The sequence below is a fragment of the Arthrobacter sp. Ha26 genome (genome assembly GCF_059091705.1).
In genome coordinates, this window is record NZ_JBNHGX010000006.1 from 1 (window position 1) to 115343 (window position 115343).

Genomic DNA, 115343 nt, shown 5'->3' on the forward strand with positions numbered 1-115343 from the left:
GAAACGCCCGGTCCCATTCCGAACCCGGAAGCTAAGACCCACAGCGCCGATGGTACTGCACCCGGGAGGGTGTGGGAGAGTAGGTCACCGCCGGACACACATTAAAGCAGGGCCCTGACAAACGACGTCAGGGCCCTACTGCTTTAACCACAGCATCGCTTCGACCGCGTAACGGTCCCCGTGCGCACCTGACGCCCTATCAGTTACAGTCCCCAAAGCGGCCCCAATACAACTACAACTGACAGCGCAACCAGGCACGGGCAGCCACAAAGGGAGTGGCGGCCCAGGTAGAGTTGGGCACCATGAACAGCCTCTTCAGCCACGGTACCGAGCCAGTCGGAAATGGCGGACAGCCGGCGATCGAACCCCTTGAACCGGTGGTCAACACGGTCATTGTGCCAGGAAGTGTTGCCCACGCCTTCGCCGGATTTACGGACCATACGCATCTGTGGTGGCCGCTGGAATCACTCGGCGTCTACGGTGCCGGTTCCTATGTGGAGTTCGAGGAGAACCTCATCCTCGAAACGGCTGACGACGGCCGGACCAGCATCTGGGGAACCCTCGACGACTGGCAGCCGCCCTTGTCCTTCCACGCAACCTGGCACCCTGGCTCCACCGCGCTCTGGTCGACCGAACTTCTGGTGGCCTTCCGGGCGGCAGGAGGCGGCACCGAGGTGCGGGTGTTCCACGAGGGCTGGGAAGGGGCTGAGGACCCCGCTGCTGAGCGCGCACGGTATATGGAGGCCTGGCCGCACATCCTCGCCAGGTATGCCCGGTTTATGGGCGTCCCGGACCCCCGCGGGGATCAGGACAGCTGACGGCGCCCGTTCTCCGAGGGAACAGCCGTACTGGTCCGGATCACGAATTCGGTGGGGAACTCCTGGTCCGCTTCCGGCCGCACTGATCCGGGCTCGGAATCCTTGCCCGAAACCTCGAGCAACTGCAGGGCAGTGCTGGCCGCCAGAACGCCCTGGCCCCGGGGATCCTGGTCAACCGTCGTCAAGCCGAACGTCTCGCCGAGTTCGTGGCCGTCCATTCCAACCACCGAGAGGTCGTGCGGAACCTGCAGCCCGAAGTCGCGGGCCGCGAGGATGGTGCCCACTGCCATTTCGTCAGAGGCAGCGAAGACAGCCGTCGGCCGTTCCGCGGCGCTGCCCAGCAGGCGGCGTGCCGCCGCATACGCACCTTGGACAGTGAAATCCGCCATGATCTGCCACTCCGGCCTGACCTCCAGTCCAGCCGCAGCCATGGCCTGTTGGTAACCCCCCTGCCGGATGCCCGGCAACTTGAAGTCCTGGTTCAGTGTTGCGTCCCCGGTTACATGGCCTATCCGCGTGTGGCCGAGCCGGATCAGATGATTGGTGGCCATCCGGGCCAGCCGCTCGTCGTCGATCCTTATGGTGGAAGCTCCAGGCAAGGTGCCGCCGATACCCACGATGGGGCGATGAACGGCAAGCAACTGCTGGATTTCCTCATCGCTGAGTACCAGTGCGACGGCGATAACCGCGTCCAGGCGCTTCCGGAGCAGGAAATCCTTCAACACGCTCTGGCGGCGTTCGGGCTGATCGCCCACGTTGTAGAGCGTCAGGTCGTAGCCGGCGTCCAGCAAAGTCTCAGACGCCCCCTCCAGCACCGAGGAGAAGTACCAGCGGTGGATGGACGGTACTACCAGGCCGATGTTGTGGTTCCGCCCGGAAGCAAGGCTGGAGGCATGGTAGGACGGGACAAATCCCAGGTCTCCCGCCGCCTCCAGCGCCAGCTTCCGGCTCTTGGCCGAGACATTGGATTTTCCGCTCAACGCCCGCGAGACAGTGGCGATGGATAACCCCGCCCTGTCCGCGACGTCCTTGATGCCCGCCATGCTTACTCTGCGGAAGGGATACGGATCCAGGCCGTTTCGCCTGACGCCAGCAGGCCTTCCAGCTGTGAGGGTGTGCTGCGGACCAGGACCTGCCCGGCAGGCATCTCCAGGGGTTCGTGGTTGAGGTTCATAATGACCAGCGTAGTGCCGTTGACGTATGCCAGGGATGAACCGCTGCACCAATCCTCTGCCCACGCCAGGGATCCCCGCCCCAGGTCCAGTTCGCGGCGCACCGCCAGCATGGTCCGGTACAGGGCAAGGTGCGACGCCGGGGAACCGGCCTGCACGTCCCGCGCCAGTTCCCGGAACGAGCCAGGAAGGGGCAGCCAAGGGTCGCTGCCGTGGCCGAAACCAAAGTTGGGCTCGTCAGCGCGCCAGGGCAGCGGAACCCGGCACCCGTCCCTGCCCAGCCGTTCGCCGCCCGTGCGCGCGAATGTGGGGTCCTGGCGGAGGTGCTCCGGGATATCGACGCTGTCGGGCAGGCCAAGCTCCTCACCCTGGTAGAGATACGCGGCGCCGGGCAGCCCCAGCATAAACAGTGACGCGGCTGCGGCGCGCTGGCGTCCCAGGGCCGTGTCAGGCTGGGGGTCTGCGGGGCCGATGCCGTCGCCATCGCGGGGACCGTGCCCGTTGTAGCCAAAGCGGCTGGCATGCCGGACCACGTCGTGGTTGGACAGGACCCAGGTGCTGGGAGCTCCCACGCCATCCAGGACTGTCAGGGAGTCGGTGATCACCGAACGCAGCCGGTATACGTCCAGGCCCGCGTGCAGGTAAGGGAAGTTGAACGCCTGGTGCATTTCGTCGGGCCTGACCCAGTGCGCGAGGCGGTGCAGGTCAACGCTTGCTTCGGCACAAAGGATCCGGTCGGGGCCGTATTCGTCAAGAATCCTGCGCCAGTTGCGGTAGATGTCGTGGATGGCCGGCTGGCCGAACATCGGGGCCTCATGGCCGGGGAACCCGTCTGAACTTCCGCCGTCGGCCCGCCCGCCCCACGCGGGAAGTCCCGGTGCCTTGACCAGCGCGTGCGCCACATCCACGCGGAAGCCGGAAACCCCGCGGTCCAGCCAGAAGCGGAGGATCCGCTCGAACTCGGTGTGGACGGCAGGATTGTCCCAATTGAAGTCGGGCTGGGAGGAATCGAAGAGGTGCAGGTACCACTGGTCGGGCTGCCCGTCGGAGCCTGTCACACGTGTCCAGGCGGGGCCGCCGAAGTGGGACTGCCAGTTGTTGGGCGGCTCGTGGCCCTCGGGTCCGTTGCCGTCCCGGAAGATGAACATGTCCCGCTCGGGGCTCCCCGCGGGCGCGGCGAGAGCTGCCTGGAACAATGCGTGCTGGTCGGAGCAGTGGTTGGGAACGAGGTCGACGATAACGCGCAGGCCCAGCCGGTGGGATTCGGCCATCATCACGTCGAAGTCGCCGAGGGTGCCAAAGATGGGGTCCACGTCGCAGTAGTCGCTGACGTCATACCCCGCATCGCGCTGCGGAGACCGGTAGAAGGGGGACAGCCAGACGGCGTCCACGCCGAGGTCCGCGAGGTGGGGCAGTTCCTCGGTAATCCCGGCCAGGTCTCCCACGCCATCGCCGTTAAGGTCGCGGAACGAGCGGGGATACACCTGGTAGATCACGGCGGACCGCCACCAGCCCGGGAGGTGGTCGGCCGGGTGGATCAAGGTCAGCGGGCCAGTGGTGCGCGTCACAGTTTCGACAGACATGAGTGCAAGCCTAGACCGGATTGACCTCTTAATGGAAACGCTTCCATGATTGCTTCCCGCAGTATTCCCTTGGCAGGCGACGTTTCCGCTGGTCAGCACTGGAAGCGTTTGCACAATTGTTACGCAGGTCCGCCCATAGACTGGTGGGCAACGTACGACGGCGGACGGAGGCTTCGTGGGAAGCGTGGCAGTTGAGGAGCTGGAGAGTGTCCTGGCGGCCGGCCAGGTGGACCGGGATGAGATAACCCTCAGCCGCTATGCAGTGGACCAGGCGCCCATCGTCGATTACCAGCTGCCCCTGGCGGTGGTGTTTCCGGAGACGGTTGAAGACGTTCAGGCTGTGGTACGGGTCTGTGCTGCCGGCAAAGTGGCCATTGTGCCCCGCGGAGCTGGAACGGGAGTGTCCGGCGGCGCCCACGCCACACGCCACTGCATCATCCTGTCCCTTGAGCGCATGGACCGGATCCTGGCACTGAATGCGGATGATGAAACAGCCGTGGTGGAACCGGGTGTCATCAACGCCGTCCTCAATGAGACAGCAGCCGGCCATGGCCTGATGTACGCGCCGGACCCTGCCAGCTTCCGCAGCTCTACGATCGGCGGGAACGTCGCGACGAATGCCGGGGGGCTGCGGTGCGCCAAGTACGGCGTCACCCGGGACTCCGTCCTGGCGCTGGACGTCGTCCTGGCCGACGGTTCACTGCTGCACACAGGCCACCAGACCTTCAAGGGCGTAGCCGGGTACGATCTGACCGGGCTCTTCGTGGGGTCCGAGGGGACACTGGGCATCGTGGTGGGTGTAACGGTCCGGTTGAAGTACCTGCCCCGGGAAGTCCACACTATTGCCGCCTTTTACCGGGACTTCCGGCAGGCGGCAGCCGGGGTTTTGGCGGTAGGAAGGGCGCGGGTGCAACCGGCGATCATGGAGCTGCTCGACGGCGGTACGCTGGCCCAGCTCGACCACATCCACGGCTCGAACCTCACGGCCCGTGGCCGGTCACTGCTGCTGATCCAAACGGACGGGTTTGGCGCCGCTGCCGAAGCCCGGGTGGTCCGCGAAGTCCTGGCCGCCGGCGGTGCATCCGTCACCTCTGAAGTCAGCGCCGAGGCCGAACGGCTCGTGGAGCTGAGGCGGAACAGCCGGGGCGTGGAAGTGGATGACGAGTTCCGCGTGGGGGAAGACGTTGCCGTACCGCGCTCGCGCCTGGTGGACTACGTGGCAGCCCTGGAGGCGATGGCCGACAAGCATGCCGTGCACCTCAAAGTAGTGGCCCATGCCGGCGACGGGAACCTGCACCCCACCTTCTGGATTGACCGCAAGGACAAGGCGGTGGACGGCGAAGCGCTGGGGCGGCTGCAGCAGGCGCTTGACGAGTCCATCACGGCAGCCCTGGCCATGGGCGGCACCATTACCGGTGAACACGGCGTGGGGCAGTACAAACTGCGGTGGCTGGGCCAGGAACAGCCGGAGCCGCTCCGGGAACTCCAGCGCCGGATCAAGGACCTGTTCGATCCCGCCGGCATCCTGAACCCCGGAAAGGCGATTTAGCCGTCAGTCGTCCGAATCCGGGTATTCGTCGATGGTCTCATCGTCCCCATACCGTGACTCTTCAGTTTCCGCCTCGAGGATCTCCAGCAGTCCGGTGGGCGGGTTCAGCATAATCGCCGCCTCATCCCGGCGGTGCCGCAGGATGGAATCGATATAGGACTGGACGGCTTCCGCCAGCGGGATGTGGCGCTCCTGCTTTTCGGACATGTACCAGCGGTGCTCCAGGACCTCGTGCACCACTTCGGCGGGCTCCAGCTTGCCGGAGAGATCGCGGGGAATGGACCGGACAATGGGCTCGAAGACCTGGCTGACCCACAAGTGGGCGCTGTATTCCTCGTCCATGTCCGGGTTGTTGTCCGCGCGGAAGGAGTCCATGTCATTGAGCAGCCGGCGCGCCTGGTTCTCCTGGGCGTCCAGGCCGGTCAGCCGCAGCAGGCGCCGCATATGGTGCCCGGCGTCCACCACCTTGGGCTGCAGCTGGATGGTGGACCCGTTCTGGGTGGTCTTGATGGCGTATTCCTCGACGTCAAAGCCGAGTTCGTTGAGGCGCCGGATGCGCGCACCCACCCGCCAGCGTTCGCCGAGTTCAAACGACTCCTTTTCTGTCAGCTCCGCCCAGAGCCTGCGGTAGCTGTCCATGATCAGCTCACTCGTGGCGACGGGATCAACCTTTTCCTCGATCAGGCCGCCGTCCAGCAGATCCATCAGCTCACCGGCGATGTTCACGCGCGCAATTTCGAGGTCGTACTCGCGCTGGCCCGTGGACAGATCCGGATACAGCTCCCCGGTTTCGGCATCCACGAGGTAGGCCGCGAAGGCGCCGGCATCACGCCGGAACAGGGTGTTGGACAACGAAACGTCCCCCCAGTAGAAGCCAATCAGGTGAAGCCGCACCAGCAGCAGCGCCTGCGCATCGATAAGCCTGGTCAGGGTGTCCTTGCGCAGCATCTGGGAGAAGAGGGCACGGTACGGCATGGAGAATTTCAGGTGCCGGGTGACCAGCACGGGGTTCAGCGGCCTTCCATCCAACGTGGTGCGGCCGGTGATAACGGCAACCGGCTCCACGCACGGGACGTCCAGCCGGGCCAGCTTGCGGAGCATGTGGTACTCATGCCGGGCTACGTGCTCAGAGGTTTCCTTGATGGCGATCACCGAACCGCCGAGGTGCGCGAAGCGGACGATATGCCGGGAGATACCGCGGGGGAGCGCGGCGAGGTTCTCCGCCGGCCAGTCCTCCAGTGCAATGTGCCACGGCAGGTCCAGGAGTTCGGGGTCAGCCGCTGCCGCCGTGATGTTCAGCGAGCTGGAGACCGAAGCGATCTTGCCGTCGTCCGCACTTGCGGCGACAAACCGCGGCAGTTTGCCCACCTGCGCATAGTCGGTGGGTTCGTCGTGCCACTGGGCGCTGTATTCCTCGGTCATAGATCAATTCTTCCGTACATGGGCGCGGCCAGCTAATTCTTCTGCGTCCGCAGTTAAAGGCCGACGGCGGCCCTCCGGAAAGGAAGGCCGCCGTCGGTATGGCGGGTGGTTAGGTGCCGGTGGGGAGGACTAGTCGCCCAGGCGCAGGCCCGTCTTGGTGTCGAACAGGTGCACGTGGCCCGACTGCGGACGGACGTAGATGGATTCGCCCTTCATCGGGGGGCGGCGGCCGTCGACGCGTGCCACGATGTCGTGGTCCTTGCCGTCAAGCGTGGTGTGGCCGTACACGTAAGCGTCGGCACCCAGCTCTTCGACGACGTCGACCTCTACCTTCAGGCCTTCGCCGAGCGGAGCGGTCTCAAGGTCTTCGGGACGGCTTCCGAGGGTCACGGTGGAGCCGTGTGCCTCTTCGAGGACGTCACGCGGCACGGGGTAGACCGTTCCGCCGAACTGTACGCCGCCGTCGACCACTGGCAGTTCCAGCAGGTTCATGGCCGGGGAGCCGATAAAGCCGGCGACGAACACGTTCTTCGGCCGGTCGTAAAGGTTGCGCGGGGTGTCCACCTGCTGCAGGAGGCCGTCCTTCAGCACGGCGACGCGGTCGCCCATGGTCATGGCCTCGACCTGGTCGTGCGTCACGTAAACGGTGGTGACGCCCAGACGGCGGGTCAGGGATGCAATCTGGGTACGGGTCTGCACGCGGAGCTTGGCGTCCAGGTTGGACAGAGGCTCATCCATGAGGAAGACCTGCGGGTTACGCACAATGGCGCGGCCCATGGCAACACGCTGGCGCTGACCGCCGGAGAGTGCCTTCGGCTTGCGGTCAAGGTAAGGCTCAAGGTCAAGGAGCTTTGCGGCTTCCCGGACGCGCTCGGCGCGCTCTTCCTTGGAGACACCTGCGATCTTCAGGGCGAAGCCCATGTTGTCGGCCACAGTCATGTGCGGGTACAACGCGTAGTTCTGGAAAACCATGGCGATGTCGCGGTCCTTCGGCGGAACGTCGGTGACGTCGCGGTCGCCAATGAGGATACGGCCTGCGTTGACGTCCTCAAGGCCTGCGAGCATGCGCAGGGAGGTGGACTTACCGCAACCGGAGGGTCCAACGAGGACCAGGAATTCGCCATCGGCGATGTCGATGTTGAGCTTATCGACGGCGGGCTTTTCTGTGCCCGGGTACAGACGCGTAGCGTTATCAAAAGTAACTGTAGCCACAGTTATCAATCCCTTCACCGGCAGGTACGTGCCGGACGATCCGTTGTGAATGGTTCATGTTTGTTCAGTTTTGTTGTTGCAGATGCTTTGTGGCCGAGGCCAAAGAACATCGAGTGACGCCGCACGGTTCTTGTGCGCCACATCACAGAGAAGAGTATGTCAGATACTGTTTGAATTGGGGCAAATGTTACGGACGTCACACGTGAGGTTGATAACTGCTCACTCCGGCGGAGCTTCCTCCGCGACAACCAGGCCCCGCTCCTGGAGCAGCACCTCGAGCATCTCCGCCACGTGGACAGGAGCCTCAACCCGGTACTGGGCCTGAGTGAAATCAAGGCCCACCTTGACGCCCACGTCGCCAGGTTCCAGCCGCCCGAGTGCATCCTCGTCGGTGGTGTCGTCCCCGGCGAACAGGACGGCGCTGGCACCGCTGATCTGCCGCAGGAACGTCACGCCCTCGCCCTTGGACGCATTCACCACAGAGGTTTCAAGGACCCGTTTGCCGTCCTTGAGGAATACGCCTTTGCGCTCCTGCAGCAGCGAGCGTGCGGCGGCCACTGCGTCCTCGGCGACGTCGTCCGCTGCCTGGCGGGTGTGCAGCACCACCCCGGCGGGCTTGTTCTCAAGCATGGTGCCGGGGGCCTCGGCAACAATGTCCTCAAGGATGCCACGCACCTCGGCGAGGAGTGCCTTCTGCTCGTCGTCCAGTTCCAAGCCGGCAGACCCGGGGCCCAGCCAGGCTTCCGCCCCGTGGCTGCCGATCAGCAGGGTATCCACCGGCGGGGAGGCGACCTTGCGCAGGCTGTCGAGGGCGCGCCCGGAGATGAGCGCCGTCGTCGTGCGCGGCAGGACGGCGAGTCCGGCGAAAGCCGTGGCCGCGCGGGGCAGCGGCCGCGCGTCGTCGGCGTGCCCCACGATAGGGGCCATGGTTCCGTCGAAGTCCATGGCCACCAGCAGGTGGTCTGTCCTGGCGATGGTGCGGATGGCTTCGCGGAGTTCGGGTGCCAGTGCCAACTTGCCGTTGCCGGTCCGGCTCTCAGCTGTCATCGCGAACCACTTTTTCCTTCAACGCCTGCAGGAAGTCCGCGGACCAGTGGTCCACGTCGTGCTCAAGGATCTGCTTCCGCATGGCCCGCATCCGGCGCGAGGCGTCCCGGGGCGACATCTCGACGGCGCGCATGATTGCGTTCTTCAGGCCGTCGATATCGTGCGGGTTCATCAGCAGGGCCTGCTTGAGCTGGTCGGCTGCGCCGGCGAACTCGCTCAGGACCAGCGCACCGTCATTGTTGGTGCGTGCCGTGACGTACTCCTTGGCCACCAGGTTCATGCCGTCCCGCAGCGCCGTGACCAGCATGACGTCCGCGGCGAGGTACAGGGCCACCATCTCCTCCACCGGGTAGCTGTGGTGCAGGTAGCGGACCGCTGTGTTCTCGAGGGTGTCGTAGGTGCCGTTGATGTGGCCGACGGTACCCTCCACCTCTTCCCGCAGGAGCCGGTACTGCTCAACGCGTTCCCGGCTGGGGCTGGCCACCTGGATCAGGGTGGCGTCGCTGACCGACAGCTTGCCGTCCGCGAGGAGCTCTTCGAACGCCTTCAGCCGGTGCCGGATGCCCTTGGTGTAGTCCAAACGGTCCACACCCAGCAGGATGGTTTTCGGATTGCCGAGGTCCTGCCGGATCTGGCGTGCCCGCTCAATGATTTCCGGCTTCGCGGCCAGCTCGCTGATGTGCCGGACGTCGATGGAGATGGGGAACGCCTGGGCCCTGGCGATGTGGGTGATTTGCCCGTCCTGGCCCTTGACGTGCACTTGCTGCTGCTTGACGCTGGCGCCCAGGAAGCGGCGGGCCGAGCGCATGAAGTTGCCGGCGTCGCTGGGCCGCTGGAAGCCGACGAGGTCAGCGCCGAGGAGGCCGTCGATGATGGCCTGGCGCCACGGCAGCTGGGCAAAAATCTCCGGCGGGGGAAACGGGATGTGATTAAAGAACCCGATCTTGAGGTCCGGGCGGGCTTCCCGGAGCATCCGCGGTACCAGCTGCAGCTGGTAGTCCTGGATCCACACCGTTGCGCCGTCGTCGGCGTGGCGTACGACGGCGTCGGCGAACCTTTTGTTGACCAGGCGGTAGGCGTCCCACCAGGTGCGGTGGAATTCCGGCGGGGCGATCACGTCATGGTAGAGCGGCCACAGGGTGGCGTTGGAGAAGCCTTCGTAATAAAGCTCGACGTCGTCCGCGCTGAGCTGGACGGGTACCAGGTCCATGCCGCCGTGGCTGAACGGCTCCACCGTCTCGTCCGGGGCGCCGTGCCAGCCCACCCAGGCGCCGTCGGTCTTGGTCATCATCGGTGCCAGTGCCGTGACAAGGCCGCCGGGGGACCGCCGCCACCCGGACCCGTCGTCGCTGCCATCGTCTGGAGCGACCCGGTCCACAGGCAGCCTGTTCGAGACCACCATGAAGTCGTACTTTGTCTCTGCGCTGTCCCCAGCGCCGGCGGAGCCGGCTGCTGCTGTGGCAGGTTTTTCCTGGACGGGTGTTTGCATTGCGGCCCCCTGGGGTTGCTTGTGCCTCTTAGCCCACCCTAACGGGACGGAATCATCCGTGCTATTCGTCCGTTGGTCAACCGGGAAGAATACTTGAACCACCAAGCTGTCAGCTTTCTCCCCTAAAATGATGGGGTTGCCACGAACTGGTCCCCCTCGTCGATCGATCCAAGGAACACATGAGCCCCGCAAACGAAGTACGTAAGTCCAAGGCTGAGCGCACTACGGAGGCCCGCGAGAAAGCGCGGCTTATCCGTGAAGCGCAGCTGAAAAAGGACAAGCGCAACAAGCTGCTGATCGGGTGGGGGATTGTGGCCGCCGTTGTGGCCATCCTCGTGGTGGTGGCGCTCGTGGTGACGACGTCCATGAAGCAGAACGGCCCGGTAGCCGACCAGGGGCCGACGCCGGCCAACGGTAACGTGCACGGCGGCGTGACGCTGCTGGCCAACAGCGAGGTTGCCAAACTGGATCCCGCAACTGTTGACGCGGCCGCCGTCGGGGAGCCGCCGAAGGCTGCTCCGGCGGAAGTGGTGGCTCCCGGTGCCGAGGCCGAAGCGGGCAAACCGGTGAAGGTTGTCCTGTACATCGACTTCATCTGCCCGGTCTGCAAGAATTTTGAGGCCCAGTACAACGAGCAGCTCACATCCCTGCGCAACGAGGGCAAGATTACGGTCGAATACCGCGCGCTGGGGTTCCTGGACAGCCGCTCCACCACCAACTATTCGTCCCGGGCAGCCAACGCCGCGGCGTGTGTGGTGAACGAATCGCCGGAGAAGTACGCGGAGTTCGTGGATGCATTGTTCGCCAACCAGCCCGCCGAGGGCGGCGCGGGGCTCTCCGACGACAAGCTCAAGAGCATGGCCTCGGATATGGGCGTTGACATCAACAGCTGTGTGGACGACAAGACCTACAGGCCGTTCGTGAAGTTCACCACCAAGGAAGCCTCAGCCATCGGAGTCACCGGCACGCCCACCGTATTCGTGGACGGCAAGCAGTGGGGCAAGGGCGACAGCGCCCAGACCCCGTTCCCCGATTTCCTCCAGGCCGCGATCGACGCCAAAGCCTAAGCGTTTCTTGAAATCGCCCGCCCGCCGGATCAGTTCCGGCGGGCGGGCGCTTTTGCGTGGCGAACGCTTCGTCTTGCAGCGGGAAACCAGAGCGGGCGTTTTTACCACCGCCGGGACTTGGGCTAACCTTATCTAGCGCCGTTCAGGCGCCCGCCCGCAAGGGCACGCCTCCTTAGCTCAGTTGGCCAGAGCACCGCTCTTGTAAAGCGGGGGTCGTCGGTTCGAATCCGACAGGGGGCTCTATTTTTTTGCCAGAGTGCGGCCGGAACGGCCGGCTACCTGCCGGACGGCGCCACGTTGTGGTTCAGCCGCAGCAGGTTCTGCGGGTCGAAGCGGTCCTTGAGGGCAACGAGACGCTGATACTTCTCCTGTCCGTAAGCACTGCGCACCGCGTCCGGCTCGGGCACTCCCAGCTCCGCCCCGAGGAAGTTGACGTATTCACCCTGCTCCGCGAACGGCTGCATCACCGCGTAAGCCTTCCGGGCGAAGGCTGTCAGCCGTTCGTCCTCGGCAGCATCGCGCCAGAACCCGTAAACATTCAGCCAATACCGCGCCGAGCGGTTCGGGAAGGCGGTGGCATCCTCGGGGACCCGCCCGAACATGCCCTCCAGGTGATGGATATCGATGCCCGTTCCTTCCCATGCCAGTTCCGAGGCGAAGCCAACCACAACGTCCACCACCTCCTCGTCCAGGCGGGAGAACGAAACGTTCTTCCAGTAGCCGCGGGAGCCCTTGGGGAAGACTTCATCCATGGCACTCTGCCAGCCGGGCCAGGTGGTGGGTCCCACCTCCTCTGCGTCAGGCGGGGCAGCGGCACGGAGCTGGTCAACAAGCCTGAGGCCGGCCTGGTGGTCCTCGGCAACCCAGGCGAATCCGATCGCCATCCACGGCTCGTTGCCCATACCGAACTCGGGTGGGAGCACCAGGAATGAGGTGATCGGATTCATTTCGTCCGGCAGGTCCCTGGTCCAGGCAGCGAAGGCAAGAAGGGCGTTCCGCCAGTTCTCCCGCCGGTAGAAGAGGTTTCCGCCCAATGGTGCGGCGGGCAGCGGCAGCGCCCGGAAGGTAAAGGAGGATACGACGCCGAAATTCCCGCCACCGCCGCGCACTCCCCAGAACAAGTCCGGGTTTTCTTCCGCATCGGCGTGCACGTGTTCCCCTGCAGGTGTGACGAGGTCCACGGCGTCCAGGTTATCCAGGCTCAGTCCGCCCGTCCGGGTCAGCCAGCCCACGCCGCCGCCCAGGGTAAGTCCTGCCACTCCCGTTCCACTGATGACGCCCAAGGGTACAGCCAGGCCATGGGCGGCCGTAGCCAGGTCCACGTCCGCAAGCGTCGCTCCAGGCCCGACGACGACACGCCGGCTTTGAGCGTCCACCCGCACCTCCCGCAGGGCCCCCAGATCCAGGACCAAGCCGCCGTCGACAGTGCCGTGGCCCGCAATGTTGTGCCCTCCGCCGCGGACGGCCAGGGCAAGCCCGGTGTGCCGCGCACTGTCCAGGACGGCGTCGATGTCTGATATGGCCCCGGCCCTCGCAACGGCCCGCGGACGCAGATCGATCATTCCGTTCCACACCGTACGGGCTTCCTCGTACACGGGATCCTGCGGCTCGATCAGCGTTCCCTGGAGCCGCCCTCGCAACTCATGCAGGGCCAGCTGCAGCTCACTTTCCGGAAGGTGTCCGTGAACAGTGGTCATCGCTGATACTTCCAAATCAACGGGGGAATCAATGCACCGGGAATGCTGCTGCCGTGATTTTAGGATTTGCCCCCTGGCGGGTCAACAACTTCTTTTTTTGAAGCTCCCTCTCCCAAATTGGCGCGGCAGGATTAATGCTTAGGAGACGGGTATGAAACACAGCCAGAACAATGGCTGCGTAGCGTCCCACCCATGACGATGGAATTTCCCTCCCGTGTCCGGGCCTGGCTGGCGGATGCCTTCTACTTTGAGACGCCGGAACAGGCTTCGGATGCCATGGCAGATGCCACCCGGTGGGGGTGGCTGCCGGCCCTCAGCGGAGTGGCGGCCGGAGTGGAGCATGCCCATCGAATGCACGCGGAAATGCCCCCGCCGCCCCCTGATTTGTCTGCTTGAACACACTATTGCGCCGGTGAACGCATTATGACCTAAACTGCTTCACTGAGGTGCCTGAAATGGCGCTGTGCAGCAACGAAAGTGAACACGCTATGGCTACCGATTACGATGCTCCACGCAAGCAAGAGGAAGAGTCTCCCGCCGACTCCCTGGAGGCCCTCCAGGCCTCCCGCGGCGGCAATGCCCAGACCGCAGTCATCGACCTTGACGAAAACGACACCGCTGAGGGCATCGACCTGCCCGGCGCCGATCTTTCCAACGAGGAACTGACAGTCATCGTTGTCCCCGAGCAGTCAGACGAGTTCACCTGCTCATCGTGCTTCCTGGTCCGCCACCGGTCCCAGGTGGCCCTCGAAAAGAACGGCATGAAGTACTGCCGCGACTGCGAAGGCTAAAATCCGAACGGAAAAGAGCGCCGGCCGCCCCCTCGGGTGACCGGCGCTGTTTCGTCTCTCCTCCGGCCGTTATCCGGCATAACGGCCGGATCCAGAAACGGCACCGGAACGGTTAAGCAGGGCGGCAAAAAGCCCTTGGATTTACTGGCACGTGACCCGGGCCCGGCGTTCCTCACGGTTGCGCGCCGAAGCGGCCACAGCCCTCGTTTCGCCTGCCGGACGCTCCTAGGCTTGAGCTATCCAACCGCACCACTTCTGGGATGGCACCTCAATGAAAAAACTCCTCCTCTGGCTCACGGCGCTCCTCGCGGCCGTCGGGCTGGGAATCCTGGCACCGGGGCCCGCCTCGGCAGCCACCTCGTACTGCGGTCTCGCATGGGGGTCCCTGGCTAAAACCGGGGCAGAGATGAGCACCGCATCCGTCACCAACGTCCGGACCGGGCAGCACTACTGCTTTGACCGGATGGTGGTCGACCTCAACGGCCCCGTCAAGGGCTACACGGCCCGGTATGTCCCGGAGATTGTCCAGGACGGCTCCGGCTTCACCATTCCGGTGCAGGGCAATGCACGCCTGCAGGTCACCGTGAACGCACCCTCCTACGACAGCAACGGCAACGCCACCTACACTCCGGCGGCCAAGGCAGAACTGTCCAACGTGGCCGGTTACCAGACCTTCCGGCAGGTGGTTTATGCCGGAAGCTTCGAAGGTTACACCAGCATTGGCCTGGGCGTCCGTGCCCGGTTGCCCTTCCGGGTCTTCACCCTGGACGGACCCGGTTCGGGTTCCCGCCTGATTGTGGACGTGGCCCACTTCTGGTGATCGAACGCAAAAGGTGCCGCACCCCGCTGATCCGGGATGCGGCACCTTTTTTGCCTGCGCGGGCGGAACCCTACTCCGGGACGACCAGGGCAGGGGTGTCCTGCTTCAGGGTCTCGCCGCGGAAGAACCCGGGCCGAAGCCGGGCCATGACCAGCATGAACACCGCGCCCAGGGCCAGGATGCCCACTCCAAGGACGAACACCAGGCCAACCCCGAACACTTCCGAACCGCTGCCGAATTCGGGAGCCCAGCTGTCTGCGGCGGTCTGCAGGAACACCACGAACAGGCCCACGCCGCCCACCACGGGGCAGAGGAGCCGCAGCAGGAAGTTGCGGAGGCTGCTGAAGACGCTGTTGCGGAAGTACCAGGCGCAGGCGATGGCCGTCAGCCCGTAGTAGAAGCAGATCATCAGCCCCAGGGCCAGGATGGTGTCGTTCAGGACGTTTTCGCTGAGCACGTGCATCACTGCGTAGAACCCCGCGGACAGGACGCCGGCGGCGACAGTGGCGTAGCCCGGCGTCGCAAAGCGCTTGCTCACCCGGCTGAAGGGTTCCGGCAGCGCACCGTAGTGGGCCATGGCCAGCAGGCTGCGCGACGGGGACATAAACGTGGACTGCAGTGAGGCGGCGGAGCTGGACAGCACTGCCAGGGACATCAGGATGGCAAACGGGCCCATGATGGGGGAGGCCAGGGCGGTGAAGATGTTCTCGTGGATCTCCGTGTTGTTCAGGCCGTTGCCGGTGTCCCCTACGCCGGCGAACATCATGGTGGCGATGCTGACCAGCAGGTAGATGCCCAAAACGATCAGGGCAGTCAACGTACCGGCGAGGCCCGCCGTCTTTTTGCCGTTGGCGGTTTCCTCGTTCACGGTGAGGCAGACGTCCCAGCCCCAGTAGACAAAGATGGACAGCGAGATCCCGGCGGCCACCTGGCCGAACGTCTCAATCCTGGTGACGTCGAACCACTCCCAGCTGAACGGGATGGCCGTCTCGGACGTGGACCAGTTGGCGAACGCCATACCCACGAACAGGCCCAGTACCAGCAGCTGGAACCCCACCAGTCCGTACTGCACCAGTTTGGTGGTGTGCAGGCCGCGGTAGCTGACCCACACGGCCAGGGCCACGAACACAAAGCAGGTGAGTACGTTCAGCGGCTTGTTGGCCGCGAGGTCGGCCAGTTCGGGGGAACCGGTGAGCTGGGAGAGGAAGAGGTAGAAGAAGTCGACGGCCACCCCGGCCAGGTTGGACAGGACAATGATGTTGGCTGCCAGGAGCCCCCACCCGCCCATCCAACCCACCCACGGGCCGAATGCTTTGGTGACCCAGGTGAAGGTGGTGCCGCTGTCCGGGGAGTCGGCGTTGAGCTCCCGGTAGGCCAGGGACACCAGGATCATTGGGATGAACCCGATGAGGAAGATGACGGGCAGCTGCAGTCCGGCTTCGTTGACGGTGGGGCCCAGTGCGCTGGTGAGCGTGTAGGCCGGGGCGATGGTGGAGATACCCAGAACGACGACGGCGAGGAGCCCCAGCTGCCCGCCCTTCAGACCTTTGGGCGAGACGCCGGACCCGGCGGCGGGTTTTCCGGCGCCACGGGCGGAGGCACCGGTACGGATGGTTTCTGTCATGACACCACTTTCTGGGAGGCAGCAGGCTGCTGTTGGGTGATGCAGTGGATCCCCCCGCCGCGGGCAAAAAGCTCGCGTGCGTCGATGGCGACAATACGCCGTCCGGGGTAGGCCTCCGCCAGGATCTGCAGGGCCTTGTCGTCCTGGGGGTCGTTGAAGCTGCAGGCGATGACGCCGCCGTTGACCACCACGTGGTTGATGTAGCTGTAGTCCACAAAGCCTTCGTCGTCCCGCAGGGTGTCCGGGGCGGGGACTTCGATGATGTTCCATTGCCGGCCGGCCGCGTCGGTGGTGCCGCGCAGGAAGTCGATGATTTCCTTCGAGACAGCGAAGTCGGGGTGTTCCGGGTTTTCCTGCGAGTGGACCAGGAGCGTGCCGGGCGAGGGGATGGCGGCCACAATGTCCACGTGGCCGCGGGTGCCGAACCGCTCGGAGTCACGGGTCAGGCCGCGCGGCAGCCACACCACATGGGTGGCGCCGATGGTGCGGGCCAGTTCCTGCTCGACGTCGGCCCGGCTGAGGCCCGGATTGCGGCCCGGATCCAGCTGCACGGTTTCCGTCACCAGTACGGTTCCCTGGCCGTCCACCTGGATGCCGCCGCCCTCGTTCACCAGCGCTGACACGATGTGCCGGGCGCCTGACCGGCCGGCAACCTCGCCGGCGATCAAGGCATCCTTGTCCCACTGCGCCCAGTCCTGGCCGCCCCAGCCGTTGAACACCCAGTCCACGGCACCGAGCCGGCCGTCGCCGTCCAGGACGAACGTGGGCCCGATGTCGCGCATCCATGCATCATTGAGCGGGGCGGCAAGCACCTCGACATCAGGGTGCAGGTAGGCGGCGGCCGTGTCGACGTCGTCGGGATCCACCACCATGGTGACCGACTGGAACTCGACGGCGGCGTTGGCTACGGCTGCCCAGGTGGACCGGGCCACATGGGCGGCCTCAGCAGATTCGCCCAGGGTGTAGCCGCCGGCGGGGAAGGCCATCCAGAGCCGTTCCTGGCGGGCAGTTTCGGCAGGCATCCGCCACTGCCCGGTGCTGGCTGCGGCCTGCTGCGGGGCGGTCATGAGCAGGCCTCTGCGAAGCCGCGCTCGCCGCCCAGGAGTTCATTTGCGCGGACGGGTTCAGTCAGGCGGGAGTAGGTGTCCGGGCGGCGCGTGGCCAGGAAGGGGAACAGGGTCAGCCAGTCCTTCCGCTGGTCCAGGTCCAGGTCTGCCACCAGGACGGCGGACGCGTCGCGCGGCGCCTGGGCCAGGATGCGGCCGTAGGGATCGGAGATAAACGAGGAGCCGTAGAAGTTCAGGGTGCCTTCGCTGCCCCAGCGGTTCGGGGCGACCATGAACAGGCCGTTGGCGATGCCGTTGCCGACGATGACCTGCTGCCACAATGGCTGGGTGTCGAATTCCGGGTGGTCGGGTTCGGAGCCGATCGCCGTGGGGTACACCACGATTTCCGCCCCGCCCAGGGAATACAGCCGGGCAACTTCCGGGAACCATTCATCCCAGCAGGTGGGCATCCCCAGCCTGGCGCCGCCCAGTTCGGCCGGAGCGTGGACCTCGTAGGCGTCGGCCGCTGCCGGTCCTTGGCGGAAGAACTTGTCCTCGTAGTATCCGGCCGTGACGGGGATGTGGAGCTTGTGTGTCCGCGCCAGGAGCTCGCCCCCGGCGGAGACCAGGATGGCGGTGTTCAGCCCCAGGCCGTCGTCCGTTCCGTCCGGGTCCTCGGCACGCTGGTACAACGATGCATGCACGGACACCCCGTGGCGGCGTGCCGCTTCGGCGGCGAAGCGGAAGGTGGGGCCCGTGAGGAGGTCTTCGGCAATGTCCGAGGGCCGGCTGCGGGTGGGGCCCTCGGAAGGGTCGTTGTGCGGGCGGGTGTCTGCCGGGTAGCGCGAAAGCGTCAATTCGGGCAGGAAGACTACGGAAGCGCCCAGCCGGGCGGCCCGGCTGATCCCCTCGTCCAGTTCGGCCTCGACGGCGGTGCTGTCTGCGTGCCAGCGGTGCTGGACCACGCCGACGCGCAGGGCTGGCCGGCCGGACGGCGTTGTCCGGGCCAGGGAGGCGGGTGCGCCGAGGCAGGAAATTTCAATCATGTTTGCTACTCCAGTGAGACGACGGTCACTAAATGAATGACGTTCATTTAGTATGCGGCGTGAAGGGCCCGGATGCAAGGGAAAATATGAATCACGTTCGTTTATGTCTTCCGGGAGGAGTTAGTAAGCTCACTGAGAAATTGCTGCCAGCGCCTCGGCGGCGGGATAAGGGGCTGGTAGCGTCGGGATGACTGGACCAATCGAGGAGGATGCATGAAAGCTTCACCGACACTGACCAACAACCTGCAGGCTGTGCTCGCGGACCTGATCGAATTGCACATCCAGGGCAAGCAGGCCCACTGGAATATCGTAGGAACGAACTTCCGGGACCTCCACCTGCAGTTGGACGAGATCGTCGATGCCGCCCGCCAGTTCGCTGACGATGCGGCCGAGCGCATGAGGGCACTGCACGCCCTCCCGGATGGCCGCAGCTCCACCGTGGCTCAATCCACCAGCCTCGCTCCTTTTCCTGATGGCCTCATCAGCACCAAGGACGCGATCGAACGTATTGTTGCCGCCCTCGAAGCTGCCGTAGGCACCATGCGGAAGGTGCATGACGAGGTGGACGAGGAAGACCCCACGTCGGCGGACCTCCTGCACGAGTTCATCGCCAAGCTCGAGCAGTTCGCGTGGATGGTGAACGCCGAGACGATGAAGGCCACCGCCAGCGTCACGGCCCCGGACGCCACGTAACCCCGGGGCGCACGAAATTTCAGCGCCCGGCGCCGGACTTCCTGTCCAGCGCCGGGCGCTGCTTTGTGCCCGCGGCACGGCAGCGGCGTGCCGCTCATCCGGCCTTGGGCACTTTCCGGAGGACGACGGCGGCAAGCACTGCCGCCGTCGCCATCAGTACCAGCCCGATCGCCGCGGTGACATGCACCCCCGAATCAAAGGCGGCACCGGCGGCCTGCCGGACGGCGTCCGCCAGGGGAGCGGGCAATCCTGCCGCCAGTTCCATGGCTCCGGCAAGAGTCTGGCCGGCATGGGCGGTGCCCTGGCCGCCGGCAGCTTCGGCCACACCGGCCGGAAGCCGCAGGTTGTGCTGGTAGGAGGCCGTGAGGATCGAGCCCAGTACGGCAGTGCCGAGTAATGCGCCTATCTCGTACCCCGTCTCGGAGATAGCCGCTGCCGCTCCTGATTTTTCCGCCGGGGCGCTGCCCAGGATGAGGTCGTTGGAGATGGTCTCAGCGGTCCCTACGCCCAGCGCCAGAACCACCAATGCCGCGAGCAGCATCGCCGGCCCGTTGGCGTGGTTGCCGAACGTCACCAGGCTGTACCCCGCCGCGCTCATGGCGAGCCCGGCCGCCACCACAAAGCCGGGCCGGATTTTCCGGACCAGGGGCACCACGGCCAGGCCTGCCACCACGGTGGCCACCAGCGCCGGAATCATGGCCATACCTGCGGCGGAAGGGGCCATGCCTTCGAGGAGTTGCAGGTGCTGGGCCAGGAAGAGGATAAAGCCGTTGAAGGAGAACAGGGCCAGGATGTTCGCCGTGATGGCCATGCTGAACACCCGGTTGCGGAACAGGGACACGTCCAGCAAGGGGCTCTCCAGCTGCTGTTGCCGGCGGACAAAAAGGGCGCCCATGGCCAGTCCGGAGGCGACACTTCCCAGCGCCAGGAGGCCCGGTCCTTCGGTGGCGTACTCCTTGATCCCGTAAACCACCGGCACCATGGTCAGCAGCGAAAGCAGGATACTCGGCGCATCCACGCGTCCCGGCGCAGGGTCCCGGGACTCCGGAATGAAGGCGGGCCCGAAGGCCAGCAACGGCAGCATGATGGGTACCGCCACCAGCAGCACGGCGCCCCACCAGAATTGCTCCACGAGCCAGCCGCCGAAGATAGGACCCAGGGCGGCGCCGCCGGAAAACCCGGCCGCCCAAATGGCGATGGCGAGCCGGCGCCGGTTCGGGTCCGGGAAGATATTGCGGATCAGGGACAGCGTGGAGGGCATCAGCGTCGCGCCGAAGAAGCCCAGGGCGGCGCGGCCTGCGATGAGCCAGCCGGCACTGGGCGCGAACGCCGTTGCGGCTGAAACTGCCGCGAAGCCGATACTGCCGATGATCAGCAGCCGGCGGCGCCCGATCCGGTCGCCGAGGCTCCCCATGGCGACGAGCAGTCCCGCCAATACCAGCGGGTAGGCGTCCACGATCCACAGAAGTTCGACGCCGGAGGCATCCAGCGCCCGGGCTATTGCCGGCAGGGCAAAGGTCAGTGCGGTGTTGTCAACGGCGACGAGGAGGACCGGGAACATCAGTAACGCCAACGCGAGCCAGTCGCGCCACGTCCCCCGGGCCGTAGCCGGCCGGTGGGTGCTTGCCGGATTAAGGCGGGTGTGGTCCTGCTGGGTGGGTGGGAAAGCGGTCATCTCTTAACTATACCGTCCAGACGGTATAGTTAAGAAACTGGTTCAGGAGCCTGCATGATTGGAACCATGGCCAGAAAACCCGTCGCGCGAGATGCAGTCCTCGATGCCTTTGAAGAACTCCTGATCGACGTGGGGGAGCGGGCCGCCACGCTGGATGCGGTGGCAAAGCGGGCAGGAGTCTCCAAGGGCGGGCTGCTGTATCACTTCCCCAACAAGGAGGCGCTGATCGCGGCCACCCTTGAACGGCTGGACCACCTGGCAGGGGAGGACCTTGCTGCCATGGCGTCCGCACCCGAAGGGGCGGCCGCCTATTTCATCCGGTCGTCGCTCTGGTCCGATACCCCCATGGACCGTTCCTTCGTTGCGGCTACCCGCCTCGCTGAGGTTGCCCATGAAGAGGCCCGCCGCCGCTTCGCAGCCATCCAGCAGCAGTGGCTGGAGCTCATCGGCAAGGACGTGGGGGCGGCCATGGCAAAGGCTGTGCTGTACATGGGGGACGGTTTGTACTTCAACGCCATGTGGGAGAGCGGGCCGGCCGGAAAGGCCGGCAACCGGCAAGCGGAGGTGGATGGACTCCTGGCCGCCGTGGAGCGGCTCAGGGGCTAGCTGCCATTTGCCCCACAGCCTGCGCCATAGGAGAATTGGTCCATGTGTTGGCCGCCCCGGGCGTGCCAAGACAAATCCAAATGAATAGCCTTTGATCTGCGGCGGGAGAGTTCTGCCAGAAGGTACAAGCAGGCGCCGTAGGAGCAATACCTCCCCAGGAATCTCACAGGCCCATGTACCGCCGCGGCGAGGCACCTCTGGAAAGCAGCACGCTGTCCGCGTTGGGATCCTGTCCCGGTGACTTGGACTGCTGTGCTCACCGACGGTGCAAGCGGGGCCCGCGCCAGCAGGCAACGCGGAAACTCTCAGGTCCAGTTACAGAGCGGGGAGGACCCGAATCGATGTGGCGTACCCTGCGCCGCCTTAGTTATGGAGTTCCTCGTGACTGTATCTCCGGCCTCCGCCATTCCGGCCTCCGCCTCCCCGGACGCCACCGCTCCGGCTGCCACCTTCGTTGACCGGCACATCGGGGCCCGCCGCCAGGCCGACGTCGACACCATGCTCGAGGCTGTGGGCTACGACACCGTGGACGCGCTGGTTGACACCGCCGTGCCCAAGGACATCCGTCAGGACTCGGCCCTGGAATTGGGTGGCGCGCTGAGCGAGGTGGAGGCGCTCGCCGAACTGCGCCGGCTCGCGGCGAAGAACAAGACTGCGGTGCAGATGATTGGCCAGGGTTACTACGACACCGTGACCCCGCCGGTGATCCGCCGGAACATCCTTGAGGGCCCGGCCTGGTACACCGCGTACACGCCTTACCAGCCCGAAATTTCCCAGGGCCGGCTGGAGGCGCTGCTGAACTTCCAGACCATGGTCCAGGACCTGGTGGGCCTGCCCATCGCGAATGCGTCCCTGCTGGATGAAGCCACGGCTGTGGCCGAGGCCGTGCTGATGATGCGCCGCGCCAATAAAAATAAAGATGCGCGCGACGGCAAGACGGTGCTGGATGCCGACTGCCTGCCGCAGACCATCGCCATCGTCAAGGGCCGCTCTGAGGCCCTCGGCTTCGAGGTGGAAATCGCGGACCTGTCCAAGGGCCTGCCGGACGGTTCCATCAACGGCGTGGTGCTCCAGCAGCCCGGCGCCTCAGGCCGGATTTTTGACCACACCGCCGTGATCGCTGAGGCGAAGGGACGCGGTGCCCTGGTCACCGTCGCCGCCGACCTCCTGGCCCTCACCCTCATCACGCCTCCCGGTGAGCAGGGGGCGGACATCGCTGTCGGCTCGGCACAGCGCTTCGGCGTCCCGCTGTTCTATGGCGGCCCGCACGCCGCCTACATGGCGGTGCAGAAGGGCCTGGAGCGTTCCATGCCCGGCCGCCTGGTGGGCGTCTCCAAGGATTCCGCCGGAGTGCCTGCCTACCGCCTGGCACTGCAGACCCGCGAGCAGCACATCCGCCGCGAGAAGGCCACCTCCAACATCTGCACAGCCCAGGCGCTCTTGGCCATCGTTGCCTCAATGTATGCGGTCTACCACGGACCGGAGGGCCTGAAAGCGATTGCCCGGTCCGCGCACGCCCATGCCAAGACCCTCGCCGCCTCACTCGCCGCCGCCGGTTTGGACGTGCTGCACACGAGCTTCTTTGACACTGTGACCGTTTCCGTTCCGGGCAAAGCCGCGGGCATCATCGCTGCCGCTGAGGCCCAGGGCATCAACCTGCGCAGCATCGACGCGGACACCGTGGGCTTCTCCACGGATGAAACGACGACGACGGCAATCGTCGACGCCGTCCTCGAAGCTTTTGGAGTTGAAGCCTCTGGTGCCGGGCTGGGCAACGTGACAGAGGGTTTTGCCCTGCACGACGCCGTGGAACGTTCCTCCGACTTCCTGCAGCACCCGGTGTTCAACACCCACCGCTCAGAAACCCAGCTGCTGCGCTACATCCGGAAGCTCAGCGACCGGGACCTGGCGCTGGACCGCACCATGATCCCGCTGGGTTCCTGCACCATGAAGCTGAACGCCACGGCCGAGATGGAAGCCATCTCCTGGCCCGAGTTCGCCTCGATCCACCCGTTCGCCCCGGACTCCCAGACCGAAGGCTGCCGTGAACTGATCGGGGACCTGGAATCCCAGCTGACGGAGATCACCGGGTACGACCAAGTGTCCATCCAGCCCAACGCCGGTTCCCAAGGCGAGCTGGCCGGACTGCTCGCGATCCGCGGCTACCACCACTCCCGCGGGGAGGCGCAGCGCAACGTCTGCCTGATCCCGGCCTCGGCGCATGGTACCAACGCCGCCTCGGCTGTCCTTGCCGGGATGAAGGTTGTTGTGGTGGCCACTGCGCCGGACGGCACCATCGACCACGCCGACCTGTACGCCAAGATCGAGGCGCACAAGGACGCCCTGTCCTGCATCATGATCACCTACCCGTCCACGCACGGAGTGTACGACGGTGACGTCCGCGAAGTCTGCGACGCCATCCACGCGGCAGGGGGCCAGGTCTACATCGACGGCGCCAACCTCAACGCCCTGGTGGGGCTGGCGCAGCCGGGCAAGTTCGGTGGCGACGTCTCGCACCTGAACCTGCACAAGACGTTCTGCATCCCGCACGGCGGCGGCGGCCCCGGCGTCGGCCCGGTCGCTGCCAAAGCCCACCTGGCACCCTTTATGCCCGGCAACGCGGCCACCTGGACCGAAGGCAACGACGTCCCGATCTCTGCGTCAAAGTATGGATCCGCCGGCGTGCTGCCCATCTCCTGGGCCTATGTGAAGCTGATGGGCGGCCAGGGCCTCACCGAAGCCACCAAATCCGCGCTGCTCGCCGCGAACTACGTCGCGGCCCGGCTGAACGACTACTTCCCCGTCCTGTACACCGGTGAAGGGGGACTGGTAGCGCACGAGTGCATCCTGGACCTGCGCGACCTGACGGCGAAGACCGGCGTCACCGCGGAGGATGTGGCCAAGCGCCTCATCGACTACGGCTTCCACGCACCCACCCTGGCGTTCCCCGTTGCGGGCACCCTGATGGTGGAACCCACGGAGTCCGAGGACCTCGGGGAGATGGACCGGTTCATTGAGGCGATGATCTCCATCCGTGCTGAAATCGACCAGGTGGCGAACGGTGAGTTCTCCGTGACGGACAGCCCGCTGCGCAACGCCCCGCACACCGCTGCCGCGGCCATCAGCAGCGACTGGGACCGCGCCTACCCGCGGGAACAGGCCGTGTTCCCGGTGAAGTCGCTCCGGCAGGACAAATACTTCCCGCCCGTCGGCCGCATCGACGGCGCAGCAGGGGACCGCAACCTGATCTGCTCCTGCCCGCCGCTTTCCGAGTTCGAAAACTAGAGGATCACCCGATGACTGAGAAGTACACCGCCCTCTACGACGAGCACAAAAAACTGGGCGCCTCCTTTACCGACTTCGGCGGCTGGCAGATGCCATTGAAATACAGCTCCGAGCTCGCCGAGCACCACGCCGTTCGCAAGAGTGCCGGGCTGTTCGACCTTTCCCATATGGGCGAGGTCTGGGTGACCGGACCGGACGCCGCCGCGTTCCTTGACTACGCGCTGGTGGGCAAGATCTCCGCCATGGCAGTGGGCAAAGCCAAATACTCCCTGATCTGCAACGAGGATGGCGGCATCATCGACGACCTCATCACCTACCGCCGGCCAGCTGCCGGCGACGGCACCGACGTCTTCCTGGTGGTTCCCAATGCCGGCAACGCCGCAGTGGTGGCCGCTGCCCTGGCCCACCGCGCCGCAGCATTCGATGTCCAGGTCAATGACGCCTCCGTCGCGACGTCCCTGGTGGCGGTCCAGGGCCCCAGGGCGCAGGAGCTGTTGCTTCGCCTGGTCCCCGCAGCCCAGCACAGCCTCGTGACGGAACTGAAGTACTACGCCGCCGTGGAGGTTCCGTTCCTCGTGGGCGGGACCGGGCTGGACCTGCTGCTCGCCCGCACCGGCTACACCGGCGAGGACGGGTTTGAGATCTTTGTACCCAACGACGACGCCCCCGGCCTCTGGCAGGCCCTCGTGGCCATCGCCGACGACGGAGAGCTGCCCCCCGCAGGCCTCGCCTGCCGCGACTCCCTCCGCCTCGAAGCCGGGATGCCCCTGTACGGCAATGAGCTGTCCCTGCAGGGCGATCCCTTCGCAGCAGGCCTGGGACCCGTCGTCGCGCTCTCCAAGGAAGGCGACTTCGTGGGCAAAGCCGCACTGGCAGCCAAGAAGGAAGCCGGCGCCGGCACTACCACCGGGCGCAGGCTCGTGGGACTCAAGGGACTGGGTCGCCGCGCCGGCCGCGCCCACTACCCGGTCCTCAAGGACGGCAACGTGGTAGGCGAAGTCACCTCGGGCCAGCCGAGCCCCACCCTTGGCTACCCCGTGGCCATGGCCTACGTGGATGTCGAGTTCACCCAGCCCGGCACCGCTTTGGACATCGACCTGCGCGGCAAGGCAGAGCCTTTCGAAGTCGTCGACCTCCCGTTCTACAAGCGCATCAGGTAGTTTTCCGGTCCGTGCTTGAGTCCGGTCCCGGCAGACCGGACTTTTCACGCGTGCTGCTCCTTCGTCGCTTTGAGGCACGCTTTCGAAAAGCCCGGCTCCACCGAGCCCTAGTGGTCAGCCCACCAACTTGGGCGGTCAAATGCGTCGAGACTGAGGTCGCGTCGTCTGGTCGATAGTTGGGCGCTCGAGTCGACTACCCGCGGCACTTAGGTGACGAGGTTCTTTGCTTGGAACTGCAGGCCTCGAAAACGGGAGATGTGTATTCGCCGGTGACGGGTGAGGTGGTGGAGATCAATACTGGAGTTGTGGATGATCCCGCCCTGATCAACAACGATCCGTACGGAGCCGGCTGGCTCTTCAAGGTGGCTGCCGAGTCTGAAGGGCCCCTGCTGTCCGCACTGGAGTACGCGTCCAAAAACGGCGGGGACCTGTAATTGCCCCCAAGCAGCACCGAAACTCTATTAAGGAAATACGCACATGGCTGTTGGTGTCTTTGATCTCTTTTCCATTGGGATCGGGCCTTCGAGTTCGCACACGGTGGGGCCGATGCGGGCTGCCGCTGTCTTCGCCGAGGAGCTGAAGTCCACCGGCGCCCTGGACCGTGTGGCGTCATTGCGCGTGGACCTCTACGGATCGCTCGCGGCGACCGGCCACGGCCACGGCACCATGACCGCGATCCTGCTGGGGCTGGAGGGCTACCATCCGGAACTGATCCTTCCCGAGGAGGTGGAGCAACGGCTGGCGACGATTGCCGACACCGGGATCCTGCAGTTGGCCGGTGCCGTGCCGCTGCCTTACGGGGTGACGGACATGGTGTTGCGGCCGCTGACGGTCCTGCCGCGGCACACCAACGGCATGACCTTCACCATCTTCGATGCAGAGGACGAGATCCTGCATACGGCCACGTTCTTTTCGGTGGGTGGCGGCTTCATTGTCCGCGAGGGCGAGGAAGACGCAGCCCAGCAGCAGATGGAGGAGTCCAAGAAGGAACTGCCGCTGCCCTTCCGGACCGCGGCCGAACTCCTTGGCCGTTGCCAGTCCAAGGGGCTCTCCATCGCCGACATTATGCTGGTCAACGAGAAGGCCTCCCGCTCCGAAGAGGAGATCCGTGCAGGCCTGCTGCATATCTGGTCGGTCATGGAGGATTGCGTGGCCACCAGCCTGAAGCGCGAAGGTGTGCTGCCCGGGGGACTGAAGGTCCGCCGTCGTGCTCCGGACTGGTACGAGAGGCTGAAGAAGGAAAGCTCCCGGCCGGCCGCGGAGAGCCAGGATAGTGAAGGCCAGGACCGGGAGTTCCATGACCCGAAGTATTGGCAGGAGTGGGTTAACTTGATCGCCCTGGCGGTGAACGAGGAGAACGCCTCCGGCGGCCGGGTGGTCACTGCCCCCACGAACGGCGCGGCGGGGATTATCCCCGCGGTGCTGTATTACGCCCTGCATTTCGCGCCGGGGATGGAGAACGCCTCGCAGGAGGACCGCGACGACGTGGTGGTCAGGTTCCTGCTGGCCGCCGGTGCGGTCGGGGTGCTGTACAAGGAGCAGGCGTCCATTTCGGGGGCTGAGGTGGGCTGCCAGGGCGAGGTGGGCTCGGCGTCGTCCATGGCGGCGGCTGGCCTGGCCGAGGTGATGGGCGGAACTCCGGCGCAGGTGGAGAACGCGGCCGAGATCGCGATGGAACACAACCTGGGACTGACGTGTGATCCGATCGGCGGGCTGGTGCAGGTGCCGTGCATTGAACGGAACGCGATCGCCGCCGCCAAGGCCATCAACGCGGCGAAGATGGCGCTCTGGGGCGACGGCTCGCACCGCGTCTCGCTGGACGAGGTCATCGTGACCATGCGCGAGACCGGCAGGGACATGAGCTCCAAATACAAGGAAACGGCCATGGGCGGCCTCGCCGTCAACGTGTCTGTCTGCTAGCAGCGCCGCTGCAGGCCCTAACACTGGCAAGACCCGGCGCCGGGCCAAGGCAGCAGGTGCCGGCGCCGCCAGGCTTTAGACTTGAGGCTGCATGTCCGCACGCAGCCACGAGTACAGAACCGCGCACAACCCCGATTGGACACGGCCCCTTTGCGAGAATTCACCGCACGTTTTGCCACAGCCGAGGAAATTGAAAACTGGGACAAGCACGTCACGGCCAACCCGAATGGCGGCAACATGCTGCAGTCCGCCGCGTATGCGTCGGTAAAGAACGGCACTGGCTGGAAGGTCAGGTTCCTGGTGCTGGAAAGTACCGGGCCAGCCAGTTACAACCTGGTGCTGGAGAAGAAGTTCCCGGTCCTGGGCCGGCTCTGGTACCTCATCAAGGGCCCGGACCTCGCAGCTGCCAGGGACGTGAAGGCTGCACTTGAGGCCTGCGCAGCCTTCGTCCGGGACAGGAAACTGAACGTCTTCACCATCAAGATCGAACCGGACATCGTGGACTCCGCTGATGCCCAGGCCCATCTGGCCGCGGCCGGCCTGGTGAAGGCACCCAACATCCAGTCCAACGACTCCACCGCGCTGCTGGACATCTCCGGCCCTGAGGACGAAGTCTTCAAAGCAATCTCCTCCCGGGCCCGCAACGCCATCCGCCGCGCCGAGCGGGAAGGCTGCGAGGTGCTCCGGAAAGAAGCGGGCCCCGAAACCTACCGGGCGCTCTATGACCTCATGGCGGATACCGTCAACGCCAAGGGCTCGATGCCCCTGCGCAGCTACGAGTACTACGCCGCCTTCTGGGACGAGTTCTGCAGCCGCGGCCAGGGCAACTTCTTCTTCGTCTACGAGGACGGCAAACCCAGCGTGGGCGCCTTTGTCATCAACTACGGCGCCAAAGCGACGTACAAGGACGGCGGCTCAACCCAGAACCGCAAACAGTACGGCGATTCACACCTGGTCCAGTGGGCAGCCATTCGGCGGATGCAGGAACTGGGCTGCACCGAATACGACTTCTGCGGCACCCCGCCGGGCGCCCGGATCAAGGACAAGAGCCATAACCTGTATGGCATGGGGATGTTCAAGACCAGTTTCACCAAGACGGTCACAGATTTTGTGGGTTGCCACGACTACGTCCTTGCCCCGCTCCGCCACCGTCTCTGGGTGGGCGGCGCGGAAAAGGTCTTCCGCCGGGTAGAAACTGCGCGGACCGGCCAACAGTTTTATTGACCTCCGCCCTGGCGCAGGCTGCCCCGCACCAGGCTGGTCACCGCAGGGTGAGCCGCAGCCGCGCCGACCACCCGTCCATGATCCTGCGCCTGACCAGCAGGCCGCACACTCCTGAATGAGGAAATCCCTTGAATCCAGTCACCACCGGCACCGATCTCGAATTTGCCATCCTCAGCGACTCAGAGTTCGAGGCGTTTGCAGTCAAGCACCCGCAAAACAGCTTCCTCCAGTCCGTTGACTTCGCCCGCTTCCAGCGCGCCCGCGGGCAGCAGGTGGAACTCTTCGGCATCCGGCGCGGCGGGGAACTGGTTGCCGCCGGGAAACTGAACTACACCACCACCCGCCTGGGGTACACAGTGTGCGAGTGCGCCAAGGGACCGTTGATGGACTATACGGACCCGGACCAGGTGCGCGACGTCGTCGGGCTCCTCCGCCAACGGGCAGCAGAACGCAAGGCCGCGGAACTCCGGATCTCACCCAACCTTAAGTACATTGCCCGGGACGAGGACGGCGCCGAGCACCCGGAGATTGAGGACAACCGCCCGCTGGTGGCACGGCTGTCCCGGCTGGGGTTCCAGCACCAGGGACTGGACATGAACTTCGTCAACGTCAACTGGATGTTCATCAAGAGCCTGGAAGGCATCACGGACGCCGAAGAGCTCATCATGGGCACCAGTTACCGGACCCGCAAGGCCATCCGGAAAGCCGAGAAAAACGGTGTGTTCCTGGAACAGGCCACACTGGAAACCCTCGACGAGTTCTACGGTGCCCTGAGCAGGGCAGGAGACGAAAAGGGATTCGTCTACCGCGAACGCGAGTATTACGAGCACCTGCTCCGGACCACGTCGGCGGAGTTCACCAAGCTCATGATGGCCAAGATCGACATCCCGGCCTACCGGAAGTCCATCACGGAGCGGCTGGCAGCGGAGTCCGCCACGGCGGCGGACCTGCGCCGCGAGGTGGAAGAGACTGGCAGCAAGAAGAAAGCCAACCGGCTCAAGGTAGTCCAGGACCTCGTGGACAGCTACGAGCGGAGCCTGAAGGACATTGAACGGTTCCCGGATTCGGTGGGAACCGCCACCGTGGCAGCCATCCACTTTGTCTGCTATGGGGATGAGGTGGTGTGCGTCATCGGCGGCACCGTGCAGGACTACATCTACTTCAACGGCGCAACCTCCCTGTACTGGGGCATGATGCTGCACGCACTCGAGAAGGGGTACCCGCGGTACAACTTCTACGGCACGTTCGGCATCTCCGGGCAGGACGAGGAAGGCCACGGCGGCTACGAATTCAAGAAAGGCTTCGGCGGAGAAGTGGTCCAGTTGGTGGGCGACTTCGCCATGCCGGTCCGGCCCGCCGTCTACCACGCGAACCGCCTGGCCCGGGCAGCGGTGGCCGCGGCCCGTAGGGTGCTGGACAAACTGCCGCTGAGGCGTCCGGCCTGAAAGACTGTTCACTGAACCGCACTGGGAGGAGGCAACCATGACTGACCGGCCCGAACGCCCCGGCCGCAGGCCCCACACGGACGGACTGCCCAAGACCGAGCCACTGACCCCCTCCCAGGTGCGGCAGAACGCCGCCGCGAAAAGAATGCTGCGGCGCCTGGTCCAGGGCGAAAACCCGCCCACCGCCCCATTGAGCATCGTGGACCGCCTCACCGGCAGCCCGTACGCCAACCCCACGATCCAAGTGGGCGGCGTTGACACCTCTGCCCGCAAGACGCTCGACTTCGCCCTGCATCTGGCAGAAACCATGTTCCGTTACGGGGCCGGTGCGCTGGAGGTGGAAACCAGCATCATCGCCGTCACCGCTGCGCTGGGCCTGAAGAACATCGAGGTGGACATCACCAACCAGTCCGTGGGGATCAACTACGCTCCGAAGGACCAGACCCCCATCGCGCTGCTGCGCGTGGTGCGCTCCTGGACCAACAACTACGCCGGCCTGGCCAAAGTCCACCAACTGGTTACGGACATCGTGGCCGGCGGGGTTGGCCGTGACGAGGCCATCCGCCGGCTGGATGAGGCCATCACCAGTCCCAAACCCTTCCCGCGGTGGATGGTCACCGTGGCCTTCGGCACCTTCGCGGCGGTTTTCGTCGGTGTCCTGGGAGGCGGGCCGGTGTCCTCCGTTATCGCCTTCCTGGCCAACATCGGTATCAGCCTGCTGGCCCGGCAACTCGGCCGGTGGCGGGTGCCGGACTTCTTCATCACTGCCAGCTGCTCGTTCGTGGTGACGCAGCTGGCGCTGGTGCTGTGGCAGTTCGGGCTGACCACGTCGCCGGCCATCGTGGTGGTGGGCGGCATCCTCCTGCTCCTGCCCACCGGACGCCTCGTCTCCTCCGTGCAGGATGCGATCAACGGCTTCCCCGTAACGGCGGCCGGACGGTTCCTGTCAACACTGCTGACTTTCGGCGCCATCGTCGCGGGCATCGCCGTCGCCTTCGTGGTGGGGGAGCTGACAGGGATGCAGCGCATCGACGTCACCCAGACGTTCCCGCCCGCCTACGATCTCTGGGTGCTGGTGCTCTTCGTTGCGGTGGCCGTGATGGCCATCGGCGTCACCGAACAGACCAGCTGGAAGCTGTTGCTGCCCACAGCCGGTGTAGGCGTGGCCGGCTACTTTGTCCTGCTGGCTGCCGGCCAGCTGGGAGTCGGCGACCGGTTCTCACCCGCACTCGCCGCCGTGGTCATTGGCCTGCTTGCCCGGGTGGTCGCGCTGCGGATGGGGGCGCCGCAGCTCGTGGTGGCCGTGCCAGCAGCCTTGATCCTGCTGCCGGGCCTGACGATTTTCCGGTCGATGTACGTGCTCACCATCGAGGAAGCCGAGATCCTCCTCGGCGCCGGCGGGATGCTCAACGCCGGCGCCATCGTCCTGGGAACGGCGGGCGGCATTGTCCTGGGCGACACCCTGGCCCGGCCGTTGACCCGGAGCCTGGCGAGCAACGAGCGCCGCCGCGCCCGCCGGCGCTGACCACCGGGCGGCCTGAACGCTTCGGCTGGACCGCCGTCCGGCTGGACGAAGCTGCCTAAATCTGGCCGACCGGAAGCTTCTTCTCGGCCTGGAACACGTCCTCTACCCGGCCCTTGGCCCAGTAGCCCGAGAGCGAAACCTGTGAACGGTCCAGGCCGCGCTGCTTGAAGAAGACCTCACGCAGGGCCTTCATATAGCCGCGCTCGCCATGGGCAAAGACGTCCACGCGGCCCTCCGGCCATTCGGCGTCCGCCACCGCCTGGACCAGGAGGTTGCTGTCGCCGGCGGGGACGCCATTGCGGGTGAGCCAGTGGAGCTCCAGCCCCGGAGGGGCGGCGATCTCCTGGATGTCGGCGCGGGAATCCACCTCAATGAACGCCAGGCCGGCGGCTTCCCACGGCAATGCCTCCACGCATGCAGCTATAGCGGGAAGCGCGGCTTCATCGCCGGCGAAGAGGTACCAGTCCGCCTCCGGTGCAGGGTTGTAGGCGCCACCCGGGCCAGTGAACGTCAGGGTGTCGCCCGGCTGGGCCTTCGCGGCCCACGGGCCTGCCAGGCCCTCATCGCCGTGCACCACAAAGTCGATGGCCAGTTCGCGGGCACCCGCATCCACCCAGCGGACGGTGTAGGTGCGGGTGAAGGGCCATTGTTCGCGTGGCATGGTTTCACGGATGCTCCACAAATCCAGCGGGACAGGGTATTCGATGCCCGGTTGGGGAAACACAAGCTTGACGTACCGGTCCACGAAGCCGTTGTTGGTGAAGTCGGCAAAGCCCTCGCCGCCGGCGACAATCCGGACCATGTGCGGCGACAGTTCTTCCCGGCGGATCACGGTGAGGTTGACCTGCGGTCGGCTCTTTTTGCTGGCACTGGTGGCGGCGGGCATGGTGCTCATAAGGCAAGCCTAAGCTAGGGGACTGGCGGGAGCTCCCAGGTTACGTCCAGCGCACCCTGCCCGCGCAGGAGCTCGTTCACCCGGCTGAAGGGACGGGAGCCAAAAAACCCCCGGGACGCGGACAAGGGGCTGGGGTGCGCGCTCGCCACGGCGGGAGCCCCGTCCAGGAGCGGCCGGACGCTCTCGGCGTCCTTGCCCCACAGCACGGCCACCAGCGGGACCCGTGCCCCGTCCGGACGGCGACGCCGGGCCACGGCGGTGACAGCCGCCGTCGTGATCTTCTCCCAGCCTTTGCCGCGGTGGGAGCCTGCTGACCCTGCCCGCACCGTCATCACCCGGTTAAGGAGCAGCACGCCTTGGCCAGCCCAGGCGGAAAGGTCCCCATGAACGCGCGCAGGAACTCCGAGGTCCGATTCCAGCTCACGGTAGATGTTCGCCAGGCTCCGGGGTATGGGCCGTGTGCGCGGGTCAACAGAAAAGGAGAGGCCCACGGCGTGGCCGGGAGTGGGGTAGGGGTCCTGGCCCACAATCAGCACCTTGACATCCGCGAGCGGCTGGCGGAAGGCCCGCAGGACGTTCGACGGCGCCGGCAGGACCTGGTGCCCGGCTTCCACTTCGCCGGCCAGGAAAGTGAGCACGTGGCGAAGTTCGTTCTCCACCCCCGCCAGGGCTGCAGCCCAGTCCGGTGCCATAAGCTCTTCCAGGGGGAGCCGCGCCAATTCGGCGAAACCGGCAGCGTCCGCCGATTCCTGCGCCAGCTCGAACAAGGCATCTGATTCAAACACCGTCCCATTGTTGCAGGGGACCCCCGGGGCACGGGGCCTCCCGGGTCCTGCTTCCAAATGACATTGGTGTTATTCGCCCGTAGCATGGGGGTCAGACATTTTTCGTAACCGGCCAAAGGAGTGTGCAGTGGCGGAACCAGCTCGGGAGCACCTGCCGGAGCAGGAACCACGGCATTCGCCCCTGGCGGATTTCACGCTCCGTGAGTCGCCGCTGAGTGAGCGGGACCAGCAAATGCTTGCCTTGGAGCGGCAGTGGTGGAAGTATGCCGGGGCCAAGGAACAGGCCATCCGGGAGCTCTTCGACCTTTCTGCGACGCACTACTACCAGTTGCTCAATGCCCTCATCGATACCGAGGATGCCCTGGCCCACGATCCCATGCTGGTCAAGCGATTGCGTAGACTACGTACGTCGCGTCACCGTGCACGTACCGCACGGCGCCTGGGGTCCGACGCGTAAGACGCTCCCGCTGTTCCCTCAGCAGCAAACCCAACAAGGATGTCATCCACCATGACCAGATACGCCCGCGATGAATTCGACAAGGTCCCGCAGTCTGCTTCACGCCAAGGTGTCCACCGCACGGCTTCCGCCCCTGCCCGGATCCGGCTTTGGCCGATCCTGGTTGTAGGCGTGGCCGCCCTGGCCATCGGGCTGGTGTCCTTCCTGATCCTTCCCAAGCTCGGTCTCAACACCGCCGGCGACCAGGCTTCCCTCAGCCAGGAGGCAGGACCGCTGGCCGGCACCGGTTCCACGGCCTCGGCCAGTCCGGATGCCGCCCCCACCACCGAGGCCTCCACGGAGGCGCAGCCTTCGGCGTCGGCTGAACCCGAAGCAAGTGCCGAAACCGAAGCGGAACCGAGCGCGTCCCCCAAGGCCCCGGCGCTGATAGACAAGACCCAGGGTGTTGCCATTTACAACGCCGCCGGGACGGCAGGACTGGCCAGCCGGGTGGGCGGCACGGTCCAAGCCGACGGCTGGACGCTCGGGCAGGTGGGTAACTGGGCGGGCTCGCCACAGCAGACGTCCATCATCTTCTACTCGGGAGCCGGACAGCTCGCCAGCGCCGAGGCCCTGGCAAAGCTCCTCGGCATCCCCACCCTGGTGAACAGCAACGAATTCCAGCTGCCGCTGGTTGTGGTGCTCGGCCCCGGCTACCGCTAAACAGCGAGCATTGGACTTCGCGGCCTTCCATGCACCGGCGGCTGTTACGCCTGAATAACTATTGCTGGTCTGGCGGAGCCGTCCCGCCCCGGCGGCACGGAATTGGCTAGAGTGATTTTCAGGTTCGGTCCGGGCCAGCCGGAACTTAGCGGCGTGGGCGGCCGGACGCAACGGAAAGAGTGGTCGGACATGGCACTGGGAACCGTCAAATGGTTCAACGCTGAAAAGGGCTACGGCTTCATCACCGTCGACGCCACAGGGGATGACATCTTTGTCCACTGGTCCGCAATTCAGGGTGAAGGGTACCGGGCCCTCGACGAAGGCCAGCGCGTGGAACTCGAGGTGGGCGAAGGCGAGAAGGGCCCGCAGGCCGAAAGTGTCCGGCCGGCCGAGTGAACAACGCTTTCCTCCGTCCCGCGGCTTTCCGCCGGACCCTTCTGGCAGCTGCCGCCTGCTCAGCACTTGCCCTGACCGCCTGTTCCGGTGCCGCCGGCAATGCGCGGACGGAACCGGCAGAAGCGTCAGGGGACGGCACCCTGAAAGTGGGGCTGATCCTGGACAGCACGGGCGACAACGCCTTCCTGAACGCACCACAGTTGGCGGCTGCCACGCTCGCCGTGCAGGAGATCAACGCCGCCGGCGGCCATAAGGGCAAACCGGTGGAGCTCCTTCCCACCGACACCGGGCAGGATGCGGCCGGGCAGGCGCAGGCACTCGTTGCCGCCAAGGCTGACGTTGTTATCGGCCCCACCGACTCCAGCCATGCGCCCGCTGCCATCGACATCCTCTCGCGTGCCCGGACCCCGCTGATCTCGCCGGCCAACACCGCCGCCGGACTGAGCAGCGCCAACAGCGGCGGCTATTACTTCCGGACGGCAGCGGCCGACGTCGCCCAGGCGCCCGTCCTCGTGAAGCTCGCCAAGGACGCCGGCGCCAGGACTGTGGCGGTGATTCACCAGGACGGCTCTTACGGCACCGACGTGTCAGCCGCCGTCGCCACCGCCGCCGGACAGGCCGGAATGGAAGTAGCTGCCACTGCTGACTTTGAGCCGGGTGAGGCGGCCAGTGTGGCGGCCGCAGTGGACAAAGCCAACGCTGACGCCGTCATTGTCATCGCCCGGGACGGTGCCCAGGGCGCCTTGGCGGAGCTCGGCAACGCCGGTGTTGACGGAAAACGGATCATCCTCAGCGATGGCGCCTTCGCCCGCTACGCTTCGCGGCTGCCGGCCAAGTCCCTTGACGGCGCCCGGGCGGTGGTTGCGGGGCAGCTTCCCACGGCGGCCTTCCAGGCCAGGCTGCTCTCGGTGGATCAGGACCTGAAGGATGTCTCGTTCGCTGCCGAGACCTATGACGCCGTGACCGTTGCTGCCCTGGCCGCCGCCCGGGCGCAGGACGACGCGGGCCGTTCCATCGCGGCCAACCTGATCGCCGCGTCCGGGGGAGCGGTGGAGGGAAGCGCCGGGAAGCCGGCTGCCGAGGCGTGCCTCACCTACAAGGACTGCCGGGCAGGGCTGATGACAGGGCCGGATATCAACTACGACGGCGAGTCGGGTCCGGTTGCCTTCGACGCCAACGGCGACATCACCACTGCCACCTTCACCGTCTACACCTACGGGGCTGACAACAATCCGACGGCCAGCGGCCGGGAGACGGCGGGACGGGCGGCTGGCTAAGCTTCGCTGGGCGCCGCTTCGCCGTCGGCTAAACCGGGGACCTTACCGCTTCTTTCGCTTGCACTCTCACGTGGGGAGTGCTAATTATTGAGTTAGCACTCTGACGTACCGACTGCTAAAGCAAAGCTGGTTCCGGCCTGCGGCGCGCGGCACCGGTCGAGGAGCGAAGAAACACCTAACTGGAGTGAGATCCGCACCCGGAGGCATACAGAGGCCAACGGCGAAGGATCGTCCGTCGCGGGCACTGCAGCGAAGGTTCATTCTTAACGACTGTCCCGAAAGGACTACTGCCGTTATGGCCAAGATCATTGCATTTGATGAAGAGGCACGCCGCGGCCTTGAGCGGGGCCTGAACATCCTCGCCGACGCCGTTAAGGTCACCCTCGGCCCGCGTGGACGCAACGTCGTCCTCGAGAAGAAGTGGGGCGCTCCCACGATCACCAACGATGGTGTTTCCATCGCCAAGGAGATCGAGCTGGACGATCCTTACGAGAAGATCGGCGCCGAGCTGGTCAAGGAAGTTGCCAAGAAGACGGACGACGTCGCCGGCGACGGTACCACCACGGCAACCGTGCTGGCACAGGCACTGGTGAAGGAAGGCCTGCGCAACGTTGCTGCCGGCGCCGACCCGCTGTCCCTCAAGCGCGGCATCGAGAAGGCCGTTGAGGCCGTCACCGCCGAACTGCTGAACTCCGCCAAGGAAATCGAAACCAAGGAAGAGATCGCCGCCACGGCGTCCATCTCCGCCGGTGACGAGGAAATCGGTGCCCTCATCGCCGAAGCCCTGGACAAGGTGGGCAAGGAAGGCGTCATCACGGTCGAGGAGTCCAACACCTTCGGCCTGGAGCTTGAGCTCACCGAAGGCATGCGCTTCGACAAGGGCTACATCTCCGCTTACTTCGTCACCGACGCCGAGCGCCAGGAAACGGTCCTTGAGGATCCGTACATCCTGATCGTCAACTCCAAGATCTCCAACGTCAAGGAACTGGTTGCTGTCCTCGAAAAGGTCATGCAGTCCAACAAGCCGCTGCTGATCATTGCCGAGGACATCGAGGGCGAGGCCCTGGCCACCCTGATCGTCAACAAGATCCGCGGCACCTTCAAGTCCGTTGCCGTCAAGGCTCCGGGCTTCGGTGACCGCCGCAAGGCACAGCTCGCCGACATCGCCGTCCTCACCGGCGGCCAGGTCATCTCCGAAGAAGTTGGCCTCAAACTGGAGAACGCCGGCCTGGAACTCCTGGGCAAGGCACGCAAGGTTGTTGTCACCAAGGACGAGACCACCATCGTCGAAGGTGCCGGCGACGCCGACCAGATCGCCGGCCGCGTGGCCCAGATCCGCGCTGAGATCGAGAACTCCGATTCGGACTACGACCGCGAGAAGCTGCAGGAGCGCCTGGCCAAGCTGGCCGGCGGCGTTGCAGTCATCAAGGCCGGTGCCGCAACCGAGGTTGAGCTCAAGGAGCGCAAGCACCGCATCGAAGACGCAGTGCGCAACGCCAAGGCTGCTGTTGAAGAAGGCATCGTGGCCGGTGGCGGCGTGGCCCTCATCCAGGCCGGTGCCAAGGCATTCGCCAACCTGCAGCTGTCCGGTGACGAAGCAACCGGTGCGAACATCGTCCGCGTTGCCATCGATGCACCGCTGAAGCAGATCGCCTTCAACGCAGGCCTGGAGCCGGGCGTCGTGGTGGACAAGGTCCGCGGGCTGCCTGCCGGCCACGGCCTGAACGCGGCCACCGGCGAGTACGTCGACCTGCTGGCCGCCGGTGTGAACGACCCCGTCAAGGTGACCCGCTCTGCCCTGCAGAACGCGGCCTCCATTGCCGGTCTGTTCCTCACCACCGAGGCAGTTGTGGCCGACAAGCCCGAGAAGAACGCTGCCCCGGTTGGCGGCGGCGATGACATGGGCGGCATGGGCGGCTTCTAAGCCTTCCCTGCCGGGCCTGGTCCCGCCAAGTACGCACAATGCGGCCCCCTCTTCCGAGGGGGCCGCATTTGCGTTCGACGTTGTTTACTTCCTGGCGCTGGCCAGCATTCCTTCAACTTCCTTCTTGAAGGCGTCAGCAGCAGCCTGCGGTGTGAGCCTGTCGTACAGGACCTCGTCGGTGTACCGCTTGATCACGTTCTGCACACTGCCCGCGCCCACCGGCGGAACAGGCGGCGCGTCCTTGATGTCGGGCTCCAGGTCCTTCAGGAAAGCCACCACTGTGGTGTCTGCCGGCTTCAGGGCAGGCTTTATGCTCTCCACGATCTCGGTGTTGGTGGGCACGCCCCGGTCCGTCATGAGGATTGCGCCGGCCTCAGGGCTGTTGGCCAGGTAGTTGATGAACGTAGCGGCAGCCTCGGGGTGCTTTGACCGCGAGGACGCGGACCAGAACATGCTGGGCTTGTAGTACATGCCATTCGCAGCAGCGGAGCCTTTCGTGCTGGGCGCACGGAGCATCTTGATGCTGCTGCCCGTGGTGGACTCAAGCGATCCGAGCTGGTTGGTCCACCACCACGCCATGCCCACCCTGTTGGTGCCGAAGAGGCTTTCTTCCAGGCCCGCGCCGGCATCCTCGGTGGCCACGGTGGCCGGTGGACTTGCCTTGGAATCGCGCTGTTCCTTCAGCCGCTCCCAGAAAGAAGCTGCCGTGGCAGTGTCGAAATCCAGCTTGCCGTCCCCGGAGTAGAGGTTCTCGCCGTGCTGGCGCAGCCAGATGATGAGGTCGGCTTCGTTGGTGCCGTAGGCCGCGCCGTAGTTCTTGCCGTCTCCGGCGGCGCTGATCTTCGATGCCGTGTCCATGAAATCGTCCCAGGTCCACTTGGTGTCATCCGGGAGGGGAACATTGGCTGCTTCGAAGACCTTGGTATTGGCCATGATGACGTAGGCATTCTGCCCGGTGCTGATTCCGTACTGGGCCCCGTCGTACTGGCCTGAAGCCAGGCCTTCCTTGTCCAGCTTGGAAGTATCGATTCCGTCCTGCTTGGAAAGATCCAGGAGGGCACCGCGTCCGCCATATTCGGCGATGTACTTCTGGTCCATCTGGATGACGTCCGGTGCGTCGTTCGCTGCCGTCTTGGTGGCGAGCTTGTCCCAGTAGCTGGCCCATTCGCCGGGCTCGGATTCGATCTTGATCTTCGGGTGTTCGGCCTCAAAAGCGTCGATGACCTTTTCGGTCTGGGCGTTGAGGTACTCGTTGCCCCACCAGGCAAACCGCAGGGTCACTTCCTCGTTGTTGCTGGAACCGCCGGACGTGCCGCAGCCTGTTGCCAAGAGGGAAAGGGCGACGGCCACTGCACCGAGTTGGAACTTCCGCCGGCGACGGGTTGGAATCGTCATTGATATGCCTTCCTTGTTCTGGTGAACGCGGAATCTCTTCAGCGTGCACAGGCGTCTCAACCGTAGGCACGAGCGAGAGAAACCGTTTTCTCGTATGACATCCGATTGTGCCGTTCCGCTGACGGGCGCGTCAAGCATTTTCGGTAACCGCTTTCCGTCGCGTGTGTGCGTTTCTGAATGGGCGGGCCGGCTGCCGGCATACGGTGCCGGCGAGGAACCTGCTCAAAGGTGCCACCAGCGCTTTGTCAGTGTCTTCTGGCAGGATGGACCGGTGACGATTACTGCAGCGGCCGACGGTTCGGCTTTGGGAAATCCCGGCCCCGCGGGCTGGGCCTGGTATGTAAACGACGACTGCTGGCGGGCCGGTGGATGGCCGCACGGCACCAACAACCAGGGCGAGCTGATGGCTGTCCTCGATCTGCTGCGGGCCACTGCGCATCTTCCCCAGGAAGACCTGCACATTCTCTGTGACAGCCAGTACGTCATCAACTCCATCACCAAGTGGATGCCGGGTTGGAAGCGCAAAGGCTGGCGGAAGGCCGATGGCAAGCCCGTGCTGAACGTCGATCTGCTCAAGGAACTGGACCGGGAACTGGCGGGACGGAAGTACAGGTTCGAGTGGGTTAAAGGCCATGCAGGCCACGACCTGAACGAAGCCGCCGACGAGCGGGCCCGGGCAGCTGCCACGGCTTACCAGCAGGGTGTGGCAGCCCGCTCCGGGCCGGGCTTTCCCGGCGCGCACCAGCTGCCCGCCCCTGGTGCCCGCGTGCCCCGCACGGCTTCGGGTCCTGTCCAGGATGTGGCAGCAGCATCCCGTGAACCGGACCTTTTCAGCCAGCAGGACCCCAGCCTGCCGGAAACCAGCCTGAAGGACACCCGCGTGGGGGACGCGCCGCGGCAGGACTACGCCCAGTTGGACTTCGCGCAATTGGACGACGGGGCCTTCGACCTCGCCGGTGCAGCCGGGCAGGCAGCAACCGCTGAGCCCGAAGCGCTGGTGGAGGAACTGGAACGGGAGCTTCTGGGGCCTTTGGTCCGCGGGGACATTGGCAGGACTGCTGTCCTTTTGCACCCCGATTTTATGGAGATCGGCAGCTCCGGCCGGGTCTGGACCCGGGACGCCATGATGATGGCCCTGGAAGAGGACCCGGGCGAGCGGACCGACATCGAGGTCCTCGGAGCGGACCGCGTTGGCCCCAACACCGTCCTGTTGACCTACCGGAGCTTCGCGCGCTCAGGCATAACCCTCCGGAGCTCGCTGTGGGTGCTCGATGGCGATCGCTGGCGGCTGCGGTTCCACCAGGGCACCGCGGAAGCCTGACGCCGGCATAGCGGGATACCGCTTCGGCCCGCTCGGCTAAGCCGCTGGGTCAGCTAAACCGCTGGGTGTTTCCCTGCTCTGCCTGCGCGTACGTGGCAGCGGCCGAAGACAGGGCCATGTTGATGGATGCGAGTGAAGCTTCCACCCGGCCCTGCGTGATGGTCCATTCCGTGACGAGGGCCTGGAAGTTGGTCGCTGCGGAGCCGCGCCAGGACCCCTGGAGTTCGTCCAGCCCCCGTTTCATCGCCTGGACGTCAGCACTGATCCTGTCCACAGTGGCCTGGACGTTGGCCGATTTGAGCTGCAGGAGTTCGGTGTCAACGGAGATGATGCTCATGGCAGTGCCTTTCGCTGTTGCGGGCAGCGTTTGCTCCCCTGCCCGGCTGGTCCGGGCAACTGCAACGAGCCTATGGATGTGCCTCTTCCCGTGGCCATGGCCGAAGGCTATATGTGGATAACCTCGCCGTCACTGCCCCTGGCCTTGGCATGCATCGGCGCGTCATCCCGCGTGGGAAGGCTGACCACCAGCGTGGCCCCGCCGCCGTCTGTGTTCTGTACGCGGACAGATCCGCCGTGGGAGCCCACGATTGCGGCCACAATCGCCAGGCCCAGGCCGCTGCCACCCGTCTCCCGGGTGCGTGATGTGTCTGCCCGATAGAAACGTTCAAAGACCTTGGACGCGTCTTCCTCGGAGATGCCGGGCCCGTGGTCGCGGACTTCGATGATGGACCGCTGCTGCCCGTCCGCCGACGCGCGAACGCCAACAGCCAGCTCGATGGGAGTGTTTTCCGGGGTGTAACGCAGGGCGTTGCCCACCAGGTTGCCTACCACTTGGCGGAGCTTGGCCTCGTCGCCCAGCACGGGCGCGGGAGCTGCCGGGCCGCCGTCGAGCCCTACGAGTGAGATGACCCGGGAGCGGGCACTGGCCTGCGTATCCACCACAGAATCGTGGGCAATGAGCTGCAGGTCCACGGGTTTTTCCTGCAAAGGCCGTTGCTCATCGAGGCGGGCCAGGAGCAACAGGTCCTCCACCATGGATCCCATGCGTTTGGCTTCGCTTTCGATCCTGCCCATGGCCGTGGCAACGTCCTCGTCGGTGGCCAGGGCGCCGTGCCGGTACAGCTCGGAGAAGCCGCGGATTGTCACCAGCGGGGTCCGCAGTTCGTGGGAGGCATCGGCGGCGAACTGGCGCATCCTCGCCTCCGAAGCGGTGCGGGCGGCGAATGCCGACTCGATATGGGCGAGCATGGCATTCAGCGAACTGCTGAGCCTGCCGAGCTCTGTGCCCGGGTTCTCCACGTCCACACGGCGGGACAGGTCGCCGGCGGCAATGGCGGCCGCCGTCTTCTCCACCCTGGCAAGAGGCCGGAAGGACCGCGACACGGTCCAGCTGGCTATCAGCGACGCCAGCAGCAGGGTCAGCAGGCCAACCCCTGTCACCACCAGCGTGGCGTGCTTCAGCACGTCATCCACGCCCTGCAAGGACAGTCCGATGACCACGACGGCCGTGGTCTGGTTTGTCTGCACCGTGACCGCAACCACCCGCCAGTTCTCCCCGTCGGTGCCCCGGACCTGGTAGGGGACGCCGCCGCGCGCCTGGGCCTGGTCAACGGTGATGGAGCTGATGTCCGGATGCTTTTCGGCATCGCCGCCGAACGTATAGGGGTCCTGGCCGGGCGCGAAAAGTATCAGCGAATAATCGGTGGGCACTGACGGGTTCGGCGCCTGGAGCTGCGTGAAGGAACGCTGCTTCCCCGCCAGCTCAACCGCCGCGTACAGTTTGTCGTCCACCTGGGCCTGCAGGTAGCTGTGAAGCAGGGTCAGGGTGCCCGCCCCGGTCACGGTCAGGGCAACGATCAGGAGGGCCATAATCATGGCCACGAGTTGCGTCCTCAGTGAGGCCGACTTCCAACGCTGCAGCAAGGTCAGCGCTTTTCTGCCGTCCGAAGCACGTATCCGACCCCACGCTTGGTCTGGATCAGGGCCGGAGCTTCAGGGTCAATGTCCACTTTCCGGCGGAGGTAGGAGATGTACGACTCCACGATGGAGGCGTCACCGTTGAAGTTGTACTCCCATACGTGATCCAGGATCTGCGACTTGGACAGCACCCGGTTGGGGTTGAGCATGAGGTAGCGGAGCAACTTGAATTCGGTGGGGGAAAGTTCAATGACTGTGCCGCCACGGCGCACTTCATGGGCGTCATCGTCCAGCTCCAGGTCGTCCACGCGGATCACGGCGTCGTCGTCGAGCAGGGGCTGCGTCCGCCGCAGGACAGCGCGGATCCTGGCCACTACCTCATCCAGGCTGAACGGTTTAGTGACGTAGTCGTCGCCGCCGACGGTGAGGCCGGTGACTTTGTCCTCCGTGTCATCCTTGGCGGTCAGGAACAGGACCGGGAAGTGCTTCCCGGAAGCGCGCAGGCGGCGGGTGACGGTGAAGCCGTCCATGTCCGGGAGCATTACGTCCAGGACGGCGAGGTCCGGGGCGTGCAGGTCGGCAGCGGCAAGGGCGTCGCGGCCGTTCGCTGCGGAGACCACCTCGAATCCGGCGAACCGCAGGGAGGTGGAGAGCAGCTCTCGGATGTTGGGTTCGTCGTCCACGACGAGGAGCTTCGCTTCAGGGCCGTTCTTGTTCATGCTCCCATCATGCTCCCAGACTCTGGGAGTTGTCTGGATGAACCTTGGGGGTTCCATCCAAGGAGCAGCGCCGTGTGGGCCTGCTACTCAGCCGTCTCCACGTCCTTGGCGTCCATGATCCGGTAGGCGTAGCCCTGCTCGGCGAGGAACCGCTGGCGTTTGGCGGCGAAGTCCTGGTCAAGCGTGTCCCGGGCCACCAGGGAGTAGAACCGCGCGGCCCTGCCGTCCTTCTTGGGCCGCAACAGCCGGCCCAGGCGTTGTGCTTCCTCCTGCCGGGACCCGAAGGAGCCGGAGACCTGGATCGCCACCGACGCTTCCGGCAGGTCGATGGAAAAGTTGGCCACCTTGGACACCACCAGGGTCTGGAGATCCCCGGCGCGGAAGGCGTCGAAGAGTTTCTGGCGCACCTTGACCGAGGTGTCGCCCTTGATGACGTGAGCTTTGAGGCGCTCACCGAGGTCGTCAAGCTGGTCAATGTACTGGCCGATGACCAGCAGCTGCTCGCCGCTGTGCCGGGCCACAAGCTGCTCCACCACTTGCGTCTTGGATTCAGACGTGGCGCACAGCCGGTACTTGTCTGCGTCGTCAGCCATGGCGTACGCAACGCGCTCGTCCCGCGGCAGGTCTACGCGGACCTCCACGCAGTCTGCAGGCGCGATGTAGCCCTGGGATTCGATATCCTTCCACGGCGCGTCGTAGCGCTTGGGGCCGATCAGGCTGAAGACTTCGCCCTCCCGGCCGTCTTCCCGCACCAAAGTAGCCGTGAGCCCCAGCCGGCGCCGTGCCTGCAGGTCCGCGGTCATCCGGAAGATCGGTGCCGGCAGCAGGTGGACCTCGTCGTAGATGATCAGGCCCCAGTCATGCCCGTCCACCAGTTCGAGGTGCGGATACAGCCCGCCACGCTTGGTGGTGAGCACCTGGTAGGTGGCAATGGTCACCGGGCGGACCTCCTTCACCGCCCCCGAGTACTCACCGATCTCGTCCGCCGTGAGCGACGTGCGCTTAAGCAGCTCGTCCTTCCACTGCCGGGCGGCAACAGTGTTGGTCACCAGGATCAGGGTAGTGGTGGAGCCAGTGGCCATGGCCGCAGCACCTACCAGGGTTTTTCCCGCCCCGCAGGGAAGGACCACCACGCCGCTGCCGCCGGCCCAGAAATTGTCGCTGGCCATCTGCTGGTACGGCCGCAGTTTCCACCCGTCCTCGTTCAGGGCGATCAGGTGCGGGGTGCCGTCCACATAGCCGGCCAGATCCTCGGCCGGCCAGCCGATCTTGAGCAGGAGCTGCTTGAGCTGCCCGCGCTGGGAGGCTTGCACCACCACAGTTTCGCCGTCAATCCGCGGCCCCAGGAGGGGCTGGATCTTCTTGGACCGGATTACTTCCTCAAGCACCGGGTAGTCGTCCGTCCGCATGACCAGCCCGTGCTGCGGGTCCTTTTCCAGCCGCAGCCGGCCGTACCGCGACATCGTCTCCTCGACATCGATCAGCAGCGAATGCGGCACCGGGAAGCGCGAATACTTCAGCAGCGTATCCAGGACCCTCTCGGCGTCCAGTCCGGCAGCGCGGGCATTCCACAGGCCCAGCGGCGTCAGCCGGTAGCTGTGGACGTGCTCGGGCGCGCGTTCCAGTTCAGCAAACGGCGCAATGGCATGACGGGCCTCGGTGGCGAGCTCATGGTCCACCTCCAGGAGGATGGTCTTGTCGCTCTGGACAATCAGGGGTCCGTCGTTCACGCAGGGGTGTCCTTCACTGGCGCAGTTCTTCTGCAGCCTCAATATCGATGATGCGGTGGATGGACAGCACCCGTTCGGTGTCCTTCGCGGGATCGAAGACCCGGACGCGGCCGCCGCTCACCGAAAGGGGAACAACGATCTCCAGGTTGGCATTCCCCATGCCGTCCACCACGTTCATGCTGATCCGCTGCTTCAGCCGGATGGCGCGCTGCAGTGCCTCCAGGCCCAGTTGGGTGGCGGCCTCGGAGCCAACGTCCGCCTGCTCCGGATGGTGGCTTACGACGGCGGCCGGACGGTGGCGGAGCACGTCCAGCTGGGCTTGCACATCCTCGGGCTCCGGGGCCGTCCGCGGGGCGGTGTACACGGGCCGGGAAGGGGCGTGCGCGGCAGGCAGCCGCCGCAGCCGGAGCATTGGCTGCTCGGATTCCCCGAGCGACGGCGAGAGTCCCAGGCCGCGTAAGGCCTGGGCTGTCTCGCGTGGGGCCGCGGAAGAGATGAGGACAGTGGGAGCAATCCGGACCAGGCCGAGGTCAGCAGCCTTGGGCCCCTGCAGCAGGTCAAGCAGCGCCGCCTCATCCTCGCTGTGGATAAAGCTCGCTGCCGCACCCACCCGCAACCGGCCGTGGCGTGCGGCGGTATCCTCTACCAAGTACTGCAGTGGTTGCGGCACCGCCGTTGCGGAGTGTTCCCGCAGGAACTCCAGCAGGGCGGGAGCATCGTGCCCGGCGTCCAGGGCCCGGCGGATCGAATCGGGCGAGAACCGGTAAATTGTGGCTGGGCCCTGCCCTTCGGCGTCCGCCATCAGCAGGAGTTTTCCGGCCAGCTCAGGGGCAAGGTAGCCGGGGGCCACCGCAGTAAGGTCCGCCTGGAGCAGCACGTGGTTCAGCTCGGCGGGCAGGTGCTCCCCGAGGATGGCGAGCGCGGCGTCCGGATCGTCGCCCGCGATGGCGCTTCCGAGTTGGCTCAGCGCCCCGGAACCCAGCAACCCGAGGATTTCGGCTTCGGCCAGGACTCCCCGGATGAGGGAACTGAAGCGCCGGGCCATCCGGGGCTGGGCCCACTCCGCCCGCTGCAGGACGGCCGCAGCATCAAGCACCGGCGCGGTCCCGTCCGGCGCTGCCGCTTCCTGGGTGAGTTCGTGGAGGATTTCCAGGATCCGCTTGCGGACCACCGGTGCGTCCGGGCGCTGCGCCTCCGCTGACAACGCAATGATCGTGCTCCCCGATGCGGCGCGATGCCCTGCCGCTGCTCCGGGGGTCCCGCTGATCGCCTGCCCCACCATGGAGGGGACGCGCTCACTGGCCAGCCATGCGTTCACCAGCCAGAGCCATTGTTCCTGCCGGGGAAGGACGAGCCACTCCAACTCAGGCGGCTGCACCCAGGATGACGAGTCAACGTCCAGCCGGATCAGGCCGGCAAGGCCGCACAGCTCCAGCAGCAGCCCGATCCGCTGCTGGTCGATCCGGAGCGCGTCGGCGAGCCGCCTCATCTCCCGCACGCCCACGCCTCCGCTGCGCAGCGTGGCCAGCGGCTGTTCCTTGACGGCATGCAGCATTTCGCCCACCAGCCGAAGGGTTTCGGCGATGGCGCCCAGCGCTGCGTTCCGGCGCAGCGCGGCACTGGTGCGGCCCAGTTGGGGGATGGGCGGCGACAGGCTGAAATCGTTGATGATGGCGCCCCCGCGCAGTGACAAGCCAACGCTGTGCGGCAGTTCCACATGGGCCGCATCCAACGGCACCAGCAGGCCACGGGCCAGGAGCCAATCGACCGGCCCGACGTCGGCCGCCTCGCTGGTGATCGATGCCTTGCGTTGCGCCTGGGGGACGGCACCCATGGCCCAGTTCCTGAATTTGGCGAGCAGCGCCGTCGTCCGTTCCGGAGCGGTGGCCAGGATGTCCTGCAGAGCCTCCGGGGAGGACGTCCAGTGCTGCAGCGCCAGGGCTGCCTCCATGGGCGTAGTGGCGCCGTGGATGGCCACGCCGCTGCGGTGGAGTTCGGAAACCAGCTGCACGGCCCGCTGCGCGAACGCGGGCTGGAGGCGCACCAACTCCGTGTAGCTCCGCCCCAGCCCGGCGGGATAGATCCCCACCACATCTTTGAGGCTGCCCACGGGGAGGTAGTAACGCTGCTTGTTGGCCGGCGTTCCGTGCGGGGGGTCGGCGCGGTGCACGAGGGCGAGTTCCTGGAGCGAGGCCAGGATGCGTTCCACGGCAGCAAGGGTTGACCCTGAAATCAGGTTGCGGAGTCCTGCGGCTGATGCGCTGTGATGGGTGTCTGTGTTCGTGCACAGATGGAGGGTTTCCAGGACCTGCATCTGCGGCCGGTTGAGGCGCTCCAGGGCGCGCTGGACGCTGACCCTGCCGCTGGCCCTGGCGGCGAGGGCGGCGAAATCGGGAACGGCCGGGGAGATCAGGTCCGGCCGCGCGTCGAACAGCGACCGCAGCGAATCGTCGCTGCGGGCCTCAAGGTCCTTGCTGAGCGCGCGAATAAGGGACATCAGTTCAACGTTACCGCCCGTCCGGTCTTCCTGCCCGGCGGCGCCCTGCCACGCCGTCCAGGACAAGGAACAGCATCAGGAGGAACGCCAGCGGCAAGCCGTACAGCGCGGTATAGGTGACCCAGGCGGGAGCTGCCGAACCGGCGAAGGCAAACGCCATGACCGCCGCCACCGCGGCAAGCGAGAGCACGGCAATAACTGCCGCGAAGATCGTCAGGGGACGCCGGTACCGCGAAGGAGTCATGGACGTAACGCTAACAGTCCGCTCCGACAGCACGCGCATGGGTGCCCGGACGCCGTTACGGCGAGCGGTTGAAAGCAGGATTAGGGCAACGGGCAGGATAACCTTGAGGGATACAGACCAACACGGTCTCCTGCTGTCATACCCTGAACCCGCACAACAATGCGGATGCGGTGACGGCAGGCCGTGTCTCAAGACGTCAGAACGAAGAAGGTTGATTACGTGCCTACCGGCAAGGTCAAGTGGTATGACAAGGACAAAGGCTTCGGATTCCTCGCGGGCGAAGACGGCCAGGAAGTATTCCTGCCCAAATCCTCCCTGCCCGAGGGGGTAACAGAGCTGAAGGCCGGCACCCGCGTTGAATTTGGTGTGGCGGACGGCCGCAAGGGTGCCCAGGCACTGGGCCTGCGCGTCCTGGATAAGACTCCGTCCATCGCGAAGGCGAAACGGCCCAGCGCCCGGGATCTTGCCCCGCTGGTTCAGGACCTGGTGAGCGTGCTGGACAACCTGTCCGGGACTCTCTCCAAAGGCAAATACCCGGAAGGCAACAAGGGCAAGGCCATCGCCGCCGCCTTGCGTAAGGTTGCCGACGAGCTGGACGTTTAGGCCCTGATGAGTTCGGAAGCTGAGCAGCCGGAGCCGGCAGCGGAGTCGCAGGAGTTGGAGTCACGGGAGCCGGAATCCCGGAACCCTGAATCGCCGGAGCCCGGATCGCCCGCAGCGGTGCCTTCAATGACGCCTGCAGCAGTAAGGGCGAGGCCGCGTGCCGGGGTGCCCGTGTGGCGGACCGGCAAGCCGGATGCTTTCCTTGCAGCCGCCGTGGAGACGGCGCGCAGCGCCATCGAAGGCATCACCGCGCCGTCGGATATTGGGAGGCACCTGGCAGCCAAGAGCGAAGGCGACCGCCTGGTGACGCATCTTTTTGAGTCGCGGCTGCCCGGTTACGGTGGCTGGCAGTGGTTCGCAGTGCTGACCCGGAACTCACGCTCCAAGGTGGTGACAGTCAACGAGTTGGGGCTGTTGCCGTCCGAGGACTCCATCCTGGCCCCGGACTGGGTTCCGTGGGCGGAGCGGGTCCGGCCCGAAGATGAGCAGGAATCGGAGCGGGTACTGGAGCAGGCGCCGGACCGGGAACTGCTTGCGCCGGAACAGGACCAGGACCCCGGGCAGGATCCCGGACCTGGCGACGAAAAACCTGACGACGAAAAGCCTGACGACGACGTTGGGCAGCCTGATGAGGAAACCAGGACTTCCTGACCACACACGAACGGCGCCGCCCCGGATTACCGGGGCGGCGCCGTCGTACGTTAGGCGTGCTGCGTATTTGCGAAAGTCCTACTTGCGCAGTTCGCCCACCACGTAGTCGATGCTGGCCAGCAGGGCGGAAACATCGGCAGGCTCGATGGCTACAAAGGTCGCGATGCGCAGCTGGTTGCGGCCCAGCTTGCGGTACGGCTCAGTGTCTACGACACCGTTGGCGCGCAGGACCTTCGCAACCGCGGACGCGTCCACGGACTCATCGAAGTCGATGGTGGCGATGACGTTCGAGCGTTCCTCGGGGTTTGTGACGTAGGGCGCGGCGAACCCGGAGGCCTCGGCCCAGCTGTAGATGCGCCCGGCGGAGTCAGCCGTGCGGGCGGACGCGAAGTCCAGGCCGCCGTTGGCATTCAGCCACTGCACCTGCGCATCCAAAGTGACCAGGGTGGTCAACGACGGCGTGTTGTAGGTCTGGTTCAGCCGCGAGTTGTCGATGGCCGTCTGCAGGTCCAGGAAGTCGGGAATCCAGCGGTCGCTGGCCTTGATCCGGGCTGCGCGTTCCAGGGCTGCGGGGGAAAAGAGTCCCAGCCACAGCCCGCCGTCGGAAGCAAAGTTCTTCTGCGGAGCAAAGTAGTAAACGTCGCTCTGTGCCACATCCACATCGAGGCCGCCGGCGGCAGAGGTGGCGTCCACCAGGACCAGCGCGCCCTCGTCCGCGCCGGCAACGCGCTGCACCGGGGCTGAAACGCCGGTGCTGGTCTCGTTCTGCGGCCAGGCGTACACGTCCACGCCCGCTTCCGCCCGGGGCGAGGGCCGGGTGCCTGGGTCGGATTTGATGATGGAGGATGCGTCAAGGAAGGGTGCCTTGTTGGTGGCCGCGGCAAACTTGGAGCCGAATTCGCCAAATGAAAGGTGCTGGGCCTTCCTGTCCACCAGGCCAAAGCTGGCAATATCCCAGAAGGCAGTGGAGCCGCCGACGCCAAGCACCACTTCATATCCTTCGGGTGCCCGGAAGAACTGGCTCAGCCCTTCACGGACGGAACCCACCAGGTTCTTGACCGGGGCCTGCCGGTGGGAGGTCCCGAGGATGTTCTTTGACGCGGCTGACAGCGCATCGATCTGTTCCTGACGGACCTTGGAGGGCCCGGCGCCGAACCGTCCGTCCTTGGGCAGGAGGTCGGCGGGAATAGTGATGCTGGTTTCGCTCACAGGTGCTCCAATTTCGGCATGGACGTAACGTTGGTCCGGACGGGTGTTGGCGGCCGGCAATCGGCAGTGACTGCAACCAGGGCCTTCCCCATTCTGCCTGAAGCGCTGTTTCGCCGGGAACCTGGGACGTCATAGTCCAGCCAATGAGACGCTGCGTAGCATAGCCCTGAACTATTCGGACAAAGTCAAAATAGGCTAAGCTTTTCCACGGACTACGTCGCGGTGACGGCGATACTGTGGGACAACGCAAGGTACTGCGCTCGAGGAGCTGAGCTGGATGACGGATCTGATCGACACTACGGAGATGTACCTTCGGACCATTCTGGAGCTCGAAGAAGAGAACATCGTTGCCCTTCGTGCGCGCATTGCAGAGCGGCTCCGCCACTCCGGGCCTACCGTCTCGCAGACCATTGGCAGGATGGAGCGGGACGGCCTGGTGATTGTCTCCGGAGACCGGCACCTCGAACTCACCGAAACGGGCCGGAAGCGGGCCACGGAAGTGATGCGCAAGCACCGCCTTGCCGAGCGCCTGCTCGCGGATGTGATTGGACTGGACTGGGCCTACGTCCATGACGAAGCCTGCCGCTGGGAGCATGTGATGAGCGAGCGGGTGGAGCGGCGCATCTACGAGATGCTCAACCACCCCACGGAGTCTCCTTACGGCAATCCGATCCCCGGCCTGGCGGCCCTGGGCGGGGGCCCCTCCCTGGGCTTTGCCGACGGCGCCATCAGCCTGCTGGAAGCGATGAAATCGTATGGTCCGGCGTCGGAAGTGACAGTGAGCAGGCTTGCGGAGCCAATCCAGGTGGAGCCGGAGCTCCTGTCCCAGCTGGATGAGGGCGGTATCCGCCCGGGCGCCTCCGTATCCCTGGAGCGCGTGGGGGACTACATTTCGGTCCGGGTCCCAGGCATTGAGGGAGCCCTCGAACTGCCCCCGGAAGTGGCCGCGCACGTCTTTGTTGCCATCCGCCAGCCTGCCGCGTGACCCGCTCGGTTACCCCGCGGTCGGGTGTTTAGCCAAAGATAACGGAATTGTTACTTAGGGGCTTAAGCCCCTATAGTTGAACCAAGCGTTGATATTAGAGCGTTACCTGATCTGGAGCCGAGCTCTGCCAGCGGATCAGGAGCACGAGTCGCAACTGGCAGAGGCGGGGGAACCACAAGCGGCAGCGGGGGACTGCCTTGGGGTGAAGTCCGTCAGCAGCAAGCCTCTTCCAGTGAAGGATCCTTACCGGGGTATCTCTGTGCCGAAGCTTGCTTACGGCGGACCGGGTCTTTGAACTCTCTGACCCGAATCCGACAGCTAACTTCGCAGGCTTTCCAGAGAGGAACCCTTCTTGACCATGCAGAATTCCAGGGGACGCCGCCGCGCGGCGGGCCCTGCTTCGACGCCGCGCGTTGTCGAAGTCATCACCTCGGAGCGCCCCCGCGATCCGCACCGTGATGCGCGCCGCCGTCGGGGTCCCCTCAGCCAGATCACGGAGTTCGCAGCGGCGAGCGGCATCGGCCAAAAGGCCGGCATTGCCCTTGCTGCCACCGGCCTGGTCCTCACCGTGACAGTGCCCGCCACAAGTCCCGTGATGGCCACAGACGCCTCCGGTGCCATTCCGGTCGCCGCTTCGGCTGTGACGCCGCAGCCGCAGGTTTCAGCGGAAGCCGGAGCCCAGATCGACTTCAGCCGGTCCGCCGTGGTCACCCAGGCTGACCCGGACGGCAAGCTGAAACAGCTGCTCAGCGCCCAATCGGCAGGCGCAATCAGCCGGGCCGCCTCCACGGGAAGCCTGGGCGCCCCGCTGGCCGTCATGACCACCGCATCGCCCTTCGGTTACCGGGTCAGCCCCATCACCGGCGGCACCGGCGACTTCCACCGCGGACAGGACTACGTGGCGCAGTGCGGAACCTCCGTCATGGCCGCCGCTACCGGAACCGTAACTTTCGTGGGCTGGCACCAGTACGGCGGCGGCAACCGTGTTGTGATCGACCATGGCAACGGCCTGGAAACCACGTACAACCACCTGTCCTCCTTCAGCGTGAAGGAAGGCCAGACGGTGTCCCGCGGCGAAGTCATCGCGCTCAGCGGCACCACGGGGGCCTCCACGGGCTGCCACCTCCACTTCGAGGTCCAGGTCAACGGCGAAGTGGTTGATCCCACTGGCTGGCTGTAGTCAACTGGCTGTGGACTATCAGATGATTTTGACTTCCCGTGACCTGAATGTGACATTCAGTCAAAACTGCTGTACCGTCTAACTCGCGTCAACTTTTCCGAAGTTGACGCTCTTGTGCGGATTGCCTAGCTCTGCCACCGCTCAAGGTCCGTTCGCATGACATCGTCTGGCAGGGGCGGGGGAACCAATTTTGGCCTTTCCATTGGGAAGGCCTTGGGGTTAAGTCGCAAAGCTTCCTTGGAAGCAGCGCGGCCGGGTGACTCCCATCCGAATCCGACAGCTCACCTCGCAGGCATTGGGAGAGGCTACCTTCGTGTCTTCACGCCATAATTCTGCGCGCCACCGTGCGCAAACGGTTCGTACCAACCCCTTGGACTCCGTGTCCAAGGCTGTTAGTGCCAATGCCGGGACAGTTGGTCGCCAGGCTGCCGTTATCGCAGCTGCCTCCGGCCTGATCCTGAGCATGGGCCTGCCGGCCACCGCCGCGGACACCACCGCTGGTGTGTCCGCCTCCACCGAGTCCGGGTCGGCGCAGGGCGCCCTCGCCGTGACTGCGGCACCCACGGCCACTGTTTCCTTCGAGCGTCCGGTGGTCAAGACCACCGCAGCTCCCAAGGTGCAGACCGTTCGCGCACAGTCCACCGGCGCCGGCAACGGAAACGCTGCCACGGCAACTGCTGCCTCCGCCACGGAAAAGCTGGCCGAAACCGTCTCCTCCGCGTCCACCTCAGGCATTGCTGCCATCGCATACACCGGCATCGGCCACTCGTATGTGTGGGGCGGCACCAGCCCCGTCACCGGCTGGGACTGCTCGGGCTTCACCCAGTGGGTCTACGCGCAGGCCGGCATCAGCATCCCCCGCACCAACGCGTGGACCGCCATGAAGCCGACTTCCACGCCGCAGCCCGGTGACCTCGTTATGCAGAACGGCGGCGCGCACGTTGGCATCTACGTCGGCAACGGCATGATGATCAGCGCCCTCAACCCCTCCCAGGGAACACTGCTCCACGCGGTCGCCGCTACCGGCTCCTCCGCGTTCTTCACAATGAACTAGTTCTTCGACCTCCGGGTCCAAGGGCTTTTTCTTTGCCCAAAACACTTTTCGCTAAATCACCACATCCCCGTTCGGGACGTGCCGGCGTACCCCCAAGATGCCGGCACGTCCACAGCCCCCTGTCTGCCTACAAGGCGGCGGGGGAAAACGAAAGAGAGAACTGATGACTACTCGTGCAACCGCACGGCATCGCGCCGAGGCCCCCAAAACCAATTCGCTCGCCATCATTGCCAAGACTGTTGGCGAGAACGCAGGCGGCGTCGGACGCCAGGCAGCAGTAATTGCCGCCGCTTCCGGCCTGGTCCTGACCAGCGGCCTGGCAGCCAACGCCGCCGACGCCAACGTCCAGCGGGACTCCGCGCCCGCGTCCAACCTCGAAGTTGAATCAACGGTTGAGGCGCCGATTTCGGCTGAGTCCACCATTGCCATTTCCTTCGAGAAACCGGCCGTGACCACCACTCCGGCTCCCGTTGTGGAAGCCCCCGAGCCCGAGGTTGAGGTCCAGGAAGCCGCCGCTCCCGCGGCTCCCGCAGCCAGGCCCGTCCTTGCCGCCAAGGTGACGGCCTCAGCTCCTGCCGCCCCCGCCGCTGCTCCCTCCGCAAGCGGCAAGGGTGCAGCCATCCTGTCCGCAGCCTACGCACAGCTCGGCGTCATGCAGGACTGCACCATGCTGGTCACCAACTCCCTGGCCGCCGTGGGCATCAACTTCCACGACTGGCCCGCCGGCTACCTCTCCCTGGGCCGCACCGTGAGTGCAGCTGAAGCCCAGCCGGGCGACCTGATCTACTACGCCGACGGTGGCGCCGGCATGGCCCACATCGCCGTCTACGCCGGAAACGGCCAGGCTGTGCACGGGGGCTACAACGGCAACCAGACCGTTGTTTTCAGCGCCAACGTGGGCTCCGGCCCGGTCTTCATCCGCGTCAACTGACACCCCCGGCCCGTTGATTCGGGCTCACCGGGATTGAACAGGACCCCTGCCCCCGCGGCTGGGGTCCTGTTTGTTAAGCGGGCCCACAGCTGCAGTCAGCTCGTGGCGGCGGCGGGTCCCGGCGCCGGAATTAGCTGATAGTGCACTTCTTTGTTTACTCTTGTGGTGTCGATCCATAGCCCGGACATGCCGAGGGCAGCCGGCCCTCGTGCCCCTGACGGGTGCGGCCGTGAAGAGGTACGTGCATGCGCACTCTCGTTCTGAATGCTGGATATGAACCGCTGGCGGTTATTTCTTTCCGCCGGGCGCTGGTGCTTGTGCTGACGAACAAGGCGAGCGTCGTGGCTGAAGGGGACGATCCCGTGGTGGGGCCACAGGAGATTCTGGGCCGCCCGTCCGTGATTCTCCTGAACCGCTACATCCGCCCCAGATACAACCAGTCGACGGCCGTCAGTAGACGCGGCGTCCTCAGGCGCGACGGGCATAAGTGCGCGTACTGCGGAAAAGCTGCGCATACCATCGACCACGTGCAGCCCAAGTCCCGTGGCGGAGCGGATTCCTGGGAGAACCTGGTGGCGGCCTGCCTCCGGTGCAACAACGCCAAGGGGGATCACACGCCGTCGGAAATGGGCTGGAAGCTGCGCTTCGCGCCGGAGCCTCCGCGGGGAACCATCTGGCAGATCAAGGAACTCGAGAAGCCTACCCCTGCCTGGGATCCCTTCCTGCTGCCCGAACGCGCTGCCTGAAAAGCATTCGGCGGACACAGCCCTCGCCAGGCCGGATTAGGCTTGGAGGGTGGAGCGCAACAGGTTGGTATTCGACGCCCTGATCCTGGCAGGCGGCCGTTCGTCACGCCTGGGCGGGGTGCCGAAGCAAGGGCTGGTTTTTGAAGGCCAGACGTTGCTCCAACGTGCACTTGCGGCTTGCTCCGCCGCGTCCCGGACAGCAGTAGTGGGTCCGGACCCCGGGCCGTTGCCCCCGAACGTGACAGCCTGCCGCGAACAGCCGGAGTTTGCCGGACCCGCTGCTGCGGTCGCCGCCGGGCTGGAAGCGCTGGGGCGGTCAGGCGCCGGCTGTGACTACACACTGGTGCTGGCCTGCGACATGCCCCGGGCTGCGGGGGCCGTGGAGGCATTGGCGGAGTCCCTTGCCTCACGCGGCTACACGGGTGACGGCGTGATGGCCCGTTCCGTGGACGGCAGTGCCCAGATGCTGGCGGGTTTTTACTGCACAAGTGCGTTAAAACAATCCGTCCAGGAGCTGTCCTCGAGCGGCCGCTTAATCAACGGCTCCATGCGGTCCCTGCTTGCTAGTCTTGACGTGCAGCTTGTCACCGTCCCGGCAGGTACCACAGCCGATGTGGATACCTGGGATGATGCCGCCGCACTAGGAGTTGACGCCGCGGCCGGCCGTGGGCCAGGACCGGCGCGGCAGCAGTTGAAACGGGAGGCAAACAGTGAAAAGCCAGGATGAAACGCTGGAGGAATGGTGCAGGTCCCTCCTCCAGGCCTATGAGCTTGAGGACGTCCAGGTGGACGTCAATGCCATCCTTGCCCTCGCCGGGGTGGCTGCGCACTCCGTCGTGCGCCCGGCAGCGCCCCTGACCACCTTCATTGCAGGCTATGCTGCCGGCCTTGCTTCCGGCTCCCGGCAAAGCACCGAGGCTGCGACCATGGAAGAGGCATTGGCCGTGGCACGTTCCCTGGCCGCCGACTACGATGCTGAAGCCGCCGGGGCTCCCGGCGAATGACTGAAGAACCCGCGGAAGAACCAAGCCCAGCAGACCCGCCGGACGCGAAACGGCACCTCGCCCACACGTGGGAGGAAGCCCGGCAGGCTGCCTTCGACGCGGCAACGCCCATTCCTGCCGCTCCCGTTCCACTGCACCTTGCCCTCGGCCGTGTCCTGGACCAGGACGTCGTGGCGCTGCAGGACATGCCGCACTACGCGTCCTCGGCGATGGACGGTTGGGCGGTCAACGGGACGGGGCCGTGGATCCTCGTGGAACCGGGGACCCGGCTGGCACCCCACCAGGCAAGTCCCATTGTGACCGGCGGGCTCATCCCTCCCGGCGGAAAAGCCGTCCTTCGCAGCGAGAGTGCCCTGCTGGGCAAGGACGAGGACGGACTGCCGGTCCTCATGACCGGTGGCGGCGCCAAACCGGGGGAGCCGCGCACGGGACAACACATCCGGAAAGCCGGGGAGGAAGCGTTGGCGGGGGACATCCTGGTGAAGGCGGGAGTGCAGCTCAACCCCGCACATCTGGCCCTGGCTGCCCTTGCGGGTCACGACGAATTGCCTGTCCAGGGTAAACCCCTGGTCCGGCTGCTGCTGACCGGCTCCGAAGTAATCAGCGAGGGTATGCCGCTTCCCGGCCAGGTGCGGGACACCTTCGGTCCGCAGTTGCCGGCAGTGGTGAATATGCTGGGGGGAATAGCGGGCGAACAGCAGCGGATCGGCGACTCTTACGCCGAGTGGCTTGCCGCCCTTGAAGACGTAGTTCCGGAGGTGCCCGGCGCACCGGACCTGCCGGCCGACGTCGTCATCACCACTGGCGGGACGGGACGGTCCGGGACTGACCACCTGCGCCAGGCGGTAGCTGAGCTGGGCGGGCGGCTGGTGATCGACGGAATAGCCATGCGGCCGGGGCATCCGGCCGTCCTTGCGGAGCTCCCGGACGGACGGTTCGTTCTTGGACTGCCGGGGAATCCGCTCGCCGCGATGATGGCATTGTGCACGGTGGGGGCACCGCTTCTGGCCGCGCTGGGCCACGGCAAACTGCCTGGCATCCAGGAGGTGCCGTGCGGAAGCATCATCGAACCCGATCCGGGGCGTACCCGCTTGATGCCGTTCCGCCTCCTGTACGGGATGGCTTCGGCGGCCCAGCACACCGGTCCCGGCATGATGCGGGGGCTGGCGTCGGCCGACGGCGTGATGGTGGTGCCGCCGCATGGCGTCCAGCTCGGCGAACTGGTCCAGGCCTTCGCGCTGCCTTGGGGGCCACCCATTCCCGCGCCTGCGGGCCCAGGCTCAAAAGCCAAGCCCCGGAACCCGGCCCGGGCGGCCGCCAAGCCTGCGCCCAGCGGCCCCGTGGACTGGAGCGCCCTCCTTGGCTGACCATCCTGCGCCGGCGCGTCTTTCCGCTGGTATCCGGTTCCGGCAGTTGTCATGATGGATCTATGAACAGGCAGGGATGGCCATGGGCCGCGTGACCCAGCGCCGCAAGGTGCATAAGTATGTCCTCGATGGCTCTCCGAAGGCGCTCGAATTTCCGGTGCGGCACCGCGAGGATGTGCTGGCCGTGGAGGAGCCGTTGGAGATCCGGCTGGGCCAGCTGTCCTTTTCGGTAACCATGCGGACCCCGGGCGATGACTTTGACCTGGTGGCCGGGTTCCTGGTGTCGGAGGGCATCATCTGGAGCGCCGAGCAGCTCGTCTCGCTGCGTTTCTGCGCCGGCGAGGACGAGAACGGCGTGCAGACCTTCAATGTGGTGGAAGTACAACTGAGGCCGGACGTCACCATTCCCTCCATCGGGCGGCACATCTACACATCCAGCTCCTGCGGAATTTGCGGCACAGATTCGGTGGAGTCCGTCCGGAAGTCATCGCGCTACAGCCTGGACGAGGATCCGCTGAGCATCGACGCCGGACTCCTGGCCTCCTTGCCTGCACTGCTGCGGAAATCCCAGCGCGTTTTCGAGGATACCGGGGGAGTGCACGCGGCCGGACTGTTCAAGATAGGGGACGACGGCGGCACGGAACTTTTGTGCCTCCGCGAGGATGTGGGTCGCCACAATGCTGTGGACAAGGTGGTCGGCTGGGCCCTCCGCGAAGGGCTGCTCCCGCTGCGCGGGACCGTCCTGCAGGTGTCCGGCAGGGCTTCCTTCGAATTGGTGCAGAAGGCCGCCCTGGCAGGGATTCCTGTGCTGGCCGCCGTCAGCGCCCCATCCAGCCTTGCCGTTGAACTGGCTGAAGCTAGCGGCCTGACATTGGCTGGATTCAGCCGGGGAACCAGCCTCAACATCTACACCGGGGACCGGCGCATCATCAGGCCGGCCGCGCACGTTCCTGCCCAGGCGCTTCCCTGATCATCGGGCCTTGCGTGTCTGTCCATAAACCGCTCCCAGGGTTGTTCCCCGCTCAGTAGTTGGCTAGTAAGCTACCAGTGAGTAGTTTTATCCACCGAATGGACACTTTTGGTCCACGTTTCCCAGCGCTGAAGAGGGCCACCATTGCATGACGACCGCCGGATCACGGAAGTCCGCCTCGAAAGGTTCGTCCGCGAACGCATCGCCCCTGCTGTCTACAGCCGGAGCCTGCCCCTTGCCCTGAGCAGCTGGGATGTCCCTGACGAGCCTGTCCCGGCGCTTGAAGCCATGCGGCAGAAATTCCAGCCGCAGGAACAAGGCGCCCCGTGGGGAAAGCCGTGGGGCACCAAGTGGCTCCGGCTCCAGGGCGAGGTGCCCGAATTCTGGGGTGCCGGGCCGGACACCACGGTGGAAGTGGTGGTGGACTTGGGCTTCACCATAGAGGTTCCGGGTTTCCAGTGCGAAGGCATCGCCTGGCGCGCCGACGGCACCATCATCAAAGCCGTTTCGCCCCGTAACCAGTACATTCCGCTGAAGCTGCTCGGCGGAGGCATGGCTGTGGACTTCTATGTGGAGGCCGCCGCCAACCCTGATGTTGCCCAGGGCTGGACTTTTGCCGCCACGCCCTATGGCGATAAGTCGACGGCGGGAACAGCCCCGCAGTACCGGCTGGGAACCATTGCCATCGCCGAGCTGAACCAGACAGTGTGGGAACTTCAGCAGGACATCTGGACGCTGTCCGGGCTGATGGCTGAGCTGCCGTGGGAGCAGCCGCGGCGGCATGAGATCCTCCGTGCCCTGGAACGCATGATGGACATAATGGACCCCGACGACGTTGCCGGCACGGCGGCGGCCGGGCGCGACGCCCTGGCCGAGGTCCTGGCTAGGCCCGCCTATGCGTCGGCGCACCAGCTGGTGGCTACCGGCCATGCCCACATCGACTCCGCCTGGCTGTGGCCGGTCCGGGAGACCATCCGCAAATGCGCCAGGACCTTCTCCAACGTGGTGGCGCTGATGGATGAATACCCCCACTTCGTCTTCTCCTGTTCCTCTGCCCAGCAGCTGGCCTGGATCAAGGAGTTCTACCCCGAACTTTTCGGCCGGATCCGGGAGAAAGTGCGTGCCGGCCAGTTCGTTCCCGTGGGCGGCATGTGGGTGGAATCCGATACCAACATGCCGGGCGGGGAGGCCATGGCCCGGCAGTTTATTGAGGGGAAGAGCTTCTTCCTCAGCGAATTCGGCGTGGACTGCCAGGAGGCCTGGCTGCCGGACTCCTTTGGCTACTCCGCCGCGCTTCCGCAGATCGTTAAGTCCGCCGGCAGCAGGTGGTTCCTCACCCAAAAGATCTCCTGGAACCAGACCAACAGGATGCCGCACCACACCTTCAACTGGGAGGGTATTGACGGCACCCGGCTCTTCACGCACTTCCCGCCGGTGGACACCTATAATTCCCAGCTCAGCGGACGCGAACTCGCACATGCCGAGCGCAACTACCGCGACCACGGACGCGGCACAGTGTCGCTGGTACCGTTCGGCTACGGCGACGGCGGCGGCGGGCCCACCAGGGAAATGCTTGCCGCTGCTGCCAGGACCGCGGACCTTGAAGGCTCTCCGAAAGTGCGGATCGGATCAGCGGCGAGCTTCTTCCGCCAGGCCGAGGCGGACTACCCGGCCCTGCCCGTCTGGGTGGGCGAGATGTACCTCGAACTGCACCGCGGCACGTATACCAGCCAGGCCCGGACGAAGAAGGGCAACCGACGCAGCGAGCACCTTTTGCGCGAGGCAGAACTGTGGTGTGCCACCGCCGCTGTCCGCACAGACTCGTTTGTCTATCCTGCGGCCGAGCTCAAGCGGCTGTGGCGGCTGGTGCTGCTGCAGCAGTTCCACGACATCCTGCCGGGCAGCTCCATCGCTTGGGTGCACCAGGACGCCGAACGCAACTACCAGGCCATAAGCGTTGCCCTCGAAGCACTTATCGCCGAGGCAGCCGCGGCCGTCCTTGGCAGCGGGGAACGGACGTTCCTGCTCAATGCCGCACCCCATTCCCGGGCGGGAGTACCGGCGCTCGCGGCGGGGGAACCGGTCGAGCCCGCGCTGCCCGTCCAGGCCGCCGGGCAGGACGGAGGCTACGTCCTGGACAACGGCATCATTCGGGCGGTGGTGGATGCGGACGGACTGATCAGCTCCCTGAAGGACTACGCCAGCGGCCGTGAAGCGATCGCGCCCGGGGAGCGGGGCAATCTCCTGGAGCTGCACCGGGACACGCCCAACGAATGGGATGCCTGGGATATCGACGAGTTCTACCGGCGCAATGTCACACGGCTGACCAGTGCCCGGTGCGTGCGGTTGGCGGAGGAAGAGGGTGAGGCTGTTGTTGTGGTGGAACGGCTGGCAGGATCTTCTGCCATTACCCAACGCATCAGCCTTGCCGCAGGAAGCCCATCCCTGTCCATCACCACATCCGCTGACTGGCAGGAGCGGGAAAAGCTGTTGAAGCTCGGCTTCGCCCTGGATGTGCGCGCGGACCGGTCGGCCGCTGAGACGCAGTTCGGGCACGTCTTCCGCGCCACGCACACCAACACCTCGTGGGAAGCGGCCAAGTTCGAAATCTGCGCGCACCGCTGGATCCACGTGGCGGAGCCTGGCTATGGGGTTGCCGTGTCCAACGCGTCCACCTATGGGCATGACGTCACGAGGAACACCAGGGAGGCCGACGGCGGCACCACCACCACGGTGCGCTTGTCGCTGCTGCGTGCCCCGAAGTTTCCGGACCCGGACGCGGACCGCGGACACCACGAACTGACAGTCACCATCCGGCCCGGTGCTGACATCGCCGACGCTGTCCAGGAGGGATACCGGACCAACCTTGCACCGCGGCTGGTCCATGGCGGCTCACCTGTACAACCCTTGTTTTCCGTGTCCAGCCCCGCCATCGTTATCGAGGCTGTGAAGCTGGCGGAGGACGGCTCCGGAGACGTCATCGTCCGCGTGTACGAGTCATTGGGCCAGCGTTCGGCTGGAAGGATCAGTGCCAACTTCCCGCTCCGGCGCGTCGGTGCAGTGGACCTGCTGGAGCGGCGCGTGGAGGTTCCTGGGCTGGAGTACGGGCCTGACGGCGCCGAACTGCTCCTGCGTCCATTCCAGCTGGTGACGTTGCGGTTTGAACGTCCGGCAACGGAGGGCTAGGCGGGAGAAGGCCACACCGTGTGAAAGATGCAACAGAAGCCTGGGCCGAAAGGGGCTTAAATGGCTGAGTGGGGGCGGTCCCCAACGGCCGCCACCACTCATCCCCCCAAAGCATGCAAAGGCCACTGGGAGCTGCCACGTCTAAGAAATTTTCCCCGTTCGTAAACGCCCGGCAAACCCCCGCCTTCACACATCCATGATTGTTCCACATTCTAATGATTTTGTGAAAGGCCGTGAGGTTACTTTTCGGTAGATGTCCTTCTCGCCGCGGCACGTCGTTTGTTCCGCACGCTGGCGGCCCAGATGAGTGCGAGGCCAACCATGAAGCAGAGCACGGCCGTGTAGTTGACGATGAACTTGCCTGCCGACCATCCCGGCGGCACCACAGGGAACAGCAGGGTGAGGGCAATCGCCACCCCGCCTGCTGCCAGGAGCCCGGCGGCGAGCCGCACCAGGGCCGGCAGCCTGCTGCCCGCGGCGCGCACCATGGCGGGCACCAGGACCAGGGAGACATAGGAGGGATAGGCCCGGCCAGCCGCGCCGTAGTACTCGACCAGGACCCGGTGGCGCTGATCCTTTTGTGTCATACCCTCCATCCCTGCCGAGGATCCTGCTGTATCCATCGAAAAGAACAGCACTGTCATCACGAGGGAAATCACCAGCAGGACGGTCATCCCGGTTCTGCCCGTAATGAGGCGATAGGCGTTGTCAGCGCCGAAACCCCGTGTCACCCGGATCCCCACAAAGTAGATGGCTGCGAAGATGATGAAGCGCAGGAGCAGGTTGGCGAGATTGACGCCGCCCAATGCCGCATCAACCGCAACATACGGCTCCTCGATGCTCAGGAGGATGGCTGCAGTCATGAGGGCGAAGATATAAAAGAGGGTCCTGTTCTCGCCGCGGACCGCACTGGGCACGCGGGCCGCCGCGATGAGCCCGCAAATGGCGAGTGTTGACCACTGAAGTATGTCGATCATCCCAGGTTCTCCCAGATCTTTTCTGTTTGCGCCTGGTCCTGCTCCTGGCGCCGCAACACTTTCCCCAAGGCCTGCAGCCGGTCACCGGTGAGCACCGCAAGGTCGCCGTCGGACAAGCTGTCCAACGCCGCCCGCCTTGCCCCGGGAGGCCAGCCGGCTTCCTCTTCGGTCAGGAGCCCAGTGGCCACCAGGCCGTCGGCAAGGCCAACGCCCGCCGCGTCGGCCGTCGCAACGGCCAGCGCGGCCGTTAACCGGTTGGCTGTCAGCTGGGCCGAATAATTCTGTGGCGCGATCCCGGTGGCGGCAGAAACGCGGTGCCGCAGCTCGCCGTCGTCAACTGCATCAACCCAGTTCTTGACAGAGGTCGCGTGCGGCGCCGGTGAAAGGGCGGGCGGTTCAGACCAGGCTTTCCCTTCGGACTCCATTGCGGGGCGTGCCAGCATCGCGTGCAGGAGGTCTGCGGTGGAGATCTGGCTGACCAGTTCGCCCGGCGTGGGCGGCGGCTGGGGATCCGCCAACCGCTGGTAGGCGTCGAAACTTGCCAGCGCGGCCACGGGGTTGATGCCGTAGGCGCGGCTGATGCTGACCACCGTGGAGACTGACACTTTTCCACGGACCAGCTGCTGAGCCAGGGTGGTCCGCTTGATCCCGGAGATCCTGCAGACGTCCGACGTGCTGGCCTCGGGCGCAACGCCGTGCAGCCAGCGCTGGAACGCCTTGGCGGGGAGGGTCATAAAGGGCTCTCTGCAGAACGGATATTGTGTTGATTTTACCTGCCGGTAACCGACGGGTTTTGTCCATGCTCCGGTTTCGACTATGCTTGATGGTCGAGCCCGTTGGTCCGTACACCCCCCAAGTCCGGACCAGCGGGTTCTTTTATGTCTGCCGGTCCCGGCGCCCTCCCTCCCGCGAACCGGCACGGCAATTTTCGCGCCGCAATGGCGAAGACCGGCCGCGAATGCTCCGGTGAAAGGATGGATCAATGACTGCGACCCTTGTAGCCAAGGACGTTTCCGGCGGTCACGACCACCGGCAGCTTTTCTCCCGGCTTTCCCTGACTGTCGCGCCCGGTGACGTGGTGGGCGTAGTGGGTGCCAATGGTGCGGGCAAGTCCACCCTGCTGCGGCTTCTGGCCGGCGTGGACCAGCCCCAGGAGGGCACCGTCAGCCTTGCCCCGGCAGATGCGTTCGTAGGATGGCTTCCCCAGGAACATGAGCGGATTCCGGGTGAAACCGTGGCCGCATACATCGCCCGGCGGACCGGCTGCGCTGAGGCGACCGTTGACATGGAATCCACTGCCGAAGCGCTTGGCTCCGGCGCGCCCGGTGCCGATGATGCCTACGCCCGCGCCTTCGACCGTTGGATGGCCTCCGGCGCCGCCGACCTTGATGAGCGCATTCCTGCTGTCCTGGCCGACCTGGGCCTGGACACGGGTGCGGATGCCCAGATGGCCGGCCTCTCCGGCGGGCAGGCGGCGCGGGTGGCCTTGGCGGCCCTGCTGCTGAGCCGGTTCGACGTTGTGCTCCTCGACGAGCCCACGAACGATCTGGACCTCGCCGGCCTGGCCAAACTGGAGGATTTTGTCCGCGGCCTGCGCGGCGGCGTGGTTCTGGTCAGCCATGACCGGGAGTTCCTGGCCCGGTGTGTCACCACCGTGGTGGAGCTGGACCTGGCGCAGAATGCGGTAGCAGTCTACGACGGCGGCTACGACGCCTTCCTCGAAGAACGCGCCGTTGCACGGCGGCACGCGCGGGAAAAATACGAGCAGTTCGCTTCCACCAAGGCGGACCTGGTATCAAGGGCGCGGACCCAGCGCGAATGGAGTTCCCAGGGCGTCCGGAACGCCATGAAAAAGAGCCCGGACAATGACAAGATCCGCCGCGCCGCCAGCACCGAGTCCTCGGAGAAGCAGGCCCAGAAGGTGCGGCAGATGGAGTCCCGGATTGCCCGGCTGGACGTAGTGGAAGAGCCCCGCAAGGAATGGCAGCTGCAGTTCTCCATCGGACAGGCGCCCCGCTCCAGCTCCGTCGTGGCCACCCTCCGCGATGCCGTGGTGCGGCAGGGCACGTTCACCCTTGGCCCGGTCAGTCTCCAGCTCAATGCGGGGGACCGGATCGGCATCACGGGTCCCAACGGCGCGGGCAAGTCCACCCTGCTCCGCCTCTTGCTGGGCGGCATCGAGCCGGAGTCCGGCAGCGCTGCCATGGGTGCTTCGGTTGCAGTTGGAGAAATTGACCAGGCCCGCGGGCTGCTTGCCGGCCACCTTCCGCTGGCTGACGCCGTCGAGGCAGTCCTGGTGGACCTGGCTCCGGCCGAGGTCCGGACGCTGCTTGCCAAGTTCGGCCTCAAAGCGGACCACACGGCCAGGACCATCGATTCACTGTCCCCTGGTGAACGCACCAGGGCTGCCTTGGCCCTGCTGCAGGCCCGCGGCGTCAACCTCCTGGTCCTCGATGAGCCCACCAACCACCTCGACCTGCCGGCCATCGAACAGCTTGAGGAGGCGCTCGAAAGCTACGACGGCGCCCTGCTGCTGGTGACGCACGACCGCAGGCTGCTGGAGAACGTGCGGCTGGATGTACGTTGGAATGTGGTGGACGGCGTGGTCACTGAAGTGCTGGCTGCCGGCACCCCGAAAGGCACAACAACATGAGCATGGACAGGGTTGCCTGGAGCTCCCTCTACAACATCACCCGCGCTTCCAACGGCTCCAAGCCGTTCTCCAAGGAGCTCCTCAAACGGGTATTTGGTTTCGCGCGCCCGCACCGCAGCCGGCTGATCGCCTTCGTGCTGCTGTCAATCGTGATGGCAGTCCTGGCAGTGGCAACACCGGTACTCGCCGGCCAGGTGGTGGACGCGATCATCGCCAAGACGGATGCCGGCACAGTGATATGGCTGGCAGTACTGATCGCGATCGTGGCAGTGGCCGAAGCAGGGCTGGGACTGGTAACCCGCTGGCTGTCCTCTTCGATCGGCGAAGGCGTGATCCTGGACCTGCGCACCAAGGTGTTCGACCACGTTCAGAAGATGCCTATCGCCTTCTTCACAAGAACGCGCACCGGTGCACTGGTGAGCCGCCTCAACAACGATGTGATCGGCGCCCAGTCCGCCTTCGCCGGCACGCTCTCCGGCGTGGTCAGCAACGTGGTGGCGCTGGCACTCACCCTGGTGGTGATGCTGAACAAGTCCTGGCTGGTGACGGTGCTGGCCATGATCCTCCTGCCGATCTTCCTGATCCCGGCCCGCCGGATGGGTTCCAGGCTGGCCGAGCTGCGCCGCGAGGCCGCCGAGCACAACGCCACCATGGGTACGCAGATGACCGAGCGCTTCTCCGCCCCTGGCGCCACCCTGGTCAAGCTCTTCGGGCGCCCGGACGAGGAGTCCCGTGAGTTCGCCGTCCGGGCCGGGCGGGTGCGGGACATCGGTGTCCGGACGGCGATGCTCCAGTTCACCTTCGTCACAGCCTTGACCCTGGTTTCCGCCCTGGCCCTGGCCCTGGTGTACGGCCTCGGCGGCTGGTTGGCGCTGGGAGGGCAGCTGGCCGCGGGCGATGTGGTGGTGCTCGCGTTGCTGCTCACCCGGCTCTACGCCCCGCTCACCGCGCTCTCAAACGCCCGGGTGGAAATCATGAGCGCCCTGGTCAGCTTCGAGCGCGTCTTCGAAATTCTTGACCTCAAGCCGCTCATCCGCCAGAAGCCTGATGCCGTGGAATCGCCGCGGGGCCCGCTCTCAGTGGAGTTCGACAACGTCCGGTTCTCCTACCCCTCCGCGGACAAGGTGTCCCTGGCCTCCCTCGAAGACGTCTCCACCCTGGACACCCGCGGCGGCGAGGAAGTCCTGCACGGGGTCAGCTTCCGGGTTGAGCCTGGCCAGACGGTGGCGCTGGTGGGCTCTTCGGGCGCCGGCAAATCAACCATCGCGCAGCTGCTGGCCAGGCTTTACGACGTCGATTCCGGCGCCGTCCGCTTTGGTGGCGTGAGGCCCGGAACAGGGGTTGATGTCCGCGACCTGACCTTCGACTCGATGCGGGAAACGCTGGGCATGGTTACCCAGGACGGCCACCTGTTCCACGAGAGCATCGCCTCCAACCTGCGCCTGGCCCGGCCGGACGCAACCGAAGAGCAGATGTGGGAGGCCATCGGGCAGGCCCGGCTCGAGGCAATGATCCGGTCCCTCCCGGACGGGCTGGACACCGTGGTGGGGGAGCGCGGCTATCGGCTTTCCGGAGGCGAACGCCAGCGGCTCACCATCGCCCGGTTGCTGATTGCCCAGCCGCGCGTGGTGATCCTTGATGAGGCGACGGCCGCGCTGGACTCCACCAACGAGGCCGCGGTCCAGGCTGCCCTGGGCGCCGCACTCGAAGGGCGCACCGCCGTCGTGATTGCCCACCGCCTGTCCACCGTTCGCGCCGCGGACGCAATCCTGGTGGTGGAGGAGGGCCGGATTGTGGAACGCGGCACGCACACCGAGCTGCTGGCCGCAGAAGGCCGGTACGCCGAGCTGTACCGGACGCAATTCGCCGAAGCCACCGCAGTGGCCAGGGAAGCAGTGCCCGAGTTCTAGGCTTCCCGGCTCCAGCCTCTCAGCCCTCGCGGGCGAGTTCGGGCAGGATATGGTCCGTCAGCAGCGGGGCAAGGTCCCCGGGCGGCTCCGCGCCCCGGTCCAGGGCAGCGAGGTCCAGCCAGCGGATTTCCGCAATCTCGGCCGAAGGATGAGCCTCCCACGTGCCCGGAGCCATAAACACGGTTGCCTCAATGTCGGTGGCTGCTTCATTGGCGGCGTCGGCTATCCAGATGCCCATGAGCTGCAGTTCGCTCGGATCGAGGACGATGCCCACCTCCTCGGCAAGCTCCCGCGCAGCAGCCTGAACGGCGGTTTCCCCTGCCTCGGGCTTGCCGCCCGGATGCATAAACATCGCAGTGCCGCGCTTCCTGACGGTCAGGAGCCGGCCTGTGTTGTCGAAGACGCAGACGGCGGAAACGACGATACGGTTTCTCACGCTTTCCGCTCGTCCCGCCGCGCAAGCCGCGACGTCAGGAGGAGATCCTTCGTCGGCCCCTTGACGTCCCAGCTGTAGCTGAAGTTGTTCTCATCCTCATAGGTGTAGGCCACACGGTAAGTGTCGGGATCGCACCAGTGCTGGTCCACGTTGGCCTCCTGACTGAAGCTCATGGTGTGGAAGGGGCGGCCGTTAGGGAAATGGACGTCCAGGGCATCAGGGCTGGCGGCGTTTTTCAGCACGTATTCGCGGGTGGCGGGGCCGGTAAAAGCAGGCCAGCGCAGGGTGCCTTCCTCGCGGAGGGCCAGGCCGCCGTCGTCCGCTGGAACAAAACGTACGACGCCGGAGAAGGTTCCGCGGGTGCCGGCGGCGCGGTCCAGCAAGTCGCGCTGCACGGCCCAAAGCCCGGCCGTGGGTTCTTTGGCGGTGGCCGCAGCGGGGCCCAGCAGGTAGGCGCGGAGCTCGAACTCCGGGGGAGGACAGTTCAAGTGCCCTCGATTGGAATCGAACCAACGACACCGGCTTTAGGAGAGCCGTGCTCTATCCACTGAGCTACGAGGGCGGGCATCCGCTGGATCGGCAGGGCCGGCCCGGGCAGGACACGGATACAAGCATACAAGGTGCGAAGCCGTACTACGCTCAAGGCATGAGTTCAGCGCCGTCCACGTCCGCAGCAGCGGTTGTTATTCCGGACACCGCCTCCACGCGGCAGTACATCGGAGCCTGGTCGGTACTCAGCGTGCTCCAGTATTTCGCTGCGGAGGCAGCGGTGATCGGAGCCTGGGCCGGACCCAGGCCCTACGACCTGCGCACGGGCTACATCAGTGACCTCGGCGCCCTTCGCTGCGGCACCTTTGACGGCCGCCAGGTATGTTCTCCGCTGAATTGGCTGATGAACAGCTCCTTCGTGGTGCAGGGGCTTGGGATGCTTCTGGGTGCCCTGCTGCTGAGCTCGGGGCTGCTGTGCGTGGCTGCCCTGGCCGGGACCCGCATGCAGCGGAGCCGGCGGAAACCCTGGCTCGCTGCCGCCTGGGTACGGCTGCTGACCGGAGCGGCGGGGGCCGGGACGGTGATCGTTGGACTGGTCCCGGAGGACGCCGGCTCCGGCTGGCACTACACCGGCGCGGTGATGTACTTCATCTCCGGGGCGGGCGCCCTGCTGGTCCTGGGGTTCCTATGGCTCCACAAAACACCCATGGCCTGGTTCATCCTGGCCTGCGGTGCTGTTTCCCTGGCTGCCCTCATCACCGGCGGACTGACCCGGATGCAGGTCCCGGAACCCGGCACGCTGGAACGGCTGATGGGCTACCCGGTAACGGTGGGGATGGCCACCGCCGGACTGGTTATCGCCCAGCGGGTGCACCGGCACCGGAAACAGGTCCGTGCCGCAGCCTCGCTGCGCCGTGCCCTTTAAGCTTCCCGCGCTTTTGGCTTTCGCTTCCTAAGGAGCACTGCCGCGGCACCCGCCAGAAGGCTCAGGACCAGCAGGACCCACCCGGCCACGGTAAGGCCGGACGCGAGGGCCACCTGCGCGGGATCCGGCGTTTTGGACGCCAGCACGCCGTCGATGGCCACGTTGCCCCAGAGCCGGGCCACCACGAACAGCAGCGGAAGCGCCCACAGCGCCCAGCGCAATGTCTTCCTGGCAACGCTTGTCCCGATCAGCAGCAGCCAGGTGAAGCCGAAGATCAGCGGGAACAGGGTGCCGGCCGTTTTGTGGACATAGTTGAGCTGGCCGCGGGCGTCGTCGTTCATGACCGTCTGCAACCGGCTGATGTACGCCGGATCGAACCCGCCGATGAGCGAGTCCGGCATGGGCAGCTCCCCGGACAGCTGCCGGAGCTGGTCAAGCGTCAGCAGGTGCAGGTACCAGAACAGGAAGAGGCTGGCCACAACGCCCGCGATGAGGATCAGGGTGCCGTTGTTCTCGGCCTTCTGCGGGCTGCGGCTGGTGGTGGGATTCACCACGGGTGGAAGGTGGTGCTGCGGTACTGCCGCTTTGGAGCCGTGCTTCTTGATCCGCTGCGCAGGGGTTTTGGCCATGGCACCATTATCCCGCGCCATAAACTGAAGCCATGACCATTGGCCGGCACAGCGCTGTTGAACTTGACCCCTCTTTGGACGACTACGAGCTGGCAACGGCCCTGGTCCGCGAAGCCGGGCAGCTGGCGTTGCTGATGCGGATGGCCGGCCTGCAGTCTGAACAGAAGACCTCCGTTTCCGATGTGGTGACGGCTGCCGACCATGCCGCCGAGGCCTACGTGCTGGAGCAGCTGAGGCGTTGCCGGCCCGACGACGGCATCCTGGGGGAGGAGGGCGCCTCGGCCCAGGGGACCAGCGGCCGTACCTGGGTGATTGACCCGGTGGATGGCACCTACAACTTCCTGCATGGTTCCACCTATTGGTGCTCCGCGATCGCACTGAAGGATCCCTCCGACGTTGTGCTTGGAGCCATCTTCCAGCCGGAAGAGGACAAACTGTGGCTCGGCGGCAGGGCCCGTCCGGCCAGCCTGAACGGTGAGCCCCTCACGGTGTTCCGCGCGGACCGGGGAGCGCGCAACCGCACCGCAGTTGCCGAGCTTGGTGCCGCCACCTACATCCATCCCAGCTGGCTGATGGATCCCCTGTGCGCCATGCCGTGGCACGCCGCTGCCACGTCCGCTGCGGCGCTGCGCATGCTGGGTTCGGGTTCCTGCGACCTGGGCCGTGTGGCGGACGGGCAGCTGGGGTGCTGGTTCCAGCACAGCTGCCCGGAATGGGACTGGCTGCCCGGCAAAGCGATAGTCCGGGCCGCCGGGGGTGCCGTGGACACCGTCCGGGTGAACGGCCTGGAGTGGTTCATGGCAGGCGGAACGACGGCTGTACGCGAGTTGCGGACTGCCCTCGAGTCCGGTTCGGTGGCTTGAGTTCAGGGTCCGTATGTGGATAACCCCCTGGTCATCCACAGCCGGGAAGGGGGTGTCGGCCCCACCGCCTAGACTTGTAGGCACCATGGATATGTTGTTTGACCCGTACTCTGACGGACCGTTCAAAGCCGCTCCCGCCGCCGCCGCCCGCACCAAGTCGCCTTCCGAGGGCGCAGCTTCGGCTCCGGGGACGGGCGGCAGCGTCCGCGTGGAACGGTCGCCCGAAGGGCAGGCCCATCGAAGCCACCGGATGGATCCGGAAAAGCTGCTGGAGGGGCTCAACCCCCAGCAGGAAGAAGCCGTCAAGCACGCAGGTTCCGCCCTGCTCATTGTGGCCGGCGCCGGCTCGGGAAAGACCCGCGTGCTCAGCAACAGGATTGCCTACCTGATCGCCACAGGGCGGGCCCATCACGGCGAAATCCTGGCCATCACCTTCACGAACAAAGCCGCCGCGGAAATGCGGGAGCGCATTGAAAAGCTCGTGGGTGGACGGGCCAAGATCATGTGGATCTCCACCTTCCACTCATCCTGTGTCCGCATCCTGCGGCAGGAGGCGGCCCATGTGGGCCTGAAATCGAACTTCTCCATTTACGACTCCGCCGACTCCCTGCGGCTGGTCACCCAGGTCTCCAAAGCCCTGGACCTGGATCCCAAGAAGTTTGCGCCGAAGGCCATCCAGCACAAGATCTCGGCGTTGAAGAACGAACTCATCGATGCCGATTCGTACACCTCTGCCGCCAACTACAACGATCCCTTCGAGCAGGCTGTGGCTGATGTCTTCAAGGGCTACACCCAGCGGCTCCGGCAGGCGAACGCCATGGACTTTGACGACCTCATCGCGGAAACGGTCTACATGTTCCGCGCCTTCCCGGCGCTCGCGGAATCCTACCGCCGGCGGTTCCGGCACGTACTGGTGGACGAATACCAGGACACCAACCACGCCCAGTACGCCCTGGTCCGCGAGATCGTGGGGGAAGGCCCGGGAGCATCCGAGCTGACGGTAGTGGGCGACTCTGACCAGTCCATCTACGCCTTCCGCGGGGCTGACATCCGCAACATCGTGGAGTTCGAAAACGACTACCCCGAAGCCCATACCATCAAGCTGGAGCAGAACTACCGCTCCACGCAGAACATCCTCAGCGCCGCGAACTCGGTCATCTCGCGGAACCCCAACCGCCCGGATAAGCGGCTGTGGACCGCCGAGGGCGAAGGCCACAAGATCATCGGCTACGTGGGCGAGAACGAACACGACGAAGCCCAGTTCATCGCCAAGGAGATCGACCGGCTCCAGGACGAGGAGAACCTCCGCCCCGGGGACGTCGCCATCTTCTACCGGACCAACGCCCAGTCCCGTTCGATTGAAGACGTGCTGGTCCGGGTTGGTCTGCCCTACAAGGTGGTGGGCGGCACGCGCTTCTATGAGCGCAAGGAAATCAAGGACGCCCTCGCCTATCTTCGCGTCCTGGTCAATCCGGACGACGACGTCAACCTGCGCCGGGTGCTTAACGAACCAAAGCGTGGCATCGGTGACCGCGCTGAAGGCGCCGTGGCAGCCTTGGCCCAGCGCGAACGGACGTCGTTCATGGCGGCCGCACGCCGGGCTGAGCAGGCTCCAGGCATGGCAACCCGGTCCGTGAACGCGGTACTCGGGTTCGTGAAACTGCTGGACGACCTCGCGGAAGTAGCGGCCGGCTCGGGCGCAGCGGCAGCGCTTGAGGCCGTCCTGGAGCAGACCGGCTACCTCGCCGCGCTGCGCTCCAGTACGGATCCGCAGGACGAGTCGCGGGTGGAAAACCTGGCGGAACTCGTCGCCGTCGTCCGCGAGTACGAACAGGAGAACCCCGAAGGTTCACTGGAGGCCTTCCTGGAGCAGGTGTCCCTGGTGGCGGACGCTGACCAGATCCCCGATGCTCCAGGAGCGGACATCGATGCCGCCGTCGCCGAGGCAAAACGGCTCGGCGTGGTCACCCTCATGACCCTGCACACCGCCAAAGGACTCGAATTCCCGGTGGTGTTCCTGACCGGCATGGAACACGGTCTTTTCCCGCACCAGCGTTCAGCCACGGATCCGAAGGAACTGGCGGAAGAACGCCGTCTTGCCTATGTGGGGCTCACCCGTGCCCGGAAGCGGCTCTATGTCACCCGCTCAGAGGTGCGCAGCATGTGGGGGCAGAGCCAGTACAACCCCGCAAGCCAGTTCCTGGAGGAGATTCCTGCAGAGCTCCTGGAATGGAAACGTGAAGGAACCAGCAGGCAGTCAGGCTGGGGGAGCGGATCCATCAGTTCAGGCCGCTACAGCGGATCCTTCTGGGGCGCCGGGACCTCCCGCGGCGCTGCGGTCGACCCTTCAGCCGGGTTCAATGCCGACGTCCCGGCTGTCATCGCCCGGAACCGGGTGCAACCGCAAAAGGAGATCGTTGCGGTCAGCGTGGGTGACAAAGTCAACCACACCAGTTTCGGCAACGGAACGGTCCTGGCGCTGGAGGGCGCGGGGGACAAGACCGTGGCCAAGGTGAAGTTCGACGTCGGCGAAAAGCGGCTGCTGCTGCGGTACGCGCCGCTTACCAAGCTGGACGCGTAGGGCGGCGGAGCCGAAGAAACGGCCGGGCCCTTGTCCCGCCCCATCACTGGGCTTACAGTTCAGGAAAGTTTCCCCGGCAGCGGTGGACAACATGACGGAGCGGGCCGTGAACATTCTGTTCGCCAGCCAGGCAATCGATGGCCATTTCAACCCCATGACCGGGGTGGCAATGGAGCTCAAAGAACGCGGCCATGATGTCCGCTGGTACACGGGTCCGGTTCTGGCAGGCAAGCTCCAGGACCTGGGGATTCCGCTGTTTCCCTTCCAGCGCGCCATCGAGCACAGGGCCGACAACCTCTTCGAGCTTTATCCGGAACGCGCCCGGCTGAAGGGGCCCCGGGCCATTGGGTTTGACGGCGAAAAAATCTTCGCCAGCAACATCAGCAACTTCTTCGAGGACATGCGGGACCTGGACCGCGTCTTTTGCTTCGACGTCCTGGTAGCAGACGCCAGCATGTTCATTCACCGCCTCGTCTCCCACCTGATGGGAAAGCGGGTGGTGAACTTTGTGGCAATTCCCAACATGGAAAGTGACCCGTTGGTGCCGCCGCTGTTTTTCGGTTTCCGTCCTGCCCGCAATCCGGGAGAGAAGGCCTTGCAGAGCGCAGCCGGATTGCTCTCGGACAAAGTCATCCTTCGCCCCGCCGGCCAAAGCTATCGGCGGCAGCACAGAAACTACGGGCAGCAGGTGCCCAAAGGCGGCCGGCTCACCGACGAGCCCTACCGTTGCTCCGACGCGATCATCCAGACCGGCCCCAGGTCCTTGGATTTTCCGCGCCGGACGGACAACCCCAAAGTCCACTATGTGAGGGCACTGCTGCCCTATCGGCTTCCCGGCGCAGTGGCCCCGGAAACCGCGCCGCAACGCTTCGCCAGGACAGTGGTGGTCACGCAGGGCACGGTGGACAACATGGACCAGGACAAACTCATCATTCCAACCCTGGAAGCGATGAAAGGCACAGACAACCTGGTGATGGTGGCCACGGCAGGCCGTGGAACCGCGGAACTCCGGGCCCGCTATCCGCAGCCGAACATCCGGATCCACGATTACATCGATTTTGCGGCCGTCTTCGAATTCACGGACGTCTTCGTTACCAACGGCGGATTCGGCGGCGTGCAGCTGGCCCTCTCCAAGGGTGTGCCCCTGGTGGTGTCCGGCATCAACGAAGGCAAGAGCGACGTCAACGCCAGGGTGGAGTATGCGCGTGTGGGGATCAACCTGCGTAGGGATGCACCCACCGCGGAGAACATCAGGAAAGCCGTCAACAACATCCTGGGCGATCCCGCGTGGAAGTACCGGGCGGAGCAGATGCGCCAGGACTTCGGCTCCCACCGCCCGGCTCAGGCAGCAGCCAAGGTTATCGAAGACGTCCTCAGCAGCAGTTAACGCGCCGCCATGAAGCATAATGGGGCGCATGCGACGGACAGTTCCGGGGATCTTCGCCGCCCTGACCCTGATGGCGGCCACGGGGTGCACCGTCACCACCAAAGATCCCGGTTACGTCCCGCCGCCCCCGCTGCCCCCTTTGGAACAGCTGGAACAGTCCGCTTTGATGGACCCCGCAAACTTTGCCAACGGTGAAGGCGTGATCTCTTTCATCACCGAAGACCGGACCGTTGCCTGTTCCCTGACGGCGGCCAAAGGGGAGCACGTGAACCTGCCCTACGAGCAAAACAACTTCTCAGATCCGGCCAACAACAAGCTCCCTACAGTGCCCGTGGCGCACTGCGAACTGGCCAAGTACCCGCAGCCCAAAGAGGGGGACACGAAGGACGACTGCGCTGGAACCAACCTTGGCTATCTGGGCGGCGTTGTCCTGCTCACCCCGGACAGCGCACGCTACGGGGAATGCCGGTCCGGTGTCACACAAATGGAAGCAACCTACGGTCCCAAGGGAAGCAAGACCGGCCCCGTGGCCCAGCTTCCGGTGCTGGGCGAGGGGCAAAACCTCGAAGGGAACGGGCTGCGCTGTTCGGCCTATAACGGCGGGGTGGCATGCGGAAACGTCTCCGCCGGCGTCGGATTCTTTGTTTCGACAGAGCATTACGAGCTGATTTCCGGACCCGCGGATACCGCCTCCCCGGCCCCGCCAGAGGCCCCAAAAACCCCGTAATTCCGCGGTTTTTCTACGCTCCATAGAATAGTGTCCTTACTCACATAAGCGGTAGTCTGGGACGGCCCGGTCCTCTCGAAGGACTAGAGTTCCCAGTGGAGCATTACGCCGCGTGGCTCGTTTCCAACAGGCCGCCGGTGCGTGCAATTCCGCAGCCCGGTCATCGTCTTCGATGGTGTCCGACTGTACAGAAACTACTTCGACGTAGAAGGACACTAAACCGTGGACCTGTTTGAATACCAGGCGCGCGATATGTTCGAGGCGCACGGTGTACCCGTGCTTGCCGGCATCGTGGCGCACACCCCAGAAGAAGCAAAGGCAGCTGCCGAGAAGATCGGCGGCGTAACTGTCGTCAAAGCGCAGGTCAAGGTCGGCGGCCGCGGCAAGGCCGGCGGCGTTAAGGTCGCAAAGTCCGCAGACGAGGCACTTGAGCACGCCACCAACATCTTGGGCATGGACATCAAGGGCCACACCGTCAACAAGGTGATGATCGCCCAGGGTGCCGACATTGCCGAGGAGTACTACTTCTCCGTCCTGCTGGACCGGGCCAACCGCAACTACCTGGCCATGTGCTCGGTTGAGGGCGGCATGGAAATCGAACAGCTCGCCGTCGAACGCCCCGAGGCGCTGGCCAAGGTTGCCATCGACCCCGCAGTGGGAATCGACCAGGCCAAGGCCGACGAAATCGTCGCAACCGCAGGCTTCGCTGAGGAACTCCGCGGCAAGGTGGCCGACGTGATCCTCAAGCTCTGGGATGTCTTCAAGAAGGAAGACGCCACCCTCGTGGAGGTCAACCCGCTGGTCAAGACCGGCGCCGGCGAGATCGTTGCGCTGGACGGCAAGGTCAGCCTCGACGAGAACGCTGATTTCCGCCACGCCAAGCACGCCCTCCTTGAGGACAAGGACGCAGCTGACCCGCTTGAGGCCAAGGCAAAGGCGCAGGACCTCAACTACGTGAAGCTGGACGGCGAAGTGGGCATCATCGGCAACGGTGCAGGCCTGGTCATGTCCACCCTGGACGTGGTTGCCTACGCCGGCGAAAACCACGGCAACGTCAAGCCCGCCAACTTCCTGGACATCGGCGGCGGAGCCTCCGCAGAGGTCATGGCCGCAGGCCTGGACGTCATCCTCGGCGACGAACAGGTCAAGTCCGTGTTCGTCAACGTCTTCGGCGGCATCACCGCCTGTGACGCTGTTGCCAAGGGCATCGTGGGCGCACTGGCCGAACTCGGCCACACCGCGAACAAACCGCTGGTAGTCCGCCTCGACGGCAACAACGTCGAAGAAGGCCGCCGCATCCTGAACGAGGCCAACCACCCGCTGGTTACCCTGGCCGCCACCATGGACGAGGGCGCCGACAAGGCCGCCGAGCTCGCCAACGCAGCGAAGTAAAGGGACGCACCATGTCTATCTACCTCAATAAAGACTCCAAGGTCATCGTCCAGGGCATCACCGGCGGCGAAGGCACCAAGCACACCGCCCTGATGCTGAAGGCCGGCACCAACATTGTGGGTGGCGTTAATGCCCGCAAGGCCGGCACCACCGTCCTGCACGGCGACAGCGAAATCAACGTCTACGGCACCGTCAAGGAAGCCATGGCCGAAACCGGCGCTGACGTTTCCATCGTCTTCGTCCCGCCGGCATTCACCAAGAACGCTGTTGTTGAAGCAATCGAGGCCGGGATCGGCCTCGTCGTGGTCATCACCGAAGGCGTGCCGGTCCAGGACTCCGCCGAATTCTGGGCCCTGGCCCAGTCCAAGGTGGACGCGGACGGCAACCAGGTCACCCGCATCATCGGACCGAACTGCCCCGGCATCATCACCCCCGGCGAGGCGCTGGTAGGCATCACCCCGGCCAACATCACGGGCAAGGGCCCCATCGGACTGGTTTCCAAGTCCGGCACCCTGACCTACCAGATGATGTACGAACTGCGCGACCTGGGCTTCTCCACCGCCATCGGCATCGGCGGCGACCCCGTCATCGGCACCACCCACATCGACGCCCTGGCCGCGTTCGAGGCGGACCCCGAGACCAAGGCGATCGTGATGATCGGTGAAATCGGCGGCGACGCCGAAGAGCGCGCCGCGGACTTCATCAAGGCCAACGTCACCAAGCCGGTTGTCGGTTACGTGGCCGGCTTCACGGCACCCGAGGGCAAGACCATGGGCCACGCGGGCGCCATCGTCTCCGGCTCCGCCGGAACCGCCCAGGCCAAGAAGGAAGCCCTCGAGGCTGCCGGCGTGAAGGTCGGCAAGACGCCGTCCGAGACCGCCAAACTGCTGCGCGAAGTCTACGCAGCACTCTAAGCAGTAGTTCCATAACAACAACGCGGGGTCACCAGGCCCCGCGTTGTTGTTTAAATACGACGCCGGCAGGTCACCTTTCCGGGAAAGGTGACCTGCCGGCGTCGTACTTTTTGCGTCTAGACCTTGGCGCCGCTGAGCAGCTCGTCCAGCCGTTCGTAGCCTTCGCTCATGCCGCCCTCCATTCCGGACTGCGCCATCCCGTCCCGGGCCTCCTGGCTCGGATAGACGGAGTGGCCCCGCAGCCGCGTCCGCCCGTTGCCGAGGTCCTCGAACGTCATGAATTCCAGGCTCACCACATCCGGATACCCGCCGAACTCAAACGTCTGGATGGCGAACTCATTCTCGCGGACGGTATGGAAAATGCCCTTGAACTCGTAGGGCACTCCCTCGGGACCCGTGTGCAGGTAGCTGTAGCTGCCGCCCGTACGGAAATCGTAGTGGTCGATGTCCATCTTGTACCCCCGAGGTCCCAGCCACTGGACAATCAGGTCAGGTTCCTTGTGGGCGCGGAACACATCCGCGACAGGGAAATCAAACTCGCGCTCGTAATCGATGAAGGGGACGCCCTCAGGAACGCTGAGTTTCAGGGAATTGCTCATGATGACTCCTTGGAGGTTAGTTCGCCGCTGCCCGCAGCGTTTGATCTGAGTACGGCGTCGAGGCTGCGGAACTGCCCCTCGCGGACCAGCCTGTACTGGTCGATCCAGGCAGTGAGCGCCTCGAGCCGTGCCGGGTTCAGGTGCACGGGCCGGCGCTGCGCATCCCTGGTCCTGGTGACCAGTCCCGCCTGCTCGAGTACCTGGATGTGTTTCGAGACCGCCTGCTTGGAGATCTCAAACGGTTCTGCCAATTCGTTAACAGTGGCCGGACCCCGGCTGAGCCGGGCGATGATGCTCCGCCGCACGGGATCTGCCAGGGCCATAAAGGCCGAGTCCAGTGCCGCACTTTCGGAACTCATCGGGGCTTCCTTGTATTCAACCTATTTGTTTATCAACCTTGTGGTTGTTTAAAGGTACGACGTTCCTTGCCCTCATTCAAGCCCTTTTTTGCCTTGTTCTTTCCCGAGGTACTTTGTTAGTATGTCCGTACAAACTTTGAAGGAGAGAAACATGCCACTGGTACGCATCGATGTAAATGAAGGACGCAGCCACGAGGAGCTCCAGAAGCTCAGCAGGGGCATTCATGATGCCATCCTCGCCGAGTACGGCATCCCGGAGCGCGACTACTTCCACATTCTTACCGAGCACCCGCAAGGGCAGATTTTCGCCCAGGACGCCGGACTGGGCTTCGAGCGGAGCGGAGGAGTGGTGATGATCCAGATTTTCACCCAAGGCGGCCGCAGCCAGGACGCGAAGCAGCGCCTCTTCGCTGCTGTAGCAGAAAAGCTGGCTGGAGTGGGAGTTTCCGGCGAGGATGTGTTCATTGGATACGTCGAAAACACTGCAGGGGACTGGTCGTTCGGTTTTGGCCGGGCACAGTACGTTACGGGCGAACTGGCAGTACCGAAGAAGTAATTCTTTCGGCCCAAAGGGTGGGCTCGAAAGCCCTCGAAACCCTCGTTGTAAGTATGTCAGTACAAACCTTTGACAGGACATTCGATCTAAGGCAAAGTAGTTTCTGTGGCCCAGACCACGGCCTGCCAGTCCCGGAACTCCTGCCGCTCAAAGGACCCGAGTTCCACACCAGAAAGGTCCACGATCACCGTGACCCACGAGCTTCTTACGATCGGGCGCATCAGCGTTGATATCTACCCGAACGACGTCGGGGTAGGCCTGGAGGATGTTAATTCCTTCGGCAAATACCTCGGCGGTTCACCGTCGAACGTCGCCGTTGCCGCCGCCCGCCATGGCCGCCGGACTGCTGTCATTACCCGCACGGGCGATGACGCGTTTGGTACGTACCTGCACCGGGAACTGCACAAGTTCAACGTGGACGACACGTTCGTTACGCCGGTGAATGACTGGCCCACGGCGGTGACCTTCTGCGCCATCAAGCCGGCGACGGACGAGTTCCCGCTGTACTTCTACGGCCGTTTCCCCACCGCCCCGGACCTGCAGATTAAGGCTGAAGAGCTGGACCTGGGTGCCATCCGCGAGGCGGGGATCTTCTGGTCCACCGTGACCGGCCTGTGCCAGGAGCCCAGCCGCAGCGCCCACATCGCAGCCCACGAGGCCCGACCCCGCACCGGTCTCGCCCAGGGGCAGTTCACCATCCTGGACCTGGACTATCGGCCCATGTTCTGGGCTTCGGAAGAGGAAGCCCGCGCTGAGGTGGCCAAGATCCTGCCACACGTGACCGTAGCGATAGGCAATGACAAGGAATGCGCCGTGGCCGTCGGCGAAGGCACCCCTGATGAACAGGCAGACCGACTGCTGGCAGCCGGCGTGGAAATCGCCGTCGTCAAACTTGGCCCTGAAGGCGTGATGGCCAAGACCCGCACCGAGCGGGTCGTCTCCGCCCCGGTTCCGGTGGAGACCCTCAACGGGCTGGGCGCCGGGGATTCCTTCGGCGGCGCTTTCTGCCACGGGCTGCTGTCCGGCTGGCCGCTGGCCCAGGTTCTGGATTTCGCCAACGCCGCCGGAGCCATCGTCGCCTCCCGCCTCTCCTGTGCCGATGCGATGCCGACACCGGAAGAGGTTACCTCCCTCTTGGCCGAGCGCGGCCGCCTGGTCCCCGCCACCGCGTCCGGTTCCGTTGCGCGGCTCGCCACTGAAGGAGCAGCACTGTGACACTTACCCCCATCGCCTCCGACCAGGCGGTCAATGACGATCCGCGCCGCTATGAGCACCTCAGCACTATCCGGCTCGAAGACCCCGAGGCAGTAGCACGTGCGGCGAAGTCACGCCGGCGCCACCCGGGACTGAAGTACGGCAAGCAGAACTTCATCGTGGCAGCTGACCATCCCGCCCGCGGCGCCCTCGCCGTCGGAGCGGACCCGGTGGCCATGGCCGATCGCCGGCAGCTCCTGGACCGGCTGCAGATCGCCCTCGCCAACCCACAGGTGGACGGGGTGCTGGCATCCCCGGACATCATGGACGACCTGCTGTTGCTGGGGGCCCTGGAAGGCAAACTGGTATTCGGTTCCATGAACCGCGGCGGCCTGTCCGGGCTGGTCAACGAAATCGATGACCGCTTCACAGGCCACACAGCGGCAGCGCTGGAGGCATTGGGTGCCGACGGCGGCAAGATGCTGACCCGTATCTGCCTGGGCGACCCGGACACAGTGGCCACTCTTGAAGCCACCGCCAAAGCCATCGATTCCCTGGCCGAGCGCAAGCTGATCGCCATGGTGGAGCCCTTCCTCTCGGTCCGCGAAAACGGCAGGGTCCGCAATGACCTCTCCACCAATGCCGTTATCAAGTCCATAGCCATCGCCGAAGGATTGGGTTCCACCAGCGCCTACACCTGGATGAAGCTCCCGGTGGTGGCGGAGATGGAACGCGTGATGGCGGCCACCACCATGCCCACAGTGCTGCTGGGCGGGGACCCGGACGGTACGCAGGATGAAGTCTTCGCGAGCTGGCAGGCCGCGCTGGCCCTGCCCGGCGTCCAGGGCCTTACCGTGGGCCGGACGCTGTTGTACCCCGCTGACGGTGACGTTGCAGGCGCCGTCGCCACCGCCGCTTCCCTCCTCAACCACACCGCAGAAGTATCGGAGTAGCTCCCCATGGGAACAACATCAGGAACGCGCAGGATGACGGTGGCGCAGGCCGTCGTCGAATACCTTTCCCGGCAGTACACGGTCGATTCGGTGGGCGGAAGCGAGTACCGTGAGCGCCTGATTCCGGGCACCTTTGGCATCTTCGGGCACGGCAACGTGGCCGGTGTGGGCCAGGCGTTGAAGCAGTACCAGCAGCAGGACCCGGCCATCATGCCCTACTACCAGGGCCGCAACGAGCAGGCCCAGGTGCACCAGGCCGTCGGCTACGCCCGGCATACCCGCCGCCGCCAGACCTTCGCCATCAGCACCTCCATCGGCCCGGGTTCCTCGAACCTGCTGACCGGAGCCGCGTTGGCCACCACCAACCGGCTTCCGGTGCTCCTGCTGCCGTCCGACACCTTCGCTACCCGTGCCGCGGACCCGGTCCTGCAGCAGCTGGAGCAGCCCTACGCCTACGACATCACTGTCAACGACGCTTTCCGGCCGCTGTCGAAGTTCTTTGACCGGGTGAGCCGGCCGGAGCAGCTGTTCTCCGCGTTCCACCATGGCCTGCGCGTCCTGACGGACCCGGCCGAGACGGGAGCGGTCACCATTTCGCTGCCGCAGGACGTCCAGGCCGAGGCCTTCGATGTCCCCGCGGAATTCCTGGCCGAGCGGGAGTGGCGGATCCGCCGCCCCGACGCCGATGACGAGGACATCGCCCGGGCCGCCGAAGCCATCCGGGCCGCGAAGCGGCCGCTGATCATCGCCGGCGGCGGTGTCCTGTACGCCTACGCCAACGACGAACTCGCCAAGTTCGTGGAACTGACCGGGATCCCGGTGGGCAACACCCAGGCCGGGGTCGGAGTCCTGCGCTGGGACCACCAGCACTCCCTGGGCGCCATCGGCTCCACCGGCACGACGGCGGCGAACGCAATCGCCGCCGAAGCGGACCTCATCATCGGCATCGGCACCCGCTACGAGGACTTCACCACAGCGTCCCGGACTGCGTTCCAGAACCCGGACGTGAAGTTCGTGAACATCAACGTCGCCCCGATCGATGCGTACAAGCACGGCACCACGCTCCCGATCGTGGCTGACGCCCGCAAGGCACTGGTGAAGCTGAACCAGGCCCTGGGCGGCTACCGGGTGGGCGCCGACCTGGAGCAGAAGATCGCTTCCGAGAAGGAGCGCTGGGACGCCACCGTGGATGCCGCCTTCGATACCCGCTTCACGCCCCTGCCGGCGCAGAACGAGATCATCGGCGCCACCAACCGCGCCATGGACGCCCGCGACGTGGTCATCTGCGCGGCCGGGTCCCTGCCAGGTGACCTGCACAAGATGTGGCGGGTCCGGGACCCGTTCGGCTACCACGTCGAATATGCGTACTCCTGCATGGGCTACGAGATCCCCGGCGGGTTGGGCGTCAAGCGTGCCGCCCTCGCCGAGGCAGCGCGTACGACGGCGGACGGCGGCCCTGACGGGACTGGCAGCGCCGGAGTGCGGGACGTCGTGGTGATGGTGGGGGACGGCTCCTACCTGATGATGCACACCGAACTGGTCACCGCCGTCGCCGAACGCATCAAACTGATTGTGGTCCTGATCCAGAACCACGGCTACGCCTCCATCGGATCCCTCTCGGAGATGCTCGGATCCCAGCGGTTCGGCACCCAGTACCGGGCCCTAAACGAGGAACAGCACAGCTTCGACGAAGGCGAAACCCTGCCGGTGGACCTGGCCCTGAACGCCGAGTCGCTGGGCGTGAAGGTCATCCGGATCGAGCCCGGGGAGAAGGTCATCGCCGAACTCGAGCAGGCCATCCGCGACGCCAAAGCCGCGCCGGAGGGCACCGGGCCGATCCTGATCCACGTCGAGTCCGACCCGCTGCTGGACGCGCCCAGTTCCGAGTCATGGTGGGACGTCCCGGTCTCGCAGGTCTCCGAACTGGACTCCACCCAGCAGGCCTTCCAGACGTACACCGACTACAAGTCACGCCAGCGCAAACTGCTCGGCTGACACCCGCTACCGCCAAGACCCACCGCTCAAGGAAGAGTCCAATGACTGCCACCACCACTGAAACTGTCATCAACCATTTCATCAACGGCGCCGAGACTGCCGGCGAGGGCGACCGCACCACGCCGGTGTACAACCCTGCCACGGGCGCTGTGTCCGCCACGCTGCGGCTGGCCAACCGCGCCGACCTCGAGAGCACTGTCGCCGCCGCCCGCGAGGCCGCCGACACGTGGGGTGACATTTCCCTGGCGAAGCGCACCGCGGTGCTGTTCAAGTTCCGTGAACTCGTCGCCGCCCACGTGGACGACCTCGCGAAGCTGATCACCGCCGAGCACGGCAAGGTCATCTCCGACGCCAAAGGCGAGATCGGCCGCGGCCTGGAAGTCATCGAATACGCCTGCGGTATTCCCACCCTGCTCAAGGGCGACTACTCCGACCAGGTGTCCACCGGCATCGACGTGTTCAACTTCCGCGAACCCCTCGGCGTGGTGGCGGGCATCACCCCGTTCAACTTCCCGGTGATGGTGCCGCTGTGGATGGCCCCGATGGCGATCGCCACGGGTAACGCGTTCATCCTCAAGCCCTCCGAGCGGGACCCCTCCGCTTCGCTGCTGCTGGCCAAGTTGTGGAAGCAGGCCGGCCTGCCCGACGGCGTGTTCCAGGTCCTGCACGGTGACAAGGAAACGGTGGACGGGCTGCTGACCCACCCGGACGTGGACGGAATTTCCTTCGTCGGCTCCACCCCGATCGCCCAGTACGTCCACGAAACCGCCACCAAGCACGGCAAACGCGTCCAGGCCCTGGGTGGGGCGAAGAACCACGCCATCGTGATGCCCGACGCCGACCTGGACAACGCCGCCGACCACCTCGCCGCCGCCGCGTTCGGCTCCGCCGGGGAACGCTGCATGGCCATCTCCGTCGCCGTCGCCGTGGGGGACGCCGCGGACCTCATCGTGAAGAAGGTCGAAGAACGCGCCCTGGCTGTGAAGGTCAACAACGGCACCGCCCCCGACGCCGAAATGGGCCCCGTCATTACGCCGGCTTCCAAGGAACGTATTGTACGGATCGTCACCGAAGCCGAAGCTGCCGGGGCGGCGATGGTGGTGGATGGCCGCGACCTGGTGGTGCCCGGCCACGAAGACGGCTTCTGGGTGGGTCCCACCGTGATTGACCACGTGAAGACCGAAATGACCGCTTACACGGAAGAGATCTTCGGGCCGGTCCTCGTTGTTGTCCGCGTGGACACCCTTGAGGACGGCATCAAGCTGATCAACGCCAACCCCTACGGCAACGGCACTGCCATCTTTACCTCTTCCGGCGCCGCGGCCCGGAAGTTCCAGCGATCTGTGACCGTGGGCATGATCGGCATCAACGTTCCCTTGCCCGTCCCGGTGGCCTACCACTCCTTCGGCGGCTGGAAAGCCTCACTCTTCGGCGACAAGCACATCTACGGCCCCGAAGGCGTCTCCTTCTACACCCGCGGCAAGGTCATCACCTCCCGCTGGCCCGAAACCCACCACGCCTCCGGCGCCTCCTACAACTTCCCCTCCAACTAATCCCCACCGCCACCCTCGCCTCGCAAGCTCGGCCAGGGAACCCTGGCGGCGTGGCCCCTATCAAAGGAAAAGAGACAACGCTGTCATGACTGAGAACAAGCTGATCATCGGCACGGCACCGGACTCCTGGGGAGTCTGGTTCGCGGATGACCCCCAGCAGACCCCGTGGGAACGCTTCCTGGACGAAGTGGCCGAGTCCGGTTACAAGTGGATCGAACTGGGCCCGTACGGTTACCTCCCCACTGATCCCACACGCCTGGCTGCGGAGCTCAAGGCCCGGGACCTGCAGATCTCGGCCGGCACCGTGTTCACCGCCTTCCACCGCGGCCTGGACCAGTGGGAATCCGCGTGGGAACCGGCCAGGAAGGTGGCAGAGTTGACGGCCGCCATGGGCGGGGAACACATTGTGGTCATCCCGGCAATGTGGCGCGACGACGTCACCGGCGAAGCCGTGGAAAGCGGCACGCTGAGCGACAAGGCTTGGAGCGATCTGTTCGCCGGCCACAACCGCCTGGGCAAGACCCTGCTGGAGGACTTCGGCCTGAAGCAGCAGTTCCACTCCCATGCAGACTCCCATGTGGGTGCACAGGAGGATATTGAAACCCTGCTGGGCGCCACGGACAGCCAGTACCTGAACCTGTGCCTAGACACCGGCCACGCCGAATACTGCGGCGCCTCCAGCCTGGAACTGATCAAGAACTACCCGGACCGGATCGGCTACCTGCACCTCAAGCAGATCAACCCGGAGATCCTGAAGAAGGTCAACGAGGAAAACATGACCTGGGCAGCCGCGAACCTGGCCGGCGTTATGACCGAGCCGCCGAACGGCCTCCCGGACCTCCGCGCCGTCATCGAAGCCGTGGAAGGCCTCAACCGCCCTATCTTCGGCATCGTGGAGCAGGACATGTACCCCGTCGCGTTTGACGTGCCCATGCCCATCGCCAAGCGCACCCGCAACTACCTGCTGTCCTGCGGTTCCCGCACCGCTGTCAGCTAACCCCCGCCCCAGACACCAAAAGGACAGAACAATGACTGAAACCCTCCGCGTCGCCGTCATCGGCGCCGGACGCATGGGCGCCGACCACATCCAGCGCCTCCACAAGCGCATCCACGGAGCCGAAGTTGCCGCCGTCGTGGACGTTGACCTCGCCCGTGCCCAGGCCGCCGTCGAAGGCATTCCCGGTGCCGTGGCACTCGCCGATGCTGATGAAGCCCTCAACAACGGCGACGTCAACGCCGTACTGATCGCCACTCCCGGCTTCCTGCACCAGGACATCCTGCTCAAGGCGATCGCCAAGGACATCCCGATCCTCTGCGAAAAACCCCTCACCCCGGACGCCGAGTCCTCCTGGAAGATCGTCCAGGCGGAGGTTGAACTGGGCCGCAAGCGCATCCAGGTGGGCTTCATGCGCCGCTTCGACGCGGAGTACGCCTCGCTGGGCAAGATCATCCGTGATCACGAACTGGGCGAGCTGCTGATGCTGCACCACCAGCACCGCAACCCGAGTACCCCTGAGGGCTTCACGAATGAGATGCTCATCAATGACTCTGTGGTCCACGAGTTTGATGCGATTCGGTTCTTCACCGGCGAAGAAATCACGAGCATCCAGGTCCGCCTGGGCAAGGCCACGAAGAATGCTCCGAAAGGCCAGCACGACCCCCAGCACGTCCTGCTGGAGACCGAATCAGGCGTCCTGGCCGACGTCGAAATCTACGTCAACGCCAAATTCGGCTACGAGGTGGCCACGCAGGCGTCCTTCGAAGACGGAATCGTGAGCATCGGCGGCGACAAAGGCCCCTACACGCGCAGCGCCGGCCGCTGGGGCGGCAACGTCACGCCCGGCTTCGAGGAGCGCTTCGGTGCGGCCTACGACGTCGAAATCCAGTCATGGGTGGACGCAGCACTTCAAGGAGACATCGGGGGTCCCTCCGCCTGGGACGGATACGCCACAGCAGCCTGCTGCGAAGCCGGCGTCGAAGCCCAGAAGAACGGCGAAAAGGTTGCCGTGAAGCTGGCGGCCAAGCCGGACCTCTACAAGTAACCAGCCGCCCCTCCATCCTTACTGATCCACAATGGAGTGTTTTTCGTGAAAATCGCACTTGACCCCACGCCGTTCCACCACTCGCACAGCCTGCTCGAGTTTCCCAAGGTGGTTGCCGACCTCGGTTACAAGTACATGCAGATGACTCCGCACGCGGACCTCATCCCCTTCTATAACCACCCCAAGGCGGATGACGAGCTGGTGGGCCAGTTGAACAAGGCCTGCAAGGATGCCGGAATCGAAATCGCGTCCGTCCTGCCGGTGCTCCGCTGGTCGGGTCCGGATGAGGATGCCCGTGAGGCGGCTGTCCGCTACTGGAAGCGTGCCATCCAGATCACAGTGGACCTCGGGGTCAGCACCATGAACACTGAGTTCAGCGGCCGCCCCGAAAAGGCGGAAGAGTCAGAGCGGGCCTTCTACCGTTCCATGGAGGAACTGTTGCCCATCATCGAGCGTGAGGGCATCGACCTGCTGATTGACCCTCACCCGGACGACTTTGTGGAAGAAGGCCTTGCGGCCATCCGCGTCATCCGCGGCCTGAACTCGAAGAATGTTGGCATGGTCTACGTCGCCTCGCACAGCTTCCACATGAAGAACTCCCCGCTGGACATCATGCGCGCCGCCGGGGACAAGCTGCGGCTAGTCCACGTGGCGGACACCATGAACCACCACGCCTCCCACGGGCTGCGCTACATCACCAACCCGCCGGGCAACCCGGTGCGCGTCCACCAGCACTTGAAAATTGGCGACGGCGACGTCAACTGGGACGAGTTCTTCGGCGGCCTGAAGGAAATCGGATTCCTGGACCGGGACAACACCGTGATGGTCTCCAGCGTCTTCGCGGAGGACGAGAACGCCGAGGACGTTTCCCGGTTCCAGTTGGAGACGATGAACCAGTACATCCAAAAGGTCAGCCTATGAGTACCCCTGTCCCCGGCGAAACCGGGACCAAACCGGGCAATCACAAAAGGGCGCTGCGGACGGTCACCATCATCTCCACGTTCGGCGGGCTGCTCTTCGGCTACGACACCGGCGTGATCAACGGTGCCCTGCCCTACATGCAGGAGGACCTGGGCCTCACGCCGCTGACTGAGGGCCTGGTGACGTCGTCGCTCCTGTTCGGCGCGGCTTTCGGCGCGTTGTTCGGCGGCCGCCTGGCTGACCGCAATGGCCGGCGCAGGATGATCATGGTCCTTGCGGTCATCTTCCTGGTGGGCACCCTGGCCTGCACCTTGGCGCCGAACACCGAAGTGATGATCGCCGCCAGGTTCGTGCTGGGCCTCGCCGTCGGCGGCGCCTCCGTCACCGTGCCCGTGTACCTTGCGGAGGTCTCGCCCAGCGCCCGCCGTGGGCGGATTGTCACGCAGAACGAACTGATGATCGTCACCGGGCAGCTGCTGGCCTTCATCTTCAACGCCTACCTCGGCAACAACTTTGGCGAAGCCGGCGGCATCTGGCGCTGGATGCTCGTGATCGCAACGCTCCCTGCCATCGCCCTGTGGATCGGGATGAACTTCATGCCGGAAAGCCCGCGCTGGCTGGCCTCCATGGGAAGTTTCGGCGAAACCCTCAGCGTCCTGCAGCGGATCCGCTCCCAGGCTGACGCCCGCATCGAATTTGAAGAAGTCAAGGCCATGGCCGTTGAGGACTACAAGTCCAAGATGGGCTCGTGGAAGGACCTGGGAATCCCGTGGCTGCGCCGGATCTTCTTCGTGGGCCTGGGCCTGGCCGTGATCCAGCAGATCACCGGCGTGAACTCCATCATGTACTACGGAACACAGATCCTGGCCCAGTCCGGCTTTGGCCGGGAGGCGGCCCTGACCGCCAATATCGCTAACGGCGTCATCTCGGTCCTCGCCACGTTCGTGGGCATCTGGCTGCTGGGCAAGGTGGGGCGCCGCAGGATGTTGATCACGGGACAGGTTGGAACAACGACGGCGTTGCTGCTGATCGGGCTCTTCTCCCTGATTCTGCCGGAAGGCTCAGCCCGGGGATTCGTCATCCTGGCTCTGACGGTCACGTTCCTGGCGTTCCAGCAGGGTGCCATCTCACCGGTCACCTGGCTCATGCTCTCCGAGATCTTCCCCTTGAAGATCCGCGGCCTGGGTATGGGCGCCTCAGCCTTCCTGCTCTGGATCGTGAACTTCCTGATCGGCTTCGGCTTCCCGCAGCTCCTGGCGGCCATCGGCATCTCCAACACGTTCTTTGTGTTTGCGGTGCTCGGTCTTGGCGCCATCGCCTTTGCCGCCAAGTACGTGCCCGAAACCAAGGACAAGAGCCTCGAGGACCTGGAGCACTACTTCAAGAATGCGGCTGGCCAGCGGACTGAAACGGCCGCGACCCGGAGCGTTTAGCCGCTTCCGCCACCACTTCTGCCCCCGGAACGCCCCTTTGAGGAATGACTCAAGGGGGCGCTCCTGTTGCGCCTTAAGCCGGGGCGTGCAGCTTCGGCAGGGCGTCCACGAGCGGCGCCAGCTCGGGGACTGCCAGTGCCTCGCCCAAGGCGCGCTCCAAGGTGGCATCGTGGACCGGCCGCACTTGTTCCAGCAGGCTGCTGCCGCTGGGGGTGAGCTCGGTGTAGATGCCTCGGCGGTCGTCGGCGCAAAGGATACGGGTTAGCAGTCCCCGGTCCTCAAGCCGGTTCACCAGGCGGGTTGTGGCACTGGGGCTCAGGGCGGTGGCCCGGGCCAGCTGCTGCATCCGCATGTGCCAGCCGTCCTGCCGGCTCAAGGCATCCAAGACGGTGTACTCCACCACGGACAGCTTGGACCGGGCCTGCAGGGAGCGCTCCAGCTCATTCTCGATAAGGCCGTGGAGGGCGGCCAGTGTGCGCCAGCCCTGCGCCCGGACCTCGACGGCGTCGTCCTTGATGCCCACTGCATCTCCTTGAAGGGGCCGGCGAAAAAGCCTGCCCTGGATTGGTTTAAAAAGTAGTTGCTTGCGCGGGGTATTTGCTTGTGCAACAATAAATACCGCGCCTGCAACTATTCTAGGCGCCTTCCCGGACCAAGTACAGCTCAAGGAGCACCCCCATGCCTATTGGCCTTATAGCCCTCGCCCTTGGCGGGTTTGGAATCGGACTGACGGAGTTTGTCATCGCCGGACTCCTCCCCGACGTGGCGGCAGATTTCGGCGTCAGTGAGGCCTCGGCCGGCTGGTTCATCTCCGGCTATGCCTTGTCCGTTGTTGTCGGTGCATTGGGCCTGACGGCAGCGGTGACACGATTCGACCGCAAGCCGGTGCTGGCGGCGCTGCTGGTCCTGTTCATCGTGGGGAACCTGCTTTCCGCCACCTCGGCTGACTACTGGGCCATGATGCTCGGCCGGGTTGTCGCCGCCCTCGCCCACGGCGCCTTCTTCGGCATTGGCTCCGTAGTGGCTGCAGGCATGGTTCCGCCCAGCAAAAAGGCCGGCGCCATCGCCCTGATGTTCACCGGCCTTACGGCAGCCAACGTCCTGGGGGTTCCGTTCGGAACGCTCCTCGGCCAGGCAGCGGGCTGGCGTGCAACCTTCTGGGCCATCACGGTAATCGGCGTGGCCGCGCTCGCGGGTATCCTGGCGCTCGTCCCCAGGGCTGCCGGGGGCAAAGCGGAGGCTGGAGGACTGCGGCGTGAACTACGGGCCTTCCGCTCGGGGCAGGTATGGCTCTCGATCATTGTCACCGTCCTGGGATTCGGCGGCATGTTCGGCGCCTTCACCTACATCGCTTATACCCTCACCGAGGTGTCCGGCTTCGATGCCGGCACTGTGCCGTGGCTGCTGATCGTTTTTGGTGTGGGCCTCTTCGCGGGCAACACCCTCGGCGGGAAGGCTGCGGACCGCAATGTGGACCGCACCCTGCTGGTGGTGCTTGCCGTGCTGGCGGCCGTCCTGGTGGCCTTCGCACTCACCGCCACCAGTCAGGTGCTCACCGTCGCCTCCCTGGTGCTGATGGGCGGCTTCGGATTCGCCACCGTTCCCGGCCTGCAGATGCGGGTCATGACCTACGCGAGCACAGCCCCCACCCTGGCGTCCGGTGCCAATATCGGCGCCTTCAACGTGGGCAACGCCCTGGGTGCGTGGCTCGGCGGTGTCACTATTACGGCCGGTCTCGGCTACACCTCACCCATCTGGGCCGGCGCCGGCATCACGCTGCTTGGCCTGGCTGTTATGGCGTTCGCCGCCGCTGCTGCCAAGCGCAGCAACGTCCTGGGCGCCGGAGGAACGGCGGACCATCAGGGCGGGCTCGAGCTTGCGGGTCACGGCAGGTCCTGAGGTTCCGGACACCCGGTCCAGCATGGCCTGCGCGGCCAGCCTCCCCAGTTCCCCGGCGTGTTGGTCGATGGACGTCAGCCCGATCAGCGGGGACGCGGCCACCTCGATGTTGTCGCAGCCCACGATGGCCACATCGCCCGGGACCAGCAGGCCATGGGCGGCCAGGGCTTCCATGATGCCGATGGCCGTCAGATCGTTGTGGGCGAAAATGGCCGTCGGCAGGCTGGCGCCGGAGGCCAGGAAATTCTCCATGACCGCCCGCCCGCCGCGCTCGGTCATGTCGCTGTGCACCAGCTGCGGCTCCAAGCCGAACTGTTTCATCGCGGCAAGGTAGCCCTCACGGCGGGCGGTGTAGGGGAGCCAGTCCGAAATGTCCACGTGCGCGATCTGCCGGTGTCCCAGTCCGTGGAGGTGCTCCACGGCGAGCAGGCCAGAGCGGAAGTCGTCGGTCAGGACGGAATCCACGCCGTCCACCTGCAGCTCACGGGTGATCACAACGGCTGGTGTCCCGCGGAGTGCCGCCGCCAGGTCGGCGGATGAGCCGGTGTAACCGGCCAGGATCACGCCGTCCACGCGCAGGTCCACGAAGGACCGGACGGCCTCCAGCTCCGTCTGTGGATCAGCGGAGCCGACGGCGACCATGACCTGGTTGCCACTGCCCGCGATCCCTTCGCTGATGCCGTCATAGATGTCAGCGAAGACGGAGTTGTGCAAGTCCAGGAACAGTACACCGAGGGTGTTCGTGCGTCTGCTTGCCAGCCTGCTGGCCAGCCTGTTGGGGGAGTAGCCCAGGGCGGCCGCGCTTTCGAGGACGGCCGTCCGCTTGGCGGGTGAAACTTTGGGGGAGTCGCGCATGACCAGGGACACCAGCGCGCGGCTTACCCCGGCTTCACGCGCCACGTCCTCCATGGTGACGGACCTGGGGGCGGGCGAAGGCTGGTTCACAAGAAACCACTATGCCATTCGGGCCTGCCCGCGCTGCGCCTATGCGCCGAACGGCAGCCGGGGGTCGATGTCCTGGCCGTCCCAGCTCTGCCGCACCCAGCCGTGGTGTGGATCGTCGCTGATGAGCCATTCACGTACCGCCCCCGGTCCGGCCATCACGTTCAGGTAGTACAGGTCATAGCCCGGCGCGGCCATGGCGGGGCCGTGCCAGCCGTACGGGACCAGGACCACATCGCCCGTGCGCACTTCGGCGGACACGTCGATGGGGCGCTCGTCAGAGGCGTAGACACGCTGGTAGCCGATGGCATCGGCGTCGGCGGGCGCCGCGGAGCCCGCTGCAACCTGCGTCTCGAAGTAGTAGATCTCCTCGAGGCGCGTCTCGCCGTCCTTCTCCTCGTCATGCTTGTGCGGAGGATAGGAGGACCAGTTGCCGGCCGGGGTGAGGACCTCGCACACGATGAACCGGTCCGCTTCCAGTGCGGCCGGGGTGCCGAAGTTATGGACCTGCCGGGAGCAGTTACCCGCCCCCCTCAGCTCCACCGGTGTTTCCGCCGCGGTGACCAGCCTGGTGGGGTACGAAGCACTGGCCGGGGCAGTGGCGACGGCTACCCGGCCGCCGTCGGACGAGCTGATGGCCACCGCACGCCCGGTACCGGAGTACAGGACATCGGTGGGCCCGGAGAATACTGACGGGCGGCCGTTCAGCTGGTACTTGGTCCCGTCCACCATGGCGGTGAAGGATCCGCTGAGCGGCACCACAATCCGCTCCTCGTCCGCCGGAGGAAGGACGACGCCGGCCCCGGCGGTGAGGGTGGCCACCTTGAGTCCCGTGTGTGCCCACCCCGCAACGGCAAGGGTGGAATCTGATGTTCCAATCGAGACGTCCCACGTGCCGTCGGCGGCGGTGCCCAGGGGGTAGACCCAGTTGGTCATGGAGTTGGCTCCTTGAGTTAGCGCTGTACGAGTGTCATTTCAAAGCTGTAGGAATCAGCGCGATATACGTGGTGGCCTGTCTCCACCCGTCGCCCGGTATCGTCCACGGCGGTGCGTTCCATGGTGACCAGGGCAGATCCGGCGCCCGTTTCCAGCATGGAGGCCTGGTACTCGTTGGCGGTCATGGCCCCGATGCGCTGGGTGGCGAGCCGGAAATTGACCCCGCCCCTGCGCAGGATTGCGTACAGGCCTTCGGCTGACAACATGGCCTCGTCCATGGCGGCGATATCGTCACGCACCCAGTTCTCCATGAGGGCCAGCGGTTTGCCGCCGACTTTCCGGAGCCGGGTGAAGTGGTAGACCTTGGATCCGGCGGGAAGCTGAAGTGTGGCCAGGGTGGCGTCGTCCGCCTCCACGTGGGAGAAGCTCAGGACTTCGGTGGTGGGCTTCTTGCCGTTGTTGGTGAGGTCGTCGTAGAGGCTGGAGAGTTCCAGCGGGCGGCGGACCTGGCTGGACACCACCTGTGTTCCCACTCCACGCTTGCGGACCAGCAGGCCGGACCTGACCAGCTCGTCCATGGCCTTGCGCATGGTGGGCCGGGAGAGGTTCAGTTGCGCGGCAAGGTCGATCTCATTGTCCAGCCGGCTCCCGGGTTCCAGGACGCCGCTGTAGATGGCGGCCTCTATACCTTGGACAACCTGATGGTAGAGGGGGACGGGGGAGGAGCGGTCGATGCTGAGACCCAGGTTGTTCGCCACTTTTACGTTCCCGTTCCTTGAGGGCAGCTCTGGACCGGTCGGGCCTTAAAGCGCCGCTGCTTTACCGCTATATGTTCGCTTGATAGGACATAGTTCTTCAACGATCGTAGCAGGCTGGCCTGCCCGGTCAAGGGCTCTTCCTCGCAGCTTCAGCGCGCTGATGGGAAATTAAATGTTCTGACATTAGGACTTTCTATTGACGGCAAGGATTAGAGCGCTCTAACGTTAGTGCCACACATCACATTCGCGTCCGGGTTGTTCCGGTCCCCAAGAATCTGAGAGGCAACAATGCTGTTGCAAAAACCGTCCCACAACGTACCCTCCGGCAAGCACCGCGGCTACCTTGCCCGCCTTACCGTCATTTCCACCCTCGGTGGCCTGCTGTTCGGCTACGACACCGGCGTGATCTCCGGTGCCCTTCTGTACATGAACGATTCCCTGGACATGAACGCCGTGGAGGAAGCGACAGTGGTCAGCGCCCTTCTGTTTCCCGGCGCCGCCGTAGGCGCTCTTACAGGCGGGCGGATGGCGGACAAGCTCGGCCGCAGGGGCTCCCTGCTGGTCTGTGCCCTGCTGTTCCTGCTTGGCGCCATCGGCTGCGCCATCGCCCCCAACGTCTCCTTCATGATCACCGCCCGCATCCTGCTGGGCCTCGGCGTGGGAGCAGCCGCCGTTACGTGCCCCCTCTACCTGGCGGAGATGGCCCCGGCCCACCTTCGTGGCCGCATGGTGACCATCAACGAACTCATGATCGTCACGGGTCAGATGCTGGCATTCGCGATCAACGCGCTCCTCGATGCCCTGATCCACGACACCGAGGTCTGGCGGACCATGCTGGGAATTGCCTCGCTGCCCGCGCTGGCCCTGCTGGCGGGCATGCTGATGCTGCCCGAATCACCCCGCTGGTACGCCATCCGCGGCCGGCTCGAGGACAGCCGCCGCGTGCTGAACCTGAGCCGCGGGCCCGAAGAAGCAGCTGCCGAATATGAAGAAATTGCCCAGGCTGCGCGGACAGCGAAGGAGGAGCGCGGCCACGCCTGGCGGGACCTCCGCAATAACCCGTGGATGCGCCGGCTGTTGTGGATCGGCATAGGCCTCGCCACCGTCCAGCAGGCCACCGGCATCAATACTGTCAACTACTACGCCCCCACCATCCTGGAAAAAAGCGGCCTCGGCGTGAGCGCCTCCCTCGTGGCCACCATCGGCGTTGGCGTCACCTCGGTGCTGATGACCGTCCTGGGGATCTGGCTGCTGGGATTCATCGGCCGCCGGAAGATGCTGATCATCGGTTTCTCGGGCGTGGTCGCCTCGCAGGCCCTGCTGGCAGTGGTGTTCCTGCTGCCGCAGTCTGACCTGGCCAGCTACACCATCCTCGCCGCCATGATGTTATTCGTTGCCTTCGTCCAATGCTTCATCGGGACCTGCGTCTGGCTGCTCCTCTCGGAGATGTTCCCGCTGGCCATCCGCGGCTTCGCCATGGGAATCGCGGTCTTCGCGCTCTGGACCGTGAACGCCGCCATCTCATTCCTGTTCCCGATCGTGGTCGAAGCCTTGGGCTCCACCGGTACCTTCGGACTGTTTGTCCTGGTCAACGTCGCATCCCTGGCCTTTGTGGCCAAGTTCGTCCCGGAGACCAAGGGCCGTTCACTCGAACAGCTGGAGGCCCACTTCCGTGGCGACACCGCAGTTGCAAGGGTTCCCGCCTGACAAGGCACTTCCGTAAGCAATGCGGGGTCAGATTCCGCCCGATCCGGAGTTCCGGATGGGCAGGACCTGACCCCGCGTTGCTTAAACGGTGCAATACGCTGGGTGGATGAGCAGCATGACAACGGGGCGGCCATGAACCTCTCCGGAAAACTGGGTCCCAGCCCCCGCATCCTCGATGTTGAGGACCTGGCCAGCTTCGACCGGCTGGTTGGGGCCGGAGCCCAGGAGATGGATGGCTGGCATGCCCAGTCCCTGGACCTGCGGGGGCGGTCCGCCGCGCTGAACATGATCCGGGTTGAGGGCGCCATCTTCCTGGGCTGCACGTTCGACGAGGGGATGGAGGACGCACTCCGGCGCCGCGGCGCCCTGATCTTCCCGCGGCTGGACGGTGTGCCCTTCAACCCCTACCGGGCGGGGCTGTACTCGCCCCAGGAGCTGTACGCGGGCCTCGCGGATTCACCCTACGAGGAACTGCCGGACGCACGGATCTACCAGTGGAGCATCCAGCCGGGGCTGCGGCACAGGCTGGATGCCACCCTGGCTTCGGCACTCCACGACCACGCCATCGGCGACGCCCTTGATGAACTTCACCGGTCCGGCGCCTGGTCCGCCGGGAAAATGGTGGGTGTGATGGGCGGGCACGCGGCCCAGCGGGGCAGCGCCGACTACGCCCAGGCGGCACTGCTGGGCAGGCTGCTTGCCCGGAACGGGCACGTGGTCGCCACCGGCGGCGGGCCGGGTGCCATGGAGGCTGCCAACCTTGGCGCGTACCTGAGCCAGGCCGACGACGGCGCCCTGCAGGCAGCGCTGAAAACCCTCGCCTCTGTTCCGGGCTTCCGTCCCTCGGTGTCCGCGTGGGCCCGCGCGGCGGCCGCCGTCGTCGAACATTATCCCGGCGGTACCGCGTCGCTGGGGATCCCTACCTGGTTCTACGGCCATGAGCCGCCCAACTATTTCGCCACGCACATCGCCAAGTACTTTGCCAACGCCATCCGGGAAGCCATCCTGCTGGGGCTCTGCCACGGCGGGATTGTGTTCCTCCCGGGAGCCGCGGGAACAGTCCAGGAGATTTTCCAGGACGCGTGCGAGAACTACTATGCCGCGGCCGGGAAAGTCACCCCGATGGTGCTGGTGGGCAGGAATCACTGGGAGCACGAGTATCCGGCCTGGCCCATGCTGCGCAGCCTGGCCGCGGGCCGGGCCATGGAGGACTGGATTTTCCTGGTGGACTCGGTGGAGGAAGCCGCGGCCGTTCTCAGCGCCTGACCGGCTATCCGCGAACGGTTACAGGTCCTTCCGGCACTGCGCCTTGCTCAGCTCGTAGAGGCCGTTGAGGTCCCCGGCGGACAGCCCCTCGGGAGTACCGATCTCCGGATACATCAGCTGGCCGGGATCCTCCACGTGGTCCAGCCCCATAACGTGGCTGAGCTCGTGCAGGATCACGGCGGTGGCATAGAAGTGGCCGTCGGGGTTCACTAGTTCATCGGCTATCTGCGGCGCGTCCAGGTCCAGGCCGCCGGTGACGAAGGTCTTGGGGCCGTCACCGTAGCTGTAATGCGTGCTGCCGCCGGTCCCGATCACCTTGCCCTTGAGCTGGGGCGCAACCTCCGGCGTGGTCCAGGCGATCAGCAGCGGTGCCCAGCGCTCGCCGTAGGCATCGGGTTGGTACGGGGCACGCTGCGGCGACGGCTGTTCGCCGGTGGTGCCGTCGTAGACAAAGGTGATGCCCGTGGCGTTGGAGATGCTGGTAATCGCGTCCGCAAGGAGCTGCTGCGCGCCTGCGGGGGCCAGGACATCGTTGACCACGTAGTGCAGTGGCCGGCAGGGGGAGTAGCCCACGGGGCTGGCGTCACCGTTGACGGCCAGGAACTTGTAGGAGTTGCTCTGCACCGGTGGCCGCACGGGCTCAGCCAGGGGAGTGTCCGCTTCCTCGAATCCCGGCGGCGGGGCTTCGGTTCGGGCCTCAGCGGGCGGCTGCGCCCGCGCCTCACCCGGGCTCTGCGTTGGTGGGGTCCCCTGCTGGCCGCCCGGTCCCAGGCGGACATCAAGGAAGTCCTTGAACCGGGGGTTGTCCAACCCCAGCGCGGCGCCGAACAGTGCCGCGGAGAACACTGCTCCGGTCAGCACGAACAGGAGCGGCCCGCGGGTACTTCCGGTGCCTGCCCGCCTGCCGCTGTGGCGCCCAGGCTGGTCCTCCATTGCTGCCCCCAAACAAACGTGTCCCCGGCCCGCTGGTGCCAGCGGACCGTCCTGCACAGAGCCTGCTGCCGGAAACGCCTGCTGCCGGAGTGCCTGCTGCCAGTGCAGGCTACCGCCAAAACCCTTCGCTACCCAACAACAGTGCCGAAGACCAGCCCCAGAAGGTAGGTGACCGCAGCGGCGCCCAGGCCGATGGCGAGCTGGCGCAGGCCCCGGGTCAGGGGCGACGTGCCGGAGAGCAGACCAACGATGCCGCCGGTGACCAGCAGGGCAACGCCCACCAGCACGCCGGCAACCACCAGCGCGGCCACACCCGTCAGGCCGAACAGGAACGGAATGATCGGCACGACGGCGCCGGAGGCAAAGAAGCAGAAGCTGGACAGGGCGGCACCCCACGCCGTGCCCACGGCCTCGTGCTGGTCTTCGGCGTCGGGAACTTCGGGCTGCAGGGACAGGCTGGGGTCGCAGTCGCAGGTGAGGAGGCCCATCCGCTCGGCCACGCGGTGCTGTGCGGCTTCCTGGGACATTCCCCTTGCCAGGTAAACGAGCAGCAGTTCGTTGTGCTCAAGATCCAGTTTGGGGGCTGCTGCCAGCGTGATCTGGGTGGGGCGGGTGGCTGCGAGGAGTTCGCGCTGGGAGCGGACCGAGATGAATTCTCCGGCACCCATGGACATGGCGCCGGCAAGAAGCCCGGCGATGCCACTGAGCAGCACCACGCTGCTGGCCACGCCGGAGGCCGCCATGCCCATCACCAGGGACAGGTTGCTGACCAGGCCGTCATTCGCGCCGAACACGGCGGCCCGGAACGTGCCGGCCAGGCGGTTGCGCCCGCGGGTGGCAAGGCCGCGGACCACTTCCTCGTGGATCTGCTCGTCTGCGGCCATCGCATCGGTGGCGTTGGGGTCCTTGGCGTAGGGGGAGCGGCCTTCGGCGCGCTGGGCCAGGGCCAGGACGAAGACGGAGCCGAAGTGCCGGGCCAGGAAACCCAGGAGCTGGCTGCGCAAGGACGCCGGGCGGGGTTTGCCTGCATGTTCACCCAGAAGGCGGAGCCAGTGTTCCTCGTGCCGGCCCTCCGCTTCGGCAAGGGCAAGCAGGATGTCCCGCTCTTCGCCCTGCCGGTTCTGCGCCAGGTCCCTATAGACGGAGGCCTCAGCGCGTTCGTCAGCCAGGTACTGCCGCCAGCGGCGGATGTCCGACGCCGCGGGCCGGTGCCCTTCCTCGGCCGGGGTGTGCTGGTGGTTGGGCGCGTGCTGGTGGTGGGGATGGGCGTGCTGCGACACGAAAACTCCTGAGCTAAACGGGGCATGGTGTGGCCCCATTGCCCCGCCAGCTTACCGCGGAATTACGCGGTTTTTCGGCTGGTATCCCTCACTTGGCGGTTTCGGTGAGCCTTAAAAGTCGTGGACTTTCGAAGTTGTTGTGCGCCGTTCACGGACCCTTGACCGGGCCACGGGCCGGTGCTGTGATGAAAGTGTGGCGCCCGCCCACGCCGCACAAAAGAGCACGTCAGGTACGAACAAACGGAGGTTGCACAATGAACACCACCGGACAGCACCCGGACATGCCCCACCTGGATTCCGTAGAGGCCGATCCTGCCTTCGACTACGCCGAGGACGTGCCGGTCAGCGACGAAGACTGGGACACCGAGGATGAATTCCTGGACGAGGAAGAGCCCGTGGTCCAGGCCCCTCCTGTCGTCATAGATGCCGAGGACCGGGTGGTCCCGCTGGATGATGACGAGGTCCGCGAAACCGAATAGGCCGGCCCCGGATTAAACAGACGACGGCGGCACCTTCCTTCGCTGGAAAGCGAAAGGAGGTGCCGCCGTCGTGCGTGTCCTCGACGCTGCGCTGCTTACACAGGGGCTACGGGGCGGGAACTGTCGCCACGGAAGCCTCCCGTGGCTCCTGGCCGGAAACGCGCCGCTGCCAGTTCCGCATTACGTGGGGATCGGTGGGCTTCGTCAGCAGGGACACCGCGACGTAGACCACGGCGGAGGCGAGCAGGCCGTAGTAGATGGGTTCGTTGGCGTAGATGCCGTCCAGGGGTGCCTTGGCGTTGATTTCCAGGATGATCATGGTGCCCAGCGTCACCACGGAACCTACCGCCATCGAGGCCGCGGCCGCGGCGCCCGTGCCGCGCTTCCACACCAGGCCGCCGAGGATGGCCACGAGCAGGCCGCCCACCAGGATGTCGTAGGCGATGGTCAGGGCGGCCACCACGTCCTTGGTGATGATGGCGATGACGATGGCAATGATGCCCAGGACCAGGACCCAGATACGGTTCGCCTTGACGTCGTGCTCAGGGTTGTCCGTATCTTCGGTGTTGATCTGCTTGCCGAACCAGCTGGCCACGAACGGCAGGACGTCGGCGCGGGCCACCGTTGCGGCGGCGATCAGGGCGCCGGACGCCGTGGACATCATGGCGGCGACGGCGGCTGCCAGGACCAGCCCGCCGATGCCGACGGGCAGGAGGGTCTGGGCAACTTCGGCGTAGACATCGTCCTTGGCGGCAATCTTGATGTCGGACAGCGCAACGTTGGCGGCCATGCCGATCAGGGCGCCGGCAACGCCGTAGAGGATGCAGTAGATGCCCGCGGTGGCGCCGCCCCACCGGGCCACGGTGGGGGTCTTGGCGGTGAAGACCCGCTGCCAGATGTCCTGGCCGATGAGCAGGCCCAGGGTGTACACCACGAAGTAGGTGATGATGGTCTGCACGCCGATGCCGTCGATCTGGAAGAAGCTTTCATCCACCCGGCTGCGGATGCCGTCGAGGCCGCCGGCCGCGTTCATGGTGAAGGGGAGCATCAGGAAGAAGATGCCGACGGTTTTGATCACGAACTGCACCTGGTCCGCCAGGGTGATGGACCACATGCCACCGATGGTTGAGTAAACCAGCACGATCGCACCGCCCACTGCGATGGCGAGCGGCCGCTCCCAGTCGAACAGCACCACAAAGATGGTGGCGTAGGCACCGGTGGAGGTGGCGCACAGCATCAGGGTGTACGCCAGCATCACGATCCCCGAGGCCTCGGTGGCCCGGCTGCCGTACCGCAGGGTGAGCATCTGCGAGACGGTGTAGATCTTCAGCTTTTGGATGGTTCCGGCGAAGAGCAGGCTCAGCAGCAGCACGCCGGAGCCGATGGCCACTACCAGCCACATGCCGGAGATGCCGAACTTGTAGCCGAGGCCCACGCCGCCAACGGTGGAGGCTCCGCCGAGGACCACGGCGGCCATGGTGCCCGTGTAAAGGAAGGGGCCGAGGCGCCGGCCGGCCACCAGGAAGTCGCTGTTGTTCCTGGTGCGGGACTTGCCCCACCAGCCGAAGGCAAGCATTGCGAGAAGGTACACCACCACAATGGCGATGTTGATGACGTTTGCGTCCACGGTGGACTCCTTGGAGCTGGGCGGCAGCGTTGTGGTTTCCGAGGGGGGAATTACGGAACCGCTGCGCAGGGGTTGGGTGAGAGTGGATTCCCGATTATTGCCTTATAAGCAACAGATGTTTTCCAAAGAGTAGGCTGTGACTGTGGTAACAGTCAAGGGAAAACTGGCACGTGTACGCGCCCCCGCCATGGACGCGTCACAGAAGCGGTTGGCCATTAGTATTGCTCCAGAGTGGGGCCGGGGCTGCCGGCCATGAAAGGTACGCAGATGAAGGCACTGCCAGTAGAGCCCAGCAACGTGCCCGTTGCCATCGGTTCCAGGATCCGGGCCGCCCGGCAGTCCCAACGGCTCACCATCGAGCAGGTTGCCGACGCCACCGGGCTCACCAAGGGCTTCCTTAGCCGGGTGGAACGGGATCTCACGTCCCCGTCCGTAGCCTCGCTCGTGACGCTCTGCCAGGTCCTGTCGATTTCCATCGGAGACCTGTTCGCCGCGCCGGAGACCCACCTCACCAAGCGCAATGACGGCCCGCGGATCTCGCTGGGCGGCCATGGGATCGTGGAGCGCCTGCTCACGGCCCGTTCCGAGCGGCGGATCCAGATCATCCAGGCCTGCATCGAACCGCACGGCCGTGGCGAGTCCGAGCTTTACGCCGTGGACTGCGACGTTGACGTGCTCCATGTGATCAAGGGCAACATCCGCTTGATCCTCACCAATGAGCAGTACGACCTCAGTGCCGGGGATACGGTCACCTTCCCTGGCCGGGAGCCGCACACCTGGATCAATCCGACGGACAAGCCGGTCGAAGTTCTTTGGGTCCTGGTCCCAGCCGCGAGCCGGTAGCCTCCCCTTTACGGGTGTGCCGTCCTCGGCGGATCGGCTGCCGGCGGTCAGCCAAAACCGCCCTGATTTCTGCCGCCACCCGGTCAGGGTTGAACCAGATGTGTTCCGGCATGTAGCGCAGGACGGCAAAGCCCTTCACTCTTTGAGCCGCAGCAGGTCCCGGCGTGAAAATCCGGCATCCAGAAGTTGTGCTGAGCGGGCCACTCCTCCCGCCCGCTTCAGGTAGTCGAGAATCTCCATACCGCCATCTGATGCTCGCGGCTGCCGGAGGGGAACCGGTGGGCAGTCGTATGTGGGTAAATCCGGGGGGCGGTCCTGCCCGGTTGCTGAGCGGGCGTGCTGCTCGGAACGCGGCGAGACGGGGGAATTGCCAGATGATCCAACCACTCTTGCAGGAGTAATTGGGCGGGAAGGCACGCCGGGCCTCGAGGAGTAGGTAAACAAGTGATGCACATGCGAAAACAAGCTGTATGATGGCAGTCACATCAGTCCCTCAACTCCTCGAAGGAGAGGCCTCCATTGGAAGAGCTGCGCATCGAAGCCAACGGCAACCTTGGCCCCATCGACTCATCCCGTATTCCCCGCTACGCCGGGGCTGCCACCTATGCCCGCCTTCCGCGCCTTGACCAGGTGGAAAAAGCCGACGTGACCGTGGTGGGCGTTCCCTTCGACTCCGGTGTCTCGTACCGCCCGGGAGCCCGCTTCGGCGCCAACCACGTCCGCGAAGCAAGCCGGCTGCTGCGCCCCTACAACCCTGCGTGGGACGTCAGCCCGTTCGAAAACATCCAGGTGGCCGACGCCGGGGACATGGCAGTCAACCCGTTCAACATCAACCAAGCCATCGAAACCATCCAGCAGAACGCCCTTGACCTCACCGCAGCCGGCAGCAAACTGGTGACCCTTGGCGGGGACCACACCATCGCGCTGCCCCTGCTTCGGGCCGCCGCCGAACGCGCGGGTGGCCCCGTCGCCATGCTCCACTTCGACGCCCATTTGGATACCTGGGACACCTACTTCGGGGCCGAATACACCCACGGCACCCCGTTCCGCCGCGCCGTCGAGGAGGGCATCCTTGATACCGAAGCCATCAGCCACATCGGCACCCGTGGCCCCCTCTACGGCAAAAAGGATCTCGACGACGACCACCGCTTTGGTTTCGGCATCGTCACTTCCGCGGACGTCTACTACCAGGGCGTCCTGGAAACCGTGGCCAAGGTCCGGGACCGGATTGGCAACCGACCCCTCTACATCTCCGTGGACATCGACGTCCTGGACCCGGCCCACGCTCCCGGTACCGGCACCCCCGAGGCCGGCGGCATCACCAGCCGTGAACTGCTGGAAATCATCCGGGGCTTCCGCGGCATGAACTTGGTGGGCGCCGACATCGTGGAGGTGGCTCCCGCCTACGACCACGCAGAACTCACCGGCGTTGCTGCCAGCCACGTCGCCTACGAGCTGGTGACCCTGATGGCTGATAACGCTGTAGCCGGTGACCGTTTCGGGGCGGAGACGGGCTACGCGGCACAGGCCCTCGGCCAGGAAGCCCGCCGTCCGGCAGGCTTCGCTGCCGCCGGCAAGGAGTAGCACGCCATGATCGATTTCGATCCGGGGACAGCAGCCCCCACAAAAGGCACGGGTGCCCGCAACGGCGGGGACCTCGTCGTCGAAACCCTCGAAGCGCTGGGCGCCAAGACCGTCTTCGGCATCCCGGGCCAGCACGCACTGGGACTGTTCGACGCGATGGGCCGCGGAAACCTGCATTTTGTTTCCTCCCGGGTGGAGAACAACTCGGCCTTCGCGGCGGACGGCTACTCCCGTGCCACCGGCGAGGTGGGCGTCCTGTTCCTCTCCACCGGCCCCGGGGCCCTGACGTCCCTGGCCGGACTGCAGGAAGCCTACGCCACCGGCGTGCCGATGGTGGTCGTGGCCAGCCAGATCCCGCTGGAGGGGCTCGGAGCCCGGCGAAAAGGCATGCTGCACCAGCTCGATGACCAGAAGGCGTCGGCGGCAAACGTGACCAAGAGCCAGCGGCTGATCCAGCATGCGTCCGGCATCCCGTCCGCCATCCAGGACGCCTGGACCGAAGCGATCTCCTCACCCCAGGGGCCGGTGTGGATCGAAATCCCGCAAAACGTGCTGCTCGATCCCATCATGGTGCCGCCGGTGGAGGACGCGCTCGCGGAAGCGGCGGACAACCCGCCCCGCGTGGAACTGGTCCGCGAAGCAGTCAAGTGGCTGCAGGCGGCGGAACGTCCGGCCATCATCGCCGGAGGCGGAACGCGCAGGGGCAAGGCGGAGAAGTCGCTGCTGTCGATCGCGGAGAAGCTTCGTGCTCCGGTGATCTGCACGCCGGGCGGCAACGGCGCTTTCCCCTGGAACCACGAGTTGTCACTGCAGTCCTGGATCGAGGACCGCTACATGACCGACCTGCTCGAGGACGCCGACGTCCTGGTGGTGGTCGGTTCCTCCCTGGGCGAGGTCACCTCGAACTACTTCACGTTCGCGCCGCGCGGCCGGATCATCCAGATCGACGCCGAACCCCGGGTCCTTGAGTCCAATCGCCCCGGGCTCGGCATCCGCGCGGACGCCGGCCAGGCGCTTGCTGCCTTGGACGAGGCACTGCAGGTGGAGCCTGCCCACCCCAGGCCCAACTGGCACGGTATGTCCCCGGAGGACCTGGTGAAGGAATCGCTGGCCAAGGTCCGCGCACGCCTGGAATCCCAGGACCTGGCCAAGGAACTGAAGTTTATGGCCGACATCCGCGAAGCGGTACCGGCGGACATGCAGACCTTCTGGGACATGACGATCGCCGCGTATTGGGGTTGGAGTTGCTGGGACGCCCGGGAGGGCCAGTTCCACTCGGCCCAAGGAGCCGGCGGCCTGGGGTATGGCTTCCCGGCAGCGATCGGAGCAGCGACGGGCCTCGAAGCCCTGGGCAAGCCCGGCCGCGTGCTCGCGGTGTCCGGTGACGGTTCGTCCATGTATTCCATCTCGGAACTGGCCACGGCCAAGCAGCACAACGTGCCCGTCACTTGGCTGATTGTGGACGACGGCGGCTACGGCATCCTGCGCGAATACATGGTGGGGGCCTTCGGCAAGGCAACAGCCACAGAACTTGCCCGCCCGGACTTCGTTAAGCTCGCCGAAGCGTTCGGTGTGCCGGCCACAAAAGTGGCGCCCGAGGACGTGGGGGAGGCGCTGAAGGCGGGCTTCGCCGCGGACGGGCCCAACGTCGTCGTGGTGGAAACCCTCCTGAAAATGTTCGCGCCCACGCACCTGCCTGAATAGCCGTCCACCTTAACTCCACAGCGAAGGGTCCCGGTTCCGAAAGGAACCGGGACCCTTCGGCGTCTCGGCGAACCCTTTTAGTTTCCCAAAGCAACCAACTTGAGATATAGTTGCTTCAGGCAAACAAGTAAGGAGCCTGAAGCCATGGCAGTAGCACCAGACACGGCAGCGGATCTCGTCTACCAGATCTTCGATCTACAGCGCGCGGTGCGGTGCATCTCCACCGTCAACGTGCGCGGACAGGACACCGGAGTTGCCCTGCAAGGAGTACTGCGGTTCGTGGGGGAGGGAGAAACCCGCGCCACCCGGCTGGCTGAACGGCTGGGCGTCAGCGCGCCCGTCCTCAGCCGCCACATCGCGGACCTCGAGGACCATGGCCTGGTGGTCCGCAGGCAGGATCCCGACGACGGCCGGGCCCAGTTGGTTGCCCTCACTCCGCAGGGAGCCGAGAAACTCCGTCACATCGAGGAGCAGCGGACAGCGGTCCTGCAGGACTACCTGAGCGACTGGAGCGAGGAGGACGCCGGGGACACGGCGAAATCCCTCCGCAGGCTCACCGAATCACTCAAGAAATCAGCCCGGGCAATGGCGGCCGGCGCCACCAATGAACACAAAACCTTGGAGGAGTCCCTTAATGGCTAACGTCGCCGCCACCGTGCAGCACGAGCGCACTCGAACCGGAAAGCAGGAATCGCGGCAGTCCAAACGCCACGAACCCGGCGCCCCGATGAACCACCGCCAGATCATGGAGGCCCTGACCGGCCTCCTGGCGGCCTTCTTTACCGCGATCCTCAGCAGCACCATCGTGGCCAACGCCCTGCCCACCATCATGTCCGAGCTCAAGGGCACCCAGACCGACTTCGCCTGGGTGATCACCGCAGCCCTGTTGGCCAATGCGGCCACCACCCCCATCTGGGGCAAGCTCGCTGACCTCTTCGATAAAAAGCTCCTCGTCCAGCTCAGCATCGTGATCTTCGTGGCCGGATCGGTCATGGCCGGTTTCTCCGAGAACATCCCGTTCCTGCTCACTGCCCGCGTAATCCAGGGCGTGGCCATGGGCGGACTGACTGCCTTAGCCCAAGCGATCATCGGCTCCATCATCCCGCCCCGCGAACGCGGCAAGTACTCCGGCTACATGGGTGCTGTCATGGCGGTAGGCACCGCCGGGGGCCCGCTGCTGGGGGGCTTCATCGTGGACAGCCCCCTCGGCTGGCGCTGGACCTTCTTTGTCTGCGTCCCGCTCGCCGTCGTGGCCCTGATCCTGCTCCAGGTCACCCTGAAGGTTCCGCACATCAAGCGGCCGGCCAAGATCGACTGGTTCGGCGCCGTCCTGCTGACCAGCGGCGTGAGCCTGCTCCTGGTCTGGGTTTCCTTCGCCGGCAAGGCCGATTACTACGACTGGTGGTCCTGGCAGTCCGCGGTGATGGTGGGCGGCGGTGCCCTCCTGCTGGCGCTGCTGGTGCTGGTTGAATCCAAGGTCTCCCAGCCGATCATCCCGCTGAAGATCATCTCCGAACGCACCACGGCCCTGGCCATCGTCGCTTCGGTGGCCGTCGGCGTCGCGATGTTCGGTTCCTCCACCTTCCTGGGCCAGTACTACCAGGTGGCCCGCGGCGCCACACCCACCGAAGCAGGCCTGCTGACCCTTCCCATGATCGCCGGCAACCTGGTGGGCTCCGTGGCGTCCGGCCAGCTGATCAGCCGCTACGGCAAGTGGAAGCGCTTCCTGATCGGCGGCACCGTGCTGCTGATCGGCGGCCTCGCGCTCGCCGGGACCATGGACCACACCACCGAACTCTGGCTGACCGGCCTCTACACGGGCATTTTCGGCATCGGCCTGGGCATGCTCATGCAGAACCTGGTCCTCGCCGTGCAGAACACCGTCCGGGCCTCGGACATCGGTTCCGCCAGCGCCTCGGTTGCCTTCTTCCGCTCCGTCGGCGGCGCCATCGGCGTCTCGGTCCTCGGCGCCGTCATGGCCAACCACGTCAAGGACCTGGCCACGGACGGCCTCACGAAGCTCGGTATTCAGGCCTCCGGAAACAGCGGTGCCACGCTTGACCTGAAGGACCTGCCCGCTCCCGTCGCCGAAGTCATGCGCGCCGCCTACGGCGATGCCACCGCCGGGATCTTCATGATCTCCGCCGCCGTCAGCGTGGTTGCCCTGCTCGCCGTCCTGTTCATCAAGGAAAAGCCGCTGCGCAAGACTGTGGACATCACGCCGGAGGCCACGCTGCAGGCCAATGCGGCGGGTGAAGCAGGGATGACGGCCATGACCGGCCAGTTGCCCCTGGTATCGGCTGCCGTATCCGGCACGGGTGCAGGCCGGGTTGCCGGAAACGGTACAGACCATGCCGGCAGTGCCGGCAGCAAGGCGTACGACGCCGGGACCTCCTCGGTGCCGGCCACGCGGTCCGCCGTGGTCACCGCGGACGACCTCGAGGAAGCATTCGCCCTCAGTTTTGACGCTGATCCGGAGCGCCCCGCCGCCTCCGCCGCGGCAACAGTACAGAAGCTCCAGGACACCCAGCACCTGCTGGCCCGGCAGCAGATGGAGCTGGGAAAGCTGGTGCTGGACATCCAGGAACAGCTGCGGTCCCAGCGCGAAGTGGCGGCCCAGCAGGCCGCGACCGCGGCCGAACTCACCCGGCTGAAACGGAAGCTCCTCAAGGAACGGAAGTCCCAGGCCGCCGCTGCCCTGTATATCGCAAGCCATGGCAAGCACAGCGCCGCTGCGCCGCAGGATTGACTCTGCTGGGTAAGCCGGCACGGCTGCCATTGCAGGACTGCCACTGCAGGACCTTACGCGCACAACGCCGCCGCCGGACCCGGCCACCGGGCACCGGCGGCGGTCTTGCGCCCCCTCGTATATGAATTAATCCATTCCACAGGAAAATGTGCTCACCGCGGGGCGCGTTGTCAGTGGTCAACACTAGAGTTGGGTTCATGCTCCTCACCCTCATCCGGCGCTACTCCAAACCGTATGCGCCGTACATTCTGGCTGTCATCATCTTCCAGCTGGCCTCCACCATCGCCGCGCTCTACCTTCCCAGCCTGAATGCGCAGATCATCGATCAAGGAGTCTCCCGCGGGGATACCGACTTCATCTGGCGCACCGGTTCCGTGATGCTGCTGGTGGCGTTCGTCCAAGTGGGAACCGCGATCGCCGGCGTCTACTTTGGCTCCAAGGCGGCCATGGCGCTCGGCAGGGACCTGCGGCGGGCCGTGTTCCGCAAGGTCACCAGCTTCTCGGCCAAGGACGTCAACGCCTTCGGCGCACCCACCCTCATCACGCGCGGCACCAATGACGTGCAGCAGGTGCAGATGCTGATGCTGATGGGACTGAACTTCATGGTGGCCACCCCCATCATGTGCATCGGCGGCATCATCATGGCACTGCGCGAGGATATCAACCTGTCCTGGCTTGTCTGGGTCTCGGTGCCCCTGCTGACCGTTGTGGTGGGATACCTCGTGGTGCGTCTGATGCCGCTGTTCCGCTCCATGCAGAAAAAGATCGACCGCATCAACGCGGTGCTGCGCGAGCAGATCATCGGCATCCGGGTGGTGCGGGCCTTCGTCCGCGAACCCTTCGAAACTGAACGGTTCGGTGAGGCCAACAAGGAGCTGACCGACGTTTCACTGAAGATCGGGGCGCTGTTTGTCCTGATGTTCCCCGCCATCAGCATGATCCTGCACCTGTCCACCGCCGCGGTGCTGTGGTTCGGCGGGCAACGCGTGGACTCCGGCGACATGCAGGTAGGCGCACTGACCGCCTTCCTGCAGTACCTGCTCCAGATCCTGGTGGCGGTCATGATGGGCACCTTTATGGCCATGATGATTCCGCGCGCCTCCGTCTGCGCGGACCGCATCGGCGAGGTGCTCGACGTCGAACCCTCCATCCACGATCCCGAACGGCCCGAAGCGCCGGCATCCCTTACCGGCGTTGTTGAATACCGCAACGTCACCTTTGCATACCACGGCGCTGAAGCCCCGGTCCTGAGCAATGTCAGCTTCACCGCCCGTCCGGGGCAGACCATCGCCATCATCGGCTCCACAGGTGCGGGCAAGACCTCGCTGCTGTCACTCCTGCCCCGCCTGTACGACACCGTTGAAGGGGAGGTGCTGCTGGATGGCGTTCCCGTCAACAGGCTGGACCGCGCCGAGATCACCAAGCGTGTGGCCCTGGTGCCCCAGCGGCCGTACCTCTTCTCGGGGACCATCGAACACAACCTGCGCTTTGGCAAGACAGAGGCCACGGACCAGGAACTCTGGGATGCCCTGGAAGTGGCGCAGGGAGCCGACTTTGTCCGGGAGAAAAAGAACGCGCTCGATTCCCGCATCGCCCAGGGCGGAACCAACGTTTCCGGCGGCCAGCGGCAACGCCTCTGCATCGCCCGGGCCCTGGTGACCAAACCCCGGGTCTACCTCTTTGATGATTCATTCTCGGCCCTGGACGTCGCCACCGATGCCCGGCTCCGGGCGGCCCTTAAGCACACCACCGCCGACGCCACCGTCATCATTGTGGCCCAGCGGATTTCCACCATCACCGAAGCGGACCAGATCCTGGTACTGGATAACGGCCGGATCGTGGACCGCGGAACACACGAGGAACTCCTGGAAACCTCTCCCACGTACCAGGAAATCGTCGAATCCCAGCTGAGCGTGGAGGAAATGGCATGAGCGCCCGCAAGAAGGACTCCAGCAGCGTGAAAGAGACGGCGGCTGAGGAGCAGCTCAACTCCGGGCCGGCGGATGCTGCCGTCGGGGACGACGACTTCTTCGAGGAGGAGTACAAGCCCACGGAGGCGGACGGCGGCATGTTCGGCAGCATGCCAGCCAAGAAACCCGAACACTTCTGGCCTTCAGCCAAACGGTTGATCGGCCTGCTGAAACCAGAGTCGCTCGGAATCTACGTGGTGGTGGGCCTGGTGATCATCTCCGTGGTCCTGAACGTCATCGCCCCCAAGATCCTGGGCCAGGCCATGGACGTGATCTTCGCCGGCGTAGTTGGCAAGCAGCTTCCCGCCGGGGCCAGCAAGGAACAGTTCGTGGACGGCCTGCGCCAACAGGGCCAGGACAACTTCGCGGACGTGGTTTCCCGGATGGAACTGGTGCCCGGGACCGGCATCAATTTCGACAAACTCACCACGCTCATTGCCGTAGTGCTGCTGATGTACTTTGTGGCCAACATCTTCCTGTGGCTGCAGGGCTACGTGCTGAACCGGATCGTAATGAAGGTGATCCGCCGGCTCCGTGACGATACAGAGAAGAAGCTGAACCGGCTGCCGCTGAACTACTTCGATACCCGGCAGCGCGGCGACGTCCTGTCCCGGGTGACCAACGACGTCGACAACGTCCAGCAGGCACTGCAGCAGGCTTTCGCGCAGCTGATCAACTCACTGCTGACAGTCGTCGGCATCGTCATCATGATGTTCATCGTCTCGTGGCAGCTTGCCCTGATCGCGCTGATCGCCCTGCCGCTGTCCGGCGTGGCAGCCGGCATCATCGGAGCGCGTAGCCAGAAGCTTTTCGCTGCCCAGTGGAAGAACACCGGCTCCCTCAACGGGCAGATCGAGGAATCCTTCTCCGGGCACGACCTCGTGCGGGTCTTCGGCCGGGACGCAGACATGCTGGAACGGTTTGAGGAACGCAACGAGGCCCTGTACAACGCCAGCTTCGGTGCGCAGTTCGTCTCCGGCGTCATCTTCCCCGTGATGCAGTTCGTGTCCTACCTCAGCTATGTGGGCATCGCTGTGGTGGGCGGACTCCGGGTCGCTTCAGGCTCCATGTCCCTGGGTGATGCCACCGCGTTCATCCAGTACTCACGCGAATTCACCCAGCCGCTGGGCCAGATGGCGGGCATGGCGAACATGCTCCAGTCCGGCATTGCCTCCTCCGAGCGGGTGTTCGAGTTCCTTGACGCCGACGAGCAGGACGTCGAGACAGCCACCGCGCACCTTCCCGCCAAGACCGATGGGCACGTGGACTTCAAGGACGTCAGCTTCAGCTACACCGAGGACAAGAAGCTGATCGAAAACCTGTCCTTCACAGCCGAACCGGGAAATACGGTGGCCATCGTGGGGCCCACCGGTGCGGGCAAGACCACCCTGGTCAACCTGGTGATGCGTTTCTACGAGCTCAACTCCGGGTCCATCAGCCTGGACGGGGTGGACATCACGCACCTTAGCCGGTCCGAACTCCGCTCCAAGGTGGGCATGGTGCTGCAGGACGCCTGGCTGTTCGGCGGGTCGATCTACGACAACATCCGGTACGGCAACCTCGACGCCACCGAAGAACAGGTCATGGCCGCGGCCAAGGCTACGTTTGTGGACCGCTTCGTCCGTGCCCTGCCCGAGGGTTATGACACCGTGATCGACGAGGAAGGCAACAACGTCAGTGCCGGCGAAAAACAGCTCATCACCATCGCCCGCGCGTTTGTGGCCAACCCGTCGCTGCTGATCCTCGATGAGGCCACCAGCTCTGTTGACACCCGCACCGAGCTGCTGGTGCAGAAGGCCATGGCCGCGCTGCGTACTGACCGGACCAGCTTCGTGATCGCCCACCGGCTCTCCACCATCCGTGATGCCGACACCATCCTGGTGATGGAGAACGGCAGGATCGTGGAGCAGGGCAACCACAAGGTGCTCCTCGCTGCCGAAGGCGCCTACTACCGGCTGTACATGTCCCAGTTCGCGGGTGCGGACGCCGGGGAAGCGCCGGTGGATGACTCGACGGCGGTGCACAGCTGAACGCGCAGGAGGCCAGCCGGATCGAGGTGCTGGTCCCCATGCGCTGGGGTGACATGGACGCCTACGGGCACATCAACAACGTCCAGATCGTCCGCATGCTGGAGGAAGCCCGGATCGCGGCGTTCGGGCCGCCACGCGGAGCAGGATTGCCCGGCATCGAGCCGCACGTGTCCCTCTTCAACGACGTCCCCCAAGGCACCATGGCGCTGGTGGTGGACCACAAGATCCGCTACGTCAGGACGTTGGAATACCGGAACGTGCCAGCCGTGGTGCAGGTGTGGATCGGTGCCGTCAAAGGCGCCAGTTTCGACATCCACTACCTGGTCCAGGATCCGGTAACCCGGGAGGACTGCGTGAAAGCAAGCAGCCATCTGGCCTTCGTGGATGAAACCACGGGCCGGGTGCAGCGCCTTACCCCCGAGCAGAAGGAACGGATGGCCCCGTTCACGGAGTGACCTCAAACGGGTTGCATGGAATACCCCGGCATCGGAAACTGATATTCCCATCAAGGAGCAGAACATCATGGCCAAGAAAAAGACCTGGAAGGAAATGTCCCCGTCCGCGAAGGCCGGGATCATCCTGACGGGGATCGTCAACCTGTCCTTGCTCGTGGCAGCGCAGCGGGACATCTCAAAACGCCCGGCAGCGATGATCAACGGCCCCAAGGCTGCCTGGCGGGCGGCATCGTTCATCAACTTCATTGGGCCGGTGGGCTACTTCACCTTCGGCCGGAAGAGGCCCACAACGGGGGAGTAGCCTGCGGAAGCCGGGTAGGCGCCAGCCGCTCTGAGCGCCCGCCCAGCTTCACCCTGTAAATTTGAATCCATGACCCCAGCCTCCACTGCTGCCATGCCCCGTGCCCTCGGTGTCTCCCGGGAAATTGAGGAGGCCGCGTGGTTCGTGCTCGGCCCCGGGCTCCTGGGGAAGCCTTCCGCCTTGGACGGACGCACCATGACCTGGACGTCGGAGGCGGCGGCGGAGCTCCTTGCGAGGTTGGAACGGGGTACCCCGGATCCGAAGGCGCCCATGATGACCAACCTGCGGCAGAACCTCGAGGGCGCATCCAGGGAAGCCAAGCAGCTCGCCGTCGAACTGCTGTTCCTGCAGTCCCTGCCCCTCGCGCATGAGGTTAAGTCCCTGAAGGTCAAGCGCGCCCGCGTGGCCGAGGCTGCCTCCTGGCTGGAGCCGCCCCTGGAACTGCCGGAGGAGCTCTACCAAGGCCTGACGGACCACGGCGTGATCCGCGACCGGACGGCCGAATTCAACTGGACCATCTGGGACCACCTGAAGTGGTTGTGCCGTTTTGTGCAGCACGTGGACCAGCAGACCACCGCGGACATCGCCGCGGCGCTGGGGGACCCGCTGGCCTTCCACCGGCTCGCGGCCGCCACCCCCGGGGACCAGCCGGCCATCCGCCGCAGCATCGAATTCCTCACCTGGCCCAGCTACTTTGAACCCGTGGTGGCGGACGTGGAGCGCCAGGAGATCCGCGACGCCTTCGCCTCCCTGGTGGGCGGCGCCAAGGGCGACGCCGAGGAAGACATCACCGCAGATATCCACCGCATCCGCCTTCACCTGGATGAGCAGGCCGGACAACGCATCGACTGGTACGCCCGGCAGTTGGTCAGCCAGTGGCGAAAGGTGGGCGATCCCGGCCGGCGGGCCTGGCTGCTGCGCACGCACAGTGACAACACGGAGCTCCTCACCGCCTGGCAGGGCGAAGAGAAGGTGACGCTCGACGTCGAGCATCTCCGCCTGCTGGACCCCGGCGTCACCGCAGGGCTGGTCCAGCACGCCGTGGACGAGGACTACAAGCACCTGGGCTACGTGGAACGCGAGGACACCAAGACCGCCGTCTTTGCCTTCCTGACCGTGATGAAACCCGGGGACCTGGTGCTTTACCAGCACGCCGGAACGGTGCGGCTGGGCGGCGTGCTGGGCGAGCCCGAACACAACGAGGACAACCGCAGGCTGCGGCGCAAGGTCCGCTGGTTCGACGAAGGCCACACAACCGCCAGCCTTCCGCGCCACGTCCAGCGGCAGCTGGCCACCCCCGGCATCGTCGTGGACGTGACCCGGGTGGTCCAGGCACTGCAGGGCCTGCTGCCGGCCGAGGCGGAAACGGGGCCCGACGGCGAGGCTGAAGCGGCCGCCGTCGTCCCTCCCGTCCAGGAAGGCTTCCGCCCGCTGACCCGCGAGTTCGCCGACTCGCTGCACATGGAGCTGGAGCCCCTCCAGGAGATCGCCGAGCTGCTGGAGGAGAACCGGCAGCTGGTCCTGTACGGTCCGCCGGGCACCGGCAAGACGTATCTCGCGAAACACCTGGCCGCCGAGCTCGCGGATGACACCACCGACGAGCGGGTCAAACTGGTCCAGTTCCACCCGTCGTATGCCTACGAGGACTTCTTCGAGGGCTACCGGCCGGACAAGACGGACGAAGGCCAGGTGTCCTTCAAGCTCGTGGCCGGGCCCCTGCGCCGGCTGGCGGAGGAGGCGGCCAAGCCCGGCAACGAGAAAAAGCCATACTTCCTGATCATCGACGAGATGAACCGCGCTAACCTCGCCAAGGTGTTCGGTGAGCTGTATTTCCTGCTGGAGTACCGCGATGACCGGATCTACCTTCAGTACAGCCCCAACGAGCCGTTTACGCTGCCTGACAACCTGTACATCATCGGCACAATGAACACCGCGGACCGGTCCATTGCCATGATGGACGCAGCCATCCGCCGGCGTTTCGCCTTCATCGAGCTGCATCCGCAGACCGAACCAGTGAAGGGCTCCCTCCTTCGGTTCCTGGCGGCACGCCAGTTGGACACCACCCCCGCGCTGCTGCTGGATGCCTTGAACAGTGCCATCGATGAGTGGGACAGGGACCTCATGATCGGCCCCTCCTACTTCATGAAGCCAGCCGCGCAGACCCCGGCCGGGTTGCGCCGGATCTGGAAGTACGAGCTGATGCCCCTGCTCGAGGAGCACTACCACGGCCAGCTGACCCGGGCGCAGCTCGAGGAGCGCTTCGGGTTGGACCGGCTGCTGGAACGCCTTGCAGGCCGCTGACCCACGCTCTTCCGTCCGGCACCTGGTGCT

General features: G+C 65.3%; 99 protein-coding genes, 2 tRNA genes, 1 rRNA gene, 2 pseudogenes and 4 riboswitches (1 of these 108 running past the window's edge). Of the genes and pseudogenes, 68 read left to right on the forward strand and 36 right to left on the reverse strand.

The features are described 5' to 3' along the window. Positions 1 to 96, forward strand: a 5S ribosomal RNA gene (gene rrf / locus AC5RVY_RS14240); the annotation flags it as partial. Between the two features lie 206 nt (positions 97 to 302). Next, positions 303 to 818, forward strand: a complete 516-nt coding sequence (locus AC5RVY_RS14245) for an SRPBCC family protein (protein ID WP_493955361.1) — start codon at positions 303 to 305, stop codon at positions 816 to 818. Here AC5RVY_RS14245 and AC5RVY_RS14250 read toward each other — a convergent pair. Further along, on the reverse strand, positions 806 to 1861 hold the full coding sequence (locus tag AC5RVY_RS14250) for a LacI family DNA-binding transcriptional regulator (protein ID WP_493955362.1): 1056 nt from the start codon (positions 1859 to 1861) through the stop codon (positions 806 to 808). The two genes, AC5RVY_RS14245 and AC5RVY_RS14250, sit on opposite strands and share 13 nt — an antisense overlap. A gap of 2 nt (positions 1862 to 1863) precedes the next feature. After that, positions 1864 to 3573 carry a glycoside hydrolase family 13 protein gene (locus tag AC5RVY_RS14255; protein ID WP_493955363.1) on the reverse strand — a complete coding sequence of 570 codons (1710 nt, stop codon included), beginning with the start codon at positions 3571 to 3573 and terminating at the stop codon, positions 1864 to 1866. A gap of 175 nt (positions 3574 to 3748) precedes the next feature. On the opposite strand from AC5RVY_RS14255, the gene AC5RVY_RS14260 reads away from it, so the two are divergent. Then, a complete protein-coding gene (locus AC5RVY_RS14260; protein WP_493955364.1) occupies positions 3749 to 5122 on the forward strand; it encodes an FAD-binding oxidoreductase in 1374 nt (457 codons plus the stop codon). Between the two features lie 3 nt (positions 5123 to 5125). Here the strand turns inward: AC5RVY_RS14260 and AC5RVY_RS14265 are convergent, their stop codons facing one another. From AC5RVY_RS14265 to AC5RVY_RS14280, 4 genes are all read right to left on the reverse strand, one after another. Then, positions 5126 to 6544 carry a DUF4032 domain-containing protein gene (locus AC5RVY_RS14265; RefSeq protein ID WP_493955365.1) on the reverse strand — a complete coding sequence of 473 codons (1419 nt, stop codon included), beginning with the start codon at positions 6542 to 6544 and terminating at the stop codon, positions 5126 to 5128. Positions 6545 to 6673: 129 nt separating this feature from the next. Beyond that, positions 6674 to 7756 (reverse strand): ABC transporter ATP-binding protein, encoded by a 1083-nt coding sequence (locus AC5RVY_RS14270; RefSeq protein ID WP_493955366.1) that lies wholly within the window; start codon positions 7754 to 7756, stop codon positions 6674 to 6676. Positions 7757 to 7975: 219 nt separating this feature from the next. Further along, the gene (otsB, locus tag AC5RVY_RS14275) at positions 7976 to 8803 is read right to left on the reverse strand and encodes a trehalose-phosphatase (protein ID WP_493955367.1); all 828 of its coding nucleotides are present in this window, start codon (positions 8801 to 8803) and stop codon (positions 7976 to 7978) included. Next, a complete protein-coding gene (locus AC5RVY_RS14280) occupies positions 8793 to 10292 on the reverse strand; it encodes an alpha,alpha-trehalose-phosphate synthase (UDP-forming) (RefSeq protein ID WP_493955368.1) in 1500 nt (499 codons plus the stop codon). Before AC5RVY_RS14280 ends, otsB begins: the two co-directional genes overlap by 11 nt. A gap of 179 nt (positions 10293 to 10471) precedes the next feature. On the opposite strand from AC5RVY_RS14280, the gene AC5RVY_RS14285 reads away from it, so the two are divergent. Together AC5RVY_RS14285 and AC5RVY_RS14290 are read left to right on the forward strand one after the other, a co-directional pair. After that, positions 10472 to 11359, forward strand: coding sequence for a DsbA family protein (locus AC5RVY_RS14285; RefSeq protein WP_493955369.1), 888 nt, complete (start codon positions 10472 to 10474; stop codon positions 11357 to 11359). 166 nt (positions 11360 to 11525) lie between these two features. Next, positions 11526 to 11599, forward strand: a tRNA-Thr gene (locus tag AC5RVY_RS14290). 35 nt (positions 11600 to 11634) lie between these two features. On the opposite strand, the gene AC5RVY_RS14295 is transcribed toward AC5RVY_RS14290, so the two are convergent. Continuing rightward, positions 11635 to 13056, reverse strand: a complete 1422-nt coding sequence (locus AC5RVY_RS14295; RefSeq protein ID WP_493955370.1) for an FAD-binding oxidoreductase — start codon at positions 13054 to 13056, stop codon at positions 11635 to 11637. A 192-nt stretch (positions 13057 to 13248) separates the two neighbouring features. Here AC5RVY_RS14295 and AC5RVY_RS14300 point away from each other — a divergent pair, with 192 nt between their 5' ends. The 3 genes from AC5RVY_RS14300 to AC5RVY_RS14310 all read left to right on the forward strand — a co-directional run bounded on the left by AC5RVY_RS14300 (position 13249) and on the right by AC5RVY_RS14310 (position 14667). Continuing rightward, a complete protein-coding gene (locus AC5RVY_RS14300; RefSeq protein ID WP_493955371.1) occupies positions 13249 to 13452 on the forward strand; it encodes a hypothetical protein in 204 nt (67 codons plus the stop codon). 92 nt (positions 13453 to 13544) lie between these two features. Beyond that, positions 13545 to 13847, forward strand: a complete 303-nt coding sequence (locus tag AC5RVY_RS14305) for a DUF4193 domain-containing protein (RefSeq protein ID WP_493955372.1) — start codon at positions 13545 to 13547, stop codon at positions 13845 to 13847. A gap of 271 nt (positions 13848 to 14118) precedes the next feature. Next, positions 14119 to 14667 (forward strand): AMIN-like domain-containing (lipo)protein, encoded by a 549-nt coding sequence (locus AC5RVY_RS14310; RefSeq protein ID WP_493955373.1) that lies wholly within the window; start codon positions 14119 to 14121, stop codon positions 14665 to 14667. A 70-nt stretch (positions 14668 to 14737) separates the two neighbouring features. Here the strand turns inward: AC5RVY_RS14310 and AC5RVY_RS14315 are convergent, their stop codons facing one another. From AC5RVY_RS14315 to AC5RVY_RS14325, 3 genes are read right to left on the reverse strand one after another with little or no spacing between them, the layout of a single operon-like run. Further along, on the reverse strand, positions 14738 to 16291 hold the full coding sequence (locus AC5RVY_RS14315) for an APC family permease (RefSeq protein ID WP_493955374.1): 1554 nt from the start codon (positions 16289 to 16291) through the stop codon (positions 14738 to 14740). Beyond that, positions 16288 to 17313: an agmatine deiminase family protein gene (locus AC5RVY_RS14320; RefSeq protein WP_493955632.1), complete on the reverse strand. Its 1026-nt coding sequence runs from the start codon at positions 17311 to 17313 to the stop codon at positions 16288 to 16290. The genes AC5RVY_RS14315 and AC5RVY_RS14320 overlap by 4 nt, the downstream gene beginning before the upstream one ends. Positions 17314 to 17354: 41 nt before the next feature. Continuing rightward, positions 17355 to 18383, reverse strand: coding sequence for a nitrilase-related carbon-nitrogen hydrolase (locus AC5RVY_RS14325; protein ID WP_493955375.1), 1029 nt, complete (start codon positions 18381 to 18383; stop codon positions 17355 to 17357). 213 nt (positions 18384 to 18596) lie between these two features. Between AC5RVY_RS14325 and AC5RVY_RS14330 the strand changes: the two genes are divergently transcribed. Beyond that, the gene (locus AC5RVY_RS14330) at positions 18597 to 19076 is read left to right on the forward strand and encodes a Dps family protein (protein WP_493955376.1); all 480 of its coding nucleotides are present in this window, start codon (positions 18597 to 18599) and stop codon (positions 19074 to 19076) included. A gap of 94 nt (positions 19077 to 19170) precedes the next feature. Here AC5RVY_RS14330 and AC5RVY_RS14335 read toward each other — a convergent pair whose 3' ends face one another. Then, the gene (locus AC5RVY_RS14335) at positions 19171 to 20751 is read right to left on the reverse strand and encodes an MFS transporter (RefSeq protein ID WP_493955377.1); all 1581 of its coding nucleotides are present in this window, start codon (positions 20749 to 20751) and stop codon (positions 19171 to 19173) included. 66 nt (positions 20752 to 20817) lie between these two features. On the opposite strand from AC5RVY_RS14335, the gene AC5RVY_RS14340 reads away from it, so the two are divergent. The 8 genes and pseudogenes from AC5RVY_RS14340 (at position 20818) to AC5RVY_RS14375 (ending at position 31916) form a co-directional block, all read left to right on the forward strand. Further along, positions 20818 to 21357, forward strand: coding sequence for a TetR/AcrR family transcriptional regulator (locus tag AC5RVY_RS14340; RefSeq protein WP_493955378.1), 540 nt, complete (start codon positions 20818 to 20820; stop codon positions 21355 to 21357). Between the two features lie 92 nt (positions 21358 to 21449). Beyond that, positions 21450 to 21548, forward strand: a riboswitch (glycine riboswitch). Next, positions 21549 to 21688, forward strand: a riboswitch (glycine riboswitch). 38 nt (positions 21689 to 21726) lie between these two features. Continuing rightward, positions 21727 to 24642, forward strand: coding sequence for an aminomethyl-transferring glycine dehydrogenase (gene gcvP, locus AC5RVY_RS14345; RefSeq protein ID WP_493955379.1), 2916 nt, complete (start codon positions 21727 to 21729; stop codon positions 24640 to 24642). Between the two features lie 11 nt (positions 24643 to 24653). Continuing rightward, positions 24654 to 25802 carry a glycine cleavage system aminomethyltransferase GcvT gene (gene gcvT, locus AC5RVY_RS14350; RefSeq protein ID WP_493955380.1) on the forward strand — a complete coding sequence of 383 codons (1149 nt, stop codon included), beginning with the start codon at positions 24654 to 24656 and terminating at the stop codon, positions 25800 to 25802. Between the two features lie 254 nt (positions 25803 to 26056). After that, a pseudogene (locus tag AC5RVY_RS14355) lies at positions 26057 to 26236 on the forward strand (glycine cleavage system protein H); the annotation flags it as partial. A gap of 43 nt (positions 26237 to 26279) precedes the next feature. Continuing rightward, on the forward strand, positions 26280 to 27722 hold the full coding sequence (locus tag AC5RVY_RS14360; protein ID WP_493955381.1) for an L-serine ammonia-lyase: 1443 nt from the start codon (positions 26280 to 26282) through the stop codon (positions 27720 to 27722). 150 nt (positions 27723 to 27872) lie between these two features. Next, positions 27873 to 28946, forward strand: a complete 1074-nt coding sequence (locus AC5RVY_RS14365) for a lipid II:glycine glycyltransferase FemX (RefSeq protein ID WP_493955382.1) — start codon at positions 27873 to 27875, stop codon at positions 28944 to 28946. 128 nt (positions 28947 to 29074) lie between these two features. Beyond that, positions 29075 to 30391: a peptidoglycan bridge formation glycyltransferase FemA/FemB family protein gene (locus tag AC5RVY_RS14370; protein ID WP_493955383.1), complete on the forward strand. Its 1317-nt coding sequence runs from the start codon at positions 29075 to 29077 to the stop codon at positions 30389 to 30391. A gap of 37 nt (positions 30392 to 30428) precedes the next feature. Beyond that, entirely contained in the window at positions 30429 to 31916 is a 1488-nt protein-coding gene (locus AC5RVY_RS14375; protein WP_493955384.1) for a threonine/serine exporter family protein, read from the forward strand. Between the two features lie 55 nt (positions 31917 to 31971). On the opposite strand, the gene AC5RVY_RS14380 is transcribed toward AC5RVY_RS14375, so the two are convergent. Together AC5RVY_RS14380 and AC5RVY_RS14385 are read right to left on the reverse strand one after the other, a co-directional pair. Beyond that, positions 31972 to 32811 carry a siderophore-interacting protein gene (locus AC5RVY_RS14380; RefSeq protein ID WP_493955385.1) on the reverse strand — a complete coding sequence of 280 codons (840 nt, stop codon included), beginning with the start codon at positions 32809 to 32811 and terminating at the stop codon, positions 31972 to 31974. A gap of 14 nt (positions 32812 to 32825) precedes the next feature. Beyond that, on the reverse strand, positions 32826 to 33596 hold the full coding sequence (locus tag AC5RVY_RS14385) for a uracil-DNA glycosylase (protein ID WP_493955386.1): 771 nt from the start codon (positions 33594 to 33596) through the stop codon (positions 32826 to 32828). Between the two features lie 127 nt (positions 33597 to 33723). Between AC5RVY_RS14385 and AC5RVY_RS14390 the strand changes: the two genes are divergently transcribed. The 5 genes from AC5RVY_RS14390 (at position 33724) to groL (ending at position 38352) form a co-directional block, all read left to right on the forward strand. Continuing rightward, positions 33724 to 34053 carry a DUF3263 domain-containing protein gene (locus AC5RVY_RS14390; protein WP_493955387.1) on the forward strand — a complete coding sequence of 110 codons (330 nt, stop codon included), beginning with the start codon at positions 33724 to 33726 and terminating at the stop codon, positions 34051 to 34053. A gap of 51 nt (positions 34054 to 34104) precedes the next feature. Beyond that, the gene (locus AC5RVY_RS14395; protein WP_493955388.1) at positions 34105 to 34755 is read left to right on the forward strand and encodes a LytR C-terminal domain-containing protein; all 651 of its coding nucleotides are present in this window, start codon (positions 34105 to 34107) and stop codon (positions 34753 to 34755) included. A 189-nt stretch (positions 34756 to 34944) separates the two neighbouring features. Then, entirely contained in the window at positions 34945 to 35151 is a 207-nt protein-coding gene (locus AC5RVY_RS14400) for a cold-shock protein (protein WP_493955389.1), read from the forward strand. Continuing rightward, positions 35148 to 36428 (forward strand): ABC transporter substrate-binding protein, encoded by a 1281-nt coding sequence (locus tag AC5RVY_RS14405; protein ID WP_493955390.1) that lies wholly within the window; start codon positions 35148 to 35150, stop codon positions 36426 to 36428. Before AC5RVY_RS14400 ends, AC5RVY_RS14405 begins: the two co-directional genes overlap by 4 nt. A 295-nt stretch (positions 36429 to 36723) precedes the next feature. Beyond that, complete coding sequence (groL, locus tag AC5RVY_RS14410) at positions 36724 to 38352, forward strand: chaperonin GroEL (RefSeq protein WP_091417205.1); 1629 nt, start codon at positions 36724 to 36726, stop codon at positions 38350 to 38352. An 84-nt stretch (positions 38353 to 38436) separates the two neighbouring features. Here groL and AC5RVY_RS14415 read toward each other — a convergent pair whose 3' ends face one another. Beyond that, positions 38437 to 39747: an ABC transporter substrate-binding protein gene (locus AC5RVY_RS14415; RefSeq protein WP_493955391.1), complete on the reverse strand. Its 1311-nt coding sequence runs from the start codon at positions 39745 to 39747 to the stop codon at positions 38437 to 38439. 271 nt (positions 39748 to 40018) lie between these two features. On the opposite strand from AC5RVY_RS14415, the gene AC5RVY_RS14420 reads away from it, so the two are divergent. Beyond that, positions 40019 to 41068: an RNase H family protein gene (locus AC5RVY_RS14420; protein ID WP_493955392.1), complete on the forward strand. Its 1050-nt coding sequence runs from the start codon at positions 40019 to 40021 to the stop codon at positions 41066 to 41068. 49 nt (positions 41069 to 41117) lie between these two features. Here the strand turns inward: AC5RVY_RS14420 and AC5RVY_RS14425 are convergent, their stop codons facing one another. From AC5RVY_RS14425 to AC5RVY_RS14450, 6 genes are all read right to left on the reverse strand, one after another. Beyond that, complete coding sequence (locus tag AC5RVY_RS14425) at positions 41118 to 41405, reverse strand: WXG100 family type VII secretion target (RefSeq protein WP_493955393.1); 288 nt, start codon at positions 41403 to 41405, stop codon at positions 41118 to 41120. A gap of 107 nt (positions 41406 to 41512) precedes the next feature. After that, on the reverse strand, positions 41513 to 42991 hold the full coding sequence (locus tag AC5RVY_RS14430; protein ID WP_493955394.1) for a sensor histidine kinase: 1479 nt from the start codon (positions 42989 to 42991) through the stop codon (positions 41513 to 41515). Between the two features lie 2 nt (positions 42992 to 42993). Beyond that, the gene (locus AC5RVY_RS14435) at positions 42994 to 43704 is read right to left on the reverse strand and encodes a response regulator transcription factor (protein WP_493955395.1); all 711 of its coding nucleotides are present in this window, start codon (positions 43702 to 43704) and stop codon (positions 42994 to 42996) included. Between the two features lie 83 nt (positions 43705 to 43787). Then, on the reverse strand, positions 43788 to 45434 hold the full coding sequence (locus AC5RVY_RS14440) for a DNA repair helicase XPB (protein ID WP_493955396.1): 1647 nt from the start codon (positions 45432 to 45434) through the stop codon (positions 43788 to 43790). Positions 45435 to 45447: 13 nt separating this feature from the next. Beyond that, positions 45448 to 47931 (reverse strand): helicase-associated domain-containing protein, encoded by a 2484-nt coding sequence (locus AC5RVY_RS14445; RefSeq protein ID WP_493955397.1) that lies wholly within the window; start codon positions 47929 to 47931, stop codon positions 45448 to 45450. A gap of 10 nt (positions 47932 to 47941) precedes the next feature. Beyond that, positions 47942 to 48175, reverse strand: a complete 234-nt coding sequence (locus tag AC5RVY_RS14450) for a hypothetical protein (protein ID WP_493955398.1) — start codon at positions 48173 to 48175, stop codon at positions 47942 to 47944. A 219-nt stretch (positions 48176 to 48394) separates the two neighbouring features. Between AC5RVY_RS14450 and AC5RVY_RS14455 the strand changes: the two genes are divergently transcribed. Together AC5RVY_RS14455 and AC5RVY_RS14460 are read left to right on the forward strand one after the other, a co-directional pair. Continuing rightward, positions 48395 to 48778 carry a cold-shock protein gene (locus AC5RVY_RS14455; RefSeq protein ID WP_009358151.1) on the forward strand — a complete coding sequence of 128 codons (384 nt, stop codon included), beginning with the start codon at positions 48395 to 48397 and terminating at the stop codon, positions 48776 to 48778. 126 nt (positions 48779 to 48904) lie between these two features. Next, positions 48905 to 49429 (forward strand): DUF3027 domain-containing protein, encoded by a 525-nt coding sequence (locus AC5RVY_RS14460; RefSeq protein WP_493955633.1) that lies wholly within the window; start codon positions 48905 to 48907, stop codon positions 49427 to 49429. A 78-nt stretch (positions 49430 to 49507) separates the two neighbouring features. Here the strand turns inward: AC5RVY_RS14460 and serC are convergent, their stop codons facing one another. Continuing rightward, on the reverse strand, positions 49508 to 50638 hold the full coding sequence (gene serC / locus AC5RVY_RS14465; protein WP_493955399.1) for a phosphoserine transaminase: 1131 nt from the start codon (positions 50636 to 50638) through the stop codon (positions 49508 to 49510). 277 nt (positions 50639 to 50915) lie between these two features. On the opposite strand from serC, the gene AC5RVY_RS14470 reads away from it, so the two are divergent. The 10 genes from AC5RVY_RS14470 to AC5RVY_RS14515 all read left to right on the forward strand — a co-directional run bounded on the left by AC5RVY_RS14470 (position 50916) and on the right by AC5RVY_RS14515 (position 62061). Continuing rightward, entirely contained in the window at positions 50916 to 51623 is a 708-nt protein-coding gene (locus AC5RVY_RS14470) for an iron-dependent transcriptional repressor DtxR (protein WP_493955400.1), read from the forward strand. 136 nt (positions 51624 to 51759) lie between these two features. Next, a riboswitch (cyclic di-AMP (ydaO/yuaA leader) is annotated at positions 51760 to 51971 on the forward strand. A 10-nt stretch (positions 51972 to 51981) separates the two neighbouring features. Continuing rightward, positions 51982 to 52803, forward strand: coding sequence for a M23 family metallopeptidase (locus AC5RVY_RS14475; protein ID WP_493955634.1), 822 nt, complete (start codon positions 51982 to 51984; stop codon positions 52801 to 52803). 147 nt (positions 52804 to 52950) lie between these two features. Then, positions 52951 to 53112, forward strand: a riboswitch (cyclic di-AMP (ydaO/yuaA leader). A gap of 70 nt (positions 53113 to 53182) precedes the next feature. Next, entirely contained in the window at positions 53183 to 53857 is a 675-nt protein-coding gene (locus tag AC5RVY_RS14480; RefSeq protein ID WP_493955401.1) for a C40 family peptidase, read from the forward strand. 163 nt (positions 53858 to 54020) lie between these two features. Beyond that, positions 54021 to 54788 carry an NlpC/P60 family protein gene (locus tag AC5RVY_RS14485; protein ID WP_493955402.1) on the forward strand — a complete coding sequence of 256 codons (768 nt, stop codon included), beginning with the start codon at positions 54021 to 54023 and terminating at the stop codon, positions 54786 to 54788. A 245-nt stretch (positions 54789 to 55033) separates the two neighbouring features. Next, positions 55034 to 55534, forward strand: a complete 501-nt coding sequence (locus AC5RVY_RS14490; RefSeq protein ID WP_493955403.1) for an HNH endonuclease — start codon at positions 55034 to 55036, stop codon at positions 55532 to 55534. Between the two features lie 49 nt (positions 55535 to 55583). Further along, positions 55584 to 56261, forward strand: a complete 678-nt coding sequence (gene mobA, locus AC5RVY_RS14495) for a molybdenum cofactor guanylyltransferase (protein WP_493955404.1) — start codon at positions 55584 to 55586, stop codon at positions 56259 to 56261. Beyond that, entirely contained in the window at positions 56245 to 56538 is a 294-nt protein-coding gene (locus AC5RVY_RS14500) for a DUF6457 domain-containing protein (RefSeq protein WP_493955405.1), read from the forward strand. The genes mobA and AC5RVY_RS14500 overlap by 17 nt, the downstream gene beginning before the upstream one ends. After that, positions 56535 to 57905: a molybdopterin molybdotransferase MoeA gene (locus AC5RVY_RS14505; protein WP_493955406.1), complete on the forward strand. Its 1371-nt coding sequence runs from the start codon at positions 56535 to 56537 to the stop codon at positions 57903 to 57905. Before AC5RVY_RS14500 ends, AC5RVY_RS14505 begins: the two co-directional genes overlap by 4 nt. 82 nt (positions 57906 to 57987) lie before the next feature. After that, the gene (fdhD, locus tag AC5RVY_RS14510) at positions 57988 to 58875 is read left to right on the forward strand and encodes a formate dehydrogenase accessory sulfurtransferase FdhD (RefSeq protein ID WP_493955407.1); all 888 of its coding nucleotides are present in this window, start codon (positions 57988 to 57990) and stop codon (positions 58873 to 58875) included. Between the two features lie 144 nt (positions 58876 to 59019). After that, positions 59020 to 62061 carry an alpha-mannosidase gene (locus AC5RVY_RS14515; protein ID WP_493955408.1) on the forward strand — a complete coding sequence of 1014 codons (3042 nt, stop codon included), beginning with the start codon at positions 59020 to 59022 and terminating at the stop codon, positions 62059 to 62061. Between the two features lie 239 nt (positions 62062 to 62300). Here AC5RVY_RS14515 and AC5RVY_RS14520 read toward each other — a convergent pair whose 3' ends face one another. Together AC5RVY_RS14520 and AC5RVY_RS14525 are read right to left on the reverse strand one after the other, a co-directional pair. Further along, entirely contained in the window at positions 62301 to 63038 is a 738-nt protein-coding gene (locus AC5RVY_RS14520; RefSeq protein WP_493955409.1) for a hypothetical protein, read from the reverse strand. Beyond that, positions 63035 to 63772 (reverse strand): hypothetical protein, encoded by a 738-nt coding sequence (locus tag AC5RVY_RS14525; RefSeq protein ID WP_493955410.1) that lies wholly within the window; start codon positions 63770 to 63772, stop codon positions 63035 to 63037. The genes AC5RVY_RS14520 and AC5RVY_RS14525 overlap by 4 nt, the downstream gene beginning before the upstream one ends. A gap of 248 nt (positions 63773 to 64020) precedes the next feature. Between AC5RVY_RS14525 and AC5RVY_RS14530 the strand changes: the two genes are divergently transcribed. Then, on the forward strand, positions 64021 to 65691 hold the full coding sequence (locus AC5RVY_RS14530) for an ABC-F family ATP-binding cassette domain-containing protein (protein ID WP_493955411.1): 1671 nt from the start codon (positions 64021 to 64023) through the stop codon (positions 65689 to 65691). Continuing rightward, positions 65688 to 67601 carry an ABC transporter ATP-binding protein gene (locus AC5RVY_RS14535; RefSeq protein ID WP_493955412.1) on the forward strand — a complete coding sequence of 638 codons (1914 nt, stop codon included), beginning with the start codon at positions 65688 to 65690 and terminating at the stop codon, positions 67599 to 67601. Before AC5RVY_RS14530 ends, AC5RVY_RS14535 begins: the two co-directional genes overlap by 4 nt. Before the next feature lie 19 nt (positions 67602 to 67620). Here AC5RVY_RS14535 and AC5RVY_RS14540 read toward each other — a convergent pair whose 3' ends face one another. The 3 genes from AC5RVY_RS14540 to AC5RVY_RS14550 form a co-directional block, all read right to left on the reverse strand. Then, positions 67621 to 68037: an NUDIX hydrolase gene (locus AC5RVY_RS14540; protein ID WP_493955413.1), complete on the reverse strand. Its 417-nt coding sequence runs from the start codon at positions 68035 to 68037 to the stop codon at positions 67621 to 67623. Further along, a complete protein-coding gene (locus tag AC5RVY_RS14545; RefSeq protein WP_493955414.1) occupies positions 68034 to 68525 on the reverse strand; it encodes a DUF6314 family protein in 492 nt (163 codons plus the stop codon). Before AC5RVY_RS14545 ends, AC5RVY_RS14540 begins: the two co-directional genes overlap by 4 nt. Position 68526: 1 nt before the next feature. Beyond that, positions 68527 to 68599 (reverse strand) — tRNA-Arg (locus tag AC5RVY_RS14550). Between the two features lie 84 nt (positions 68600 to 68683). Here AC5RVY_RS14550 and AC5RVY_RS14555 point away from each other — a divergent pair. Next, a complete protein-coding gene (locus tag AC5RVY_RS14555) occupies positions 68684 to 69451 on the forward strand; it encodes a DUF998 domain-containing protein (protein ID WP_493955415.1) in 768 nt (255 codons plus the stop codon). Here the strand turns inward: AC5RVY_RS14555 and AC5RVY_RS14560 are convergent. Further along, a complete protein-coding gene (locus tag AC5RVY_RS14560; RefSeq protein WP_493955416.1) occupies positions 69448 to 70080 on the reverse strand; it encodes a hypothetical protein in 633 nt (210 codons plus the stop codon). The genes AC5RVY_RS14555 and AC5RVY_RS14560 overlap by 4 nt on opposite strands. 32 nt (positions 70081 to 70112) lie before the next feature. Here AC5RVY_RS14560 and AC5RVY_RS14565 point away from each other — a divergent pair, with 32 nt between their 5' ends. From AC5RVY_RS14565 to sucD, 6 genes are all read left to right on the forward strand, one after another. Next, the gene (locus AC5RVY_RS14565; protein ID WP_493955417.1) at positions 70113 to 70943 is read left to right on the forward strand and encodes an inositol monophosphatase family protein; all 831 of its coding nucleotides are present in this window, start codon (positions 70113 to 70115) and stop codon (positions 70941 to 70943) included. 91 nt (positions 70944 to 71034) lie between these two features. After that, positions 71035 to 73524: a DNA helicase PcrA gene (gene pcrA / locus AC5RVY_RS14570; RefSeq protein ID WP_493955635.1), complete on the forward strand. Its 2490-nt coding sequence runs from the start codon at positions 71035 to 71037 to the stop codon at positions 73522 to 73524. Between the two features lie 106 nt (positions 73525 to 73630). Next, entirely contained in the window at positions 73631 to 74911 is a 1281-nt protein-coding gene (locus tag AC5RVY_RS14575; protein WP_493955418.1) for a glycosyltransferase, read from the forward strand. Positions 74912 to 74930: 19 nt separating this feature from the next. Continuing rightward, on the forward strand, positions 74931 to 75638 hold the full coding sequence (locus AC5RVY_RS14580; RefSeq protein WP_493955419.1) for a hypothetical protein: 708 nt from the start codon (positions 74931 to 74933) through the stop codon (positions 75636 to 75638). Between the two features lie 222 nt (positions 75639 to 75860). Then, a complete protein-coding gene (gene sucC / locus AC5RVY_RS14585; RefSeq protein ID WP_493955420.1) occupies positions 75861 to 77030 on the forward strand; it encodes an ADP-forming succinate--CoA ligase subunit beta in 1170 nt (389 codons plus the stop codon). 11 nt (positions 77031 to 77041) lie between these two features. Next, the gene (gene sucD / locus AC5RVY_RS14590) at positions 77042 to 77944 is read left to right on the forward strand and encodes a succinate--CoA ligase subunit alpha (RefSeq protein ID WP_493955421.1); all 903 of its coding nucleotides are present in this window, start codon (positions 77042 to 77044) and stop codon (positions 77942 to 77944) included. Positions 77945 to 78060: 116 nt separating this feature from the next. Here the strand turns inward: sucD and AC5RVY_RS14595 are convergent, their stop codons facing one another. Both AC5RVY_RS14595 and AC5RVY_RS14600 read right to left on the reverse strand, forming a co-directional pair. Then, positions 78061 to 78543 (reverse strand): SRPBCC family protein, encoded by a 483-nt coding sequence (locus tag AC5RVY_RS14595; RefSeq protein WP_306638231.1) that lies wholly within the window; start codon positions 78541 to 78543, stop codon positions 78061 to 78063. Then, on the reverse strand, positions 78540 to 78902 hold the full coding sequence (locus tag AC5RVY_RS14600) for an ArsR/SmtB family transcription factor (protein WP_493955422.1): 363 nt from the start codon (positions 78900 to 78902) through the stop codon (positions 78540 to 78542). The genes AC5RVY_RS14595 and AC5RVY_RS14600 overlap by 4 nt, the downstream gene beginning before the upstream one ends. Positions 78903 to 79053: 151 nt before the next feature. Here AC5RVY_RS14600 and AC5RVY_RS14605 point away from each other — a divergent pair, with 151 nt between their 5' ends. The 9 genes from AC5RVY_RS14605 (at position 79054) to AC5RVY_RS14645 (ending at position 89549) form a co-directional block, all read left to right on the forward strand. Continuing rightward, positions 79054 to 79458 (forward strand): tautomerase family protein, encoded by a 405-nt coding sequence (locus AC5RVY_RS14605; RefSeq protein ID WP_493955423.1) that lies wholly within the window; start codon positions 79054 to 79056, stop codon positions 79456 to 79458. A gap of 189 nt (positions 79459 to 79647) precedes the next feature. After that, positions 79648 to 80673: a 5-dehydro-2-deoxygluconokinase gene (iolC, locus tag AC5RVY_RS14610; protein ID WP_493955424.1), complete on the forward strand. Its 1026-nt coding sequence runs from the start codon at positions 79648 to 79650 to the stop codon at positions 80671 to 80673. Next, on the forward strand, positions 80670 to 81605 hold the full coding sequence (locus tag AC5RVY_RS14615) for a Cgl0159 family (beta/alpha)8-fold protein (protein WP_493955425.1): 936 nt from the start codon (positions 80670 to 80672) through the stop codon (positions 81603 to 81605). Before iolC ends, AC5RVY_RS14615 begins: the two co-directional genes overlap by 4 nt. A 6-nt stretch (positions 81606 to 81611) precedes the next feature. Continuing rightward, positions 81612 to 83600 carry a 3D-(3,5/4)-trihydroxycyclohexane-1,2-dione acylhydrolase (decyclizing) gene (iolD, locus tag AC5RVY_RS14620; protein ID WP_493955426.1) on the forward strand — a complete coding sequence of 663 codons (1989 nt, stop codon included), beginning with the start codon at positions 81612 to 81614 and terminating at the stop codon, positions 83598 to 83600. A 41-nt stretch (positions 83601 to 83641) separates the two neighbouring features. Then, on the forward strand, positions 83642 to 85153 hold the full coding sequence (locus AC5RVY_RS14625; RefSeq protein WP_493955427.1) for a CoA-acylating methylmalonate-semialdehyde dehydrogenase: 1512 nt from the start codon (positions 83642 to 83644) through the stop codon (positions 85151 to 85153). Positions 85154 to 85238: 85 nt separating this feature from the next. Then, positions 85239 to 86150, forward strand: a complete 912-nt coding sequence (locus AC5RVY_RS14630; RefSeq protein ID WP_493955428.1) for a sugar phosphate isomerase/epimerase family protein — start codon at positions 85239 to 85241, stop codon at positions 86148 to 86150. A 31-nt stretch (positions 86151 to 86181) separates the two neighbouring features. Next, positions 86182 to 87195, forward strand: a complete 1014-nt coding sequence (locus AC5RVY_RS14635) for a Gfo/Idh/MocA family protein (RefSeq protein WP_493955429.1) — start codon at positions 86182 to 86184, stop codon at positions 87193 to 87195. Between the two features lie 45 nt (positions 87196 to 87240). Then, on the forward strand, positions 87241 to 88116 hold the full coding sequence (locus AC5RVY_RS14640; RefSeq protein ID WP_493955430.1) for a sugar phosphate isomerase/epimerase family protein: 876 nt from the start codon (positions 87241 to 87243) through the stop codon (positions 88114 to 88116). Continuing rightward, on the forward strand, positions 88113 to 89549 hold the full coding sequence (locus AC5RVY_RS14645) for a sugar porter family MFS transporter (protein ID WP_493955431.1): 1437 nt from the start codon (positions 88113 to 88115) through the stop codon (positions 89547 to 89549). Before AC5RVY_RS14640 ends, AC5RVY_RS14645 begins: the two co-directional genes overlap by 4 nt. Before the next feature lie 73 nt (positions 89550 to 89622). Here the strand turns inward: AC5RVY_RS14645 and AC5RVY_RS14650 are convergent, their stop codons facing one another. Then, entirely contained in the window at positions 89623 to 90072 is a 450-nt protein-coding gene (locus AC5RVY_RS14650; RefSeq protein ID WP_493955432.1) for a MarR family winged helix-turn-helix transcriptional regulator, read from the reverse strand. A 155-nt stretch (positions 90073 to 90227) separates the two neighbouring features. Here AC5RVY_RS14650 and AC5RVY_RS14655 point away from each other — a divergent pair, with 155 nt between their 5' ends. Continuing rightward, positions 90228 to 91448, forward strand: coding sequence for an MFS transporter (locus AC5RVY_RS14655; protein WP_493955433.1), 1221 nt, complete (start codon positions 90228 to 90230; stop codon positions 91446 to 91448). Between the two features lie 3 nt (positions 91449 to 91451). On the opposite strand, the pseudogene AC5RVY_RS14660 reads toward AC5RVY_RS14655, so the two are convergent. The 3 genes and pseudogenes from AC5RVY_RS14660 to AC5RVY_RS14670 all read right to left on the reverse strand — a co-directional run. Beyond that, positions 91452 to 92357 (reverse strand): annotated as a pseudogene (locus tag AC5RVY_RS14660) (LacI family DNA-binding transcriptional regulator); the annotation flags it as partial. A 75-nt stretch (positions 92358 to 92432) separates the two neighbouring features. Beyond that, positions 92433 to 93326 carry a 5-deoxy-glucuronate isomerase gene (gene iolB, locus AC5RVY_RS14665; protein ID WP_493955434.1) on the reverse strand — a complete coding sequence of 298 codons (894 nt, stop codon included), beginning with the start codon at positions 93324 to 93326 and terminating at the stop codon, positions 92433 to 92435. 17 nt (positions 93327 to 93343) lie between these two features. Next, positions 93344 to 94084, reverse strand: a complete 741-nt coding sequence (locus AC5RVY_RS14670) for a GntR family transcriptional regulator (protein WP_493955435.1) — start codon at positions 94082 to 94084, stop codon at positions 93344 to 93346. Positions 94085 to 94372: 288 nt separating this feature from the next. Here AC5RVY_RS14670 and AC5RVY_RS14675 point away from each other — a divergent pair, with 288 nt between their 5' ends. Both AC5RVY_RS14675 and AC5RVY_RS14680 read left to right on the forward strand, forming a co-directional pair. Further along, positions 94373 to 95791, forward strand: a complete 1419-nt coding sequence (locus tag AC5RVY_RS14675) for a sugar porter family MFS transporter (protein WP_493955436.1) — start codon at positions 94373 to 94375, stop codon at positions 95789 to 95791. Positions 95792 to 95923: 132 nt separating this feature from the next. After that, positions 95924 to 97057: an LOG family protein gene (locus AC5RVY_RS14680; protein ID WP_493955636.1), complete on the forward strand. Its 1134-nt coding sequence runs from the start codon at positions 95924 to 95926 to the stop codon at positions 97055 to 97057. 18 nt (positions 97058 to 97075) lie between these two features. Here AC5RVY_RS14680 and AC5RVY_RS14685 read toward each other — a convergent pair whose 3' ends face one another. Then, positions 97076 to 97990: a matrixin family metalloprotease gene (locus AC5RVY_RS14685; RefSeq protein ID WP_493955437.1), complete on the reverse strand. Its 915-nt coding sequence runs from the start codon at positions 97988 to 97990 to the stop codon at positions 97076 to 97078. Between the two features lie 128 nt (positions 97991 to 98118). Next, the gene (locus AC5RVY_RS14690; protein WP_493955438.1) at positions 98119 to 99270 is read right to left on the reverse strand and encodes a VIT1/CCC1 transporter family protein; all 1152 of its coding nucleotides are present in this window, start codon (positions 99268 to 99270) and stop codon (positions 98119 to 98121) included. A gap of 254 nt (positions 99271 to 99524) precedes the next feature. On the opposite strand from AC5RVY_RS14690, the gene AC5RVY_RS14695 reads away from it, so the two are divergent. After that, positions 99525 to 99749, forward strand: coding sequence for a hypothetical protein (locus tag AC5RVY_RS14695; RefSeq protein ID WP_493955439.1), 225 nt, complete (start codon positions 99525 to 99527; stop codon positions 99747 to 99749). A 106-nt stretch (positions 99750 to 99855) separates the two neighbouring features. On the opposite strand, the gene AC5RVY_RS14700 is transcribed toward AC5RVY_RS14695, so the two are convergent. Then, on the reverse strand, positions 99856 to 101376 hold the full coding sequence (locus AC5RVY_RS14700) for a sodium:solute symporter family protein (RefSeq protein WP_493955440.1): 1521 nt from the start codon (positions 101374 to 101376) through the stop codon (positions 99856 to 99858). A gap of 267 nt (positions 101377 to 101643) precedes the next feature. Between AC5RVY_RS14700 and AC5RVY_RS14705 the strand changes: the two genes are divergently transcribed. The 11 genes from AC5RVY_RS14705 to AC5RVY_RS14755 form a co-directional block, all read left to right on the forward strand. Further along, complete coding sequence (locus tag AC5RVY_RS14705) at positions 101644 to 102219, forward strand: helix-turn-helix domain-containing protein (protein WP_493955441.1); 576 nt, start codon at positions 101644 to 101646, stop codon at positions 102217 to 102219. A gap of 519 nt (positions 102220 to 102738) precedes the next feature. Continuing rightward, the gene (gene speB / locus AC5RVY_RS14710) at positions 102739 to 103803 is read left to right on the forward strand and encodes an agmatinase (protein ID WP_493955442.1); all 1065 of its coding nucleotides are present in this window, start codon (positions 102739 to 102741) and stop codon (positions 103801 to 103803) included. A gap of 6 nt (positions 103804 to 103809) precedes the next feature. After that, entirely contained in the window at positions 103810 to 105507 is a 1698-nt protein-coding gene (locus tag AC5RVY_RS14715) for a thiamine pyrophosphate-binding protein (RefSeq protein WP_493955443.1), read from the forward strand. 144 nt (positions 105508 to 105651) lie between these two features. Then, positions 105652 to 106149 (forward strand): MarR family winged helix-turn-helix transcriptional regulator, encoded by a 498-nt coding sequence (locus tag AC5RVY_RS14720; protein WP_493955444.1) that lies wholly within the window; start codon positions 105652 to 105654, stop codon positions 106147 to 106149. Further along, a complete protein-coding gene (locus AC5RVY_RS14725; protein ID WP_493955445.1) occupies positions 106142 to 108256 on the forward strand; it encodes an MDR family MFS transporter in 2115 nt (704 codons plus the stop codon). The genes AC5RVY_RS14720 and AC5RVY_RS14725 overlap by 8 nt, the downstream gene beginning before the upstream one ends. Before the next feature lie 197 nt (positions 108257 to 108453). Continuing rightward, entirely contained in the window at positions 108454 to 110187 is a 1734-nt protein-coding gene (locus AC5RVY_RS14730) for an ABC transporter ATP-binding protein (RefSeq protein WP_493955446.1), read from the forward strand. Next, positions 110184 to 112256, forward strand: a complete 2073-nt coding sequence (locus tag AC5RVY_RS14735) for an ABC transporter ATP-binding protein (protein ID WP_493955447.1) — start codon at positions 110184 to 110186, stop codon at positions 112254 to 112256. Before AC5RVY_RS14730 ends, AC5RVY_RS14735 begins: the two co-directional genes overlap by 4 nt. Before the next feature lie 38 nt (positions 112257 to 112294). Next, positions 112295 to 112711, forward strand: coding sequence for an acyl-CoA thioesterase (locus AC5RVY_RS14740; RefSeq protein WP_493955448.1), 417 nt, complete (start codon positions 112295 to 112297; stop codon positions 112709 to 112711). Between the two features lie 67 nt (positions 112712 to 112778). Beyond that, positions 112779 to 113012, forward strand: coding sequence for a PLDc N-terminal domain-containing protein (locus tag AC5RVY_RS14745; RefSeq protein ID WP_493955449.1), 234 nt, complete (start codon positions 112779 to 112781; stop codon positions 113010 to 113012). A gap of 69 nt (positions 113013 to 113081) precedes the next feature. Further along, positions 113082 to 115313, forward strand: a complete 2232-nt coding sequence (locus AC5RVY_RS14750; RefSeq protein ID WP_493955450.1) for an McrB family protein — start codon at positions 113082 to 113084, stop codon at positions 115311 to 115313. Continuing rightward, positions 115300 to 115343, forward strand: partial view of a 5-methylcytosine restriction system specificity protein McrC gene (locus AC5RVY_RS14755; protein ID WP_493955451.1) — the 5' portion only. It continues 1195 nt past the right edge of the window; 44 of the gene's 1239 nt are visible here — the first part of the coding sequence; its start codon is at positions 115300 to 115302; its stop codon lies off the right edge, out of view. The genes AC5RVY_RS14750 and AC5RVY_RS14755 overlap by 14 nt, the downstream gene beginning before the upstream one ends.

Bases quoted from the DNA above. Each gene is read 5' to 3' on its own strand.
- groL (WP_091417205.1), top strand. From the start codon at position 36,724: ATGGCCAAGATCATTGCATTTGATGAAGAGGCACGCCGCGGCCTTGAG.
- sucD (WP_493955421.1), top strand. From the start codon at position 77,042: ATGTCTATCTACCTCAATAAAGACTCCAAGGTCATCGTCCAGGGCATC.
- AC5RVY_RS14300 (WP_493955371.1), top strand. From the start codon at position 13,249: ATGACGATGGAATTTCCCTCCCGTGTCCGGGCCTGGCTGGCGGATGCC.
- AC5RVY_RS14595 (WP_306638231.1), bottom strand. From the start codon at position 78,543: ATGAGCAATTCCCTGAAACTCAGCGTTCCTGAGGGCGTCCCCTTCATC.
- AC5RVY_RS14320 (WP_493955632.1), bottom strand. From the start codon at position 17,313: ATGCCTGCCGAAACTGCCCGCCAGGAACGGCTCTGGATGGCCTTCCCC.
- AC5RVY_RS14265 (WP_493955365.1), bottom strand. From the start codon at position 6,544: ATGACCGAGGAATACAGCGCCCAGTGGCACGACGAACCCACCGACTAT.
- AC5RVY_RS14655 (WP_493955433.1), top strand. From the start codon at position 90,228: ATGCCTATTGGCCTTATAGCCCTCGCCCTTGGCGGGTTTGGAATCGGA.
- AC5RVY_RS14285 (WP_493955369.1), top strand. From the start codon at position 10,472: ATGAGCCCCGCAAACGAAGTACGTAAGTCCAAGGCTGAGCGCACTACG.
- AC5RVY_RS14685 (WP_493955437.1), bottom strand. From the start codon at position 97,990: ATGGAGGACCAGCCTGGGCGCCACAGCGGCAGGCGGGCAGGCACCGGA.
- AC5RVY_RS14415 (WP_493955391.1), bottom strand. From the start codon at position 39,747: ATGACGATTCCAACCCGTCGCCGGCGGAAGTTCCAACTCGGTGCAGTG.
- AC5RVY_RS14485 (WP_493955402.1), top strand. From the start codon at position 54,021: ATGACTACTCGTGCAACCGCACGGCATCGCGCCGAGGCCCCCAAAACC.
- iolB (WP_493955434.1), bottom strand. From the start codon at position 93,326: ATGACCAACTGGGTCTACCCCCTGGGCACCGCCGCCGACGGCACGTGG.
- AC5RVY_RS14560 (WP_493955416.1), bottom strand. From the start codon at position 70,080: ATGGCCAAAACCCCTGCGCAGCGGATCAAGAAGCACGGCTCCAAAGCG.
- AC5RVY_RS14730 (WP_493955446.1), top strand. From the start codon at position 108,454: ATGCTCCTCACCCTCATCCGGCGCTACTCCAAACCGTATGCGCCGTAC.
- AC5RVY_RS14520 (WP_493955409.1), bottom strand. From the start codon at position 63,038: ATGATCGACATACTTCAGTGGTCAACACTCGCCATTTGCGGGCTCATC.
- AC5RVY_RS14400 (WP_493955389.1), top strand. From the start codon at position 34,945: ATGGCACTGGGAACCGTCAAATGGTTCAACGCTGAAAAGGGCTACGGC.
- AC5RVY_RS14680 (WP_493955636.1), top strand. From the start codon at position 95,924: ATGAACCTCTCCGGAAAACTGGGTCCCAGCCCCCGCATCCTCGATGTT.
- AC5RVY_RS14720 (WP_493955444.1), top strand. From the start codon at position 105,652: ATGGCAGTAGCACCAGACACGGCAGCGGATCTCGTCTACCAGATCTTC.
- AC5RVY_RS14460 (WP_493955633.1), top strand. From the start codon at position 48,905: ATGACGCCTGCAGCAGTAAGGGCGAGGCCGCGTGCCGGGGTGCCCGTG.
- AC5RVY_RS14750 (WP_493955450.1), top strand. From the start codon at position 113,082: ATGACCCCAGCCTCCACTGCTGCCATGCCCCGTGCCCTCGGTGTCTCC.
- gcvP (WP_493955379.1), top strand. From the start codon at position 21,727: ATGGAGTTCCTCGTGACTGTATCTCCGGCCTCCGCCATTCCGGCCTCC.
- AC5RVY_RS14535 (WP_493955412.1), top strand. From the start codon at position 65,688: ATGAGCATGGACAGGGTTGCCTGGAGCTCCCTCTACAACATCACCCGC.
- AC5RVY_RS14305 (WP_493955372.1), top strand. From the start codon at position 13,545: ATGGCTACCGATTACGATGCTCCACGCAAGCAAGAGGAAGAGTCTCCC.
- otsB (WP_493955367.1), bottom strand. From the start codon at position 8,803: ATGACAGCTGAGAGCCGGACCGGCAACGGCAAGTTGGCACTGGCACCC.
- AC5RVY_RS14675 (WP_493955436.1), top strand. From the start codon at position 94,373: ATGCTGTTGCAAAAACCGTCCCACAACGTACCCTCCGGCAAGCACCGC.
- AC5RVY_RS14695 (WP_493955439.1), top strand. From the start codon at position 99,525: ATGAACACCACCGGACAGCACCCGGACATGCCCCACCTGGATTCCGTA.
- AC5RVY_RS14715 (WP_493955443.1), top strand. From the start codon at position 103,810: ATGATCGATTTCGATCCGGGGACAGCAGCCCCCACAAAAGGCACGGGT.
- AC5RVY_RS14295 (WP_493955370.1), bottom strand. From the start codon at position 13,056: ATGACCACTGTTCACGGACACCTTCCGGAAAGTGAGCTGCAGCTGGCC.
- AC5RVY_RS14280 (WP_493955368.1), bottom strand. From the start codon at position 10,292: ATGCAAACACCCGTCCAGGAAAAACCTGCCACAGCAGCAGCCGGCTCC.
- AC5RVY_RS14255 (WP_493955363.1), bottom strand. From the start codon at position 3,573: ATGTCTGTCGAAACTGTGACGCGCACCACTGGCCCGCTGACCTTGATC.
- AC5RVY_RS14330 (WP_493955376.1), top strand. From the start codon at position 18,597: ATGAAAGCTTCACCGACACTGACCAACAACCTGCAGGCTGTGCTCGCG.
- AC5RVY_RS14325 (WP_493955375.1), bottom strand. From the start codon at position 18,383: ATGATTGAAATTTCCTGCCTCGGCGCACCCGCCTCCCTGGCCCGGACA.
- fdhD (WP_493955407.1), top strand. From the start codon at position 57,988: ATGGGCCGCGTGACCCAGCGCCGCAAGGTGCATAAGTATGTCCTCGAT.
- AC5RVY_RS14740 (WP_493955448.1), top strand. From the start codon at position 112,295: ATGCGCTGGGGTGACATGGACGCCTACGGGCACATCAACAACGTCCAG.
- AC5RVY_RS14525 (WP_493955410.1), bottom strand. From the start codon at position 63,772: ATGACCCTCCCCGCCAAGGCGTTCCAGCGCTGGCTGCACGGCGTTGCG.
- AC5RVY_RS14380 (WP_493955385.1), bottom strand. From the start codon at position 32,811: ATGAGCACCATGCCCGCCGCCACCAGTGCCAGCAAAAAGAGCCGACCG.
- AC5RVY_RS14445 (WP_493955397.1), bottom strand. From the start codon at position 47,931: ATGTCCCTTATTCGCGCGCTCAGCAAGGACCTTGAGGCCCGCAGCGAC.
- AC5RVY_RS14310 (WP_493955373.1), top strand. From the start codon at position 14,119: ATGAAAAAACTCCTCCTCTGGCTCACGGCGCTCCTCGCGGCCGTCGGG.
- AC5RVY_RS14475 (WP_493955634.1), top strand. From the start codon at position 51,982: ATGCAGAATTCCAGGGGACGCCGCCGCGCGGCGGGCCCTGCTTCGACG.
- AC5RVY_RS14645 (WP_493955431.1), top strand. From the start codon at position 88,113: ATGAGTACCCCTGTCCCCGGCGAAACCGGGACCAAACCGGGCAATCAC.
- AC5RVY_RS14470 (WP_493955400.1), top strand. From the start codon at position 50,916: ATGACGGATCTGATCGACACTACGGAGATGTACCTTCGGACCATTCTG.
- AC5RVY_RS14340 (WP_493955378.1), top strand. From the start codon at position 20,818: ATGGCCAGAAAACCCGTCGCGCGAGATGCAGTCCTCGATGCCTTTGAA.
- AC5RVY_RS14630 (WP_493955428.1), top strand. From the start codon at position 85,239: ATGACTGAGAACAAGCTGATCATCGGCACGGCACCGGACTCCTGGGGA.
- AC5RVY_RS14375 (WP_493955384.1), top strand. From the start codon at position 30,429: ATGACTGACCGGCCCGAACGCCCCGGCCGCAGGCCCCACACGGACGGA.
- AC5RVY_RS14395 (WP_493955388.1), top strand. From the start codon at position 34,105: ATGACCAGATACGCCCGCGATGAATTCGACAAGGTCCCGCAGTCTGCT.
- AC5RVY_RS14250 (WP_493955362.1), bottom strand. From the start codon at position 1,861: ATGGCGGGCATCAAGGACGTCGCGGACAGGGCGGGGTTATCCATCGCC.
- AC5RVY_RS14505 (WP_493955406.1), top strand. From the start codon at position 56,535: ATGACTGAAGAACCCGCGGAAGAACCAAGCCCAGCAGACCCGCCGGAC.
- AC5RVY_RS14360 (WP_493955381.1), top strand. From the start codon at position 26,280: ATGGCTGTTGGTGTCTTTGATCTCTTTTCCATTGGGATCGGGCCTTCG.
- AC5RVY_RS14425 (WP_493955393.1), bottom strand. From the start codon at position 41,405: ATGAGCATCATCTCCGTTGACACCGAACTCCTGCAGCTCAAATCGGCC.
- AC5RVY_RS14580 (WP_493955419.1), top strand. From the start codon at position 74,931: ATGGGGCGCATGCGACGGACAGTTCCGGGGATCTTCGCCGCCCTGACC.
- pcrA (WP_493955635.1), top strand. From the start codon at position 71,035: ATGTTGTTTGACCCGTACTCTGACGGACCGTTCAAAGCCGCTCCCGCC.
- AC5RVY_RS14335 (WP_493955377.1), bottom strand. From the start codon at position 20,751: ATGACCGCTTTCCCACCCACCCAGCAGGACCACACCCGCCTTAATCCG.
- AC5RVY_RS14450 (WP_493955398.1), bottom strand. From the start codon at position 48,175: ATGACTCCTTCGCGGTACCGGCGTCCCCTGACGATCTTCGCGGCAGTT.
- AC5RVY_RS14565 (WP_493955417.1), top strand. From the start codon at position 70,113: ATGACCATTGGCCGGCACAGCGCTGTTGAACTTGACCCCTCTTTGGAC.
- AC5RVY_RS14625 (WP_493955427.1), top strand. From the start codon at position 83,642: ATGACTGCCACCACCACTGAAACTGTCATCAACCATTTCATCAACGGC.
- AC5RVY_RS14530 (WP_493955411.1), top strand. From the start codon at position 64,021: ATGACTGCGACCCTTGTAGCCAAGGACGTTTCCGGCGGTCACGACCAC.
- AC5RVY_RS14635 (WP_493955429.1), top strand. From the start codon at position 86,182: ATGACTGAAACCCTCCGCGTCGCCGTCATCGGCGCCGGACGCATGGGC.
- AC5RVY_RS14435 (WP_493955395.1), bottom strand. From the start codon at position 43,704: ATGAACAAGAACGGCCCTGAAGCGAAGCTCCTCGTCGTGGACGACGAA.
- gcvT (WP_493955380.1), top strand. From the start codon at position 24,654: ATGACTGAGAAGTACACCGCCCTCTACGACGAGCACAAAAAACTGGGC.
- AC5RVY_RS14725 (WP_493955445.1), top strand. From the start codon at position 106,142: ATGGCTAACGTCGCCGCCACCGTGCAGCACGAGCGCACTCGAACCGGA.
- AC5RVY_RS14735 (WP_493955447.1), top strand. From the start codon at position 110,184: ATGAGCGCCCGCAAGAAGGACTCCAGCAGCGTGAAAGAGACGGCGGCT.
- AC5RVY_RS14245 (WP_493955361.1), top strand. From the start codon at position 303: ATGAACAGCCTCTTCAGCCACGGTACCGAGCCAGTCGGAAATGGCGGA.
- AC5RVY_RS14555 (WP_493955415.1), top strand. From the start codon at position 68,684: ATGAGTTCAGCGCCGTCCACGTCCGCAGCAGCGGTTGTTATTCCGGAC.
- AC5RVY_RS14315 (WP_493955374.1), bottom strand. From the start codon at position 16,291: ATGACAGAAACCATCCGTACCGGTGCCTCCGCCCGTGGCGCCGGAAAA.
- AC5RVY_RS14705 (WP_493955441.1), top strand. From the start codon at position 101,644: ATGAAGGCACTGCCAGTAGAGCCCAGCAACGTGCCCGTTGCCATCGGT.
- AC5RVY_RS14600 (WP_493955422.1), bottom strand. From the start codon at position 78,902: ATGAGTTCCGAAAGTGCGGCACTGGACTCGGCCTTTATGGCCCTGGCA.
- AC5RVY_RS14605 (WP_493955423.1), top strand. From the start codon at position 79,054: ATGCCACTGGTACGCATCGATGTAAATGAAGGACGCAGCCACGAGGAG.
- AC5RVY_RS14490 (WP_493955403.1), top strand. From the start codon at position 55,034: ATGCGCACTCTCGTTCTGAATGCTGGATATGAACCGCTGGCGGTTATT.
- iolD (WP_493955426.1), top strand. From the start codon at position 81,612: ATGGGAACAACATCAGGAACGCGCAGGATGACGGTGGCGCAGGCCGTC.
- AC5RVY_RS14745 (WP_493955449.1), top strand. From the start codon at position 112,779: ATGGCCAAGAAAAAGACCTGGAAGGAAATGTCCCCGTCCGCGAAGGCC.